Raw genomic sequence first — 115,343 nt, 5'->3', positions numbered from 1 at the left:
TTTTAAGAATAGTTCGATAAGCGATAATAATCAAACAGGCTGTCAATGCTCCACACGAATCTAGCATCACATCTTGAAATAATGGGGTCCGTCCACCAGTCAACATTTGGTGGAATTCATCAGTAGCCGCATAACCAGTTGCAGCTAGCCAAGCGAAAAACAGACCTAAGACCGATGATTTCTGTTTCAATTTGGGTAATAATCCTAAGTATAGGCTGCCGCCTAAAATAAAATAAGTCATAAAATGAGCGGCTTTCCGAATAAAGAATTCGACAAATTTAACATAGCCTTTTGCAGCTATACTTACTTCACTACCAGCATAGTTAAATGAAATTCGACTAAAGAAATCTTTCAGCGGTTCATTTGCCAATATTTTTTCAATTAATGAAACTTGACTTTGCTGCTGATAGGTCATTGAAGAACTAATGAATAAGACCAGCATCATAACAACCGCCAGACCCAAATAGAAGTTGCCATTTTTCAATTGTTTCTGCATTGCATTTCCTCCATTAAAAAAACCGGTACGAAATTCGTACCGGTCATGATTGATTAAATTTGATTACATACGAACTGCAAAGCTTGGTGCGTAGTAACTTACAGAACTTACAGTAACTGTTTCGCCAGGTTGTGGTGCGTGGATGTATTGTCCGCCGCCCATTGCGATTGCTACGTGATATGAACCACCAGGGCTACCCCAGAAGTATAAGTCACCAGCTTGTGCTTGATCAACAGAGATGCGTGTTCCAGCTGATTCTTGAGGAACAGTCCATCCGCCGATTTCACGACCAGTTGCTTGACGATACACATATGAAGTGAAGCCTGAGCAGTCAAATCCTGCAGGTGTTTTTCCGCCCCATACATAAGGTGTGCCGATATATTTCATCGCTTCAGCTACTACTCCGCCAGTATTTCCAGATGGTGCTGGAGCTGGTGTCGGTGCTGGAGTTTCAGGTACAGCAGGTGTCTCCGGTGTTGATGGAGTCGTTGGTGCTGGTGTCGGAGTTGCTCCGCCGCCTTGGAAATTATCTTCGCTAGTTGAGTCTGTTGAAGACGATTCAGTTGCACCTGTTTGTGTTTGTTCTTCAGTTGATGAAGATTCTACTGTAGATGAAGACTCAACTGTTGAGCTTTCAGTCGTAGTAGTGCTTGCAGCAGCAGCTTCTTCTTGTGCTTTACGATCTGCTTCTGCTTTCGCATCTGCATCAGCTTGTGCTTTACGGTCTGCTTCTGCTTTTTGAGCAGCTTCTTGTGCTTCTGCAGCCTTGCGAGCTTCTTCTTGAACACGTTCTTGTTCTTTGATTGCAGCTTCTTGTTTTTCTTTCAAGCTAGCTTTTTCGCTTTCAACCGTTGCTTGCTCAGCAGCCAATGTCGTTGTTTGAACATTTAAATCTGCTTGTTTAGTAATTAAATCACCTTTTTGGCTTTCCAATGTTGCTTGGTTAGCAGTGATTTGTTCTTGTTGTTTTTGATTTTCAGTTTGTTTTTTCTCAACTTCAGCTTTGTCAGCTTTTTGTTGTTCAACTAAATCATTGTTCGCTTTAACGATCGTTGTCATTGCTTGAACACGGCTGACAGCATCTGTAAATGACTCAGCATTCAATACTACATCAATAACATTAGCTGATGATTGTTTTACTTGTACATTACGCGCTTGCTCTTTGATTGCTTCTGAACGTTTTTCGATACGTTTTTTCAATGTTTCGATTTGTTTTTGCAATTCTTGAGATTCTTGTCTCAATGCTGCTTGTTCATTTAATAATCCTTGTGCTTTATCATTAATTGAAGCAACTTCGCCTTCTAATGCACTGATTTGTGATTGTGCATCAGTTTGTTGGTTTTGTAAACTTGAAATTTTTGCGTCTTGGTCAGCAATTTTACTATCAAATTCATCGGCAGAAGCTGCGGCTGGAGCTGCTAATGCGCTTAATGTTACTGAACATACCATTAATGCTGATAACAAACTTTTTTTCACTCTAATGTCCTCCGACTACTTAATCTTTTATTTTGAATTTAATTAGACTTTTTTTCTAACACATCCATGAGTTTACCATAGCTGTGTGTCATCCGTATAATAGCTTTGTTACAAAAACATTTCATTTCACTATTTTTTAGTTACAAATCCAGTCCACAAAAAAACAGAAGAAAAATTCTTCTGTTTTTTTCGTTCATTTAAATAGCTGCAGATATCCTTTATATGCCAAGTTCTTCTTCTGGCGGACCGATCAAAACTTTCTCTAATGGGAAAATTAAAATAACGAAGGTTAGAATATTTAAAAGCAGCGTTGGACCTAAATATCGCGGTACAAAAAAGTCGCTGCTGACCCCAGTCAGACCAAAAACAGATTGCAGTAACAGGCTGATCAACTCAAAGAGCGTCACACTGATTACGACTGTAAAAAAGAGCGTCAAAACATTTTGCTGAATCGTTTTCTTGAAGAAATAAAGCAACATAACTAATAGCGGAAAAATCACAGCATAGATTCCGATCACACCGATATAATATAAATCGTATAGAATTCCCAAAACCAAAGATGTTCCTAACAGGAACCGCTCATTGACCACTCTGGAGATAATCATCAGCACCAGCAGCGCCAAATGCGCGTTCGCTACATAAACATTATCGGTTAGAGACGCAATGATGCGAGTCACATGGGCATCCAGCAAAAATAATAAAAACAATAAACCAGGGGTAATGTATTTTAAGGTTGTCCGTCTAATCATTCGGTCGCTCCCGCCATTCTTTGGATAATCGTTACGACTGAAATATCATACATTTGCGCATAGGGCTTGATGTAAACTTCTTGATTCAATCCATTGCTGTCGGGTTTGACCTTGACGACCGTCCCGATAGCCAAATCCGCTGGAGAATTCCCCCCAAGTCCGGAAGTTTGGACCACATCGCCTTCTTTGATGTCTTGCCCTTCAGTAATTTCAGAAGCAATCAATTGCTGCTCTTTTACATCGTATTTATTCAAAACACCAAAAGAATTGCCTTTAGCTGAACTTATTTTTACAGGAAAATGATTACTACTTTTATTATCTGAAGTTAATAATTGAACCTTGGATGAATGAGCATTCACTTCCATCACCCGCCCGATCAGACCTTTTTGAGACATAACCGCCATATTCCCTTCAACACCATCACTGCTGCCTTTATCAACAATCAGCATATCCTGCCACGTATCCGGTGAACGCGTGATAACATTTGCCGTAACCTTTTCATAACTGGTCAAGGTTTGATTCAACTCAAGTTCATCTTTTAAGCGCTCGATTTCTTGTGCTTGATTCTTCGTTTGCTGCTTCACTTCATCGTATTGATCAACTTCACTCTTCAATTTTTGATTTTCGTCGTAGGTGTTAATCAAGTTAGAAACCGATTGAACACCGCCGCTTAGCCAACGTCCTGGTGCAGTAATTACCTTATCAACAACACTGATAGTGTCATTCACAGCTGATTGAACAATGTTCGTGTCACTGTCTTTCGCACGATTTGCTGCGGTAATCGAGACAGTTGCCACAACAATAATAACAACAATTAATATAATAATAATATTCTTATTTGGATTAAACTTTCTCACTTAGGCACCTCTGAACGCTATAATATAGAATGAATTTTACCACTAAACTCAAGGATTAAAAAGCATGGGCGGTTGATTTTAAAGAATTTTAGTATCTCTTATAAATAAAAAAATGAGTAGCAGATTCGTTTCAAAAAAAACGATTCTTAACTACCCAATTTAAACATCTCGGCTTTGGATCACAGCGATCAAACCTTCCGAAAAACTAACCTCAGCCTGCCCAGTCAAAAATTCATTGCTTGCCAAGCTAGTAGGCTGTAAAAAATCAACCTTCGAAAGTTCATATTTTACATTCTTCAATGACAATTTTCTAACTGGCGTCAAACAGCAGAAGGCCAAATATTTCATACTCGCTATTTTAGCAATCTGATGACTTCCGGGAGCAATATAGCTCACAACATTTCCTTGGTCCGCAATTTTAATTTGAGAAATAAATGGAGAGAAGCGCGGTTCAACACCTAACCATAAATTTGCTAACAAATGATCTAAACGACCACCAGTTGCTCCGATTAAAGTCACTTCTGCTTCAGGATAACGTTCGAAAGTCTTAACCAACGCTAGTTGTGTATCCGTATCATCTTTTTCCGCTGGAGAAGTCAACACTTCACCTACACCAGCGAATACTTCTTTTCTTTCATCCTCGTTCAATGAATCAAAATCGCCGATTGCCAGATCAGGTACGATTCCTCGACGCAAAAGGAATAGATTGCCTCGATCAATCCCGATGATTTTAGTAAAATCCTGTGAAAAAGCAGGCCAGTGATTAGGATCACCGCCTGCAACAAGTAAAATCTTCATTAGTCAATAGCTGCCCGCAATGCATTGATTTTTTCTTGCGGATTTTCTGCGTCATAGATATATGAACCAGCAACAAAAACATCCGCACCTGCAGCTGCGCATTTTTTAGCTGATTCCGGTTGAATCCCGCCATCTACTTCGATTTCATAGTGATAACCATGTTCTTTTCGTAAACGATCTAGTTCTGCAATTTTTTCGACAGTACTTTCAATAAATGATTGTCCACCAAAACCTGGATTAACTGTCATCACCAAAATTTGATCGACATCGTCTAAAACATATTTGATTGCTTCAACTGGGGTTCCTGGATTTAACACCACACCCGGTTTTACACCTGCAGCTTTGATCATTTGAACGACACGGTGAATATGCGGTGTCGCTTCTACATGGGCCATAATGATATCAGCCCCCGCCTTAGCAAAATCATTAATATAATTTTCCGGATTGGCGATCATCAAATGAACATCCAAAGGCAGTTTAGTAACTGGGCGCAATGCACTTACCACTACTTGACCAAAAGAAATATTCGGAACAAAGTTTCCATCCATCACATCAATATGAATGTAATCAACACCTGCATCCTCTACCATTTTCACTTCTTCGCCTAGGCGTGCAAAATCTGCACTTAAAATCGATGGTGCAATTTTCATAGTCTGTACTCCTTTTTCATTTTAATGTATTTATTTTCAAACCTTACTTCCGGTTAAAAATAAAACAGATCATTTATTTTTTTTATAAATAGGCCGGCGTTTTTCAATTTCTTGTAAAAACTGCAAGTAATTGTCGTAGCGTGTTTGAGCGATCTCGCCTTTTTCTAAACGATGCTTCACTTCACAGCCTGGCTCTTTTACATGACGACACTCACGAAAACGACATTCAGGTGCTGCGGCACGAAAATCAGGAAATTCTTTTGGCAACTCTTCTGCAGATATTTCTAAGAAGTCAATTGAACTAAATCCAGGTGTATCTGCGACCAAACCACCAAACAAATTTAATAATTCGACATGGCGTGTGGTGTGCCGACCTCGTCCTAGTGCATCAGAAATTTCGCCAGTTTCTAAATTTAAATCTGGCGATACGTCATTCAACAGTGTCGACTTGCCAGCTCCCGACTGTCCCATGAAGACAGTTAATTTATCTGCAAATAAATCCGTTAATTTTTGTTTGTCCTGTTCGCCATCAATAACCGGATAACCAAGAGTTTCATAAACTGAGCGGATTTCTTCCACCAATGCTTGATCAGCGACCAAATCCGTTTTGGACAAATAAATAATTGGATGGATGTATTTATTTTCCAGCGTCACTAAAAAGCGATCCAATAAGTTGTAAGAAAAATTAGGCTCAACCAAACTCGTTACAATCACGCCTTGATCAACATTAGCGACCGGCGGACGAACCAATTCATTTTTTCGCGGCAATAGTTCAAGTATATACCCCTCACTATTTTCTTCGCTGCTAAAAACCACTTCATCTCCAACTAAAGGTGTCAATTTCTTTTTACGAAAATTCCCTCGTGCACGAGTCTGATGAATCTTTCCTTCACTTGCAACATAATAAAAACCACTTAAGGCCTTACGAATCTGTCCCTTGATCCGTCTCATCTCCTTTTTTCGTATCAAACAATTAGAATCTCTCTGCTACTCTAATAACTAAAAAAAAGTCCATAAATTCAGTCTTATTGTAGCATACTTCAAAACCAATTACAGTACAAATGACCTAAAAAACCTTTCCTGAAAAATCAGGAAAGGTTTTTTCTATGGTACAGTAATCGTTTCGGCCTTTTGAACAGACTTAGTAACTGCCTGTTTTCCATTACGTTGAACCTCGATAGTAGCAGAGCCGCCCTCGGAAATTGTTACAGAAACGGTCTGCGCTGTTGAAGGAGTATTTTTATCTAACTTAAAATTCAAGACTTGCGTTGAATTCGTATTTTTCGCATCTTTCAACATTACTGTGATCGTATCTTGCTGACCATCAGTTCCAGTGAACTTAGCGGCGATCGTCACGTCAAACGTATTCTCTTTATTTTCAGGCCCCTTGGAAATGTATACAGTTACAGTATCCCCGGCTTTTAATGATGTTGAACCTGCACCAGGGTCTGTCCGAATAACTTTGCCCTCTGCTACATCATCAGAAAATTCTTCCTGCTCTGTGTAATTTAATCCTAATTCAGAGAGTTTGCTTTCTGCCGCTGCTTTATCTTGACCGCTTAGATCATCCAGTTTGACATAGCTTGAACCAGAGCTGACTTTTAGCGTAATCGTGTCTTTTGAAGTTAAAGCAGTTCCGCTGACTGGATCTTGGCTGATAACTTCTTCGGATGGGATAGTCTCACTTGATTCGTCCACCCGTTTAATCTGATTTATTGTGATACCTAGCTGTAATAACTTGGCTTCTGCTTCCGCATAGGTCATCTGAGAATAATCATCGATTTTATACGTCTTCGGTCCATCTGAAACTTCGAGAGTAATCTCATCTTCTTCCGGATCAACCCTTGTACCCGCCTTCGGATTTTGGGTTAAAATCTGATCTACGGGAGCCGACTCATCGTTGACCTTCTTGATACGAATATTCTTCTCTAAAAACCCGATTTCTTTCAATTCTTCTTTCGCATCTTCTAGCGAGTCGCCCTCATAATCTTTCAAGGCTACTTTTTTAGTGCCAGAGCTGATGTACAGACGTACAGGTCGGCTCTTTTTGATCATAGTTCCCGCAACAGGATTCGTTTTAACTACTCGTCCTTTTTTTATCGTGTCGCTTGCCACTTCATCTGTTTTACTATCTACCGTCAAGTTTGCATCTTCTAGTGCTGTTCGCGCTTCCGCTTCCGTCATATCCTCGACTTGCGGGATTGAGACCTCCGCTGCCCTAGTCAGAAGATAGCCCGCTACTCCACCGATTGCCAGCATCAATAACAAGAAAATAGCAATAAAACGCTTCTTGCCTCTTTTCTTCTTTGGCTTCTCCTCAGAAACTGGAGGTTCTTCTTGCGGTTTCTCAACTGGAATGTCTTCAGGCTGGATTGGGGTCAGCACTTTGGTTTCATCTAACATGGCTGTTGGACGCCACGGTAATTCATTTGCACGCTCTGGCGACAATGCTGTTGCCAGATCTGCCGCCATTTCATCTGCTGTTCTATAGCGATCAGCCGGTTCTTTCGCAGTAGCATGCATAACAATGTTTTCTAACGATTGCGGAACTTCTGGGTCAAAACCTTTTACTGACGGCATTTCGTCTTGAAAATGTTTTAGCGCAATCGTCACAGCAGACTCACCATCAAAAGGGACGCTGCCGGTGATCATTTCATAAAGAATGATCCCTAAAGCATAGATATCTGATTGCTTGGTTGCCATGCTGCCACGAGCCTGTTCAGGTGACAGATAATGTACAGAACCTAGCATAGAATTTGTTTGGGTCAGAGAAGTTTCAGATAAGGCGATCGCAATTCCGAAGTCGGTGATTTTTACCACGCCTGCCTGATCCATCAAAATATTTTGCGGCTTCAAGTCACGGTGAATGATGCCATGAGCATGAGCCAAACTTACTGCAGATAAAATTTGATCCATAATATCCACAATTTTTCCGTAAGGGATTGGGGAACGCGTTTGGATATAGCGTTTCAGATCCATTCCCTTCACATATTCCATAACCAAATACTGCATACCGCTTTCTTCATCCACATCGTAAACTCCAACGATATTAGGGTGAACCATTTCAGTAGCGGCCAATGCTTCTCGCTGGAAACGGCGGATCGCAGTTTGATCATTTTGAAAGTCGAAACGTAATATTTTGATGGCAACATCACGATCCAAAATTAAATCGTGGGCCAAAAAGACGTTAGCCATACCGCCGCTGCCGATATTGGCGATGATTTTATATCGTCCATTGACCAACTTGCCTATTTCAATCATGGACGAGCCTCCCCTTCAAAATGAATCAACAAGACAGTGATATTATCCGCACCACCAGCATCATTTGCTGCGTTGATCAATTGCTTAGCCTTTTCTTCCAAAGTTTGATCGCTTTCCACAATCGCTAGGATATTTTCTTCACTTACCATATTTGTCAATCCATCCGAACATAAAAGCAAATAATCATTCTGATGACATTCATGTTCCGAGACATCGATTTTGATCGTTCCTGCAATTCCCACTGAACGAGTTAATACATTTTTTTGCGGATGGATCGCTGCCATCTCTTTTGTGATTTCCCCGGATTTCAATAATTCATTCACTAATGAATGATCATCCGTCAATTGTTGTAATTGTTTATTTTGGATTAAATAAGCACGACTATCACCTACATGAGCCAAGACAAACTTTTCATCTAGCAAAGCAGTACTGACGATCGTTGTGCCCATTCCCTGCATCTCCGGATGAGCGATTCCTTCTTGATAAATCGCTTCATTGACCTTTTGAATCTCTTCTGAAAACCATTGGGTAGCTTCTTCCGGCTTTGCGATAGTCGAGGTCGACCAAGCAGCACCTAAACCGTCAACAGCCATCTTACTAGCTACATCGCCAGCTAAATGACCTCCCATGCCATCGGCTAATATAGCCAAATACATACCTGCTTGATTAGTAAAAACATTTGCATAATCTTGATTCATGTTGCGCCGCTTACCGATGTCTGATTGAAATTGAATCTCCATCTTTTTGTCCACCTCATTTATCTATTTTTTTCGCATTGCACAAATAAAGAAGCCATCCGTCATAAACATCTCTGGGTATAAAACCAACATTTGCTCATGAATCGCCGGCTGTAATTTCATTTCTAAATCTAGTTCAATTTTTTCAAATTCAGGGTGTGCCGCTAAAAATTCTGCTACTACCTGTTGATTTTCTTCCTTGGCAATCGTACATGTACTGTATACCATAATTCCACCAGATTTCAACGTGGGAGCGCAATTCTTTAAAATTTCTAGCTGAATTTCGGGTAATTGAATAAAATCTTGCGGCTTTTTCTGGTATTTAATATCCGGTTTTCGCCGCATTAGTCCTAACCCTGAACATGGAGCGTCAACTAGGATTCGGTCAAAACTTTCTGGTGCAAAATTTTTGGCTGCTTCACGAGCGTCCATTTTTTTCGTTACCACGGTATCTGTCACTCGTAACCGTTCCGCATTTTCGCGAACTAACTTCAACTTATGATCATGAATATCTAACGCTGTTACTGATCCTTCATCTTGCAGCAAAGAAGCAATGTGTGTCGTTTTGCCGCCAGGAGCAGCACACGCATCTAAAACTTTTTGTCCTGGCTCTATTTGCAAAGCTTGAGCAACTAACATTGAACTTTCATCTTGAATCGTCAACCAACCATTTTGAAATAGTTCACTGCCAGCTAAAAAACCTCTATCAGCTATAATACCATACGGAGTAAGTTCACTGATACGAGCTTCGATCCCGTCTTCTTCCAACGCTTCGATGGCCTCTGCACGTGTCAAAAAGCGCAAATCAATTCGTGCACTAACACGGCTAGGCTCCAATAAGGATAATCCCAGCTTACGTGTTTCCTCTACACCGATTTCGGTGACAAACTTTTCAGTTAAAAATCTCGGCAAACTAATTTCTGTTGCCAAACGTTCGATCGGATCTTTTATCAAATCCAAAGAGGGAATTCCTTCACGCTGTATTGAACGCAATACGCCATTGACAAACTTTCCAGTTCCCGGATTGCCTTTAGCTTTAGCAATTTCAACAGCTTCATTGATGATAGCATGGTCAGGAACCCGATCTAAATAGAGCATCTGATAAACAGATAACTGCAATAAACTTTTAACCCATGGATCAACCTTTTTGGCTTTTTTGATAAAAGGCTCAATATCATATGCCAATAAAAGTTGGCGGCTGATCGTTCCGTAAACAAGCTCTGTTAATAGAGCGGTATCTTTACCATCAACTTTATTTTTTTGGATTAACTCATTTAATAATAAATTTGAATAGGCTCCGCCGCGATTGATCCGTTCAATTGCTTCAAGTGCGGTAAAACGAACCGAATGTAATAGTTTCTTTGGAATTTTTGCCATTTAGCCCACCTGCTGTCCTTCAGCAACCGCTTGACCACTGCCATTTAGAAAGGCTTGGATCGTTTGTTTAGCCTTGCCAGCTGGCTGCAGTTCATCTAACGCTAACACAGTGCCATTCCCACAAGCAATGTGCAGGGCTTTTTTCGTGCGAGCTACAATCGTTCCAGGTTCCGCTGTTGTCATCTCTTCCAACGGTGTCGTGTGAAAAATTTTCCAACGAACGCCGTCATATGTTGTAAAAGCTACCGGCCAAGGATGCATCCCGCGAACTTGATTATCAACTTCCTCAGCTGTTTTCTGCCAGTCAATCGCTTCTTGCTCACGACTGATATTTGGCGAGAAGGTGGCTTGTTCTTCATCTTGCGGTGTTGGCTTTAATTCGCCGGAGATTATTTTAGGCAATGTTTCCAATAATAGGTCTTTACCAACTTGGCTTAATTTTTCAAACATCGTTCCAACGTCGTCTTGTTTAGTGATCGCGATTTTTTGTTGGCTGAAGATACCGCCAGCATCCATTTTCTTGATCATCTCCATGATAGTCACACCTGTTTCTTTTTCACCGTCCATAATAGCGTAATGAACAGGTGCTCCGCCACGATATTTTGGTAATAGCGAAGCATGAACATTGATTGCGCCTAGTTTAGGAACCTGCAATAATTTTTCTGGCAGAAATTGGCCAAAAGCCGCAGTGATTAATAGGTCTGGCGCCAGCTCTTTGATTTTTTCCATTTCTGGTGAACCGCTGATTTTTTCTGGTTGTAAAACCAGCAAGTCGTGCTGCAATGCAGCTTCTTTCACGGGGGTAGGGGTAATGATTTTCTTCCGTCCAACAGGGCGATCTGGTTGGGTAACAACAGCAGCGACATCATAGCCTGCTTCAATCAAACTTTCTAAAATCGGCACTGAAAAGGCCGGGGTACCCATAAATACAATTTTAGTCATCGGCATGTTCCTCCATATAACGTTCTAAATCTTCCGGTTCGATCTTATCGATCACTTGATCGATAAACAGCTTACCATCTAAATGATCAATTTCATGTTGAAAGGCACGGGCTAAGTAACCATAAGCCGTAACTTCCATCTCTGAACCTTCATTGTCATAGTAACGTACAGTTACTTCGTCAGCACGTTCGACTGTTCCATAAGTTTCAGGAATCGAAAGGCAGCCTTCGACATCGATACTAGTTCCCTTACGTTCAATGATCTCGGGATTGATAAAATCAAAACGATCGCCTTCTTCAACTTCGATGACTGCGATTCGCAAATTTTTTCCAATTTGGGGAGCAGCAAGTCCGATACCGTCATGAGCTATCATCGTTTCATACATATCATCTAACAAAGTAACAATCTCATCAGTAATGTATTCGATCGGTGCAGCTTTTTTTAATAGACGTTCGTCAGGATGAATAATGATTGGGTAACGCATAAATTACGTCCTCCTTTATTGTAGCTTCCTAAATAAAATACATAGGTTCGTTGTCAATGGCGATCAATAAGCCTTGCCGCTGATCTTTTTGACTCACCTGCAAAATATCTTCTAAGGTCGCTTGTAGTTTTGGTTCATTTTTATATTTAATGATTAGTTGATAGTAATAACGATTCTTTATCCGCAATATTGCCCCAGGTGTCGGTCCTAATAAAATACTTTGAGGGCTTAATTGCTTCCGTATTTGCTCAGCCAACTGGAAGGCTTTTTGCGCTGCCCGTATCTCTTCTTGATGGGAAACTGTCACCTTGACCGTGTAATAATACGGCGGGTAATCAGTTTGATGCCGAATCCGCATCTCTTGCTGGAAAAAGCTTTCGTAGTCATGGTGCTGTGCTAATTGAATCGTATAGTGCTCTGGATTAAATGTCTGGATAATTACTTCACCGGCTTTATCACCGCGCCCTGCTCGACCACTGACCTGTGTCAGCAGTTGAAACGTTCTTTCACTAGAACGAAAGTCGGGTAAATTCAATGCTGTGTCCGCATTTAATACCCCAACTAAAGTCACATTCGGAAAATCCAAGCCTTTTGCGATCATTTGCGTGCCTAACAAGATATCCGCCTCTTTATCACCAAAGGCCGTTAAGATTTTTTCATGCGCCCCTTTGCGGCGAGTCGTATCAACGTCCATTCGCAATACACGGGCTTCCGGAATCAGTTGTTCCAACTCTTCTTGAACTTTTTCTGTTCCTGTTCCAAAGTAGCGAATCTTATCTTTGCCACAGTTCGGACAACGATGAGGAATACCTTCTTCATGACCACAATAGTGGCAGCGCATCGTCTTCGTATCCATATGAAGGGTTAAGGAAATATCACAATTCGGACAAGGTAAAACAAACCCGCAATCGCGACACATAACAAATGAAGAATATCCTCGACGATTTAATAAAAGCACACTTTGTTCGCCCTTAGCCAAACGATCTCTTAATTTATCTTCTAATGCTTCAGAAAAAGATGAATTCAGACGTCGCTGCATTTCTTCACGCATATCAACAATCTCGACTGATGGTAATTTTGCTTGATCGTTGGCTCGTTCAGTTAATTTCAATAAACAGTAGACACCTTTTTGTCCTCGCGCACGTGATTCCAATGAAGGTGTGGCACTCCCTAAAACGACTGGGCAGTTATGATATTTTCCTCGCCAAATTGCTAAATCTCTAGCATGGTAGCGCGGCGTTTCTTCTTGTTTATAGCTTGTCTCATGTTCTTCATCAATAATAATCACACCAAGATTTTCAAGCGGAGCAAAGACAGCCGAGCGAGCTCCAACCACTACATGAGCTTCACCACGTTCTAACTTACGCCATTCATCGTATTTCTCTCCTTGTGACAATCCACTATGCAAGACTGCCACTTCACTGCCAAAACGCGCTTTAAAGCGTGTCGCCATCTGCGGTGTTAAAGAAATCTCTGGTACTAGCATCATGGCCGTTTGTCCATTTGCCAATACATCGTGAATAACCTGCAGGTAAACTTCGGTCTTACCGCTGCCAGTTATCCCTTCCAACAGGAAAACTTGATGCTCGTTAGCCGTGCTCTTTTGACTGATCGCTTCATACGCAATCTTCTGTTCTGGATTCAAATCTAACGCTGAAGTCTGCTTGATTTCTCGTTCAGCGTAAGGGTCCCGATATTTTTCAACAGCAACAAATTCCAACCAGCCTTTTTTCTCTGCTTGATTCAAATTGGCTAGCGAGAAATCTTCCGCCTTCATTTGCTTGACCGAAATCAGCGCTTCATCAGCAAGCATAGCTAAATAATCTAATAGCTGTTCTTGCTTATATGAATTTTTGCGCAGCTCATCTTTTAATCCAGCTAATTTTTCTGGTGCAAAAGTTCGTTTGATATAGCGTTCAGTTTTTATTTTATTTTTTGTATGGACTTCATAACGCAACTCGATAATGCCTTGATCGCGTAAAACAGCCAGTTCCTTCAACCAACCCTTAGCTTCCGCTTCTTCCCAAGTTAGTGAATCAGCATCACCAAAGTATTTTTCTTGCACAGTTGGATCATCGCCAATGTAATACAAGCGTTTTTGATAGTCAGCTTTCATTACGCTAGGAAGCATAGTCTGCAAACAAGTTACCTTAAAGGCAAAAGTAGTTTCCTTCATATAGTCAGCCAACGACAACAGCTCTTGATTTAAAACAGGCGTTAAATCCAGCACTCGAATAATTGGTTTCAAATTATCAGGCAACGGTTCAGGCGCTGGTTCAAAGCCAACGACAAAGCCTTGAACATGCCGCGATCCAAATCCGACTTCTACCCTCATCCCGACTTCTACCGCTAGTTGAGGCGGGATCAAATAACTAAATGGCTGATCCGTCTGCATCGCCGGCACATCCACAATCACTTGTGCTAATTTCATTCTTTCCGCCTCCATTCCTAAATAGTGTACTAAATTTTATGTAGGTCCGTCTAAATTTATGAAATTATGTAAATAATTCTTTGACACAAAAAGAAGGGACTGCGCCAAAAGTATTTGGTACAATCCCATTTACGTTTCATCCGCGAGAAATTTTTCTACGCTTAGTTTTGTTCGTTGCGAATCCGTTCTTCTAAATCGCGCTGATCACGTTCACGTTGCAAGTGACGTTCTTCTTCTTCCATTTTCAAACGTTCCCGTTTGATTTCTGGATGAGGATCATTGATTACAGCACCTGCATCGATTTCTTCCAACGCTTGGCCAACACTTTTAACTGATTCAAATGAATCTAAAGTTGGTTGAGCCCCAGCATCTAATTCATGTGCACGTTTGCTGGCTAAAATTACTAAAGAATATTTTGAATTTACATGGTCTAACAACGTATCAATTGAGGGTTTTAACATCATAAGCTTATATCTCCTTTAACATTTTAATATATTTACCAATCACTCGGTCAACTCGGTAATGTTCACTGACGATGATATCTTTGATACGATCAACAGCTTTTGGTACTTGATCATTGACGACAGCATAATCATATAGCGCCATCATTTCGATTTCTTGGCGTGCAACTCGCATCCGTTCCTCGATCACTTCAGGGCTATCGGTACCTCGTCCAACGATCCGCGCCTTTAATTCCGCTAGATCTGGCGGTGTTAGAAAAATAAAGACACCATCAGGGACTTTTTCTTTTACTTGTTGAGCACCTTGGACTTCGATCTCTAAAAAGACGTCCTTGCCTTCATCCAGTGTTTTATTTACATAAGTCAGTGGGGTGCCGTAGTAATTTCCGACATACTCAGCGTATTCCAACATCTCGCCCGCTTCGATCATTGCTTCAAACTCTTCTTTCGTACGGAAATAATAATCGACGCCGTCAACTTCCCCTTCCCGCATCGGACGGGTGGTCATGGAGACAGAGTATTGGAACTCATTATCGTCTCTTTCAAAAATGGCTTTTCTGACCGTTCCTTTTCCTACTCCGGAAGGTCCCGACAATACAATCAACAGTCCTCGTTCAGACATACTAACGCCCTTTCATGCTCTTTTTAGCTAACGCCTATTGTGCACTTTTTTTGTGAATATTTCAAGAGGTATCGTGAACCCGGCACCTATTTCTTATGAAATTTCACATAACTATTCGACATTTTGAATCTGTTCACGGATTTTTTCTAGGATCGTTTTTAGTTGAACAACAATATCTTTAATCTGAATCGGGCTTGATTTTGAGCCGATCGTGTTAACTTCGCGATTCATTTCCTGCAATAGAAAATCCAGTTCACGTCCAACAGGTTCTGTAGTTTTTAAAAGATTTGCCAGTTTGTCTAAATGGATCGTCAAACGGTCCAGTTCCTCATGGATGTCGCCGCGTTCCAATAAAATCGCTAATTCCGTCAGCAGGCGGTCTTGGTCCACCGTATTTCCTAGATATTCTTCTAGTTTTGTTTGGTAACGTTGCTGGAAGTCTGCTTCATACTCAGCTACAAATCCTTTTAGCTCATTTACTAACGCTTGGACTTTGCTGCCATATTCTACTAGAACTTTTTGAATCCCTGTACCTTCATGTTCACGACTTGCCGCTAATTGGGTGAAGGCTTCATTCGCAACTGTTTGAACTAATTCTTCCAATGTTTCTTCTTCAGTCGGCTGATCGACTAATGTTACAAAATCTGACTGTTCCATCGCTTTGACCAAAACTTGTTCCACGGGGAAATCAACGATTCCAAAATGTTCTTTGCCACCATTTTGCAATTCTGCAACTAATTGCTGCAACAACTCCCAATCAACAGAAACTTTTTTATTGCCGCTCTTTAATGGTGTCAAATTAATAAATACATCTACTCGGCCTCGTTGGATTTTTTCTTTCGCAATTTTGCGAATCTGCGCTTCAAACGGATTCAATTCTTTTGGCATTCGAATCTGCAAATCTAAGAAACGATTGTTAACACTTTTTAATTCGATATTTAGCTCATAGGCCTCGTTCGCTTGGAACGCCTGACCATAGCCTGTCATACTTTTCATCTGGTTTGTTCCCTTCTTTTGAAAAAATCACTTACTACATCTTGCTCAACGTTTCTTTCAGCACAGCAAATTCTTCATTGCTTAAGGTAACACCCTTACCCATTTTTTCATGTCCGGGTGCCCAGTCGCGTAAATCAAATTTTGGCGGCCGTTCATTCCAGCTTACCAAATTCAATTCTTTGCGCCAGCCTTTAGGATTTTCTGATAAGACCGCGATTTCTTCTACGATTTCATAATTAAATTCTGCCATTGCAGTTCCTCCTAGTTTCTATTAATAAGCTTATGTTTTTGAAGCATCAGGTTATTTCCTCATTACGTATATACCTAAAAAAAAGTGCCAGCAAGGTTGGAATCGGCCAACGCCGATAAGCCGTTTCCGGCGATCCTTTCAGCTGGTAAATTTGTAGAACCCGATAGTAATCTGAGAAAACATTATGGTTTTCGATGAAGTCTTCAATTTGCTCCTGAACCGAAAAGACTGCGTTCAATTTGACCGGCATTTCAAACTGCTTTAGGATCGTCTCGATAAATTGCTCAGGTGTAAAAACCTTCACCGGCGAAACATTCACCCAGTAAGCAAAAAATTCTAAGAATGCTAAACTAAGCATTTCTATCGGCACGCTTTGGCGGAAAAACTTCTGCAGTTCTGGATAAAGTGCCTTCATATCTACCGCAAGCTTGTTTTGGAGATAACGAAAAAAAGCTTTGGTTATCGCTTCAAAATCAGCATGACGGCTGAAAAAATAGCGATACCCCTGCAATTCGCCAAAAGCACGTTTAGTCTCTAAATAGCCTAAATCGATATTTTCTGATGAGCGGTCGCTTTGGAATAATAATAGGTCTCCTAAACTCCACGGGCTCGCTAATACTAATTCGGCAGTTTCAGCCGGCAAGCGATATTTTTTATCAAATCCAGGTCCATGAACATCCACCACGATCAACTCAGTTATTGGTGTTTGCAACGCAACGTCCACTGGTAAATTATTACGATATCCGCCATCTACATAGAGCTCACCTTTGATTTTCGCCATTGCCATCATTGGAAAAAAGGCTGAGGAGGCCAGCAGCCAATCGATGATCTCTTCTTCTGGACACTTATGAATCGGTACTACTATTTCTTGGAAAACAGGAACCTTTGTCGTGACGACATAAAAAGGACAGCCAGCATGAATTTTTTGCGCCTCTAGCCGCTCTTCCAGTAACCGTCTAAGTGGTTCTGAAGAGACTCCCCGCTGCTGTAAAGAGGTTCGAATAAAGGTTCGCAGCTGATCGACTTGCGCTGTAAAATCCAACTCTTCAACTTCTTTGAAGGTAATATCCAGCACTTTATCCGTTTCGATCTCTTCCCATAGTGCTAACGCCTGATTATAATCTCCTTGCGCAATCAATGCGCCATTCAATCCGCCGACCGAGGTTCCAGTGATTACTTCAAATTGAATATCTTTTTCCAACAACGCCTTCCAAACACCAATTTGATACGCACCGCGAGCGCCGCCTCCGCCCAACACCAAACCTGTATGATAGACCAGCTCTTTTCGCCAAACGTTCTCTACTAATCGGTAGCCCTGAGCAGTTAACCATTGCTGTAAAATCAAGTTGGCCTCAAGATTCAAAACCAACACACGTTTAAATTTTTGGCGAGCCGCATTTTCTAACCATAAAAAAGCTGTCTGCCAGCCAAGATCCGTTGAGATCAGTAAATTATTGATCCGCCAGGTGTCACCTTCATCAATCTTGTCTACTAGCAGCCAGTGTGATTTGCGTTGAATCCAATAGCCGTTTCCTCGCTTGACCGCTGCTAAAAACTCCGAACGCGCTTGACTATGGGAACGGTAAAAAGGAAATAGCAAATGTGACTGTTGAAATTTATCCCAAGCTGCCGACAAGTCTGATAAATAAATTTTTTTAAGTTCCATCGCTTCCTCCCGGATTTGCTGTGAAACGATATTCAGCATGTTGGCTTTAGTATAGCAGAAATTTTCCCGCAACAAAAAACTTCAAGGCGGACCTTGAAGTTTCTGAATAATAAATCGTTGCTAATATGTCCGTTGCTCCATTTCAAAAGCCTTGCGCATTGTATCCGTAGCATTATTGACTGGTGTCATAGCCACCAAATCGCCTTGAACAATGATCCGTGTCACACCCTCGATCTCCCCACAGGTGATCAGCGTTATCTGCTGTTTGTCCGGCTGCACATCCAAATATTTTACTTCTGTCGGCTGTACACGAACTCTCAGCGTTGTCTTATAAGTATAGATGTTGTGCAAATCGGTTAAATAAATCATATCGCCTTCTTTAACACTTTCAAGCGGTGTAAATAAAAGTCCTGGACGATCAGCGCGGTGACTTGCCAACGCATAATTACCTTCACCCATTTTCTGGTCTGGCGACAACGTCCCAGCACCATATAGAAGCACTTCGTTGGACAGTCCTTTAAAAATCGGCAAATTTATTTCAACAGATGGAATCGCGATTCCGCCGATAACCGGCAAGCGTTTATTGTTTAATTGCGCTTGCAACATTGCCTCCGTACTAGCCGGCTGCACGGCGTCAAAATCAAATGAAGCATCTTTTTCCATATTTTGATCGATTTCAGAACGATCCATTTTCGCTACTGCATAGCGATCACCATTATATTGCATTAAAAAATACTTAATTTGATTGTTAAAAATCAAGGCTAACCCTACTAATAGCAATAAGAAAAGAAAAATATTTATTAGCCAATTTCTTTTTTTCTTCATCTCAATCCTCCCGCATTCTCCTGTTAATAATATCATATTCCATTTCATCCCGTGACGCTACTGCCACATTATAGAGAAAAAATTAAAAAAGAAATAAGTGCATTAGAAAGTTGTTATTTATTAAAATGATTTTAATTGTTAAAAAGGTGCTTCAATGTTGCATCTTTTAAGACTTTTGTAATCTAATTTTAAAATAAAAGATACGAGCTTTTTTTTTATTATTGGGTTAAAATGGTTGTGACGACTATTAGAAAGGGTGAACATTTGTGCCAGATACGTTATTTGCTTATATTGATTCCACAAGTAATGCTGTGCTCTCAAAAGGTTTTTCACCCAATGATTTTGTTGACGGAATCGTCCACAAACCTAAGCACTTATTATTGCTAGACCCTGTTGCAGAAGCTGGCGAATACGAGCCCCACACAGGTTTAAAAATCATTAATAGTCCGGAACAAGTTCAACAATTTTTTACTAATAAAATCTTCACTCAATCAAAAGGTCTGAAATGGATCGATTTTAATGATTTGGCAATGCTGAAAGAGCTGACACCATTAGAAATCTCAGAATTACTATATTTTGGACATATGCGGACACATCTGCATTCTCCTTTTTTCTATAAGCTGCAAAATAATTTCGTTTACTTCAACTTAGGCAACGAAACAATGCGTGTATACTACCGTTACTTGGATGAATTTTATCGCATCCTTGCCAGCAAATTGACACGAATCGTCTTAGAGAAAGTCAATGATCGGCGCTCGTTTTTCCGCCGCGGCTCTTCTGTTGCACCATTGGACGGTGAACTATTGAAAGAATTATATCCGATCTTGCAAGAGGGTGCTATTTTTTGCTTAGACCTGGCGGAACTAAAAAATAAGAGCTACCATATTCCGATTTTTTTATCTGATGAAAAAGGTTGGCGCCGCAGTCCAAGAAATTATAAAAAGGAACAGCGAATTGCAGAGATCATTTACGACACTTCCAAACAGTTGTGGTCCTTGGAAGTCGAAAATGATGATCCCGTCTTCTCATTCCGTTAATATTGAGCAAAAAAGCATTTGTCCGGTAAGGACAAATGCTTTTATTATTTATTGATGACTTTGCTTTTGGATCAAATTACCATCTTTCGGCAAGTACAGCTGCGGTGCTTTTTCTGCAACTAAGACTGCGACGATCGCGGTTACTACTGCTGTTGCCAAACCGCTGACGCCATTCATGACAAGCGAGAATATCCACGGATTCATCCCCCACAGAGCGTAGCTGCCCCAAAATACTACCCCGGCAATAAAATGCCAGAAAAATCTTGCACCAGTCCCCACAAAGGAACCCAATACAATATTCTTTCGAACGTTCCACATATCTTGTGCGACCAAACTTTTTTGAACCTTCTTTGCATATAGTCCGGCAAATCCGGCAAAAGTAAAAGCAATCGGATACTCGATCAACACTTGAACAACGCTCAGGTAAACCACTTGGCTCGCGGGAAAATGTAAAATTCCCCAGATGAATGCCGACATTAAGGCCGGCTTGAATCCTCTTCGCAATGCAAACAGTGTCATGGGGATCATCCCCAGTGAAATCGTAAAGCTGCTGCCGATGGTCGTTGGAATAAAGGATAATACCAACGAAAGGGCCGCTACCACAGTACCTTCCACTAAAATTCTTGTTTTATACATATAAAAAAACTCCTCCTTTTGAACATACAGTCCACAAAGGAGAAGTAACTATCATTACTTCATCACAATTCCTACGCTCGAATAACCGAAACAGGTACTAGGGTTTAGAGTAATCTCAATCTCAGCCCGAGGGCTCCCCTTTGCGACAGTATTATTCTATTTTTTAGTACCTCCCGAGTATAGCAGATGTCTGCTCACTCGTAAAGGTATGAAATACTTTTATCGTGAAATACTTTCTTGATCGCCGCTTGGTGACAAGGTCGTTACCTTCTTGATCCGATCAATCGTCAGCATCACTAACTGATTATCTTGCGTACGAATAACGATGGATTCATTCGTCACTACTTTAGGCAGCCAGCCTGAGATCGTTTGAAATTTTTCTTCGTCTTTTTCGTCTTGAACCTGCATGACCACTAAACTATTCTGTAGAGCTGCCATCTTCAGTTTAAGAAAAATGTTCTCGTTGGCTTGCTCTTGGGCGCGTTTCTCAGCAGAATCATTCAAAAAATCCGAGATGAAACGATACGATGAATTCGAAAACAGCTTGATTAAATTCTTTTTGGGCTTCTCGTTTTTAGTCATTCAGCTTCCTCCTATCAAGAGCGTAGTTTGATTTTACTTAAATTTGGAAGAAAAAACAAGGAATCTAGTCCAATTCAAAAAAAGTTAACCATTCGTTTAAACCTTTTTGAACTAAATCATAAGTTTCTTCAAAATTGCCGGTGTACCATGGATCTGGAATACTTTCACCGACATGTCCCGGTACCCGATCCAGGTATAAATAAATTTTGTTTTCAGTACCTTTTGGGGCGATTGCTTCTAAGTCAGCGACATTATCTTGATCCATGCCGATGATATAATCAGCATCATAAAAATCTTCTGTTGTTACTTGGCGTGCACGCATTCCCTTAGTAGAGATGTGATGCTGCGACAATATCTTCTGTGTTCCTTGATGGGGCGGATTGCCGACCTCCCAGCGGCTTGTCGCTGCTGAATCAACTTGGAACTGATCTTCTTGATTTTTCTGGAAAGCGTCACGGAAAATCGCTTCGGCCATCGGTGAGCGGCAAATATTTCCCATACAAACAAATAGAATCTTTTTCATGTCATTCCTCCTGTGCTATAGTCAATTTATCGAAATGAAACGAGGGATCGTAAATGAGTAAAATTTATCTTTCCGCCAAACTGCCTGAGCTTGGCACAAAACTGTTAAAAGAAGCGGCACTTGAATATAAGGTCTATGAAGGCGACGGTTTAATCTCGAAAAAAGATTTGATTGAAAATGTCGCTGATTGTGAAGTTTTGATTTGTCCGCTCTCTACGCAAGTTGATCGTGAGGTCATTGATGCCGCACCACAACTAAAATTGATCGCAAATTTTGGAGCCGGCTTCAATAATATCGACACCACTTATGCAAAAGAGCAGAAAATCTATGTAACGAACACTCCGGTAGTCTCCACCAATGCGACAGCAGAATTGACCGCGGGTTTGATCATCGCCTTATCTCGCCGAATCGTTGAGGGAGATCATTTGATGCATGGCAAAGGATTTGATGGCTGGGCTCCATTATTCTTCCTAGGTCATGAATTAAAGGATAAGACTTTAGGAATCATCGGTATGGGTCAGATCGGTCAAGCCTTGGCGCAGATGATGACGGCTTTTGGTATGAAAATCATCTATAACCAACGTCATCCATTAGCCCCTGAGCTGGAGGAAAAATTACAGGCGACGTATGCTTCTCAAGATGAAGTGATTCGTCAAGCCGATGTTTTGACCCTGCACACACCTTTAACAGAGGATACTCGTCATCTATTAACCAGTGAAACCTTTAAACAAATGAAAGACAGTGCCTTTTTGATCAACGCGGCACGCGGGCCATTGATTGATGAAAAGGCCTTGCTTCAAGCATTGCAGGACAAACAAATTGCCGGAGCCGCCTTGGATGTCTATGAGTTCGAACCAAAGGTGACTGACGGCTTAAAAGAACTGAGAAATGTCGTCTTAACACCGCATATCGGCAACGCTAGTGTGGAAGCCCGAGATCAAATGGCAGAGATCGTCGCAAAAAATGCGATTGCCCTTTTCAACCAAGAACCAATTAAACATATCGTAAATGGACTGGATTGAGCTTAACGCTCGTTCCAGTCTTTTTCATATAAACGGTAGGCGAAAAATTCAATATCTTTAGCAAAACGAAACAATTGTGCCGCAATCGTGATCGGCGGCTGGTCCGCTCCGGCTAAAAGCCAGTCGATCAAAATCCCGCCGCAGCCATGAGCCAAAAAGCGGGCATAAAATTCTTTATCGGTTTGAGAAAGTTCCCCTTCTTGATCGACTTCGTCAAATAGACGAACGAATAGACGCTGCGCCAATTCATTGAACTCTTTCGTTAACACTTCCGGCTTTGCCTGCACGGTATTCAAATAGAACTGATGACAGATTTGCATCTCTTTCAACATTTTCAAAACGGATTCTTCCCAATTCGTCAATACCAGTTCATCGGAGACTAGATACTGCAATCCACGCTGATAATACGCGTAGTGGAGCAGATCATTTTTGTCCTTAAAATGATAATAAAATGTCTGGCGGTTCAAGCTGACCTGTTGACTGATATCTTGAACAGTGATTTTATCGTAACTTTTTTCTTGGCACAACGCGACTAACGCTTGGACAAATGTTTCTTTGGTCGCTTTTCCTTCCGCCATTTTTTCACCTTCTATGCTTGTTGATAAGGATAATTAAAATGTTCATAAGCTAACGGGGTCGCCATGCGTCCTCGTGGTGTTCGTTTGATAAATCCTTTTTGAATCAGATAAGGTTCGTACATATCTTCCACAGTTTCACGTTCTTCACCGATGTTGACCGCTAAGGTACTTAGTCCGATCGGTCCGCCATGATACAGCTCAATCATCGTTTTGATTAATTTTTGATCGACATAATCCAAGCCGGCTTTATCAACTTGTAATAACCCCAGAGCCTGATCGGCAATTTCTTGATTGATTACCCCATCAGATTGAACCTGAGCAAAATCACGAATCCGCTTCAGCAGACGATTGGCGATCCGCGGTGTGCCCCGTGAACGACGAGCGATCTCCACCGCACCTTCTTCCACGATCTCCGTTTGAAAAATATCCGCCGAGCGCAGCACAATCTCTCGCAGATCCGTTTCTTTGTAATATTCCATATGAGAGATGATGCCAAAGCGATCACGCAAAGGCGCTGACAGCATTCCTGCTCGTGTAGTCGCTCCGATTAACGTAAACGGCGGCAACGGAAAATGTACTGGGTGGGCTGTCGGTCCTTGTCCCACCATAATATCTACGTAATAATCCTCCATCGCTGAATATAAAGTTTCTTCCGCAACCCGAGGCAAACGATGAATTTCATCAATAAATAAAACATCTCCCGGTTCCAGTTCATTCAAAATCGCTACCAGATCACCCGGTCGTTCGATTGCTGGTCCGCTAGTGGAACGAATCTGTACGTCCATTTCATTGGCAATCACCATTGCCATCGTTGTTTTCCCTAAACCAGGTGGTCCATACAGCAGAACATGGTCGAGGGCTTCTTGCCGATTCTTTGCCGCTTCGATGTAGATTGACAGCTCTTGTTTGACCTTATCCTGTCCAATGTATTGTGCAAGGTACCGAGGACGCAGTGATTTTTCTAAACTCTTATCACTTTCATCCGCATCGGGTGAAAGCAAACGTTCTTCATCCATCTATCTCGTCCTCCTACTTCTTCATCATTAATTTCAAAGCTGCCCGCAAGTAATCGTCGGTATTTGGCAAGGATTCCTTCTCCAGCACTTTTTCGACTTTTTTGATTTCTTTTGGACTATAGCCTAACGCCTGCAAGGCTTCCATCGCTTCAGCCAGAGCCGTATCATCATTGCCTTCATAAAATAAGGACATTGGATCTTCGACCAACTCAGTCAGTTTGCCTTTCAAATCCAAGACCATTTGCTGCGCAGTTTTTTTACCGACACCTGGGAATTTCGTCAAATAGGTCACATCGCCGGCTTCGATTGCTTGGATCAAGCCTTGGTGATCTTCATTTGCCATGATCGCCAGTCCGCTTTTTGGTCCGATTCCAGAAACAGAAAGCAGCCGTAAAAACAGTTCTTTTTCAGCTAAAGTTTCAAAGCCGTATAATAAATGAGCATCCTCGCGAATGATCTGCTGTACATAGATCGTCACGGATTGTTCCATTTTGCTGCTATAGCGATAAGGGTTTCCTAACGCGATTTGATAGCCGATACCATTTACATCCAGCACCACATAACTGGGGCTGATGAAGGTCAAACGACCTGTAATATATTCGTACATAATTGATCCTTTCTTGATATGTAATATGCATTTTTTTAGTTTGCCGAGCATTCACCTAACACCTATAGAATAGTTAAGTTTGGGTTGGCATTTCTGCACATATGTTCTCATTATTTTAGCACAAAAGACGGCGGTTAAAAACTCTTACCGCCGAATCCTTGCAACAACTGTAATAAAGCAAAATAATCAGCCATCCGCAGTTCCTGCGTGATCGCCAGTGTCGGAACGTCTTCGTCCTCATAAAGCAGACTCGTTGTTAAACACAAGTCGCTGTCCTCTAAGGTCTCTCCAAAAACAACTTGAAAGTCATTCATTAAAAATCGCCGCAAATCTTCTTTTAAGATAGTTTCTTCAAACTCTGGCAGATCCGTCTGTAAAAAGATCCGTACAACTTTTTTTGCAGTCAATTCAGGCAGGCGGCGCAAGACCGATAGATAGCGGCCAAACAAAATCGATTCACTGCCGCCTTGATCCGATAAAATTTCCGTCACAAATGCTGCCAGCTGCGGTTGCTGCTGCGTGATCTTAGTCCAAAAAGCTTTGCCGTTGATATTAAAACGGATCATCGGAAATAGACGATGATAAAGATGCCCGCTGATCAAATAGTTTTCCGCCTGCAAGCTCTGAAATTTTTCCCAAGTAGTATGATCGTTGATTTTCTTTTCCAAAAGTCGGTACATCGCATCGACCTCATCCATCACTAAAAAGGGCGGCTTTGCTAGCAAACAATGAATTTTTTGGGTGATGGCTGGAGCATGATAATATTCTTCCCGCGTCAATAAATTCAAAAACAAGTTGCCGATTGATTCTTCCTTGTGAAAATAAGTCGGCATGGTTGCCTTTATATGGTGATAAAATTCTTGGAAAAGCGCGTCATTGGCCAGTGTTTTTTGACTGGCTGTGTTTTGCTCTAACGAATAGTTTTGAACTTCTCGTAATAAGTGAGCCGCTACTAAATATTCCAGCCGCTGCTCTTTGATAGGATTTAACGCTACTTGAAAAAATTGTTGAATCGCTTGGCTAATTTTTCCGACTAGTTCATGCTGCAACGGCGCAAACGGCCAATCCTTTCCGCGGAATAAACGCCAATAATAGACAGATAAATACATTCGCACAACGGACTCCGGTGCTTCAAAAAGAACTTTCCCGCGTTCGATCGTTAATTGCAGCGGCAGTAGCTCTTGTTTCAGCTCCTTTAATTTGCGGCGAATCGTGGACTCGCTGCGAAACAGTTTTTCACTTAATTCTTTGACTGTCCGGGCCTTTCCGGAGATCAATAGATTTAACACGCGATAAGACAAAGAATGGCGGATCAAATCCACCAAAAACTGATTTTGCTCCATCGTTTGATCCGCAATCAGCAGACGATAATGATTGCCTTCTTTTTCAAATAAAGCTAAATCCGTCTCAGTAAAACGATGATAATTTTTATTTAATTCTTCCAACAAGCGCTGCACACTGCGGGCATCTAAACCTACTGCCGCGGCCAAGTCGCTTTTTTTATGTGAGCCTCCGTCATTTAGCACTTCCAGCAAACGGACGCCAAAGTAAAGATCTTTTTCGTAATTTTCTAATTCCAGCGCTTTAAGATACATAAAAAAACTCCTTCACGCTCTATTTTAGCAAAAGAGCGCAAGGAGTAGTTACTAAAGACCTTCGAACAAACGGAACAAAAGCGGCAGCAGCGCCACAGTCACTATGCCGTTGACACAAATACATAGGCCTGCCAAAATACCTTCCAGCTCCCCAATCTCAATTGCCCGTCCGGTGCCGATTGCATGTGAGGTACTGCCTAGAGCAATCCCTTGAGCGATCGGACTCTTGATGTTGAAAATTTGAAAAACCTTGGTTCCTACCAAAGCACCAAAAATACCCGTGGAGACAACGATCGCCAATGTTACTGGTGAGATGCCGCCCATTTGACTGGAGAGATCAACAGAGATCGCTGTCGTCACAGATTTTGGCAGCAAGGAAACGACGATCCCATGATTCAATGAAAACAGGCGGCCGATCCCGACACTTAACAAGCAATTGAGGACGACACCAACCAGTGTTCCCAAAACGACGGGCAGAAAGTATTTCTTGAGCTTGTCGAAATTCTGGTACAGCGGCAAGGCTAACGCGACGGTCGCAGGTGTAATCATCATGGTAAATAGGTTGCCGCCCATATTATACTCTTTGTAGCTGATACCGCTGAATTTCAACAAAACAATGATGATTACCACGCTAGCAATCAACGGATTGATAAAAGGAACATTGACTTTGCTCAACAGCTTTTCCATCAAGGTATAAATCAATAACGTAAGGGCAAGGCCAAACAGCGGATTACTCGCCAGCGCTGAGATCATCTGCTTCACCTCGGATTTTTTCGACTTTTTCAACTAAACGGGCTTTTTCTTCACGACTCTTCATGCTGATCTTTTCGACAAATTCCGCTGTCTTGCCAACAGCGATAAGTGATACGAGCGAGCACAATACGACTGCGCCGAGCAGAATTGGCCAAGTATATTTGATTGCTCCGTAATATTGCATTAACCCGACACCTGCCGGTACAAATAAAATCGTCAAATGATTCAATAAAAAGTTTGCGGTATCCTCAATGGCTGATGGTTTCAAAAGCTTGGTTTGGAAAGAGAGAAATAAGAGCAAAATGCCGATGATACTTCCCGGCACCGGCAAATGAAAAAATATCCGTACCCCTTCTCCAATTATGGAATAGAGTAATAACAAACTTAATTCTTTAAACATCTTCATAGCTATCGCCTTTTCTAAAAATAGGATATTTCTAGTATAGCGAAAAAATAAACGTCCCTTCTCCAAGTTTTGTTTGTATTTCTTACATTTTCTGAAAAAAAAGCCGAGGCACCTTGCCTCAGCTCTTAGATAAATTCACCATTTTTATTTCACGATATTTTTATAGTCGCCATAGCCAGCTTCATCCATCTCATCGACTGGAATAAAGCGCAAAGCTGCAGAGTTGATACAATAGCGCAAACCACCTTGATCTTGCGGACCGTCATTGAACACGTGGCCTAAATGAGAATCCGCTTCCTTGCTGCGGACTTCGACTCGGTGCATGCCGTGTGAAAAGTCAGCTTTCTCAGCAACGCCGCGTTTTTCAATTGGACGGCTAAAGGCAGGCCAGCCGCAACCGGCGTCGTATTTGTCGCTCGAAGAAAACAACGGCTCACCGCTGACGACATCGACATAGATACCCTTTTGATAAAAGTCATCATACCTGCCAGAAAATGGACGCTCTGTCGCATTCTCCTGCGTGACTGCGTACTCCATTGGCGAGAGTTTCTTTTTCAATTCTTCTCGTTCCATGATTCATCCCCTCTTTCAAGATTACTTCACGCTAAGCATACGCTCGCTGACGAAAAGTTACGAAGAATTTGCTCATATCCAACTTTATTTATGAAAAAAAACACCGAACAATCACTCGATGTTTAATAATTAAATTTTTTCAGCATTTGATTCACTACACCCACCGGGAATCCGACGATGCTGTAATAGTCGCCTTCGATCTTTTTAACGAAGACCCCGGCACCATTTTGGATTCCATATGCTCCGGCTTTGTCTTTGTAGTCATCGCTATCGAGATAACGATTGATCTCATCATCGGTCAGATCATAAAAGGTCACCGTGGCAGAAGACAGCTCTTCGCTCAACTGCTCTTCCTTTTTCAGAACGACTGAGGTATAAACCAGATGGCTGCCGCCGCTCATATTTTTTAACATGCCGAAAGCTTCTTCGCGGCTCTTGGGCTTGCCCAAGATTTCTTCGCCCAATACCACTACGGTATCACTGGCGATGACCAAGGCCTCGGGATGCTCATTAGCCACTACGGCTGCTTTTTGCCGCGCCATTTCCATCACGTATTCCTTCGGTGCGTACTGATCTTTGACCTCTTCATCAATATCCGCCGGCTGGATCGAAAAATCCGTAATCAGCCAGCTCAATAGTTCTCGTCGTCTTGGCGATTGTGAAGCTAAGATAACTGTCATGATTTCGTGCTCCTTTTTTATCTAGTGAGGATCTTGGATGCGTTTGAACATATGCTCCATGTCGCTGTTGCTGAAGTGAATCAGTACCGGACGACCGTGGGGGCAATTGAAAGGATTCTCGCATTGAGCTAAATCCGTCAATAAAACCCGCGCCTGCGCTTCATTCAAATGATGATTGGCTTTGATGGATCGCTTGCAGCTCATCATGATCGCGGTTGCTTCACGGAATTTTTTCACACTGACGGAACCGGTGATCAGCAGCATATCGATCATCTCACGAATGATACTTTCTTCTTGTCCTGCCGGATACCAAGTCGGATGGGCCCGCACGATGAAGCTGTTGGGGCCAAATTCTTCTAAATAGATGCCGACTTCTTGCAATAATTCCGTCTGCTCTTTCAGCTTGATGGCATCGTTGCTGGGATAATCCAAGACAAAAGGTACCAGCAACTCTTGCAGATCGTCAGATACATCACCGATTTTTTCGCGGAAGTATTCGTATTTGATCCGTTCTTGTGCCGCGTGCTGGTCAACGATGTATAAGCCGTCTTTACTTTGGGCAAAAAGATATGTTCCATGCATTTGACCAAAGTATTCCAACATTGGAAAACGTTCTTTCGGCTGTTCCTTTTCCAGCTTCGTGATGGCTTGTTCGATCACTTTTTCGCCGGATTGGGTGCTTAGATCAAATTCGGGATGATCGGAGCTGGCTGTTTCTTCATAAACTTCCTCTTCAACAGGCGCAGGTTCTTCCATCAAGGGCTCTGATGTTTCTTCTACGATTGAAGCTTTTTCTTGCTCGGTTTCCAATGGGACAGTCATTGTTTTTTCGACGATCTCTTCTTTCAAAGGTACCGCTGTTTCAATAGTTTCAGGTTCTTTTGGTTCGACATAAAAGATCCCGGTCTTAGGATCGTAATTCAGATCACTTTTTTTCTTCGGCTGTTCCTCTAACGGCAAGTCTAATTGTTCCGTTTGGATTTTTTCGACCTTGCGTTTGAAGCTGGGATTCTCGCCTACATCAGGGATCAGATTGATTTGACGCAAACTTTCGGCGATCCCGCGGCTGATCAGTTCCATCAATTCTTTTTCTTTTGATAAGCGGACTTCTTGTTTAGTTGGATGAACGTTCACATCGACTAACAACGGGTCCATCGTAATCTCAAGGACTGCGATTGGAAAACGTCCCACCATCAATTTTGACTGGTAGCCGTTGATGATCGCTTTGTTCAGCGCATAGTTCTTGATATAGCGGCCATTAATGATCACGGATAAGTAATTGCGGCTTGCCCGTGTCACCTCTGGCAGCGAAACATAGCCGTTTAGGGTAAAGTCCAAGTCTTTGGCTTCGACCTTTAACATTTTTTTCGCAGTTGCCACACCATAGATTCCGGCGAGGGTTTGTTTTAAATCTCCGCTGCCGCTGGTGCTCAACATTTTGTGTCCATCATGAACTAAGCGAAAGGCGACATTCGGATGACTTAAAGCCATTCGGTTTACAATGTCGCCGATGTTTGACAGTTCGGTTTGAAGGCTCTTCACGTATTTTAAGCGGGCGGGTGTATTGAAAAACAAATTTTCAACAGTGATCTTCGTACCTGTCCGTAAGGAAGTTGGGCGTTGTTCTTCGATCTTGCCGCCTTTTAAAAAGAGATAAGAACCTTGTGTTTCGTCAGCCGTCGCAGTCTCCAAGGTCATCTCAGAAACAGAGGCGATCGACGGCAAGGCCTCACCGCGGAAACCTAATGTTCGAATGCGGAACAGGTCGTCGCGATTGTGGATCTTGCTAGTAGCGTGGCGCTTAAAAGCATTCTCGACATCGTCTTGACTGATGCCTTCGCCGTTGTCTACGATCTGGATTTTTTTCAAGCCGGCTTCTTCGATCAAAATATCGATTTGCGTCGCTTTCGCATCAAGAGCGTTCTCGACTAATTCTTTGACGACTGATGCTGGACGTTCAACCACTTCTCCGGCGGCGATCTGATTGGCTAAGCGTTCGGATAATTCTTGGATTTTTCCCATCGAATTCCTCCTCGTAAAGTTAAATCCGTTTTTGTAATTCGTATAGGAAGTTTAATGCTTCCATCGGGTTCATTTCAAGCAAATTGGCTTTCTTGATGCTGTCTACCACACCCAGTTCAGCGGTGGAAACTTCGCTGAATAAAGAAAGCTGTTCATTTTCTTCAGCGACCTCTACATTTTTCTGCACAGGTGTGTCAGCTTCTAAAGCGGATAAAATCGTAGCCGCGCGGGAAAGCAGATCAGTCGGCATTCCAGCAATCTTCGCTACGTGAATCCCGTAACTCTTATCAGCGGGACCATCCATTAATTTGTGCAGGAAGACGACTTCGCCATTTTGCTCTACCGCGCCAACGTGTACATTTTTCAACTGCGGCAAGGTTTCTTCCAAAACGGTCAACTCGTGATAATGGGTTGAAAATAGTGTTTTGGCTTTGACATTTTTATGGATGTACTCAATGATCGCTTGGGCTAAAGCCATTCCGTCGTAGGTCGCTGTGCCGCGGCCCAACTCATCAAAGAGGATCAAGCTGTTAGGTGTAGCGTGGCGCAAGGCTTGATTGGCCTCCATCATTTCCACCATGAAGGTAGATTGACCGGCGATCAGGTCATCGCTGGCACCGATTCTAGTAAATATCTGATCAAAAATCGGCAGCTCGGCACTTTCCGCTGGGACAAAGCATCCCATCTGCGCCATAATCACAGTCAAAGCAAGCTGACGCATGTAAGTACTTTTTCCGGACATATTCGGTCCAGTGATCAGCAGCAATAGTTCATCTGGGTTCATGTGGACACTGTTTGGAATGTACTCTTGATGGCCCAGCACTTTTTCTACCACCGGATGGCGCCCTTCTGTAATCTGTAAATTGTGGGTCCCGACTTCCATCGTCGGCTGCACATATTGATAACGTTCACTGACAGTCGCGAAGCTTTGCAGCACATCGGTCGCACTCAAGCTTTTGGCTAATTTTTGCAGACGCGTAATAGCTTTTTTGACTTCGTTGCGGACTTCTAGGAAGAGATTATATTCCAGCGCGACCGATTTTTCTTCGGCTTCTAAAATCAAGGTCTCTAGTTTTTTCAGTTCCGGCGTGATGAAACGTTCCGCGTTGGCTAAGGTTTGCTTGCGTTCGTATTTGCCTTCTTCTAGGTTGGCAAGATTTGATTTCGTGATCTCGATATAGTAGCCGAACACGCGGTTATAGCCGACTTTCAGCGTTTTGATCCCGGTTGCTTCACGTTCACGGGTTTCCAATTCTGCCAGCCATGTCTTGCCGTTTTTCATTGCTTCGCGGTATTGATCTAATTGCTCGTTGTAGCCGTCTTTAATGACATTTCCTTCAGTGATTTGCAGCGGTGCTTCATCGTTGATGGCTTTTTCGATCAGGTTTACCAAGTCATCCATCGGTTCCATGTCTACTAAAAGATCGTTCCACTCACCTTGGTTGATGCCGGTTAATAATTGACGAATCTGCGGTACTTGCATCAAAGAAGTCTTCAATTGAATCAAATCGCGGCCGTTGACGTTGCCAAAAGCAACTCGGCCAGCTAAGCGTTCCAAGTCATAAACCTTCGTCAATGTTTCGTTCAAATCCATCCGTTCAAAATAAGCGTTTAATAAAGAAGACACCATCGCTTGACGGGCGTTAATCTGGCGTTTTTGGATCAAAGGACGATCGATCCATTGCTTCAACAAGCGTCCGCCCATCGCGGTTTTCGTTTCATCTAGTAACCACAAGAGTGTTCCTTGTTTTTTTCCAGTACGGATCGAGCGGGTCAATTCCAAGTTGGTCTTTGAGAAGTAATCCAGCTTCAGGAAATGCTCCGGCTGATATTCTTCCGCTTTTTGGATATGACCTAAGCTGCGTTTTTGCGTTACTGATAGATAAGTCAGCAGTTTGCCTGTTGCTTCTTTTTCCAGTTCATCGGTGATGTCGGCTGTTAAGAAGCTGAACTCGGCATTGTCTTCGATCGTTTCTTGTTGAGAGAAGACCAAACCAAGGCGTTCTGCCAGATTTTTCTGCAGGCCTTCGGGAATCTCGCTGCCTAAGACGATCTCTTTTGTTTGCAGGGCTGTTGCTTCATTCATGACGGCTTCTTCGTCATGCAATAGGGCTGTTTTTAACTCGCCTGTCGAAAGATCGACATAGGCAAAGCCGAATTTGTCTTTGACTTGAGTGACCACGGTCAAGAAGTTGTTGGCTTTGGCTTCGATGCCTTTGCCTTCCATCAAAGTCCCGGGTGTGATTAATTGGACGACTTCGCGTTTGACCATACCCTTGGCTTGTTTCGGGTCTTCCATTTGTTCGCAGATCGCGACCTTATATCCCTGTTCGACTAAGGTATCGATATAGCCTTGCGCCGAATGATGCGGCACTCCGCACATGGGGATCGGATCATCGGCGTTGCGATTGCGGCTGGTCAATGTTAGTTCTAATAGCTGGGAAACCTTGATCGCATCCTCGTTGAAGAGCTCGTAAAAGTCTCCAAGACGATAAAACAGAAAAGCGTCTTTATATTGTTCCTTGATCGCCAAGTATTGTTCCATCATTGGCGTATTTTTCGTTTTTTGAGGCATTATTGCTCTCCTTCCTCGATAGATTCATCTGCTTCTAATGCCGCATTGACTTCTTTTTGGATCATAGTGGTCAAATGCTGAAGCAGGTCATTGGCTTCAAATAGCTGTTCACGGTAGGCGATCACTAATGGATGCTGATCGAAGGCTTTCGTCAGACGATCGGCCTCTTTCAGTGCTTCCCGCTCTGCTTCCGGCTTGCCGTAATGGGCAAATTGGACCGCGTCTTTTTGTGCGGCTTTGATACCTTCTTCTAATTCTTGAAGTGTGTCGTTTTCCGCTACGCGCTTTTTAAGCTGCTGGAAACGGACGATTACTTCATTTTCACCTAATAATGCTGTTAAATGAGATAAAGCCGCTTCGACGGCGGCTTCATTTGCTAGATTCATTTTATCCCTCTGCTTCTATTCTCTAAATGGACGATCTTCGTTGATGACGATCGTTTCGATTTTTTGTCCGTGACCATTTTTATCAATGTCGATCACACAAGCGGACAGCACCGTGCGGCCTTCTTCGATCACTTCAAAGCGATGCGGCAGCGCAGTTAAAAATTTTTCAATGATCGGCTCTTTTTTCATACCTAAAATACCGTCATAAGGCCCCGTCATCCCGACATCCGTCAAATAAGCCGTGCCCTTTGGCAAAATGCGCGCGTCATTGGTTTGGACATGGGTATGAGTCCCGACTACCGCTGAGACCCGACCATCCGCAAACCAGCCCATCGCCTGCTTTTCACTCGTCGTTTCACCGTGGAAATCAACGAAAATATAAGGGGTACGTTTCTGCGCTTCTGTGATCAGCTGATCAGCAATGCGGAAAGGATCATCCAAATCCGTCATAAAGGAGCGCCCCTGCAGGTTGATGATCGCTAGTTCCAGATCATTCACCTTTACATACAAATGACCTTTGCCTGGCGTCCCTTCTGGAAAATTCGCCGGTCGGATCATTTTCTTCGCGTCAGAAATAAACTCAAAAATCGCTTTATTGTCCCATGTATGGTTCCCCATCGTAACAACATCGACACCGTCTTGCAAAAATTTCTTATAGATTTTTTCCGTGATTCCGCGACCTGCTGCCGCATTCTCGCCGTTGACGATCGTCAACTGTGGATGGTATTTCTTCTTTAAGCGCGGTAAATAATCGCTCAGCATCTGCCGGCCTAACGAACCAACAACATCTCCAATGAATAGTAAGCGCACTTTTTTTCCCCTTCTCTAGTTAAGCATCTTGTCTTATTATAGTTGTTTTTGCTTGAAAATAAAAGATTCCTTTCAACGGACTGGTTAGAAGCCGGCAATTGGGAAGTCGAGTCCATTCGACGAAGCGTCGATTGCGGCTGGCAACAGCAGTACGTACACTGGATAAAACGATATGGAGGGATTTATGGATACTGCAATCAGTGTAAGAAACTTAACGAAGAGCTATAAAAACAAGCCCGTTGTAACGGACTTAAACTTTGAGATTGAAAAAGGAAGTATCTTGGGACTGCTGGGGCCAAATGGTGCCGGCAAAACAACCACTTTAAAAATGCTGACAAACCTGATCGGTAAAACGACTGGCGATATTTTGATTGATGGCATCTCTTTAGAGTCGAATCCGAAGCAGGCTCTGCGATTAGTCGGAGCGTCTTTAGATACTCCGGCTTTTTATAATGAATTTACTGCTTTCGAAAATCTGGCCTATATCGCCAAGCTTCATGATCAGATCAGCCGAGAAAAGCTGCTGGCCTTACTCGAGCTGGTGGGACTTTCCGAGGAAACGACCAAGAAGGTGAAGCATTATTCACTGGGGATGAAGCAGCGCCTAGCCTTAGCCCGCGCGTTGATCCATGACCCTAAGCTGATTATTCTGGACGAGCCGGCCAACGGCCTAGATCCGCAAGGAATGCGCAAGCTTTATCAGCTGATTCGCACATTAGCCGAGCAGAAGGTGACATTTATCATCTCTTCTCACCAGCTTTCTGACATGGAGCACTTGTGTACCGATGTCCTGATCTTAAATAAAGGGAAGTGCCTCATTCATGGGAAAACAAAGGAGCTGATCCAGTCGGACAACTCCTTGATCCAGTTAGCCTTTTGCGATCAGCAAAAAGGACGATCATGGCTGCAGAGGCTGGCAACGGTCGAAATCCTTCAGGAAAATGAAGCAGATTTTAGTGTGAGGCTTAAAGAAATCTCCTTTGATGCCTTTTTAAAACAGTTAGTAACGAGCGGACAAGTCATTCAGCAGCTCAGCATCCGGCAAAAGAGTTTGGAGGATCGCTTTATTGAACTGACGGAGGGGTGGGATTGAGATGACGCTTATGACAAGAATGGAACTAAGACGAATTTTCCAGCAGAGATTAGTGTATTTTTTTCTGGCATTGTTTGTTTTGGCGGTGATCGCCTATTCTGGACTGTTGACCACTGCAGAATTGCGGCCTTTAGTTGATGCGGATGAACGAATCCTTGGGGGCAGCTATTTTCCTGAGTTTATGCTGCGATTTTATTCCACCAATGTCGGTGCCTTGTTCATGGCGATCATTACCGCCCTTTATATCTGCGAAGATCGACAGGCGGGACTGCTGGTGCAGCCGCTGCTTCATGGACGAACCAAAAAGGAAGTGCTTGATGCCAAAATTGGGATGCTTTGCCTTTTTTCATTCGTAATGGTAGCGGCGATCGCTTTGATTGTTTATATCGTCGCGTTTTTTCGTTGGGGCGGAGAAATCTTAACGACTCCGATTTTGGCCCAGAGCTTGAGCAAATATGCTTTGGTCGCACTTTCTTTCCTGCCGCTTGAGCTGCTTTTGATCCTGTTGGCCTGTTATGCCAAGCAGACGATCATAGTAGTGGGCGAAACGTTTTTATTTTTAATGCTTTTTGGCTTTCTCAATCAGGAAGTCCCGCAGGCAGCGCGCTTTTTCCCGCTTTATTATCCTTATGAGTGGGTTATTAAATATGAATTTCGGTCATTGCAGCTGGCGGAGATTTGGCCGGGATTGCTGATTTTCTTGCTTTATTCCGTTTTGCTTTACCTGCTGATCGTGTCTCGCAGAAATAAAATAACCTTTGATAGATAGGAGTACCCGATGTCTCGTTTATTACGTTTTCAATTAGTGCAGGCTCTGCGGCAAAAAGCCTTTGTGCTATACCTGCTCGCTTATGCCTTCATTATCACCTCCGAATGCCTGTCCTTTCGGCAGAATCCGCAAAATGATTTTGCCAAGGCCTATGCTGGCGGAAAATTCTTGATTTATTCGCTGCAGCTGCAGGCTGCTTTGATTGGCCCATTGTTCTTTTTATTGTTGGCTGCTTTTGCGATCAACTTGGAAAAGACCGCGGGAACTTTTCATTTACCGTTATTGAATGGTCTTTCTAAAAAACAACTTCTTCACAGCAAGCTGCTTTATTTAGTTATTTTGATGGTTAGCAGCGTGCTGATGATGAGCCTTTTTGCCTTTTTCGTCAGCGGTTTGTTGAATGGCTTTGACTTCGTTCTTCTCGACATCAACCAAGCCCTTGGCAACATTCTTTTGACGCTTGTTCCGCTATTGACCACCTGCATCGCCGCCGTGCTGTTGTGTCTTTATACGAAAAATGTCGCGCTTACGATGGGAATCGGCTTGCTGCTTCTTTTGGTGGACAATCTGGTGAATCAGTTTATGGCAGGCTTCGTTTCAAAGTTTTCCTTTCTATTTTATAATTACGCCTTTTCGCTTTATAATGGACGTCCGCTTCCAGCTAAGGAGCTGCCGCTGGGGATTGGCTTGAGTATTGGCTATGGATTGCTCTTTTATTTTTTAGCGCTGAGGAGAATCCAGACCATGGAATACTAAAAATCATGCTTAAGTTGGACGCAAAAAGAGCCTTTCTTCGTTAAACTAGAGAAAAGCCTTGAGGAGAAAAGACAATGTTAGAAAACTCGATCGGAAAATACATTAAAGAATTACGCACAGCCCAAGGTCTGACGCAAAAAGAACTGGCTGAAAAAATTTTTGTTACAAATAGTGCCGTCTCAAAGTGGGAGCGCGGTCTGGGCTGTCCAGAAGTCCAAACATTTCCCCTGCTGGCAGCTGCTTTGGACACCACCGTCGAAGAACTGATCCAAGGTGGCCCGAATCCCGCCGCAGAAGATCTGTCGGAAGAAATAGTTCAAGAGAAAAAGCCTTCAACTGGCTTGAAAGCTAAAAGAGGAAAGGTCTTCTTTTTTACTGCTTCAATCCTTTCTACTGCTTTTTTTCTAGTGATTATTTTGATCAACACCGTTTTAAATCTGGATTCTGGTCTTTTGAGCGTATTGGACATCGTTCAACCGCTGACGGTCGCTTGGTTAGCGGCGACCAGTATTATCGGCTTCATTCCGTGGTTGTTTTTCTATTTAATGGATCGTTGCCAACCAGCTGCTGAATAAACACAAAAAGGGTGAGATAGCTGCTATAAACAGCTATCTCACCCTTTTTTTAAACGATATCGCCTGCGGACTCTTTGCCCCAATGCGCTTTCTTTTCAGCGTCGCCGCGGTAGCTTTCGACATGCTCCCATTTTTCCGGGTCCTGCTGATAGGTGCTGAAGTCCAGCTCGTCAACGAGCCATTTTTTCTGATCCTCGTCGTAAACAAACGAAGTGATGGCATTTTGCTTATCAGAGGTCAGGGTCTCATCGATCCCGACTTCTTCCACCAGCTTCATTGAACGCTTGAGATCAGTATATAGATCTAATTGAACCTTGGTCTGACTCGCATTCACAGCGATCGAATCGCAATCAATCTTGACTGTTTGAAATTGCTGGTCAAAGCTTTCCAGATAAGGCTCCAGCTCTTCAAAACTGGCTTGCAGATTTTCCTTGTGCTCTTTTGAAGCGATCAGGCTCGATACATTTAAGCCGTCGCGAATGCCTTCATTCAACGAATCAAAATAATTCACCGCTGATGCCAGCAAATGCTTTTGGAATTTCGGATTGTTCTCATACAGGTGATTTTCTTTGACTGTTAGTCGCTGATCCTCTGCCTTGAGATCGACCGTTTCTTTTTCCTTTTTTGAACCGAATTTTGGATGGGCCATTTCGTAAGCGACCTTATACTTTCCCGGTAAAAAGGGGCCAAAGGTGTACTTGTTCCAGTCCTCGACGTATTCGCCGGAAATCTCCTGTGCTTGGATCTCTGCCCGAAGTTCGGTTCCCTTAGGCAGCTCGATCACCAAAAAGCGAGCATTCGGATAGACCTGCGCCGGTTTTAGAAAAGAAGCTCCTTCTTTAATCGAAAAGTTCTCCTCATCTTTTAACAGCTTGACGACTTGCTCCTGCTTCAGCTTTTTCAGCTGCTGGTAAAATATGTTTCGTGCATCCTTTGAAATCTTTTTCTTGTTTGAATACCTCGGCATGTACTGTTTGACTGCCGCTTCATCATTTTCGATTAAAGCAGCCGCAAGCCGATCCACCGTGGCATCCTCACTATTTTTATAACTGGAATAGCTGATAAAGCCAAAAACAATTACCACAAGGAGCGCAATAATTGCCAGCGTTCCAGTCTTTCTAGTCATCAAGTCCGCCTCTGAAGGCCGCTTTCATAGATTGGAAATAATAGTTTCGGCTTTCGTTGGCTGAGTTGATCTCCCATTTGCCGTCTTTTTTCACCAATTTCACTTGGTAGCCTTCACCGTTCATATTGCTATCGGTGTTGATCGGCGTCTCGTTGATTTTGCCTGGCAATTCCTGCAGCAGATATTTTTCCGCGTCACGGTAAACACTGGTGTAGTCGGTGTATTTGCCTTCATTTTCCTCTACGAATTTATCGGTGATCGATTCTGTGTCCACATCATCTAAAAAGACCATTTCCGGACGAACGTAGATCATCGCTGATTCTGGGAAAAATTCCTTGAAGCTGTAAGTCACTTTGCCCTTTTCAGCATTGGTCTGCTGAATCTGAGTGATGACTTTATCCAGCTCGGCCGTAGAAGGCTCGTAATCTGAGAATTCATCCTTCAAGCTGTTGCTGCTTTCTTCTTTGAAGGCTTTGCGTTCTGCTTCCACATCATTGGCTAATTCAAGCTTTCCAGCCGCCTTCTTATCTTCTTCCTTCACTTCATCGGAGCCATAAAAGACCTTCGTCACGTATTGGCTCATCAGCGCCTGTACTGCCTTGGTGTCATCGCTGTATTTCTTCGTATTGAGCTTCAGCTCCACACCTTCGTCTTTTTCATCATCTGAGTAATACATTGGTTTGTAATGCAGTTCGTATTCCGCATCCTTCTTGACTTCAAATACCAATGGTTCAGTAAAACTCTTATCTTCGGATAAACTTTCGCTGCTCATGACCTTAAAGTTGTCTTCGGAATCATAAACATGCTCTGAAGAAACCTTTTTCCCGTCTTCATCATACAAAGCAAAATCACTAGACGACACGTCTAATTTGTCCTTCGATTTGTTTTTTACTTTGATGTCCAGTGCCAGAAAGCCTGTCGTATCATCAACCTTTTTCCCATCAGGGATGATATAGCTTCCTCCTTCGACACTCAATTCAACCTTCGATGATTGCGCCGAATTCTCCTTTTTCTCCTCTTTTTTTGTCTCGCCGCCTGAGCAGGCAGCCATCGTCAACAACAAACTGCTTAGCAAAACAAACCCGCTGAATACCCTAAACTTCTTCATGCGTTTTCCTCCTATGTATTTTATTTTTAAGCGTATAAAAAAACACTTATTATCCATATGATATACGGAAATAGTCTTCTCCGTCAACACGGTTAAAGAAATTAACAACAAGTCTATCGATTTTAAAAAAACAAATAGAATTAATAGAGGAAAATGTTAAATAAAGATCTTATAATATTTAAATCTATTTAATTTGTCATTTTCCTTTTCAATTTCCATCAACTAAATAAAGAATTCACCCGCGATTTCTTAATTCTCAACCTGACAATTAAAGAAAGCTGATGTTTATTTGATGCTTTATTTTTTAGGAAAATAAAAGTGGCAGTTTTTTGGAGGGGGGGTTGTTGATTTTTGTACGGAGTGAGACTCGCAGCTAACTCCTAGTTTGGAGAACCTTTTTCCAGAACCGGGAAAAAGGCTCTTATTGTCGTTGCGCATACCATTCTGCTAATCTTGCTAAAGCAAGAAGTGGGACTCGCAGCTAACTCCTAAGTTTGGAGAACCTTTTTCCAAAACCGGGAAAAAGGTTTTTATTGTCGTTGCGCATACCATTCTGCTAATCTTGCTAAAGCAAGAAGCAGAACTGGTAAAAAGAACCAGGAGCTGCGGGCTCCCGGTTCTTGCGGTCGGTCTATTAATGAACCAATTCTAATTGGCGTAGGGCTTTGTAGATGCCGTCTTGGTCGTTTGTGTCGGTTACAAGGTTGGCTGCTTCTTTTACGTGATTGGCGGCATTCCCCATCGCAACACCGGTGCCTGCCAAATTCAGCATCTCAATGTCATTGTTGCCATCGCCGAAAGTGACGATGTTTTCTGGTTTGATGCCGACTTTTTTAGCTAATGCTAAGATCGTTTGCGCTTTTGAGCCAGGATTTGGAATGATATCGACACTATTTTCGTGCCAGCGAACCAAACGAAATTCTGGAAAGGCTGCTTGAAACTCTTCGTCCATCGACTGGTCATAAAAGGCACAGCCTTGGTACACTTCATGCTGAGAGAAATAATCCGGTTCATAAGCTGGTGCTTGTTGTCCGAAAGAGGCCATCGCGTTGCTTACTTTTGCCCCGTCAAAGTTCGTCACACGTCCAAACGAATCTAATCCAAAGAGCATAATGTCAACATTGCGCTCACTTGCAAAATCGATCATTCGAGTCACGGCGTCGCGATCAAGGGTGTGCTTATACACCTGCTCATGATCCAAAAATCCAGCCGAACCATTACAAATAATGTAATTCGTACAACCTAATTGATGAATCACATCACCAGCCAACAAGCGGGAACGTCCCGTCGCAATAGTCACTAAATGTCCAGCTTCACGCAATACCTTCAACGCCTTCATCGTGCTGTCCAAAGGTTTTCTTTGGCTGCTCAACAAGGTACCATCAATGTCTAGTGCGATTAATTTTCTTTCCAAAATTTATCTCTCCATTTATATGTATTTGCTGCCCTCACGTAGGGCTAACTTACTTAATGAATGCTGCTGCATAAAATTCTTTACCCAATCAGGATTCACTTTGCTATAATCTCGCAATGCCCAGCCGATCGCCTTCTGGATAAAAAACTCCTCCGTCGTCAAATCTGCCAAGATCGCTTGCGCCAATAACGCTGGATCGGTCTGCTCCTTAAACAACAACTGCAAATTGATCGCAACGCGCCGATACCAAAAATTCTCGTGCTGATAGAAAAACGCGTAAACCTGCTTGAGCTCCGTCGGGTGCGCCAAGACCCACGTTGCAAAAACTTTGCGCCACGCATCGATACTGTCCCACCAGCTTTTTTCCGCCAATAAAGGCAGCAGTTCCGCAAGGTCCGCCAGTGAAAATCGCTGAATGTTCTTCTGCGCCAGATCGATCGCATAATACTGGTATTCCCGCTCATCTTTATGATAATTACGGAAAATCTCTTGGATCAGCTCCGGCAGCGGCAGGGTCAGACTTTCCTTTAAAAAAGGTCGTTCCAACAGGGCTCGCTGCGGTTTTTTAACACCGCAAAAAGGAAATAGATCTTTCATGTAACGTGCCATAGGTTCGGCAAGTTCTGGCTGCTGCGGAAAAATCAAAGGTTCCATGCATTCCTACCTTTATTGTAGAGAAGTTTCAGAAAATTTGCAAAAACTTCTCCCTTAATTTTCATTCAATTTTTTTGCTGTCTTTGAGAAAAAGTAATCGTTTTTTGTCAGCACCCCACATTTAACACATTTTTTTCAAAAATGCAACAGCTTGACTTGACTCTGCGTGCGCTTTTCCGTTATACTGACGTTTGTGTAAAATAATGCAGCAGAGAAATAATAGCCCGTCCCCAGTTCGTTGCCAGTATTGGTTCAATTGTGTAACCGCGGCTGCGAAGGTGAAGATTGAAGAACGAACTACACGGATATGAATTTTTCAACGGATTATTTTACTCCAAAACAATTTATTGGAGGAATTTTTAATGTCACGTTATACAGGACCATCATGGAAACAATCTCGTCGTCTTGGTATCTCATTATCAGGAACAGGTAAAGAATTAGCACGTCGTCCATACGCTCCAGGTCAACATGGACCAAACAGCCGTGGAAAGAAATCTGAATACGGCTTGCAAATGTCTGAAAAACAAAAATTACGTTTCATCTACGGATTAAACGAACGTCAATTCCGTAACTTATTCGTACGCGCTAGCAAAATCAAAGAAGGTAAACACGGTGTTAACTTCATGATCTTACTAGAACGTCGTCTAGATAACGTGGTTTACCGTCTAGGTTTGGCTTCAACTCGTCGTCAAGCTCGTCAATTAGTTAACCACGGTCACGTAACTGTCGATGGCAAACGTGTTGACATCGCTTCTTATGAAGTAGAAGTTGGCCAAGTTGTCGGTATCCGTGAAAAATCTAAAAACATGATTACTGTGAAAGAAGCAGTTGAATCAGCAGTTGGTCGTCCAGCTTTCGTAAGCTTCGACGATGAAAAACTTGAAGGTTCATTATCTCGTTTACCAGAACGTGATGAAATCAACCCAGAAATCGACGAATCATTAGTCGTTGAATTCTACAACAAATTAATGTAAGACTTCTTACAGACACTCAAGTCCTTGGTTATCAAGGGTTTGGGTGTTTTTTTGTGTCATAGATGGACTCTGGAAATACCAAAAAGAGCAGGCTCTTTACTCAAAAGTAAGAGAGCTTGCTCTTAGTTATTTCATTTTTTGTCGAAACTCAACTAGCTTAGCATCCTCTTCTGATTTCCATTAACCAGAAAAGAGCTTTGTAAACTGAGTTTGTGACTGCAAAAGAAAAGTGAAAGGACTAAAAGTTTTTTATGTTGTTTCTCCATCCAGAATCTCCTCCAGAATTCGCAAATGCACTTGGCGCAAGGTATCTAATCCTATTCCGCCATTCCTTGGATAATCGTCACGAAAGAAATATCGTCCATTTGTGCATAGGGTTTGATATGAGCTTCCTGATTCATTCCATAGCTGTCTGTTTTAACCTTAACGACTTTCCCGATCACCAGATCTGCTGGGGAATTTCCGCCTAGACCGGAAGTTTTAACAACATCGCCTTCCTTAATATCTTTTTCTCGGCTGAATTGTGAACCAATCAATTGCTCGGCCTCTTCATCGTATTTATTCAGAACGCCTAAAGAATCTCCGTTCTTTGAACTGATTTTTATAGAAAAATGATTGCTGCTTTTATTGTTAGAGGTTAATAGCCGGATTTTGGCTGAATGGGCATCCACATCCATCACGCGGCCGATCAATCCTTTTTGCGACATCACCGCCATATTCTTTTGAACCCCGTCGTCACTCCCCTTGTCCACGATCAGCGTATCCTGCCACGTTTTAGGAGAACGAGTGATAACCGTGGCGGAAACCTTTTCATAATTTGCCAGTGTTTGATTTAATTCCGCCTCCGCTTTTAATCGTTCAATTTCTTGTGCTTGATTCTTCGCCTGCTGCTTTAGATCATCGGACTGATGAACCTTGTTTTTTAATTTTTGATTTTCTTTGTACGTACTGGTCAGATTAGAAACGGATTTTGTGCGGTTGTTAAGCCACCGTTTTGGAGCAGTGATGACTTTATTGACGGATGCGATCGTGTCGTTGACCACCGCTTGAACGGTATTTCCCTCACTGTTCTTGGGCTGATATATCGCTATAATCGAGACAATCCCCACAACGATAATAACAATCGGTATAATGATATTCTTCTTACTGGTGCTAAACTTTCTCACTTAGGAACCTCCGAACTCTGCTATATAGAATGGATTTTACCAGTAAACGGTGGGATTAAGAAGCGCGAATGGTAGATTTTTGCTGATTTTGGTTTCTTTTTTTAGTGAAGAAGGACTTATTTATCGGCAATGTCCTCAGCTGCTGCTCAGTAGTATAATTACTTTAAGGAGTGATTGAAATGAAAAAAGCAGAAACGGTTGAAACGACTGCTACTATCGAAGAGGTCGTGACCGTCGCGCCAGAAAAAGTTGTCGTTGGGAATGCAAAATTCGCCATCGTCTCTTATGTAATCGATGGCATCAAACACATCTCCCAAAAAAGTATTACTGTTCCATTAGGGTATCAGGTCGGCGACACGGTAAAAATCAGATATGACAAAAACGATCCAACGAAGATCAAGAGGATATCACCACGCTTCGCATAATGTTCTCCAATTACTGCTCAGCATATAGACACAACAAAACACCCGCAGCCTTATTCTCAGGGCTTGCGGGTGTTCTTAATGATTAATAATCCAATTTCTTCAAGCGCAGTTTTGCGGCAGCTTCGTCAATAAACTTAATCGTGTACAGCTGAGCGATATCTTGCTTTAAGTTTTCTGTTTTTGAATCTTCTTCAAAGAAATTAATTACACGTAGAACACCGCGTGCCCCAATGATCCCGATCCGCCAGAGCCTAAGTCAAAACCTGTCTCTGCCATTTCAGAAACCTGACTGCGTTTGATTTCCTTCAAAAGTTCGCGTAAATCGCCTTTAACCAGAAACTCTTCTTCCTGCTCCTTCACTCGTTGTCTCAGTTCATTCGCATCTGTCACTTCATACAGTTCTTGGCTGTCACGGATATTTTTCAAATCCGCCAAAAGCTCATCAGAGTTGACGTTCAATTCTTTTGCCAGTGTGTCTAATGTTTTGGCTGAATACTTCTCCGGATCTCTTTTACTGATCCTAGCTAATTGCGCTTCCGATATTTTTCCGCTTTTTAAAAGATCGATTATGGCTAGTCCATGCTTTTGTAAATAAATAGCTAAGACATTCTTCACAAGATTTCCTCCTTTTGCCCTACTCTGCCTAAAGTCGATAACGCAAGCGATTGATCAATAGACATATCGCAAAGATCCCTAAGTCTACACCAACGGATTCAAGGTGCAAACTTCTTTCGCCTAGCAGATAAATCGCTAATCCTGGTGTTACAACTAGATTGATATCTTGTCCGGTTTTATTAAAATGAACCACTCGGATAATCATTTGCACGATGTGTAAAAGCACGATTATCACAAAGCTCATCGCCATGGCATCAAAGACGATTTTTCTTACCAGTTCATCGTTCTTCTTAAATATTTCTTTGATTAAAAAATAAAGTGATGAACCCATTGCATACGTAGACAGCAATGCGAAAATCAATAGTGCACCACTAATAAAAGCATTCACTCCCGTTACTCGGAAAAAACTCATCTATTCCTTCTCCCCCTTGTCTAAATAAAATATTTCGTCAAAAGGCATCTCAAAATATGCCGCGATTTTCAATGAAAGCTCCAAACTAGGATTGTATTTGCCTTTTTCGATCGCTGTCATTGTTTGACGCGAAACATCTAATGCCTCCGCCATTGCTTTTTGCGGAATCTTTTTTTCTTCTCTGATTTTTCGAATATGATTTACAACGCTCAAGTCCTTCGCTCCTAGTAAAGATATCTTTACTAAATGATAAGCCATTGACCTCGGGGAGTAAAGCGGGAATTCCCCAGCGGTGGGCTCTGCGAAATCTTTTATGGTCCGCTTGTTGACGAACGTTGCCTGATCAATGATAATTACTAGATGATACTGAATGAAAAAGGAAAAGGGTGGAGAAATGAAATATTGTCCCAACTGCGGTGCGGAATTACGAACGGATGCGAAGTTTTGTCCGGCCTGCGGTTATAGCTTAGAACAAGGTGCGCCAACTGAAGACGGCAGCAGCAATCCCTTCGTTCAAGCAACTACCAACGAACCATTTGAATTAGAATTAGAAAAAGCGGAAGGCTTGAATATCACACGGGCGGAAATTAAAAAGCATGCTCAAAAGAAATTATCCGGCAGATATGGTGAATGGTGCAAAACGATTATCCTGCTAATTGGCGCGAATATCGTTGCAGGGTTTATTTTCCAATTCGCCTATGTGCGCTTTTTTACCAGCAGCCTTTTTAATCTATTTAGTCCTTATGATTATTATGAGTATTACGACTACGGCTCCAGCTACGCTCGTCCGTTTTCTGGTGTTTCAATCCTATGGTGGTTCTTGGTGATGATTGCTGCCTTGATCCTGATGTTTTTGATCTCGGCATTGTCTACGGCTGTCCTGCAATGGTGCGCGATTCATACATTGAGAGGCAATCGGGCGGATGGTTTGCAGATATTTGCTTATTTCCTCAAGGCACAAAAAAATCGCGTGCTGAAAGCAAACGTCTTGATCGCGATCTATACCTTCCTTTGGTCGCTGCTGTTCGTCATTCCGGGGATCGTAAAAAGCGCGTCCTACGCCATGACCAATTACCTATTGGAAAAGGATGACACATTGACCGCTTCGGATGCGATCTTGTTGAGCCGTCAAATCATGCACGGCTACAAAATGGAATTTTTGATCCTGCGTTATTCATTCTTCTTCTGGAATATGCTCGCTGCCTTCCAGCTCACGAATTTCTATGTCATGCCTTATCAAAACGTGACGGAGATTCAATTTTTAGATACGCTCTATGAACATTTTGTAGAGCAGCATGTTGAAGCCTAAGCAAAAAAAGATCTGACATCAAGCCGATGTCAGATCTTTTTTTATAGCTGTTGTGCGGCTTCCTGATCCAAAATCACTGTTAAATTAGGAAGTAAGCGCAAATAGGATGCTGGAAAGTTTTGATCCAACGGACCAGTCAAAGCGCGTTTAACCGCTGCCGCTTTAGAAGTGCCGTTGACAATCAATACGACGCGTTGCACTTTTAACAAACTAGGTAATCCAAGGGTGTACATATAATCTGAGTAATTCCCCTTCAAGCCTTCTTGATACGGAGCATTCCACGGAAAATCATTGGTTAATTTGACCCGATAAACGGCTTTATCGAATTGTGTACATTCAGGCATGTTGGCACAAAAATGACCATCATCTCCCATCCCGATCACCATCAGATCCAAACCGCCGGCAGCAGAGATCAATTCTGGAAAGTTACTATAATTCTCATCCTGCATCGCCACAATCTGTGATTCGGCAATCTTTGCTGGTTCAAAGAAAGACTGCTTCAGCCCATCAAAATTATCAAAGCCGACTACTTGGCCTTCTTGATTTCTGATTGGTGTTTCATCAAACGTATAATAGTGAATATTGGTGAGTTCTCCTAAATGACTCATTTTTTCCAGCAGTAATTCATACATTCTTTTGGGTGTACTGCCGGCAGTCAATGACAGGTTGACTTGCTTATCCTGCAGCATGGTACTTACCACGATATTGGCGGTCAGTTCGCTCAACTCTTCGTAGCTGTTAACGATTATTTTCTTCATGGACTTTACTCCGATCAAAATTTTTTTTAAAAAGCCGAAAAATCTTTTTTGATAAAATGTATTGCGCTTGAATCGTCATCATCGTATCTTGAGCATGGCTGAATAAAGGGGAATATTGGATTTCTTCTCCCGCAGCTTCGCTTTGGACGATTTCCGTTTGATAGCCGTGCGCCTGATTCAATAATTTACTGGCGATCGCCATTTTTTCTTCTGCTTGTTCAAATTCCTCATTTTCTAATAGATCATACGCTTCCATCAATGCCGTTCTTGCATCCCCTGCGTAAAGAATCATATTCATTGATACCTGCACGATTGCATCCTTATCCATCATTTCTTTCTGCCTCCAACATCAGTTCTTGCTTATCATACGCCTGTAAAAATGGATACCAGATTATCGCCGCAACTACTAAAACCACAAGTGCCAAAAGAATTGCTTTGAAATCTCCGGTCACGAGGTACGCTTGGATCGGAGTCGGAATGAACCAAAGATTGAATATCTTATCTGGAATTGACACCCAGCCAAATCGCAGGACAAAATAGACAATCGTTGTCGCTACAAAAGAATTGATCCAAAACGGAATCATCAACAACGGATTCAACATGATCGGTGCTCCAAATACGATCGGTTCATTAATATTCAAAATACTTGGAATGATCCCGACTTTTCCGATTGCCTTCAAGCGGCCTGATTTAGCAAACAATAATAGAATAGCTAACGGCAGCGTGACACCCATTCCGCCAAGAGTAATCAAGCCTTGCACGACTTCTCCTGTATTGATGTTCACTGCTGCTAAGCCTTGGCCTACAAGCTGTGTGTTTTCTGAAATACCAGACAATTGGATCGGATAAAACAATCCGTAGAGCAGCCACGGACTGATCCCGAACGAATACAGAATCGTCGTGACAAAAACATAGGCCAGCAATCCTAAATAGCTTTGTCCGAAGCTAGTCAAAGGAGACAATGCGGTAGTTAACAGCGCCAAGAAATCAATATGGGCAATAAACACGACCAAGTAGCCGCAAATCAAAATGACCAGGATCGGTAAAAAGGAATCAAAGCTGGAGACGATATAATCCGGAATTGTATCGTTGTTTTTGAAGAAGCTCATTTTGCTCATTAAAATAAAAACCATAGCAGTAAACAACCCGGCAATAATTCCTAAGAACATCCCGCCTGAACCAAAATTTTCACCTGTAAAAATCCATTCGCCGTTTTCGCCAAAAGTCGGTGTAATAAACATTAGATAAAGGCCCACATTCGCGATTCCCGCCAAATTTTTCTTATTATCCATTTTTTTCCTTTGAAGAATGAACACCGGAAAAACAAAGGCTAACGCCAAGCCAATGATGCCGAAACTAAATGAACTGATCGGCGATAAATCCGGCATAGCAGGAAAATAGTTGTTCAAGATGGACAGTACCGAAATAACTGATCCCACGAGCGTCAAAGGCAGGGTACTTAAAATGGCATCCTGCAAACTAGAAACCCACACATTCCGCGACAATTTTGTTGCGAAAGGAGCAACTCGCTTATTTACAAACTCTACAAAATTTTGCATGATTATTCCTCCAACATCTGAAGTACTTTATTAACCGCTCGTGCACCATCCAGCGAACCGTAGATATCATTTTCGATAACAGACAACTTCACATTGGTTCCTGCGATTTTTTCTGTTGCTTCATCCAGCAGGTATCTTAAATGTGGGCCCAGCAACAAGACATCGATCTCATTTTTATAGTTGTCGATATCGCCTTCACTTCGCGCAAAAATGTCCATTACAATTCCTTTTTTCTTAGCTGCCTTTCTCATACTGCTGGCTAAGAAACCGCTGCTTGCACCGCCGCCGCACACCAACATAACTTTGATTTCTTCCATCTGAATCACTCCTCATCTTTTAACTTGCCTTCACTTTAGCACGCTTTTTAGGATTAATTAATCTGACTTTTGCACCACCTTAGTGCAAAAGCGGCATAGCTAATTTGGGCGAACAGACGATATAATAGTATTAGATAAATAATGGACAATTAGGAGAACCGCTATGATTGAAAAACATTTGAAGATCCTCCTATTACTAGATGAAAGTAATGAATGGAGGCCCTCTAAAAAAATCGCCCAGCGACTAGGCTACTCGCAGCGTTCAGTGAAGAACTATATCCAGCAGATTAATCAATTATTTTCTGAGGCGATCATTTCCTCTAAAAAGGGCTACCGGCTAAACACCGCTCAACGTGAAAAAATCTTTCAGTATTTCGACATTGAGCCGGTCCAGACCTTCCAAAGTATTGAGAGCCGCCGGAAATACCTCTTGCTTAACCTGCTGAAGACGACACAGCCATTAAATATTTTTGATTTAAGCGAACAGCTCTATACAAGCGTCACAACGGTGAAAAAGGACATTCAAGCGCTTAATAATGAGATCGATGAATACAATATTAAGATCGTATCTGCCGGAGATTATTTAAAAGTCATCGGAGAAGAAAATGAAAAGCGCCGTACCTTCATTGATCAGGTATATGGCGATACGGATTCGTTGATTCTGACGGAGGAGACGATCCAGCAGCTCTTTCCAGATCTGAAAATCTTTGAAATGAAGACCTTAATCAATAATAGTCTCGTCGATAATGATTTGTTCGTTGACGAATATGCCTTAATAAGCATCTTGCTTCATGTCACCTTGTTTATTGAGCAGATGCGCGGCGGGACAAATTCGAGTAATGCAGCTAAGATTGTGATCTTAGATGAAAAACTCTACGATATATCTAAGCAGTTGGCCGCGGCTTTGCAGGATTTTTTGAAGATCGAGATTGAAGAAAGCGAGATTTATGAGATCTATATTTTATTGCTGGCGAAAACCTCTACTGCCGAGCAAAAAAGAGTCACTCGTGAGGATATTGAAAGTTTTGTAAATGATGAGACGATCGTTATTGTAGAAAAAATTCTTTCTTTTTTGAAAGACTTCTATGTCATTGATCTAAAGGATGAAAGCTTCTATATTCCATTTGTTTTGCATATCAACAGCTTGCTTACCCGAGCACGAGTGGGGCATTTTCTAAAAAATCCTTTATTGACTTCAATAAAAAATGGCCAGCCCTTTATCTATGAGCTGGCGGTGTCGGTCACAAGCATCATTAGTGAGTTTACTCAAGTGAAGATATCTGATGATGAGATCGGCTATATTGCACTTCATTTAGGCGGCGCTTTTTCTAAGGAAAATCAAAAATACCATAAGCTGGTTTGCGCCCTGCTGGTTCCTGAAGTCCGTACCTTGGCACCCGATCTGAAAAAGAAGCTGGAATCACAATTTAACGACACCATCTATATCGAACGTGTGTATACGACTAATTTTGATCAAAGAGAACTAGCTAATTTCGATTTGATCATCTCAACAATTCCTATCAGAAATTTTGACTCTAGTACACCCGTTGTTGCCATCACACCCTTTTTTACAAGTGAGGATCAAAAGAAAATATATTTTAAAATCGATGAGATCAAGCTAAAAAGAACCTATCAGGATTTCAAAGACAATCTCAACCAAATCGTGGATAATAAATACTTCATGAAGAATACAGTTTTGAAAACCAGAGAGGAAGTCATTGAGGTGGTTGCGGACATCTTAGTGAATGAAAAAGTCGCCCAAGAGGATTTTAAAGAAAATGTACTTGCCCGTGAAAGAATGTCTTCAACCGCCTTTAACAATATTGCAATTCCCCATACCTTCAAGATGAATGCACTACAATCAAAGATGTACATCATCGTCAGTGAACGTGCCATCAGCTGGGGGAAAAAAGACTTTGTTAATTTGGTTTTTCTTTTTGCAATCAGCGAACAAGACAAACAGATCTTCTACAATGTATTTGAGATTCTCTCTTTGCTCTTTGCCAATGAAGAAAACACGCTGGAAGCAGTCAATAAAAAGAATTTTGCTGATTTCATTAATTTCCTGCTGCATCAAGAACAAAGTCTGATTGAATAAATTCGGGCATAAAAAAGACGCTAGCATTTTTTGCTAGCGTCTTTTCTTATTTATTCTCCTTCTCCTGTCGTCCTTGATAAATCTGCTTAAAGACATAGACTGCGATAAACAACGCGAACATGCTCAATAAGCCAAACAGGATGGTTTTCGTGCTGCCGGTCAGATTACTGCCGACATACGAGTACACGATTGTCGCCGGCAGTTGTCCGATCCCTGTTGCGATCAAAAAGGGGATCGGCTTGATCGCCGTCAGTCCTGCCGCATAGCTGATAAAGTCAAAGGAGATAAACGGCAGCAGGCGGCAGATCAAAATCGTGTGCTTGCCGTAACGATCAAAATACGCGTCCAGTGTATCCAGTGAAAAGTTTTTGTTCAGCCGTTCCACTAGATCTCGGCCTGCGATCCGCGCGATATAAAAGCAGACCAGCGCCCCCGCCATCGCACTCGTCCATGAAAGCAAGGCGCCCTGCCACCAGCCGAAAACGGCCGCATTGGCAAAGGTGATCAAAAAGGCCGGCAACGGCGCGATGATCGATTGGAACATCATCAGTAGAAAGGAAATGACGACTGCCCAAACACCAAAGGAGCGCAGGTACCCTACGATACTCTCGACACTCATGGAACGAAACAGCATCAAAACCTGCGTGACCTTCGAGCGGATGCCCGGAACGAAGTAAAAGCCAACCACTGCCAGCAAGATCAACACGATCAATACGATCCGCGCCAGCGTGCGTTTCTTTAATTTAGCCATTATTTTTCTACGTCCTCGACTTTTGCCCAACGATAGTATGAGCCGTCATAGTTTTTCACCTGCTTGAAGCCGCACATGTCCATCACTAATTCCATGTAAGCCGAACGAATCCCTGCGGTACAATAGGTCACGATTTGATCGTCCTTGGCTAGTCCAGCGTCTTCAAAGAGCTTCGTTAAGTCTGCTTTGCTCTTCAAGGTGCCGTCTTTTTTGAATAGATCAGTAAAAGGCAGATGGATCGCGTCAGGCAGGTGTCCGCCTTTGGCTTCGCCGTACATGACTTCGCCTTTGTATTCTTTGTCTTCACGAACGTCGACGATCTTGTAGTCATCATAGTCCTTTTTCAATTCGTCGGTCCGAATAATATGCTTCTGATCGATCGAATCGATTGTGACCTCAACGGGATCAAGCTTCGTACTTTCAATCGCAGTTTTTAGTCCTGCTTTTTTCAAAGCCGCAAAGCCGCCGTCGACCATTTTGACATCCTTGTAGCCCGCTGCCAATAATTCCCAAGCAATCCGGCCATCATCGCCCCAGCCTTTTTGCGCGCCAGCAAACAATACAACTTCTTTGTCCTTTGCGATACCCAGCTCGCCTAAGCGTTTGGCAAGCTCAGCCGGTTCCAGAACCAAGCCCCATTTTTCATCGCCGGAGGCCCCTTCTTCAACAGAAGCCAAGTTCTGCCAACCGATCGCGGTCGCACCCTTGACGGTCCCTTTATTCGCTTCTTCTTCGCCGCGGGCATCGATCAAAATAATCTCATCCAAATTTTTCTTCACGTAATCGGCATTCACGATGTAGTCGCCTGTAAAAGCGGCGGAATCTTTCTTTTCTGCTTTGGTCGAATCGGTCGTTTCACCGCCGCCACCGCAAGCCGCTAAGCCCAAAGTAACGAACGCCAGCAGTCCAATAATTGTTTTTTTCATCATCTTCTCCATTCATTTGTCGTTTTTGTTGACTCCGACGTTCCTGTCGAAGTCCAGGAATCTCCTTCTTTTTGCGCCGCGATCCATCAATCTGACGATGATTTTCGCTGCACATGTCAAATGACACAAAGAAACATACCCCACTATGTTCCCAAACGACTTCCCTTCAGTATGATTAGACTGATGATAAAAGAAGCTTCGTCGGGGAGGAGAATTTTAAATTCACATTCTTAGAGACTCTAAGGCAGAGTGCTACTCACAATCACCGATGAAAATTCAAAATGCTCCCTCCCCTCTTGCTCGTTCTTGCCCTTATTAAAGTATATAAAACGCTTTATCTTTTTACAACACGTCATTAGTCAAGTTCGCGCAAGAATACCTCTGGTTCCTTGTCAGATTCACTGTCCAAATCGTCGGCAACAGCTTCAAAGCGAAACCCTTTCAGCTTCATCCCGGCTGAGTATTGCTCAAAAAGCAAATCGATCTTTTGCGTCAGCTCCAGCTTTCGAGCAGCCGCTTCATCTGGCAACAGCCGTTCGAGCGCTTGGATTCCCTCTGCTTCTTCACTGTCTTTGGCGCTTTCTTCCCCAAACAACACCGTTTCGATGGTTTCGACAAACTTTGCATCCAGCACCTGCTTAAAGATCTCGATTCCCGCTTCATCAAAAATATTGCTGGTGGTCAAGCGTTCCAGTGCCTGACGGATTTTAGTTCCCGATTCCTCCGGCTCCACCTGGTCAAAAGACCAGCAATGGGTTTTATTCTCGCCGTTTTTAAAAGTTGCGACTATCTTTCTCATTTTTCATCCTTCTTTACGTTTTATTTTAAAAAATAGCGTTCCGCTACTTTTTACCCCTTTTCTTGAGGAACTTAGCGATTTTCTGGCTAACCTTTCGCTCATTTCGCCCCTCCTCGATCTGCTCCCGCGTTTTTTCCAAATAGCCTTCCTTACTTTTACGACTGCCCTTGGCTGACTTCGACGGCTTTTGATTGCTGGCTCGCTGGTTCTTATCAGACTGAGTTGCGGTTGTCGGCGTCTTCTTAGGCGCAGCACCGCTTGGTGATTGCGCCTTGTTCGGATCGCCAGCCGAGCGGTCTTCGTTTGGAAGGGCATCACTAGCTTTTTGTTTCCGTTTTGTATTCTGCATCACTTTTCCTTGAGCCACTTGTTCCGTTTCCGTCCCACTGTTGACAGAGCCTTCCTCACCAGCTTCTTCCTCCTCTTGCCCTTCTGCGTAATGCAGATCAGCCACGGTCGCATGACGAGTAAACTCGACGAACTCGGTAAACTTGCGAACACCGTTCGTTTCAAAAATCGACAGCAGCGGAAGAATCTTTAATGCCCCTGCAAGTTCTTCGTCACTCTTCGTCGGATGGGCGTTTTTCAAGGTCCACGTATGTTTGCGGCCATTCGCCCCCATGAAGACAGATTTTAGAATGAATTGATGATTCGCCAATTCATCCGTTCGGGTCGGATCTTTTTCCTTCAAATAGCCTCTATATAAATGAGCCTCCTCGGTAGCAGCCAGATAATCCTTTTCATTCTTATACAAACGCGCAACGACCGTTTTCCATTCAGCCGCGTCAAAATAACCTTCAAAAAAGGCGCTAAAACGGCGCAGTGCCTCACTAGGCTCCCCGCTAAGAAAGATCTCTCGGATCAGCTCCCAACAAATCAAAGAAAAACCAGCAGCAGACAAAGAATCCCTTACAAGGACCGTGATCACGTACTCGATCACCGTCGAAGCATCCTTTTTCTCGCTGTATAGATTGATGATTCGTTTTTCAAGGTTACCTGTCAGCATATTGAATAATTGTCTTTGGCCTAGTCGTTGCGTTTGCATATACTCTCCACTCCCTAATTTATGTATTTATCTTTCTGACGAAACGTAAAACCAATCGCTTATTTTTTCGTCAGCACCCCTTAAATGCGCTTTCATTTTTAAGAAAGAAAATCTTATAAATAAAAAATAACTCTAATTTAATAAAAATACTATCTAAATTTTGAAGATTTTTGATTCATTTTTATTCATATTTATTAAGTTTTTGGCGATTTTTTTCGCAAAAAACGCCCCGAAAAAGCAGGATAAAGTCTACTCTATCAAGGGTTTGCGGCTCCTTATTCTGCTATAATCATAGTGACTAAAAAAGGCTGAAGGAGATGGTTGTAGTGAGGGGAAATGATGTCAGGATCGGCGCCTGCCTATTAGTTGGCGATATGGAGACGATGGTTCGTTTCTATCGGGATACCTTGGGATTTCATACGGAATGGTCTGGTGGTGATTTCGCAGCATTCGAGACAGCAGGTGGTGAGCTTTCTTTATTCATGTATAGCAGGAAAGCCTTCGTGCAGGCAATCGACGAGAGCTATATTCCGCCAAAAGGAATTAATCAAACCTTTGAAATCGCTCTTTGGCTGCCGCGCTTTGCGGACGTAGATGCTGAATATGAGCGGCTGTCCAAGCTGGACCTCCAATTTCCCACTGGCGAACCTATGACCTTTTCTTTTGGCATCCGCAACTTTTACGTTGCCGATCCAGAAGGAAATCTGCTTGAAATCGGGAGCCTGAATGAAATGTAAAATCAAAAAGCCGCCAGATATCCATTAAAATGGGCACTGATAAAAAGATCCTATTATCTAGAATATTTTTATCGTACAATCAAACAAATGGTCAAAAACCGACATTGCTGGAGGGCTGGGAGATGAAAACTAAAAAACAAAAAGAGCTGATTGATTCATTTTTGTTACCGCTTGGAGCCGAAGATCAAGCGTTATATCGTGAGATTGTTGTCTATTTATCTGAACTCGGTTATAACCCGAAAAAAGAACGGTCGCATATTTCGTTTAAGCATAGCTTGCACAATAAGCAGATCGTTAAAATAGGCAGGAAGAAAAACAAGGAAGGAGCACCGTTTCTTGCTTTACGATTTTCAGCTTGCAGAGAGTATTCGCAAAAGTTTGCGGAGGTTGTTCGTACCGCTATCAACAAATTTCCCAGTAAAACAGCCAAATGCTTAGACAGCAAGTGTGACTATTGCGCTGGCGAGCCTGAATCTCATGTATATACCTATACCTTTTCTGATGGAAAGACCCAATCACACTGCGGTGCCCAAGCACTTGAAATACCGAATATTACCGCAGAGAGTTTAGCCGAGATCAAGCAACTCATCGAAGAAGAACATGAGTATTTGATAAAATACGAAGCAAATAACTGAAAAAAACGCCAGTAAAACAATTGTTTACGGGCATTTTCCTATTGATTCTATTTAACGTAACAAGGAAACAATATCCTTTTTCGCCGCACTCTTAGCCGGCAGCCAGCTAAAGACGATCCCGATCACGACCGACAAGCCAAAGGCCAGTGTCACCGTGAACAGATCCGGTCGTACCGCCAGCGGAGTAAACATACTGATGACAAAGCCTAACAGCATCGCGATCAGGTAACCGATCGTGCCGCCGACTAGGGTCAGTGAGATGCCCTCCAGCAAGAATTGCGTCATGATGTTGCCTTTCGTGCCGCCCATCGCTCGGCGGACACCGATTTCTTTCGTCCGTTCCGAAACAGAGATGTAGATCATGTTCATCACACCGATCCCTGAGATGAAAAGCGAGATGCCCCCGATTACTGAGATCAGCAAAGTAATACTCGTTAAAAGCATCCGCAGCTGATCCACCTGACCGGCTAAATCTTCCGCTCGATAGCTGCCAAAATCTTTCCAAGAGCCGTATTTCTTCAACGTATTCTCTGCTTCTTTTGATACGCTTTTAATATTGGCGTTTGACTTCATTTTGACTTGGACCATGCTGTGATCTTCCGAATCAAAATAGTTTTCAAAAACATTTATCGGCACCTCAGCCATGACGTAATTTTCCTGCGTCCCGATGATTCCGCCGGTTTCGCGGTCCTTCATGATTCCCACTACTTCAAACAAATGCCCGCCAACCTTGACACTTTGGCCAATCAGCGCTTCCGGCTGTTCCTTTTTCAGTGATTTAGCCGCCGTTTGGTCGAGGACCACTACCGGATTTTCATTGTAATAATCACTAGAACGGATAGGGCGGCCGTAAACGACTGGACTGCCTTCATCTTTAAGTAATTTGAAGCTGTTGCCGCGACCGTCATTGGTTGCGTCATCAAAGATTTCATCGGCATATCTTGCCCCATTTTGGGAATTATTAAAATACTCAACAGATTCCACCCCTGAAATGCTTTCCAGCCGGTTCAGGTCTTCTTCGGTAAAAACATCCAAGCCGCTTTCGGTGAAGGTCTTATCCGTTGGAGTAAAGGTATACCCCACGCTATTGTCAAACTGATCCAGCCCAATAAATTCAGAAGCATAATTTTCAAACGCCCGGCCGATGGAAAAGACCGTAATAACCGAGGAGACACCAATGATCAGCCCGATCATGGTCAAAAAGCTCCGCCGTTTGTTTTTGCCGATGGCCTTGAAGGAGGTTTTCCAGACTTCACTAAACCGCATGTGCAGCACCTTCTTCCAAGATCTCGCCATCTTTTACGGTGATGACCCGCTGGCAATATGCCGCAGCATCAGGGTCATGCGTCACCATCAAGATCGTGACGTTTTCTTCTTTGTTCAATCGGGTAAATAATTGCATGATTTCTTCCGAGGTATGACTGTCTAACGCCCCCGTCGGTTCATCTGCTACGATAAATTTTGGATTGCCGACGATGGCTCGGGCAATCGCGACCCGCTGCTGCTGTCCGCCTGAAAGTTGCTTCGGCAGCTTATTGTATTTATCCGCGATCCCGACCTTGCGCAATGCCTCCATGACTAATTTCTTGGTTTGCTTTTGCTTCATGCCGCCGTATAACAAGGGCAAAGCCACGTTTTCCATCACCGTATTATTGTCGATCAATTGAAAAGCTTGAAAGACAAATCCAACTGATTTATTACGCAAAGCCGACAGCTTCTCATCGTTAAAGCGGTACGCATCTTGGCCTTCGAAGCGATAGGTTCCCTCAAAATCACCATCCAAAAAGCTGATGGTATTGATCAATGTGGACTTGCCTGAGCCCGAGGGTCCCATGATCGCGACAAATTCATGTTCATCGATGGTTAAATGAATATCCTTTAAGACGTGGATACGGACTTGATCGGCCGTATAGAACTTGTTGATATTTTCCATTACAATCATTCAACCGTCACATCCATCCCATCTTTCACTGACTTGGCATCTTTGATGATTTTGTCATGTTCATTTAACCCGTCATGTAAAAGGTAATAGCCGCTGCCCTTTTCGACCGTTACGGTCTGTTTTTGCGCCTTGTTCTTAGCTACTGTATAGACGAAGTATTCGCCGTCTTTTTCCACCACACTCTTTAACGGCAGATGGATCTCATTGCGGGGGATCAATAATTCGACAGAATAACCAACCGGGATCGCTTCATCAGGAACCGCGGTAAAGTTATAAGTCACTAAGCTGGTTTTTTCCTCTTTTTCAGGCTCGTTGTTCATTTCAGCAATCGAAGTGACTTTTCCGTTGACTGTTTTTTCGTTATTGGCATACTTGATTTCAATCGGTTCATTCAAGGCAACCTTCGAACGATCGTATTCTGTCACGGTTCCCTTAATCGCTGATTCTTCACTCTTCAGAACCATCAAGGCCTGCTGCGGATCATTTTTCGCATCCTCATTCAAAGCAGTCACAACAGAATCATTCGCCGCACGGATCACCTCGCCCCAACGATAGGTGACTAAAATAGTATCCTTGGCAACATGATCGCCCTCATTTACATGGATCGTCTGAACGGGTCCTTTTTCAGTATCAACTAAAACGGTTTGCTTTTTCGTAGACTGGACTTGGCCTTTCAAGTGCAGCGGTGTCTGCTTGCTGACTTGATACATTTCTACTGCTGGATCTTCTTTGGCCTTGGCTTGGGTATTTTGATATAAAAAGAAGCCCGCCCCCGCAACCACTAACACTCCGATACTGATGATAATTTTTTTCATTTTTTTTATTCCATTCCTTCCATTGCAAAATTATCGTACACGTTCTTTACTCTTTAAAGTCTAGAGGAAAGTACAGCGAACGACTTCCAACGAAAGTGCAAAAAACAGCTAGTCCTTTAGACCGAAGAACATTTGTTGTTTTTATGTCCGGATTATTTATAGCTGCGAAAAATCTGGACAGCAAAAAGCCGTTAATAAGATTGCTCCTATTAACGGCCGTTGTCTATTTATTCTGATTGATTTCCTTTTTGACACGTTCATTCATTTTGCGTTTTAATTCATTGATCCGTGTTTTGGCTTGGATCTCATGGAGCATCGTTTCCGCAAACTCTCCGACATCCTCTCCGACTAAATCCAGCACCGGCACCTGATTGCCGGCTCCTTCTTTGAAGAAGTCTAATAATCCATACATCGGCTGCAGCATATCCATGCCATCCCCCGAAGTAAACTCCCACAAGAAATTCTGAATTTCCTTATAGACCACTTGATACTCATGCGGCAGTTTTTTCAGCTCTGCCATCTGTTCCTTGTACTCAGCATTATCAGCGTGCAGCTGTTTGAGATAATTAAAAACATTTTTATTCTTCATCGTTTTTGCTCCCCTTTAGTTTGTCGATTTGACCTGAAATAAACGCCCAGCGCTGCCAAAACAAGGCCAATTCTTTTCTGCCTGCATCATTCAATGAATAGAACTTGCGCATAGGTCCTACCGAAGATTTCTTCTTCGTCACATTGACCAACTCTTTCTTTTCCAATCTCAATAAAACTGTATAGACGGTTCCTTCAACAATATCGTCGAACCCGTATTTCTGTAAATTATTTGTGATCTCATAACCGTAAGTTTCGTGTTGATTGATAATTTCCAAGATCATCCCTTCAAGCACGCCCTTTAGCATCTCAGTAATCCCGTTCACCGTTATCACCCTTCCCAATTAGTACATTACCGCAATTTTTTTCGGTAGACATATATAGATAATACTTGGAAAATCACGATTGCGCCAATACACCATGCAAAAGCGAGCCAAATATCGGAGGGAATCACGCCATCTGTTAAAATCGAACGCAGGGTATTGATGATCGGAGTCATCGGCTGATAATCGGCAAACCCGCGTAAAATTTTAGGCAATGTTTCCGTTGGCACAAAACCAGAGCTGATAAACAACAGACCAATCAGCAAATAAGAAAAGGCAATCGCGGTTTCATTGTTCTTCGCGATTAAGCCAAAGAGAACCGCGATCCACGAAAGAGCATAGGTCGCTGCTAATAACAATAACAGCGCCATCACCCAATCCAGCACATCCGCTTTTGGCCGAAAGCCGATCAAAATACTGCTGAGCAGCACGACCATCGCCGAAATAAAATTAAACACAACACTGGTCACTACATGGCTGTTCAATATGGCTGATTTAGCGATGGGCATCGAATGGAATCGCTCGAAGATCCCATTTTGAATATCGCCATTTAAACGAAACGCCGTATAACCAACGCCGCTAGCCACCGTAAACAATAAGATCGCCGGCACAATAAACCCTTTATAAACCTCCTGCGGAATCGTCATCGCTCCGCCAAAAATATAGATAAACGCCAGCATCAGCATGATCGGCATCAATACCACCGTCATGATCGTATCAACACTGCGGGTCATGTGCTTCATCATCCGCCCTGTCAATGTCATCGTATCTGAAAATACCGTCATTTTCCTTCCTCCGTTCTGTTTTCGACAATCATAAAGAAGACATCATCCAAGGAAGCCCGCTTTTGGGTAAAGGTCAAAATCTCGAGCTTCGCTGCCTGCAATTGATTTAAAATCATCGTGATCTTTTCGACCTTATTATCCGTGGCAACATTCAGCGCCAGCAATTCCTTGTTTACTTTTCCGCCGATAAGCGCCTCAGCCGCTGCCAATGTCTCTTCATCTGCAAAGGTCAGCTCCAGCGTTTCTTTCGGTAAATGCCTTTTGACCTCCGCTACACTGCCCTGCAACGCAATCTTCCCGCGATTTAAAATCGCTACGGTATCTGCCAGCTGCTCTGCTTCTTCTAAATACTGGGTCGTTAGAAAAATCGTCACCCCGGATTTTTTCAGCGTGCGGATCATTTGCCAAAGGACGGCCCGCGCCTGCGGATCAAGTCCCGTCGTCGGTTCATCCAAAAAAAGAATTTGCGGCGGATCGATCAGACTCATCGCCAAATCCAGTTTGCGGCGCATCCCGCCCGAATAGGTTTGTGCCGGGCGATCTGCTGCTTCTTGCAAATCAAAGACCGCCAACAGCTCATCGACCTTTGACAAATAATTTTTCAAATGCCGCAGCTTTGCGATCAAAACTAAATTTTCCCGTCCCGTTAATACCTCATCGACTGCCGCAAATTGTCCAGTCAAACTAAACTTCTTTTGAACGGCTAACGCCTGCTGCGAAATATCCAAATTATCTATTTTAACAGAGCCCTGATCAGGCTTCAGTAAAGTGGTCATCATTTTGACAGTGGTCGTTTTCCCCGAGCCATTTGTTCCCAATAGAGCAAAAATACTTCCTGACGGTACTTGAAAACTGATTTTATCCAACACCTTGTGATTGGCAAAAGACTTTTCCAAATCAACAACTTCAATCGCTTCTTGCATGTTGTTCACCCTCTCAATAATTTCGGTACTCTGTATTATTAAGTACAGGTATACTGTAAGACTAAGTAGCTGAGTTGTCAACTACTTTGTGTTACTAAGTATTAAAAATTTCCTCTTTACATCTCGTTAACCATCTATTATACTTTCGTTAACCAAAATAAAATAATAAGTTAACGAAAGAGTGAGTCTATGAAATTAAGCAGTCGAGAAATTGTTTTAGCCGGATTATTTGCGGCAGTGATCAGTATTTTATCCCAATTCACCATCCCCTTTGGTCCGATCCCTTTGACCCTGCAAACTTTTGCGGTCGGTTTTGTGGTGACTATTCTAGGAAAGAAGACGGGGACTATTGCCGTTGCCATCTATCTATTGATGGGCATGATCGGTTTGCCGGTACTGGCTGGCGGTTCAGCCGGAATCGCCCATTACTTTGGTCCGACCGGCGGCTTTTTAGTCGGGTTTATCTTCCAAGCCTACTTCACCGGATTGATTCTTGAAAAAGCCGCCTTCAATTATTTTTGGTCGATCTTCGCCAATGTGATCGGTGCCTTTATCACCCTGTTTTTCGGGTCTTTATGGTTGAAATTCAGCGGAAGTCTGCCGTGGAATGCTGCTTTTTCAGCAGGCATGATCCCATTTATCCTGCCAGGCTTGATCAAAGCACTGGCCGCAGGTTATCTAGGTGTCCTGCTTGGTAAAAGATTGCCCTTTACTAATTTGGTGTATCGTTAAGTTTCCGATTATGGAAACTTTTTTTCTTGACTTTTTAATCAGGGTACCATATTATATTAAATCGTAAGGTGCCCTTAATAATAGTTATGAAAGAAGCGAACAGTTATGACCAAAGTTTTATTTTTAAATGTGACCACTCACGGCCATGTCAATCCTTCACTAGGTTTAGTCAAAGAACTATGCGACCGCGGGGTTGAAGTCGTTTATTTTTCCAGTGAAGAATTCCGCGAAAAGATCGAAGCGGCAGGAGCCGCTTATCGTCCGTATCATTATGATTTGAATATTTTTAAAGGCGGCTTTGAGGTGCTGCTGGATCACGGTTTAGACATTATGCAGGACATTCTGGATCAGATCCAAGATGATTCATTTGATGCCGTCATCCACTCCATCGCCATGCCCTTCAGCAAACAACTCGCTGAATACTTGATGGTTCCTGCCGTTTCCATGCTGGCTGTTTTTACCGGCTTGCAGGATTTTATGCAGCCGGATAAAACACATTTAGCCGGAAAATTCAAAGCAATGAATGACGCCTATCTGCTGGAAGCCAAAAAAATCGAGCAGGCATTGTCGATCCAAATGCCTACCCGCTTTTTCGATTTGATTTTTAATGTCGAGCCCTTGAACATCGTCTTCACCTCGGACTATTTCATGCCGGAAAAAGACCGAGCGTTCTTTGATGAAAAATATCTTTTAGTCGGTGCGGATATTTCTCAACGTTTAGAAGATACAGACGGCTTTCCCATCGAACGACTGAAGCAAGCAAAAAATGTCTTGTACATTTCCTTCGGGACGATCTTTGGCGATTTTGCCAAAGAGCTTTATCAAAAAATCTTTGACGCCTTCGCAGATTCCGATTATCTAGTCGTCATGGCAGCCCATCACGTAGGCTTAGAAAATCTAACCATTCCGGACAATTTCATCGTGCAGGATTACATTCCGCAAAATGAAGTATTGAAATACGCGGATGTCGCCATCACCCATAATGGCTTGAACAGCATGAATGATTTGATTTTAAACGAAGTACCCTTCGTCTCAGTGCCGCTGGGTTCCGATCAGCCCGCACTTGCCGACCGCTTAGTCGAATTGAACGCAGCCCTTCGCTTAGATTATCAACAATTGGATAGCGCCTACTTAAAAGCCGCGGTAGAAGAAGTACAAGTCGAGCCTGTTTATCTAACCAATCTAAAAAAGATCAAACAATCCTTCCTAGATGCCGGCGGCTACAAAAAAGCTGTCGATGCCATTCAAGATTATCTAAACTAAAACGAAACACCTATCCCCCTCGCAAGGAATAGGTGTTTCGTTTATTTTTTTCTATAGGAAACCAATTCCGTATTCTCAATATTGAAACTCAAAAACTCCGACATTGTCTTTCCATTAAAATAGTTATCTACCACCCGACTTACAGCATTGTGGCTGACTAATAGTGGTATGTCATTTTCTTGGTTCGTTAGTTCGGCTAACAATGGATAAATTCTACCTGCCACATCTAAAATCGACTCGCCTTGTTCAAAAGGCAGTGAAAACTCAATTCTTCTATTTTGAAATTCTTTTGTTTGTATCGGTAGACTGTCATATATCCCAAAATCCATTTCGATCAATCGTTCGTCCACTATAACTGGCAGACCAAGTTGATTTGCGACAACTTGTGCGGTTTCTTTAGCTCGGATTAAAGGAGAACAAATTACTTGAGTAATAGGATCAGTTAGCAATTTAGCTTGTTCCGCTAACAATACCGCTTGGTTATATCCTTCTTCTGTCAAAGGAATATCCGCACGACCGCAAATTCTTTTTTCAATATTCCACTGCGTTTGACCGTGACGTGCTAGGTAAATCATTTTTTACCTTCTCTCATCATCTATTTCTTCCCCTATAACTAAAAGATCTTGCAGATTCATTTTCTCAAAATAAGAAATCAATTCTTCTTTTGGCGTATCAAAAACCAATGATAGTCGGCTATTTTTACTTTTATAAAAAGAGACGAACTGCGCATGGTTCGATAGTGCTTCAATCTGAATTTTTTTGAACGCATGAAAATCGCCTGTTAGAACACCTAGCTTGATCAAATGGTCCTCACTGACGCCTTCTTTCATAAAGCCAAACATAAAGATTAGAACGGCAAAGGCAATCAATTTAATTTGATCAGCTAGATTATTTGACCAAAAAACAGTGGTTAATGTAATTGATAAAATCACAGAAATACTCTTCTTAATCCAGCTGCTTTTAGCGACTAGTTTTATCTTTTTTTGTTCTCTAACTTGTAAAATGATCAATAGCAATAAGAACATTGCTATTATTACAGCCTCTGCCATCACGCTCACCTTTCCTTTACCATTCAGCTATTGTTCCGTCATAATTCTTCCATTGAGGATTCGTCCAAACCAATCCTTCTTGTGCAATTTCATTAATCTTTTCTTCATCCATTTCAAGTCCTAAACCTGGTTTATCAGGCAAGTCAACATAGCCATCTTTGTATTGAAAGACTTCCTTATTTTTTACAAAATCTAATAAGTCAAAGCCTTTGTTGTAATGAATGCCTAAGCTTTGTTCCTGAATGAAAACATTGGGTGTGCAAGAATCAACCTGCAACGTTGCCGCCAGTGCAATTGGGCCATAAGGTGCATGAGGAGCTACCGCTATATCATAGGCTTCTGCCATAGCAGCAATTTTCTTCGTTTCTAAAATCCCCCCGCACAATGCAACATCCGGCTGAATCACATCGATCGCACCTTGATTGAAAATGTTCTTGAATTGCCAGCGTGTATACAAACGTTCACCAGTAGCCAGAGGAACTGCGACTGAATTGGCAATTTCTTTGAAATGCTCCTCATTTTCAGGTAAGACCACTTCTTCTAGGAACATTGGATGATACGGTTCAAGCGCTTTGGCTAACACTTTAGCCATGGGCTTGTGTACTCGTCCATGGAAATCGACCCCAATCGACATTTTGCTGCCAAAATGATTATGAATTGATGCCACTCGCTCGACTACTTCTTCTACCTTTTCATAAGAATCAATATAATGTAATTCAGAGGTCGCGTTCATTTTGATAGACGTGAATCCACGATCAAAACGATCCTGTGCTTGCTCCAATACTTCACTCGGACGATCACCGCCAATCCAAGAATAAACTTTAATTTTATCCCGCGCGGCACCACCTAGTAATTCATAAACAGGTACACCAAATGCTTTTCCTTTGATATCCCATAGAGCCATTTCAATACCAGAAACAATCGTTCCATTAATAGGACCACCACGGAAAAAAGAGCGGTGCATTTCTTGAAATAAGCGTTCAATTTCAAACGGATTCCTTCCAATTAGACGATTCCCGATTTCATAAGCACCAGCGACTACGGTTTCCGTCTTGGTACCAGAGATCATTTCGCCCCAGCCATCGATACCTTCATCGGTACTGATTTTGATAAATATCCAGCGCGGTTTTATTTTATATACCTTAATTTTTGAGATTTTCACGATCGTACTCCCTTTTAATTTAATTTGATGGAGCTTCCTTCATGTTTTCTACATTGATTTTCTTAACACCTTCGAAGTAATACCAAGCACCCGCAAAAACGAGCAGCAAGATCGGAATACCAATGAGTGGTTTAAAGGTGAAGGCTAAGAAAACTAAGTAACTTTGAATCATTGCTGTCGCCGCAAAGGATGAGATCAACATCGCGTTAGCTCCTAATTCGATCCCAACCGATTTAGCGATTGCAGTCAGAACCGGTGCCGTAGCAGTACCACACCATAATAGTGAAGCCGTCACTACTAACCCAATCACAATATTCTTAAGCAAATTCCCTCTAGTCAATGCAACCACCATCGCTACTCGAAAAGGAACAACGGCTAAATCGGCGAATGGCAACACACGATTTCCTGGTAAAACTAGAGCCATAGCGATTGTTAGTGGGATAATGATCAGTGCAGTTGTAATAACGTCTGGATTTCCCACGACAACTGCTGCATCTAGTCCGATGAATAGACGGCGCCCTTTGAATTTAGCTTGCGACCATTTTTGAGCCGCATCAGATATCGGCATCAATCCCTCCATAAACAAAGAGGTCATCTTAGGAATCAAGACAAGTACCGCAGACATACTTACTCCTAGTTGGAATACTTGCGTTACATCAAAACCTGCTAGCACACCAATTACTAAACCAATAACCAACCCCATAATCATCGAATCCCCAAAGAAGCCCAAATATTTTTGCGCGTCTTTAATTGTAAAGCTCGACTTACGAAATAATGGAATACGATCCAATAACCAGTTTAACGGCCATGCAATAACTAAAGATGACAAGGCTGAAACTGTTGGCAAAGAAACTCCAGGAATTCCAAAGAATCCCTCTACCATCGGTTGCGACCAGTCGGAAATCTTGAAGGTAATAATCGCCATAATTACAGAAGCACCGACGCCTAACAGAACATTCTTAGTTACGAAATAGACCATTACTCCTACGATTGCCATATGATGATAATTCCAAATATCCACATCCAGCGTATTTGTCCGTTTGAGAATTAATAAGATAATATTGACAATTAAAATTGCAAAGACCAGCAACGGAATGATTGGCGAAGCCCACGTAACCGCGGCAATTGATCCCCATCCAACATCTAATGCGTCTAATTGAACACCCGTCCGTTCAACCATTGCTTTTGCGGCTGGTCCCACATTGGTCGTCATAAAATCAAGAATCAGCTTAATCCCAGCAAAACCAATCCCCAACGTCAAACCTGATTTGAACGCTCTAGTGATTTTCAATCCAAAAATCAAACCGATGACGGTGATGATTACTGGCAGCATCACCGTCGGACCAGCAGCCATCAGAAAGTTAAAGACACTCATAATTGCTTTCATTTTTGTCCCTCCTCAATAGGTAGCTTATTTAACATAGTTCATGATCTCTTCCATCGTTTGTTCCATGCCCATACCAAGCAGAATCGGCATTCCTTTTACTACTGGAACATCTCCCGTTTGCCCTTCGAACTCACCAGTGGTGATTAATAGGTCGTAGTCTTGTACTTTGCTCGGAACTTCCATCAATTTTGTTTGAGTAGTATCAACCTGAACTCCTTGACTAGTTAAATATTCTTTCACTTTTGTTGCAACTACTGTTGAAGTTGCAATCCCATTTCCACATGCAATCAAAATTCTTTTCATCCTATATTCCTCCTAATTTTAAGCTACCGCTTGCTCTAAAAGACTTAGCAATTCTTTATTCGATTTTGTATTAATCATGGCTTTTCTCAAAGGCTCGTCCTGAATGATCGAAACGATTTTTTGCAGCATTTCTACCTGACCATGGGGTTCACCAATCGCCATCATGATCACAATTTGAATCGGCAGCGCAGCCTGTTTCTTTTCCATATTGTGAAACTCAACAGGCTGTTTCAATGTGGCAATCGCCAACGTGGTTTTGTTGACCATTTCAAAATTGGCATGCGGGATCGCTATACCGGGCTCTGAAGATGGCAAACCAGTGGGATACTCCGCTTCTCTATCTTGAATCGCTTGGATGTATTCATGTTTTACATAGCCTTTTTCAAATAGCTTCTCAGCTAAAAATGCCAAAACATCCTCTTTCGTTTTCGCAAAAACTTCTCTAAACACTAATTCTTCATGCAAAAATAATTCCATCAAACACCTACTCCTTCCACACTGGAAAGTAATTTCTGCATAGACTCTGCTAATCCATCACTATCTAAATTTTCTAAATCGCTTTTGTTAAACATCCCTGAGCCAAGTCCTAAGTAACTTGCACCATTTGTCAGAAAATCTTTTGCGTTGTCTATCGAAATCCCTCCAACTCCCATTAAAGGCAATTTTCCTAATGGTGCCTGCACATCCTTAAAAAAGCGCGGGGACAGCACAGAAGCTGGAAACACTTTAACAATATCTGCGCCACTATGAAACATTTCATTAATTTCCGAAGGAGTCATTGCTGCTGGTACGGCAAGCACCTCTTGCTGCTTAGCCAAATCCAGCATCTCCTGTGTAAAAACATGCGGTCCTAACAAAAACTCAGCCCCGGCATCGATTGCCTCTTTGACGTCGTTCGTTGATCGAACCGTTCCAGCACCAATATGAATGACGTCTCCATATTTTTCTGTTAATCGTTTGATTTGATTCAATGCATCAGTCGTATTCAATGTCATCTCCACAGCAAACTCTTTTTCTAAACCTTTCATCGCTTTTAGAATGGCATCAGCTTGTTGAAAAGTGTATCCCCGCATGATAATCGTGAAGCGTGGATAATCCTCTATTTTCATGTCAAACCTCTCTTCTCATGTAAATTGTCGAATGAATTGATAAATTGTTTTAGTTTCTTTTTTAGAAAATAATTCGCTTAAAAATTCCTGATTGGTACTAATATCCGCGATTTGATTAATCGCTTTCAAATGTTTGGTTAAATCAAGAAACGACAAAGGAAAAATAATCTGGATTCCTTTTCGGTTAGGAAATTCTATGGGCTTTTTACTAATTAACAAGCTGATACCCTCTCTTTGAACTCCGTGTTCAGCAGTTGTATGGGGAATACATGTCTTCTCCCCAAAATAACCAGCATAGTTTGGCTGTCTCATTTGCTGAAGACAATCTAACAGAAATTCATCATTGATAATTTGATTGTCCATCAGGGGTTTGCAGGCCAAAGCCACCGCGTCTTCCCAAGTAATATCTTCATCAATCACCGTGATGTAATTCGGTTTCAAGTAATACGTTAACGAAGGTAAGACTTTGGTATTTTCTAATGGCGAATCCTGTTTTTCCTGTAACAGAAAATATTGTAGTTCCTCCTTCAGTTCCTTAGAGCTGGGAGCATCAGAATACTTTTGAATAATTCCCATTAATCGATCAACAGATTGATCGATTTCATTAATTCCAAGCTCGTTTAAGACCCTATAGCGTAAGCTGATTTGCTCCTTATAGGTCATGATTGGATCAATAATAAATTGAGGCAGGTCCGTTTCCAATGGAATAGTTGTAAAAACAAGATCGTAATCCACTTCAAATTGATAAAAATCACGTACAGAAAACGATGATAAAAATTGCAGTTCAGTAAAAAGCTTTTCTAGACTTTCTCGAATAACCTTTGAAACCATCACACCGTTTGTACAAACGACAACTGCTCTTGGCTTTTGTTTTTTTATAAGATGTTGATTGCTTAACTGAAAACCAAAGTAGTAAGAAAGAAGGTCTAGTTCATCGTTAGGAAAGGCTCGTCTCAACCAATTTTCTGTTGGAACAATCAGCTCCTTCATCAGATCGCTCAAGATCGCATGATTGCTGTCTTGAATTAAGCTATCTAAAGAGTACATCCCTAAACTCAAGTTATACTTGATCCGGAAACAAGCCGGACGCAGATGATTTAAAATACGACGTTCAAAATTCTCTCTATCCTCGATTGTGATAAATGTTTGTTGTTCAAAGTTGGCCACCATTTCACGGATCAAATCCTTCAAATGACGATCAGAATCGAACTCTTGCGTTGTTTTCTTTTCAAAAATATTTGATATCAAGAACAGTAATGTCATCCACTCAAGATAGCTGCTAGATAAATTCCATTCCGTCTCTTTAATCAAAACATTCAAAAAACGGTATTCTGGTGTATCTTTTACTTCACCTTCAAAGAAATTCTCTGTCCCCAGTTTACTTTCAGCAACGCCTCGAGCAAAAAGTAGTGGCAGTGTGGTTTTTAAGTACTCTAAGGATTCATCTGAATAGCTTAGATGCAGCATCTGCTCCATGTTATGAATCAAATGAATAACTTCCTCTTTTGATACCTCACTGCTTAACTGTTCGGTCAGTTCAGCTCGTTTAAAAATTGGATAGCGTTTTACCAAATCGGCTAGAAGCTGCAGAACTTTATGTCCTGAACCTTCGATTTGATAGCCTTTCGCGCGATCGTATTTCAGCGATAAATAATACTTTTGAATCAGCCGATCTGCTCTTTTTACGTCCTCAGCCACTGTAGTTTTTCCAACTCCGAGAAACTCACTTAGATGATCAACGCTTACGTACTCAGTATTCGTAATTAGAAACATTGAAAGCAATGCAGCTCTTTCATCATCTGATGGAATCATGTTTAGTTGTTCAGATTGCGTTTGTTGTGTTGCAAGCATCTGTAATACTTCCAAAGGAACATTAAAATCACCAGCATGGTTACGTTCAATACTTGGAATTTTCTGAGTGATCAATTCAGAATTAAATTGGTTAATGGCATAATTGATTTGCCTTCGGGTTAGCCCAAGCTCTTCTGTCAGTTCAGCCATTTTTATTTCAGGCTTCTTTGTTAATATGGTCAGAATATTTCGGATCCGTTGATTCATTTTCTTTCCCTCCTGACATCTTCATTATAGCGAGAATCATAAGCGCGCTGTTCCTGTTTTCAAACCTAATTTTGTCACAGTCTCAAAGCGCGTTTGTCACAGTATGTATACGTCTGTTCAAAAAAGACACTTTGTAAAAAAAATGCAGGTTACCCCTTCCACTTCCTCCACACCTTAATTGGATAAAAAAAACAGCGAAAAAATCGCTGTTCAACTTCTCTGGCTTATTTGCGAGCTCAAAAAATCATCCACATTTTCCACTTTAAACTTGAATGAGTCTCTTTAATTTGATCGAAAAGAGCCAAATTTAGTTTTCCACCTGTGCAAAACTTGCTTCAATGGCTAATTGATAGATGGGCACCAATTGTTCGTAGGTTTCCACCATAAACGCTTGTGCCGCTTCGGGATCTTTCCAGATTGGGTCTTCTTTTTTGATGATTCGGCCAATTTGGAACTCGCCTTTTTTCACATCGCGGAACCTTTTCAACAGTCGTTCGGTGTTTTCTGGTGATAACTCTTCCAATTTTGGCTGGGTATGATCGCCAGACAAGACGAAATCTGGGGATAACCCGGCAATCGCTTGTTGATTGTCCAAGAGTGCTTGTGCGATCGCCTGCTCATTTTTCGGCTGATCGATGCAGGACAACCACATAAAGACGTAGTCCGGCCAAATCCCTAATTGGAAATGCGGCTCCATCTTGTAACCGCGCTTTTGCCGGCTCAAGGCTGACCAAGTATTTTCCGGTGGATAAGTCGTGCGGCGGCGATGCTGGGCAATGTGGATAAATAATTCTTCCCCCAGCAGCGGTTCCAGCACCTGTTGAAATACTTCATCTAATTGTTGAAAAGTCGGTTGGATCTCTTTGCGAATAGCCGCCATCCGACCATCTAATCCTTCAACGTCAAAAACTGCAAAACTTTTTTCAGTGAACATGTTCTTCCTCCTATTTCCTACTATTATAATTCTACCTATCTTCGCTGCCCCTCACAAGTTAAGTACAACTTTCACAACAGAAAAAGCGGAGAATCTTTCCTTTTCTAGCGATTTTGACAAACAACTAGAACCAAATTTGCTAAAACCTTCCTGTTCTTTTTCGATTTTGAAGAAATTATTTCCTTCTCTTTGTTAAATAAAGTATATTATAAGTAGTCATTGTGAACTACTCACCACTTAGCTAACCCTAACGGTTCTTAACGCTTGAAGTGGGAGCTTCTTGGGAATAGAGCTTACTTGCGAACGTATTTCTTTGTTCACAGCGGTTTCTCTTATTTACCAAGCTATCCCCGTAGTTCCTACGGTTCTTGATTGTATCTATGCTAATTGTTTTAGTCGTAGTCCTTCGGTCAGAATATTGATGCTTGCGTTGATGTCTCGGTCATGATGAGCATGACAAACAGAACAAGTCCAATCTCGGATTTCGAGCATCTTTTTGCCATCGTTATGCCCACATTCTGAACAAATTTGGCTGGAAGGAAACCATTTATCTACTTTGATAATTTCACGTCCGTACCAATCAGATTTGTATTGTAATTTAGTCACAAAACTAGACCACGATACATCCGAAATACTTTTAGCTAGTTTATGATTACGTAACATACCTTTTGAATTTAAGTCTTCAATACAGATAATATCGTGATTTTTGATAATTTCTGTACTTAATTTATTCAGAAAGTCGTTGCGTTGATTCATTACTTTTTCATGCAGGCGAGCAACTTTTTGTTTTTGTTTCTGATAGTTTTTTGCTTCAAAGAGATTGATGCCTTTCTTTTTAGCTAGTAATGCCCGTCTCGACAATTTACGTTGTTCACGTTTTAGTTTTTTTGCCATTTTTGACGTAAATTTATTATTATCGATCTTTTGACCGTCAGAAAAAATAGCAAAATCAGTTATACCGAGATCAATTCCAATAGCAGAATTAGTTTTAGGAAGCTCAACTCTTTCTTCTTTACACAATAAGGAAATATGATATTTACCACTTGAATGACGTGATATTGTGGCAGATTTGATAGTTCCTTTAGGTTGTCTATGAAGCCTAATTCTAACAAGTGATTTCAACTTCGGTATTTTAATGAATTTATTGTCTAATAAGCTCACTGTTCCATTTTGATTATTAGTAGTATAGCTTTGAACCGGATTTTTTTTACTTTTGAACCGAGGAAACCCAACTGATTTATCACGAAAGAAATTTTTGTAAGCTTTATCCAAATTAAGTTGAGCATTGGCTAAAGCTAGGCTATCAACCTCCTTCAAAAACGGGAACTCTGTCTTGTATTTGGCAGGTGTAGGAAAAGTCATTTTTTTAGAAAAATCTTTTTTCGTTTCTTCATAGGCTTTCATTCGATCATCAAGCATCAGATTATAGACCTTACGGACACAACCAAAAGATTTAGCAAAGAATATTTCTTGCTCTTCCGTTGGATAGATTCTAAATTTGTGTGCTTTTAGTCGTTCCATAAGATTCATCTACTCTCTATTTGTGGTTATTCCCTTGATTCTGAATATACTTTTTGATGACATCAATTGGTGCGCCGCCAGTTGTCAACAGGCAGAAACTTTTAGACCAAAACTTTTCTTTCCAAAGATATTGTTTTACTCTAGGATAATCACGCTTTATCAACCGTGAACTAGCACTTTTATACGCATTGATGAATTTTGTCAACTCTGTTTTCGGTTGAGCTTTGAACAGGATATGAACATGGTCTTTATCATGATTCCACTCAACTAAAGTTATGTGATAAGATTCCGCAATTCGTTCAAAAGTTGTTTTAGCAAATTCAGATATTTCATCATCAATTACTTGTCTGCGATATTTAGTTACCAGTACAAGATGATAATAGAGAAGAAATACTGAATGGTTATTAGTATCTAATTCCATTGTTATATCAGCTCATTTCTTATATAGACTGACTATAACATAGGATAAAATAAATAGACAAGAAGCCTTTCATGTCGGTTTTCGAATCACCGACGGCCCTCATACCGAAGGGCATTCATCACCCACCTATAGAGGATGGGCGACTTCTGCCTAAATTAAGTTAAAAAGTGGAGATTCAGAAAGTTATTTCTGAGGAGGTTAAAACGAATGATTTCAGACGCGATTGGGTTCGAGAAAAAATTTCGTTTAAAAGAAGATAAAAAATTTGAACAATATAAAATCATGCTTCCGAAATTACGGGAAAATGATGTCATGATAAAAATTTCCGCCATTTCCATCAGCACCTTGGATACACAGATTCGCCAAACGATCAAAGGCAACAAGAAGCCCTACATCTTAGGCTTCGGCGGCGTCGGGATCATTACCCGTCTAGGCAGCAGCAACCCGCGCCTAAACGTGGGGGATCGCGTACTTTACGTGAATAAGGTCGGAAAATACGGCAGCTACAGTAATTTTCAGATCGCGGATGTCCGATCGATCATAAAATTGCCGGATTCATTTCCAACTGATGAAGCCGCGGCTTTTTCCTACAGCTTTTTCTTAGCCTTTGAGGTCTTGTTCAAGCAGCTGCAGCTAACCCCGAAGCCGGGGAAAAACCAAGGGAATCTGCTGATCTTGAATACTTCGGATGGCTTGGGTGCGACCATCATCCAGCTAGCGAAATGGGCGGGACTCAAGGTCGCCGCTACGATCAACAAAAACAACTCGGAGATTTGGATCAAAAATATGGGCGCGGATGTGGTTCTTTCGCAATCTACCCATTTATCCCGCGAATTGAGCGATGCCGACATGACACCGATCGATTACGTGATCAACTTGGATACCGAAAAGGAAAAAAGCTTCGATCATCTAGCTGCGTTCAAGGACACGGCTAAGATACTGTTGCTGCATTTCATTAAAAAGAAAAGCAAAAACTTCGATCCAGATTACCTGAACTTTTACTGTGAAGAATTCTTGGAAGCATCCTTTGCTACTGAGGAAGGCATCGAATATTCTCACAATGTCATGGAGCTCTTGGTCTACTTATGGGAGAAGAAACAATTGAAATCGATTTTAACCGCCCAGCTAAACGGTTTTTCTGATAAAAATTTCTATGGGGCTCATAAATTGATTGAAAACAATCCTAACTTCCGTCATCTGGTTCTAATAAACTGACAAAAACTCGTTCATTTGAATGAGTTTTTTTCTATTTAAAGCAAATTTTTCGTTGAAATCTCGCTATCCCCCGCTTTAATAACCTGTGTTGTCATTTCTCATAGAAATTTACTGTTTTTTTGAGGTTAACATTTGCTAATTACAAAGATAGGGATTAAGATATAGAATGAAATTTTCATTTACATTTTCATTCTTATTTCAAATATTTTAGGAGGTTTTTATGGATTATTCACTGACTACTCGGTTAGCTGCTGAGTTCTTGGGGACTGCTTTATTAGTAATGTTAGGAAATGGCGCAGTTGCCAACGTTGATTTGAGAGGTACAAAAGGTTACGGTAGTGACTGGATGTTGATTGCAGTAGGTTACGGCTGCGGGGTTATGATTCCTGCAATGATTTTTGGCGGTATTAGCGGTAACCACATCAACCCAGCGTTTACGATTGGTTTGGCTGTGAGCGGCTTTTTCCCTTCGGCTGAAGTTCTTCCTTACATCGCCGTTCAATTCCTTGGCGCGATGGTCGGACAATTAGTCGTAGTCGCAAGCTACAAACCTTATTATGACCAAACAGAAGACAAGCTGCACGTATTAGGAACATTCTCAACAATCAATAGTGTTGGTTCTAAATTTAACGGATTCGTGAATGAGTTCTTTGGTTCATTCATTTTGTTCTTCGGTGCCCTTGGGATCACGAAAGCACCCTTCTTCCAAGACAATTTAGGAACAGCTCACTTAGCATTAGGTTTTCTCGTATGGACATTGGTCGCATCCTTTGGCGGACCAACTGGACCTGGTTTGAACCCAGCACGTGACTTAGGTCCTCGGATCATGCATGCACTATTACCATTGAAACACAAAGGCGATTCACAATGGAGCTATTCATGGGTGCCCGTTTTAGCACCGATCGTGGCTTCCATCGCAGCCATCGCATTATATAAAGCACTATTCATTTAACCATAGAAAGGCTTCGCGAACTCGTTCAGCTTTTGAGCACCAAGTAGGTACTGTTCCACATCAGCTCCAAAAACCGATCGCTGTGTCTCACAGCAATAAGACTAAAATTTTGATAAGTTGTCAAGAATCACAGCGATCTTTAGGAGCTGATGTTGATTGATACCTACTTGGCGCTTCTCAGACTTAACAAAATTTTCGCTTATTGCCGATATGCTAGTTCTGCTTAATGCTAATTTAGCAGCAACTGTATGCGGAACTTGTGTAGAAAAGCTAGTTCGTGAAGCTAGACATCGAAAACTCTGGTATTAAAACTGTTTAAATTTACACTTTCTTTAAAAGTAAAAAACACTGTCGCAAAAAAGCGACAGTGTTTTTTATTCCATTCTTCTTTTCATTTCCGCTTACCTCTGCACAAACTGTTGAACAAATTCTACTGGGAACATCGTTTTCTCCGCCGTTTCTGTGACGGACATTCCTTGATTCAAGAAGCGTTTGACCACACTTTCCATACTTTCGGAAACTTCTACAATGTATTTATCATGGTCATAAAAACGCATGACCCGCTGGCCCCATGGATACTCCTTGCTGTGATGAAGAAATTCGATCCCATCCACTTTTACAAGCTTTGCTTCCCATTTATCCAGATCCTCCACTTCAAAATAAAGCTGAAAATTATCCGGCTGGTCTTTTGGTTTCAGCGAAACACCAAGCAAGCCTTCATAATCAGCCTGCAACGTAAAGCCGCTGGCAAAAGCCACATGGATATTATCCAAATCCATCTGCACCTCTTGTTCCATGACCTCCTCATAAAAATGCTTTGCCTTTGTCATATCTTTTACTGCAATCAATACACCGCCATAATTCATGTTTATCACCCCTAGAGCCGAGATAAGGCTCCCTTTCTCTTTTTTTCCAACTATACCCTTAGAATTTGGCGATTTCACTGTAAAAATCGGACATCTTTCGGCGATAGGCTTGCGGCGTATAGCCGGTTATCCGCTTGAAATCACGATTAAAATGAGAAAAATCATAATAGCCGGCAGCTTCGTAGGCTTGGGTAAGTTCTCCATCAGGCTGGTTTAACAAACGAATCGTTCGATTGACGCGAACCAAACGTGAAAAAGTTTTACTGCTCATGCCTAGATACTCATTGAATAAGCGCGTCAAATGCCGCTCACTATAAAAGACCGCGTCTGACAATTCCTTCAATGAACTATTGCCGGATTGGCGAATGATTTGTTTAGCCGAAGCGGTTAATTCCGGTGGACACTCCTGTAAAATAGCCCGCAAAAACAATTGATCGACACCAAAAATCAGCGCTTGAACACTTTCGGCTGTTTCCAGCAATTCCAGGATTGCTCGATTTAATTTAGCCTGAATCAACTCAAAGGAAAAAAGCTGATCCGTCAGATCATCTTGTTTAAAACCTAAAAAAGGATACAGCCCTGCTGGTTGAAACTCCACGATAAATAATTGATCGAAGGTCGCCGCCTGATCCCCCACCCGCGCCGCTTTTGTCGCCGGACCAAATAATCGACTGCTGAAATTCTGATTTTCCAAAGCAAAGATCAACGTTCCGCAGCCATGGGGAATCACCGTATACTCCTCCGAGATCGTTTCTTTGGTTGGAAATGTCAGCGTGTAATTTGAAATATAGTCCTGTAATGCTGGATGAGGCTTCACGTATAAACACTCTTCATTGCCAAAAATAATACGCTGCCGATCTTGATAAGCAAAGATCGCCTTCTGTTCGATCATGAACCTCACCCCTTTTGATTTCTCTTTCTATCATCATAGCAAGCCTGTTTTTCGTTTGTCCATTGCTTTTAAATTATTTGATCGCTCAAAAAGTTATAACATGTTATCCCCCCTTAAAAGAAATCTCTAGAATTTACGTACTTTATTAACTGGAGGTAATGCTGATGAAACAAATCAAGGTTCGAAAAATCGGAAACTCGATCGGCGGAATTTTCCCTAAGGAGTGGGGGCTGCATGAAGGCGATGTGTTAAACGTTCGCAGAGAAGGAAATCTCTTTATTTTAGATGCGCAAGATGCTGCAAAAGAGCAGGATCGCCAACTGATTGAAGAAAGCTTCGCGGATTTTGAAACAAAAAACACCGTCACTGAATCAGAAATGACCGAGCTTTTCGGCAAATATGGTTGGGGCGAATAAATGGAACAGTATACACTCATTTACTCTGAATCTTTTAAGAAGAGTCTTCAAGCAAACATCTTCGAATGGCAAAACGAGCTGCTTCTGCCTGATGAAAAAATCCGCCAATTTGTTCAAGCGATTTATCACTCATTCAACCATTTGAAGCAATTTCCCGAAATGTATGAAAACGTCGCGGATAGATACGGCTTTGATCGTCCAACCTATCGGATTCTGATTGGAAAAAGTTTCGCGCTCTTCTACCGCATCAATCAAGAGGAACATACGATTTTAATCGGAGATATGTTCAAGCAAAAACAAATGAAGCTCCAGCTTAAAAAAACTATCACCGGTAAAGCTCAATAGCAGCTTTACCGATGATAGTTTTTTGTAGTATACAAATTATTTATTTAGGTAGTCCAATGCATTGTCGATTAAATGCTGCACGGTATCCTTCGGCATTACAGATAGAATGTCGGTGATTTGCGGTGCAGATTTGCTGTCGGTGAATACGACATTCAATGGCATATATAGTTTGCGGCCTTTTTGTGCGGTTTCTTTTTGAACAGTCGATAAGATCGCTGGGTAATCCACTGGTTCTGTCGCATTTTTTAATTCTGCTGACATCGCGGTCAAAATTTGTTTGACGCTTTCGCTATCAAATTCTGCCAAGTCGGTATAAGTGAAGGTCACTTGGTTGGCATTTTTGATAAACAAGATTTTTTCCATGAATGTCATTAAAGTCTTCGCTTCTGTGTGATAGATGTCCACGACTTTCTTCACAAAATCAAGATCGTTTTCGATCCCCATGACTTTTAATTGTTCCGCTACATCGGTTTCCGCAGCGTCGACTAGCAGCATGATCCGGCGTGTTAGTTCGTCTACAGAAGTTTTCTTGATGTATTCCGCGTTGGTCCAATCTAGTTTCTTTTGATCGAAGTAAGCAGGCGATGCTGACATTCGGTTGATATCATAAGCTTCGATCAATTCTTCGCGAGTGAACAATTCTTTTTCTCCGACAGGTGACCAGCCAAGAAAGGCAATAAAGTTCAATAGCGCTTCGTTCAAATAGCCATATTTACGGTATTGGCTGATGAATTGCAGCGTATTTTTATCCCGTTTACTCAATTTCTTGTGGGTATCCAAGCTATAGATCAGTGTGATATGACCGAATAGCGGTTGTGAGATACCTAGCGCTTCGTATACGGCGATTTGTTTTGGTGTATTGGCAATGTGGTCATCACCACGCAACACGTGTGTCATCTTCATTAGATAGTCATCAATAACTACGGCAAAGTTGTACGTTGCCATGCCGTTGCTTTTTTCAATGATGAAATCTCCGCCGATGTTGTCTGAATTAAATTCGACACGGCCTTTGATCATATCGTCCCAGCCATAAATGTGGTCTTCAGGCAAATGCAGACGAACAGTTGGTTTGCGGCCTTCTGCTTCGGCTTGTTTGATTTGTTCTTCACTTGCGCCATACCAGCGGCCATCATAATGAGGCGCGATTTTGGCTTCGATTTGTTGTTCATGTAATTCTTTTAGTTCTTCTTCTGTCGCATAGTCCTTATAAGCCAGACCTGCGTCTAATAATTGTTGTACGTATTTGTGATACAAGTTCACACGATCTTTTTGATGGTAAGGGGCAAATTCAACTTTCGGTTTATCCGGACCTTCGTCCCAGTCGATGCCTAACCAATGAAGATTTTCCATCTGGCTTTCTTCACCATGCGGAACATTTCTTTTCAAGTCAGTATCTTCGATTCGCAAAACCCAAGTGCCTTTATAATGTTTCGCAAACAGGTAGTTGAATAACGCCGATTGCGCATTTCCTAAATGTAAAAAACCTGTTGGACTTGGTGCGTATCTCACTCGTACGTCGCCGGTAACTTCTACTTTGTCTTTTTTCAATTTGATTCCCTCCAGTTATAGAAAGGCTTTACGAACTCGCTCAGCTTTTGAGCAACAAGACTTAAATTTTGATAAATTGTTCCTCAAATTTACCAAAATTTTCGCTTGTTGCCGAAAAAGCTCGTTCGTAAAGCCAGACAGCGAAAACTTGGTAATACAATGATTTTTTGTGAATCATTTATATTATCTTTCACAGTTTAAAAGCCCTAATAAACGAACTACTTTATTAGGGCTTTAATAACAGATGCTATTATAGGTTAAGATGCGTGATGAATCAAATGATTACTATTTAAGTCGTCGATTGCACGATGTAAGTCATCGATGAAATCATCACAGATAGCCATAGTCATAGCTGGACGAACGACGATCCGACTGATAGTTACATCGTCAAGATCTTTTGGAAGTGGATAAGCCGGTACTTGCCAGCCGTATTCCTTCAACTTGTCTTCTAAATCGTATAGATTCCAAGTTAATTCGATATTATCCGCAATTTTCCAGCAGTTGATTGGTAATTGTGAACCATCATTGATGATATCAAAAATACCTAGCGCCTTTAATTCTGTATTGATCCGTTTCGATACTTCTCTTACATTGTTCATGATGGCGGTGAATCCTTCACGTCCAAAACGAATCAAATTGTAATATTGAGCAACGATATGTGCTCCGCTGTGAGAGAAGTTAATAGCGATTGAATCTACGCTGCTGCCAAGGTAAGGAACAGAGAAACGCATTTCTGCTGGTAAATATTCTTCCGTATTTTCGCGCCAAACAATCCAGCCAATCCCAGGATATACCATCCCGTATTTATGCCCTGAAACATTGATTGATGCTACATTTTTCAAACGGAAGTCCCATGGTTTGAAACCATCAACAAATGGTGCGAAAAAGCCGCCAAATGCTGCGTCGACATGGATCTTAATTGGTAATTGTGCCGTTTTGTTGTATTCAGAAACAAGTTCATCTAATTTTTGAATATCGTCTACTTCGCCGGTGTAAGTAATCCCTTGGATACCTACGATACCAATGGTGTTTTCGTCCACATAATCCATCACGATGTCTGTGTTTAATGACATATGGTTTTCATCCATTGGAACTTCCCGCATCTCGACATTCCAGTACGTACAGAATTTTTCCCATACAACTTGGAATGCAGACATGATAACTAAGTTGGGTTTGTGTTCATGCAAGTTGTCGATATCCAGACCTGCTGCTTTGGCACGATGCTTCCAGCTGTGTAATAAAGCAAGTCCGCCTAGCATACAACCTTCTGAAGAACCAACTGTTGAAGTTCCGATGAAGTCTTTGTATAATTCTTTGCCTTCACCAATATTCCACATATGTGCAATCATACTAATTGAATAGTTTTCCATTGCTGTGGTTTTTGGATATTCTGATTTGTCAATCGCATTCGTTTCAAGTGATCCAAGCATTAAGCGGTCCGCTTGTGGTTCCATTTGAGTGGTACAAAATGTTGCCAAGTTTTGATCGGCCTTTGCTTCATTCAAGCGAATATGATTGACGAGCGTCTCGGCTGTGTCTGGGTTCATACCCTCATCAGGCAACACTTGTTTAGGCATGCTGCGAGCAGCTTCTTTACTTCCTAAAAATGAACTTTCTAAATAATCTGTACTCATGTTAAAGATCTCCTTAGTTAAGATATATTCTTCTCTTTGATTTAAAAATTCTTTTTAATGAACAGGGTGGTGCACATCGCTTCCTGATTTATCGTGATGATGCAAGGTCCAGTTGCCATGGAATAGATACATGATAAATGGAATGAAGAAAACGATAATGAACGCTGTTAATAGTAATGTCAGATACGTATGTTTTTGTTGCATATTGTAGGCAGCTGGCGGGAAGAATGTTACGACAAACCCGAAAGCTGATAAAACGAAACCTAGAACACCCATGATGACACGCATTACTTTTGATTTTGCTGCTCGGAACGTCCGATTCAAATCGTCGTGTTTGAACACCAATACTAAATAAGTAACGAACATCAGCATATACATTAAGGTATACAACGCAACGGTCAAACTCATCGCTGTTTGGAATGAAAGGTTTGATTTGTCTCCGCCGGCACCAAAGGTTAATAGTGCGGCCATGATAGAAACGATCACACCTTGCAAGATCATAACGTTGGTTTCAACGCCATAAGCATTCGTTTTAGCGAAACGTTCTGGTAAATAGCCTTCTTTAGCAGCTTCGTACATCCCAGCATTTGGTCCAACGACCCAGCTGCTGATTTCGCCGATAATCCCGATAGCAAGCAACAAACCAATCAAACGTTCAATAAAGACCACGTTAATCCATGGGAATTGTTGAACTAAAGCACCATAGGCATAAACAATCCCGGTACTTAATTGGATCTTAGCATTTGGAATTGTTGCACCGATTGAGATCGTTCCGATAATATCAGAAGCAATCGCACAAATCGCCAGCGCCATCATTACCTTAGGATAAACAGAAGGTTTCTTTAAATCTTTTACGTGAGTAGCTGATCCTTCAGCACCTGCAAAAGCTAAGATAAATGGAACAAATCCAACTAACACATTACCGCTCCAGCTTGATGGCAAGATTGTATGCGGATTGATTTTGATCAACATTGGATTGCCTTTCACCAAATACGTGATCGTTAAGAACAATAGTAGAAAGACTGGAATAATGACACCAATCGTAAAGCTCCATTGCGCGATTTTCCCAGTGATTTTTGTTCCTCGTTGTTGTGCGAAGATCAAGCCCCACAAGATAACCATCATAATGATGAATTTGAACAATGGATTAGTATTAATGACTGGAACATTGAAAGTGATCGATAAGCAGCCAATGATGAAATACATCATAGTACACATACCAACGGTGATATGAATCCATTGATAAAATAATGCCGACCAACCAAGACGTTCCCCTAACATGTGACGACCCCAAGTAAAGATTCCGCCCTTGCTCCAACCATCGACTGAAGCCATTTCACCAGCGGAACGAGTTACAGGAATAAACCATAAGATACCTGCTAAGAATAGGAAGAACAAAGCTGTTGGTCCTTGCTTAGCAAAAGCTGCAAATCCGTAGACCGTCATGACCATTGAAGTAGTCATTGAGAATAATTGAACACCAGTAAGCTGGTTATGCTCACTCAAAGAGGTGCTTTTCTCGTCGTTATTCATTTGTGACACATCCTTTAAATTCATTGCAATCGAAGTGCGCACTTCCGAACTACAGCCATCATATTAGCCCTAAAAAAATCAAAGTCAAACCAAGTTCCAGCCCTCTATTAGAAGGTTTATTAAAATATATCCTGCCATCATAATGGAAGAAACCCTTTATTCATCCCCACTTTCTCTTTTCACTTGCACGAAATAAAAACGTTTTTTAAGAAAAAAAGCAGCAGGTCTAAATTGTGCACAAAATCACCGCAAAGTTTTGGAAGAGAACTGTCAATTTCTTAGCAAATGATAATCCTTCACAAATAAAGCGTGCGCAAAAAAGAAGACTCGCACGCATCTTTAAATCAACTTTCACATAGTAACCAGTCTATCTTTAATGATGAGCGCTTATACTGTTGACCTTGAAGGATACCTGTGTGCCAGTTTTACTTATTGCAGTGGTAAAACGGCGAACACACAAAATCAATTCCTTATGATGAAAGAGAAGTGTGAATGCATGAGCATCGATCTATTGTTAGATTTTGAAAGTCAGGCGCTTTTTTCTATTTTTACCTATTTAAAAGAAAATCCCGGTTTTCACGATATCAATGAAATCTCAGAACAAGTCGGTTTTGAGAAACGTACCACATCAAAATACTTAGAACGTCTATCGGTACTTTCCAATGAAGTGCTGAAAAAAATCGGCGTTGTTCCACTCACCACCTCAGAACGAAATTATCAAATCACTCAAACCAACTATGCTGCAAACAAAGAATTGTCCTTGGCTATCTACCACATCTCAATGAAAATTGATTTGGTGGAAAGTTTGCTGCTGATTAAAGAAAATACAATGGATTCTTTGATGGATAAATATAACCTGAGTTATTCCACACTGAAAAAAGATGTTTACGAGGTACGGGATTATCTTAAAGAGGCCAATATCGACCTTCATATTAGAAGCGGGGAGCTGGTGTTGTCTGGACTTGAGCCTACGATTCGGCTGTTCTTCTTGAGCTTTTTTTGGCAGCTGTATGGTGGTTATGGTCAGCCCTTTAATATTGAGAACTCGCCAGAGAAGAATTTTATTTTTGAAAAGCTTAGTTTTTTACTATCAGACCAAATCGATCCGATCACCAAAGTTCAATACGACTATTTAGTGGATATCACACTGATCCGCTACCAATCTGATCATAGGATCGAAAATAATGAACTGCCTGTCGAATCAATTTTGATTGGAACTAAATTCGTGCAGCATTTTCATTTTATTACGGAAGAAAATGTTTCTGCCTACACGAATTTTAAAGATGAGCTTTATTTCATGCTCTTATTTTTACAATCTAAAATGGTCTTTTATCGCAACAATACCTTCTTCCAAGAGATGAAGAAATATCACAAAGAGATTGATTCAAATATTTATCAAGCCAATCAGTTCTTCATTCAAAATATTGGGTTGCTCTTCAACCAATTCCAATTCGATTACGACGAATTAGAGAAGGAACTGTATGTCATTCATACACGCTTGTTGTTCAAAAGCTTCTATAACTATGTACCGATCGGTGAACATTACAATCTTTATCCCGAAGACATGGCGATCGTCCAAAAAAATCTTCGCTGCCGTTTCGAGAGCATTTGTCAGCGCAATAGCCTGATCTATTCACAGCTTGACTATGCGATCTTTCTCTACGCAGCGTTAAGCATCGCTAATGAATTTATGACGGAATACGAATTATCGATTTTTATCGACGATTCAAAAGGCGAGTTCAATTCTATTTGGCTAAAAAAATTCTTTATAAAAAGTACCGGCGGGTTAGTCAAACTAAACTTTGTTGATCCTAACCGCTTTTTACTAGCAGACGAATCAGTCGATCTGATTATCAGCACCAATAAGTTTTTCCCGATCGAAAACAGCCGCAACAAACCGATCCTCTTTTTAGAATGCAAAGACAAATACGAAGACCTGAAAAACTTCCAAGCAATGGTTCGAAAAATCATGATCCAAAAAAATAAGCAGCTGCAAACAAACTAAAATCACGCACGCTTTTTAAACAAAAATCGAACTTTTCACCAATTTTGAGAAAATATTTCTGCTCACGTACCTTGAATGAACGCAGTGCTCCTGAACAAAAAATAAAATCATGCTATACTACCCACAGTTAGTTTCTCTTTCCAAAATCAAACTAACTGAATGAACGAGACGATCGACCGACATATTCGATCGTCTTTGTCAGTTCTGCTTTTTGCAGTATATTAGGTTTGAGAGTGAAATATTTTTTTAAACAATTCATTGAACAAGATGTTTAGCAGAATGATAGGCGTGGCGTCAATATATACATTTTTCGCGTTTTTCGAAAAATGTATCCTTACTTTCAAGCTAGCTGTCAGTTCTGCTTTTCGCAGTATGTTAAGTTTGAGGGTGAAATATTTTTTTAAACAATTCATTGAACAAGATGTTTAGCAGAATGATAGGCGTGGCGTCAATATATACATTTTTTGCGTTTTTCGAAAAATGTATCCTTACTTTCAAGCTAGCTGTCAGTTCTGCTTTTTACAGCATATTAAGTTTGAGGGTGAAATAAATTCTTTTGACCAACTCATTGATCAAGTTGTTTAGCAGAATGATATGGCGACGAAGAGTAGTATAAATTTTGCCAAAAATTTATTTCCTTTGTCCTTTGAGTCGTCTGCGATTTTTTTATGTATTTAATTAGCGCTCATCAATCCACAACAAAAACCCCTCTTAGAATAAATTCTAAGAGGGGTTTTCACCAGTATCAAAATTTGATAGAAAGGTTCTTCGTCCACTAAGCTTCTTTCCGACACCCTGAAATCCGACAGGTGACTTACGTCTTTGTGCCTCTGGTATCGAAGGATCATTAATTACAGATCCACTCGACTCGTCGCATGAGACAAACTATAGCACATCCGCTTAGCCTTTGACAATCATTTTTGATTGTTCTTATAAATTGCTTCCGTGATCGCCACTGTTTTTAACGTTAATTCCTTCGTTACGATCGGACTTTCCAACAGACCTTGCTTCAAGCACTCGTTTACATGCTCGACTTCAAAAACAAATTCACTCTTTTGGTCACTGTACAACGTTTCCTTGCGTCCGTCACTATATTCAATCTCCGCGGTATCCGTCTTCCAAAAATCAGGAACGACGATTTTGCCTTTTTCGCCATAAATGATTATCCGTTTCGGCAAATCCAGATCAACCGTCAAAAAGATCGTGCCCAGCACACCATTGGGAAAGCGCAAAGTTGCTTGCGCCTGCGCATCAGATTGTCCTGCTGGAAAAGTCAGTGTACCCTTGAACTCCTCCGGCAAAGCACCTAATAAATGCTGCATGTATTCCAACGGATACGTTCCGGCACCTCGGAAAACACCGCCGCCCGCAGATAAATCGCGGAACCATGAAATATGATCGATATTAGGATACGCCGTCACGGAGTCTAACCAGTGTACTATACCGATTTTTCCTGCTTGAATGATCCGCTGGATTTGATCGGTGATCGGTAAAAAGAGGGCCTTTTGCGCTTCCATCAAGAATAGCTCACGTTCTTTGGCGATCGCAAACAATTCCTCCGCCTGTGCCAGCGTCATGGTAAAGGGCTTTTCCAATAAAACATGCTTATTATTCATCAAGGCCAATTTTGCGGCATCGTAATGGCCTTTATTGTAGACCGCCACATAGACGATATCGACGTCTTCGCTTTGGCATAATTCCTCGTAACTGCCGAATGCCTGAGGAATGTCCAGCTCCTGCGCCACTTTCTCAGCCTTTTCAATCCCCCGTGAAGCGATCGCAGTCACGACTCCGTCTTTGCTTTCTTTGACTCCGGCCACAAAACGCGGAACCACTTGGGCTGTACTTAAAATTCCGTAACGAATCATTCTTATTTCCTCCTAATTCGACAATTAAGGAACTGATTTAAACAATCAGTCCCCATCGTTTTTTATATTCTTACTATTATTAAAGACCCGCGATCGTTTTATTCAAAACGAACAAGCAGAAGTAGCCATACGCTCCCACAGACCAAAGCTTAAAGATCAAAATGATCTTCAAATACTCGCGAAACGAAAGGTCGGTCATTCCCGCGACTAGACAAGTCAGGTCGTCAGGCAAGAATGGGAAGATAAAACAGATGATCAATAATTTTTTGATGTCCTGCGTATGATCCTGTAAAGCGGCTTCAAATTTTTGAAAATTCTTCTCAGACAAAACAAGACGGGCAAACTTGGGGCCGAAGCGCCGTACTAATAAAAATAGCCCGATTTCTCCAACCACCAGTCCAATATAACTATAGATAATCCCAGGAATATTGCCAAACATCAGCATTCCCACGATCGTCGCAAAACCACCCGGCAGAAAAGGAATGATCGGCTGGATCGCCTGCACGACGATAAACGCTGCAATAGCAAAATTACCAAAGTTCTTGATAAAATGCTGCAGGTCCGCCACTGAACGGAACATACCGGAGTGTCGCGTATAAATCAAGATAAGAATAAACGCTGCTAAACCAATGACAGGTAAAATTTGAATTACTTTTTGCTGCCACGGTGCACGCGAATGTGATTTTTGTGCCATCCTTCCCCTCCTATCAAGTGCCTAAATGAATTCTGCCTACTATTTTTTAATTAAGAAGTCTGCTTTATTGGTAAAACTCGCCGATTTGATCAACATACGGCAATGATTCTTTCAATGGATAAACGACAAAATCATGCATCATGCCTTCCACTACTTCCAAACGCATCGTCGTCCCCTGACTGCGCTTGATCCGATCTCTTAGGCGCAGCACGTCCGGATACAATATCTCATCCGTTCCTGCTACTACTAATAAATCACCCAGATTATCAAAATTCCCATAAATCGGGGAAACCAGCGGATCTGTCAAAGGCAGCTCACCGGCATAGTTCTCGCCTGCTTCTGCTAATAAATCTTTTTCTAATAATACATCTTTTTCTTGAAGTTCCTGTGATCGCGGATCGCTTAAAGAAGCATCCAGCCAAGGTGATGCCAAGGCTATTTTTTTAGGACGTTTAGGCAAATCAATATTCCGCAAATGCTGCGCCAAACTCATCGCTAAACCGCCCCCTGCTGAATCACCAAACAAGAAAAAGCAGTCATCCGGATATAAATAAGTTAATTGTTTAAAGGCCCGCTCCGTCAACGGTACGGTTTTGTCTGCCGTATTTTCTGGCGCTAACGGATAATCAAAATAACTGACCTTTAGATTATAACGCTTCACAAACCGTTCTTGAATCTCTTTATGAAACGGTGACGCCTCCAACGCATAACCGCCCCCATGCAAATAGAACACATGACGCCTCGTTGGATGACCAGGAAATAACGTAATCAGCTGATGTCCGTCGATCTCCGTGATCTTTTGCGGGATATCCGTTTGCGAAAGCCTGCGATTAACCAAGCGGCGCCTCTTTGGCGGATCGACCATCGTCGCTCCTACAAGTTTTTTCATATTGATTACTTTAAACACGTTTTTTACAAATTTCGCTGAATAGCGCATCGCTGTATCCTCTAAATATTTCCCACATCGTCGCATAGAATTCGACTTTTCATGCTACAATAGATAAGGTAGACTATCGCAGTCTGCCACTTAAGCATAACGGAATCTGGAGGAGGTGTCCACAATCACAAAACCGAATCGCGAATACCTTTACGATAATATTCGCGGCATCTTGATTTTGCTCGTGGTCTTGGGACACGCATTGGAATATTTTCGTTTAGATAACAAGGTCGGAGAATTTATTTACGTCTTTATCTACCTATTCCACATGCCTGTATTTATCTTTATTTCTGGCTATTTTTCAAAAAATTTAGCAAAGGGCCGCTCCACTGCGGTAGAAACCTTTTTAGTGCCTTATCTGCTGTTAAATATGATCTTAACGCTTATCATGTTGGCAATTGGTAAAATCGATCAATTCATGATTTTGAGCCCAGGCTGGACCCTTTGGTATTTATATTGTATGTTTATCTGGCGTTTATTGCTACCAGACCTCGTAAAAGTACGAAGAATCTTAATTTTGAGTTTTATTGTTGGAATATTCTCCGGCTTTTTAACCGAGTTCGGTACGTATATGGCAATGGCTCGAACATTAGGTTTTCTGCCCTATTTCTTAGCAGGCTATTTCACGACACCAGAGCATGTCGCGCGAATTCGCAAAGTTCCCTTTAGAAAGACGATCAGCTTCGGCATCATCATTTTCGCGATCGTCAACGCCTATTTTTGGACCAAAAACAATTTGCCGCCAGAGCTTTTATGGCGAGATCGGGCCTACGCTTTCTTTCCCGTTCCGCTGCTGCAAAAAATATTGACGATCGTCTTTTTATACGGAATCGGATTTGCGTTTATCTTCGTCTTTCTTGCCCTCGTCAATAATAAACCACATTTTTTTACAGCATGGGGACAGCGCACCTTAGCGATATACCTGCTGCATGTTTATCTCGTGGCACCATTAGTAGAGTTCACACAATTTGAAAAAGACCCGCTGATTCATTTGATTCTTTTAGTGGCCGGCAGCGTCTTTATTACTTATCTGCTGTCACGTCCCAAAGTCACCGAAACTCTGCAAAAAACAATTGCCCGAATATTGCATTTTATTATGCCAAACAAAAACGGCGACTCGTCATGAGCCGCCGTTTTTTTCTATTCAAAGCTGCTTTCAGTTAAGCACGCTGTATATATTTCTTTGACTGCCGCTTCATCCAATGGGACAAAGGCATCTGTTTTGATGGTACTGTGAGCCACCGCTTGTTTGGCCATTTCATCAAATTTTTCTTCATCGATGCCGACTTCCGGTAAAGTCATTGGGATACCGCAGGCCTTGAAGTAATCGTATAATTTTTGAATCCCGATTCGCGCTGCCAACATGGGAACTTTTTCTTCGACATTCCAAACATTCCAGGCGAAGTGGGCAAATTTATCGACGGTTTCATCATTCAATGAATACTCCATCCAACGCGGTGTCAAAATTGCTAAACCGACACCGTGCGTAATATCGTAAAAAGCACTCAACTCATGCTCCATCGGATGACAAGACCAAGCACCCGGTTTGCCGTTGCCAGTTAGTCCGTTCAAGGCTAACGTGCTGGCCCACATCAAGTTCGCCCGTGCATCATAATCCTCTGGATATTTCAAAGCAATCGGACAGTTCTTGATAACCGAACGCATCAAGCCTTCTGAAACAGAATCTTGGACATCGGTTCCTTCCGTGCGTTTGAAATAATTTTCAATCAAGTGGCTCATAATATCCGCAGAGCCAGCCGCTGTTTGATATTTGTTCACGCTGAAGGTATTTTGCGGATCTAAGAAGGAAACTTTCGGCAACATCGCTTTACTGCCGGTTCCTAATTTTTGATGCGTTGAAAGGTTAGAGATCACCGCACCGCTGTTCATTTCACTGCCTGTCGCAGCAAGCGTCAAGATCGTCACTAACGGTAATGCACCGCCTTGATATTTGCGACGTTGTAAAACCAGATCCCAAGCATCGCCGTCAAATTTTGTGGCAGCCGCTACGACCTTGGCACAGTCAATCGTAGAACCTCCGCCGACTGCTAGGATCACATCGATATTTTCCTCGCGACAAATTTTCGCCCCGCGGCGAACCGTTTCGATCCGCGGATTTGGTTCCACGCCAGCTAATTCAAAGACTTCATTGCCGTTGGCCTCCAGCTGCTCCATCACTTTATCGTATAAACCGATTTTCTTGATGCTGCCGCCGCCATACACGATCAACACTCGCTTACCGAATTGATTCAGCACTTCTGGCAATTCAGCCAAACGATCTTTCCCGAAACGAATATCCGTTGTTACATGAAAATCAAAATTCTCCATTAACATTTCCTCCCTGTTTACTTCTATCCATTTATCATAAGCCAAAGTTTTCCAGAAAGAAACTAACTTCCCTCATTTTCTCCCGTTTTAATTTGCCGCTTTCAATCGTTAGCCGCCTAAACTGTCCGCAAAAAATGCTGTGATCTGATCCATCGTAGCAATCTGAACAAAATGCCGCTCCTTCGCACTGACAAAAGTAAGATTGTCCTGCGGATTTGCTTTGATAAAATCAGCAGTATGCTGGTAAGGAACTTTTTCATCCTCCGTCCCATGCCAGAAAAATACAGGACGCCCCGCTACTTTTTCAGGAGCTAAAGACAGATCATATCCTTCCAGCCAAGAGGTCAGCTGCCGATAATCCTTCGGCAAATAAAAACCTAATTCCCCCGCATGCATACTGATGCGATCACGATACTTAATCGGTGCAGGCGACCCCATCACACAAGCCGCCACATCAATCTCCGGATGCTGCGTCAACAACATGCAGGTGGTGATCCCGCCCATTGAGATACCGCCAACACCAATTTTCCCCATCACTAAACCAAGATTTTCAAAATAATCCACCAAATAACCAAACTCATACAAATTCGTTTGAATACTATCCCAAAAAGTCAGCGATGGAATCTCCGAAGTCTTCGTCTTCCTTTCCCCATGATTCGCCGCATCCGGCAACAACACACGAAAATTCTCCGCCGCCAATTTCCGCCCCTGCGTCAACACCAGCTCCTTGGCCGTCTGCCAACCATGATAATAAATAATCAGCGGCAGCGGTTCATAAATTTTATCCTCTGCCACGACCTCCAGCAATGGAATATTGCCTATCGTGCGCTTTCGAACAGCAACTTTCATTCTTTGGCTCCTTCATTAATTTTCTTCTATTATAATGAACCTTAAAGAATTAGACAAAAAAACTGAATAGTGTAAGCTTTGCAACAGCAAGAGGCCCAAACTGTTCAGTTCTATTTTTTTTACTACGTGTGGGATAAAAGATGTTTTTCTAATTTATCCTTATACGTTATGATAAATTCTGAAACCACAAAACTCAAAATAAGAGAAACAGTAAATAATGGAATGCCTTGAATCACCTTAGGTCTAAAGAAATATTTTATTGTTTCAATAAAAAACGGATTTATTAAAAACAAATATCTCGAGAGTACTCTAAAATGCGTACAATTCATTTTTTTCAGCTTTTCTGAATGTACAAGGAGAGAGAGTAGGAAAAAGATAAGTGGGATTGTGCTGATAAGAAAATTTTTATCATCTCCTGGATTTTTGTAAATAACCAACCCTTCTATGAATAGTAACAAACTGCTGCAAGTAATTTTTAAAGGCAACCAATTTCTTGATAGGGGATCATTTCTCTTATCGGATAAAAGAAAACCTAGCACTATATATACGAATGCGAAAAACAAGCCATTTCTTGTAGTGAAGAAAAGATGATGATATTCTTCATAAATGTTGCCAATAAAAGTATTAGCTAAATAGCTAGAATACGTTTCGCAAGCTCCAAAGCAAAATAGAAAAAAAGATACTATGAATGTTGCAGATTGAGAATATCTCTCCTGCATTTTTTTTGATAGAAATAATCCTAAAAATAAGGCTGGATAGTACCACAAATGGTAACAAATTCCAAAACTCAGAAAACCTATAGCAGCTGCTGGCAAATATAGTGTATGAGGCACTCCGACAAGTTTGATAAAATAAAGCCCGTACGGAATATAAAAGATACTCCAACAAAGATAAGTTTTGAAATGTCTCTTGAAGTAAATAGTTGAATAGTGATTATCCCTCTTAGTATGTTCGCGAAAGAAGAATCCAGATGACACAAAAAAAAGCGGTACAGCTATACGACAAAGCATATTTTTTAAAAAGAAATGTAAGGGTTCGTATTGAAATAACTTGCCACAATGTACTAAAACAATTAGAACTGTTGCACAAAACTGAGCAATGTCTAGCAATGGATAATTTTCTTTTTTCATATTACTCAAATCCTTATTTAAAAGTTCCCGTAGTTAAAGAATTTATTTGTTGCTATCTAACCATCCCTTGCATAGTCATCTTATTAAACCTTTAAACTCAAATACCACTAAATGTAAAAAGATGCTATTAAAACTTCATTTATTTAATTTCTCTAATAAATTACTTGTTCCGAACTTTCCAAATCATATCTGATGTAAACTTAACTCAGAAATAAAAATAGGGGATCTCAATTATGGCTATTTATATTCTTGAAGACAATATTTTCCAAGCTAGAACGATGGAAATTTTAGTTTCAAATGTGATCGAGAAAGAAGATTCCTATGATACTAATCAAAAAATAAAAGTGTTCCATAAAACAAATGAGTTAATAGATGATGTTTCCTGCTGCTCAGAGTCATATAATCTTTACTTTCTTGATTTAAAAATAAAAAATGACGAAATCGCAGGCTTTCTTACGGCTAAAAGAATCAGAGAACGCGAAAATAACTCACTAATTTGCTTCGTTACCAGTTACAAAGAATTAGCATTGACCTCATATGATTATGGTTTATCAGCTTACGCCTATATTGTAAAAGACTCTACTGAATCAAAATTTATAGAACAACTTAAAAATTGTATCAGTGCCTATTCAATAAACACCCCCTCGGACAATGAAGATTCATTCATTTTTGAATCAAAAAATATTAAGATTTCTTGCCCTTTTAAAGAACTACTCTTTATCACCCCTGTTTCCCCCCACAAACTATTAATAAAGACCAGTACAAAAGAAATTTACGCACATGGCTCTCTAAAAAATTTCGATTTTTTGGATGATCGTCTTATTCGATGTCATCAATCTTTTATAATAAACATCACAAAAATCAAATATATTGAAAAAAGCAAAAAAGAAGCCGTGATTGATGAGAACATTTCAATTCCTATCTCTCGGAAAAAATCTCATGAGCTACGAGAAGCTTTAGACAATCATTGGAAAAAATGACGTTTGATGAACACTTTTTGAAACTACGTCACAAAGAATCAATAAAGACAATAAAATTGAAAATGAGTCTTATTCTTATCTTTTTGAATTATCAATGTCTATTTAAAGATTTTGATATTCTGAAGCATGGGATTATTATTGATGTTTTGATGAAGTTTTTTATAGCTGTCTTTATCAAATAAAATAGTCAAAGGAGAGTTTCTTGATGGAATGGAAAAGTCTTTTACAAGAAAAAATAATTCTACGTGTCTGTGTCTGGCCTTCTCTGGTACATTCTCCAAAAAAAAATATTATAAAGGCGAAGAAAAATGATTGAAGCTGCACTGTCTACTTTTTGTGTGATCATGTCCTCACTCATTCTCTTCAAATCAACAAATCCAATCAAACCACGGCTATTGATACTCCTGGGTTTGATTGGATTTGCTCTTATTTGGGTAAGTTCTTTTACTTTTTTAGTAGTGTTTTCAAATATGATACTCGTATTTTTCTTAATCCTTGTTGGAAAGTTATATAATAGATCACTCGATTTTTGGCATTCTATTTACGGTCCTTTTATATCAGTTATGATCACCTCTATCATCAACTTTATCATTTATTTTTTTATGAGTATTTGTTTTAAATTGACGTTAGCTCTCGTCGTATCTTCTCTTGTTACTTTGATCATTACAATCCTATTATCAAAATCAGATAAGTTTCAATCATTATATTATCTTGATTTGAATCCACTCGGTGTTTCAATTGTTGTTATAGGCGTTTTAATTCTTTTTTTATTTATGCATTCGGTTTCTTCAAATAACTTGATTCTTTTTTATTTAATTAATTTTTTGATCATTTTACTTCTCGTGTATAGACTTGCAGAATATCACGAAAAAAAGAAATACCGTGAAGAATCTTATGAAATGTTGGTTCACTATTCCGAACAACTTGAAGAACTGAACAATGAACTTTCTACATTTAAACATGATTATATTAATCTATTACTTACGCTAAAAAAAAGTATAGATAGTAATAATCAAAAGGAAACTCAAGAAATATTTTACACAGCAATATTACCTAGTAAGTACATTATTTCTGATACAAACAGTAACTTGGAAAAATATAAGCACTTGAAAATAGTTGAGCTAAAAAATTTGATACTCACTAAAGAACTTGAAGCAAACCAGTTAGATATAAAAATGAATATACGAGTAATTGGTGACCTCGACAGAGTTGGTATTCCCCTAATTGACCTAATCAGAATTGTTTCTGTACTAATCGATAATGCCGTTCAAGCAGCACATCAATCAAAGGGTGATAAAAAAATCAGTGTTTGCATCACAAAAATTGAAAACGAGATTACAATCACTGTAAGCAATTCGATTAAGGGGCTTGAAATTGATCAAACGAAAATATTTGAAAAAAAATACTCAACTACTCATGATAACAATAGGGGAGTGGGTCTCTTTTCTTTAAAACGAATTGTTAATAAGTACCCTTCTGTCAATCTAATTACCGAGTTTAAAGAAGACTTAATTTATCAATCTATCGTCATTTATAATCAGACCGAATCTTGAAATACAATTACATTTTAGAGTATTCATCTTTTAACTAGAATGAAAAGACGATACAGAATATCAGAAAACTGCCATTCTGTATCGCCTTTTAGGGAACAAAAATTATTCTATTTTAAATGTGAAATACTAGATGGACTTATTAGCTAAACACAACTGAAAAAAAAAAGTTAAACTAAAAACCGTCCTCCATATTTGAAGGACGGTACCAAAAATTATTCTGCAATCAATGTTTCCAACCCAACATACATCATATCTTTAAATGTATTTTGGCGTTCCTCTGAAGTTGTTTCCTCACCTGTCACCATATGGTCGCTGACAGTCATGATGCCTAGTGCTTGAACATGGAATTTCGCGCCTAAGTAATATAAGATCGCTGCTTCCATCTCAACACCCATTACGCCATATTCGGCTAATTTGAAGGTTGGTTCCAAATCATCTTTGTAGAAGGTATCTTCTGACAACACATTTCCAACATGTGTCGTGAAGCCTTTTTCCTTTGCCACTTCATAGGCCTTCATCATCAATTCAAAATCAGCAATTGGTGCAAAGTGGAAATCTGGGAAATGCTTTTTCACCATTGATGAACTAGTTACTGCCCCTTGAGCAATAATCAGGTCACGAACGTGAACATCTTTTGACAACGCGCCGCAGGTTCCCACACGGATCAATTTCTTCACGCCGTAAGATTGGATCAACTCTTGCGCATAGATTCCGGCAGACGGCATTCCCATCCCTGTACCCTGGACAGAAACACGTTCACCTTTATAAGTTCCCGTGTAGCCTAACATGCCGCGCACGTTGTTATAGCATTTTGCATCCTCTAAAAAATTCTCCGCGATAAATTTTGCCCGCAACGGATCTCCCGGCAGTAAAATCTTATCAGCAATCTCACCTTGTTTCGCTTCAATATGAACGCTCATTGTATTCCTCCTTATTTGTTTTAATTAATTTTCGTACGCATACCTCGATTATAAAGCAGCTAGTGTTTCTTTGATTAATTTTTTGAAGTCTTCTTTCACACGTTCTGTCGTTTCCACAACTTCCGCATGGTTCAAGTTCGCCTGCATGCCCGCAGCTAAGTTTGTAATGCAAGAAACGCCTAAAACTTTCATCCCGCTATGTGCGGCTACGATGACCTCTGGAACTGTCGACATGCCGACTGCATCCGCACCGATTGTCCGAGCCATACGGATTTCTGCTGGTGTTTCATAAGTAGGACCTGTCATGCCAAGATAAACACCCTCTTGCAAATCGATTGCCAATTTATTCGCCACTTCACGCGCCTTTTCTTGATACTCTTTCATATATGCCGCGCTCATATCTGGGAAGCGCGGTCCCATGTTTTCATCATTCGGTCCGATCAATGGGTTCGTTCCCATGAAATTGATATGATCGGTGATCAGCATCAAGTTTCCTGGTTGGAAGCCTTCGTTCACACCGCCAGCCGCATTCGTCACGACTACTGAGTGAATGCCAAGAGCCGCCATGACACGAACGGGATAGGTCACGGTTTCCATCGTATTTCCTTCATAATAATGGAAACGCCCTTGCATCGCTAAAACATTTTTTCCAGCCAAACGACCATAAACTAATTGTCCAGCATGACCAACTACGGTTGAAACGGGGAAATGCGGAATCTCGTTATACGGGATCACTACAGGGTTCTCGATCTCTTCAGCCAATTCGCCTAAGCCTGATCCTAAAATTAAACCAAATGCGACATCCGCCACACCTTTGTCCTGAATGTAACTAGCAGTCTGTTGAATTTTATCTTGTAAGTCTGTCATAAAATGCTCCTTTTTCTGAGTATTTTTTTAATCCTTAGGAAAATATAAGTCTGATTGCTCAAAAGCTGAGCGCATTCGCGAAACCTTTCTTATTTCAATAATTTTAAGAAACTTTCGCCATTTTCAGTCGCCGGTACCGCGAAATTTTCCGCGATTGTTGCAGCGATATCTGAATAGTAGCCCTGCGGCAATTTGCCTTGTGCCGCCATTTTTTTGCTGTAAACCAAGAATGGTACATATTCACGTGTATGATCCGTTCCTGTGAAGGTTGGGTCATTTCCGTGATCCGCCGTGATCATTAATAAATCGTCGTCTTGCATCGCATCTAAAATTTCTGGAATCCGCAGATCAAATTCTTCGATGGCATGAGCATAACCAACCACATCGCGACGATGACCAAACAATGCGTCAAAATCAACTAAGTTCGTGAAGCTCAAACCAGTGAAATCATTCTTCATAACATCTAATAATTTATCGACACCATCCATATTGCTCTTCGTCCGAACGGCATCGGTGATTCCTTGGCCATTGAAAATATCATTGATCTTGCCGACAGCGATCACGTCTTTACCATTTTCTTTCAATGAATCTAAAACAGTCTTGCCAAATGGATCAAGGGCATAGTCATGTCGATTACTTGTCCGAGTAAAGTTGCCAGGTTCACCTAGATAAGGACGAGCAATAATACGACCGATCATATAAGGATCATCTTTGGTAATATCACGAACATATTGGCAAATCTTATAAAGCTCTTCTAACGGAATGATCTCTTCATGTGCTGCGATCTGCAATACAGGGTCAGCAGAAGTGTAAATGATCAAGTCGCCCGTCTTCATTTGCTCTTCACCAAAATCTTTGATCACTTCAGTTCCGCTATAAGGCTTGTTGGCACCCATAATAATACCACGACCAGAAAACTCAGAAATTTGGTCAAGCAATTCTTGCGGGAATCCATCTGGAAAAACACGGAATGGCGTTTGGATATTCAATCCAGCGATTTCCCAGTGACCAGTCATTGTATCTTTACCAACTGAGATTTCTTCCAATTTAGTTGCGTAGCCCTTATGATCCGCTACATCTTCAACGCCCTTCAACGGACGAATCGTTCCAAGACCTAATTGTTCTAAATGCGGAATGTTCAATCCAGCTTTTTCAGCAATATGACCTAATGTATCTGAACCTACATCTCCAAATTTCTCAGCATCTGGTGCTTCTCCGATACCGACAGAATCCATAACGACTAAGTGAATGCGCTTAAACATTTCTATTCCCTCTTTCTATTAATTTATTTCAAAATAAGCAAGACGAATCCCACTTATAAATTTAACGAAGATAATAACTTGCAAAAATTATTAACCCAGCTCCAGTATATTGGGTTCAAGAAGTTACGTAAACTGAAAGCCATTGCTGGTAGTAATTAATATAGTAAGAAATCTAGCTTCCACAATAAATTGTGGGAAGTTGACTTGACAGCTAGCTCATTTTATATGAAATCATTTTTCGTACACATACGATCGGTCTAAACTGCTTGATCTTCTGCTGCCTATAAAAATTTAAATTAGACTTCAATTCAAGTATCCTGCGGAAAGACCGACTCGCAGCTATTTCGTATTAAAGGATTAACTTTTTCAAAAAGCGAAAAAGTTAGTTCTATTCTCATCACGCATACGATCGGTCTAAACTACTTGAACTTCTGCTGCCTATAAAAATTTAATTTAGATTTCAATTCAAGTATCCTGCGAAAAGACCGACTCGCAAAAAAGGGCGCGACTAAGAAACATTGTCCCATAGCCCCACCCTTTAATAACAAAAGAATTATTTTGATTTGATGTAGTTGACTCCATCGGCTTTTGGTGCAGCTGATTTTCCTAAGAAGAGAACCAGTACGACGATCGTCAATACATATGGTGCTGATTGCAGATACACATCCGGAATTTGCGAGATGAGCGGCAAGTTTGAACCTGCGATACTCAAGTTTTGTGCGAAACCGAAGAAGATCGCGGCTCCCATCGCACCTAACGGATTCCATTTACCAAAGATCATCGCTGCCAATGAGATAAATCCTTGACCTGCGATTGTTGTTGCGGCAAAACGTCCTGCGATTGATTGCGCGAAGACCGCTCCACCCATTCCGCCTAAGAAGCCAGAAAGTAACACGCCTGAATAGCGCAATGCGTAAACATTGATCCCTAACGTATCGGCCGCCTGCGGATTTTCACCAACAGAGCGTAAACGTAAACCAAAACGGGTTTTGAAAATGACAAACCAAGAGATCACAGCGACTAAAATAGCGAAGTACGCTGGCAAACTAGTATTTTTAAAGAATAGCTCACCCAAAACGGGGATTTTGCTTAATACTGGAAAATCAAAGTAGCCAAATTGCTGTTGGATCGTATCTGTTTGACCTTTTCCATAGATTACCTTAATCAAGAAAATCGCTAAAGGAGGAGCCAACAGATTCATTACAGTACCACTGATAATATGGTCTGCACGGAAATTCACAGTCGCTACTGCATGAAGCAGTGAGAAGGCCATTCCAGCCAAACCGCCGACTAAAACGCCTAGCCACGGTGTCATCGCACCGAACTGATCGGCAAACGCCAAATTAAATACAACTGAACTGAAGGCACCTGCAACCATGATCCCTTCCAAACCAACGTTAACGATCCCGCTGCGTTCAGAAAATACCCCGCCAAGTGCAGTTAAAATCAATGGTGCAGAATACACAAGCGTCTGAGCAATAATTGAAGCTAACAAATCCATATTCATTAGACTTTGCCCCCTTTTTCAGATTCTTCATTCGGAGCACTCTCTACTTCTTGGACAGTTTCGACTTCTTTTTTACCGCCCATTACTTTAGCTAGACCAACACGTACGATGTAATTGATCGCTACGAAGAAGATGATCAACGGAATGACACTATTGGCTAATTCACTCGGAATACCTGAGAACTGCATTCCTTGTCCGCCAAGTTTTAAAATACTGAATAACAGTGCTGACAATAAGATTCCGACAGAGCTGCCGTTTCCTAATAGCGAAACCGCCATCCCGTCAAACCCGATACTGATGGATGATCCTTGAACAAAGTAGTTCATAAAGGTTCCAAGCCCATAAACAACCCCACCAAGACCTGCCAATCCACCTGAGATAATCATCGAAATCACGATCGTTCGTTTACTGCTCATCCCTGCATATTCAGAGGCAAAAGGATTCAGACCAACGGAACGAATTTCAAAACCTAATGTCGTACGTTTCATTAAGAACCACACAAGCACTAGGAATACTAATGCTAAAACGAAGCCCATGTTTACACGCGAACCGCCAAATAGATTCGTCAGCCACGGTTCCCGCAAAGAAGCATTCAATCCGACAGCTTTTGTTACCCCTTTATTTGAGATGACATCTGGTGACATCACATGGTTGACAATATGATTAGCAAAGTAAAGGATTACATAGTTCATCATGATCGTTACGATAACTTCACTTGTTCCAAAGAAGGCCCGCAGCAAACCAGGAATCGCCGCTGCTGCTGCACCTGCTAAAGCACCTACAATAATTGCTAATGGTACGACTACAATTTTTGGTGAATCCGGCATGCTTAACGCTACCCAGATACTTGCCACCCAGCCGCATAAAGCCTGACCAGAAAGTCCGACGTTAAAGAACCCAGCTGAGTTAGCGACTGAAAAGCCTAAAGCGGTAAAAATCAACGGTCCGGCACCAACTAAAATTTCTCCAATCGACATTTTACTTTGGAACGCCGAGCTGAACATCGCATTATAGCCTTCGATCGGGTTGAAGCCAAACACTAACATCAAAACAGCACCAAGAACAAATCCTAAAATAACTGAAATAATCGGTACTAAAATATTTCTAATTTTTTCTGAGCGATCATTCATTTGTCTCACCAGCCTTTGCTAATTCTGCTCGCGCTTCTTCTAAACTATAGCCGGCCATCAACAAGCCAAGCTCGTTTTCAGAAGTTTCTTTCGGATCCACGATACCAACGATCTCCCCTGCGTGAATAACCGCGATACGGTCAGAGACATTCAAAATTTCATCTAACTCAAAACTTACTAACAGCACACCTTTTTGCTTGTCGCGCTGTTCAACTAAACGTTTGTGAATATACTCGATCGCACCTACGTCGAGTCCGCGAGTTGGCTGTGACACGATCAATAGATCTGGATCACGGTCGACTTCTCGAGCGATGATCGCTTTTTGCTGGTTACCACCTGAAAGCGAAGCCGCTGGAGCTTTTTCTCCGGTCGTCCGCACATCGTATTCTTCTATTAAACGTTTCGCGTAACGGTCGATCTCGCCATAATTCAAAATACCATTTTTACTAAATGGTGCATGATAATAAGATTGCAGAGCAATATTTTCTGATAACGGTAATGGTAGAATCAAGCCGTATTTATGGCGATCCTCCGGTACATGCCCGACACCTGTTTCAGTGATTTGACGCGGTGCCTTACCTGTTACATCTTCTCCCTTGATCGTTACTGTTCCGCTTTCGACTTTACGTAAGCCAGTTAAAGCTTGAATCAATTCTGTCTGACCGTTTCCATCGATTCCGGCAATACCGACAACTTCGCCACGATGAACATCTAGCGACAAACTCTTGACCGCTTCTAGTCCGCGGCTTTCTTTTACTACTAAGTCTTTGATCGAAAGAACGACTTCCCCTGGTGTTGCTGGTACTTTATCCGTTTTAAATGAAACAGAACGTCCAACCATCATGTCGGCTAATTGCTGTGAGCTGACATCTTTCACGTCGACAGTTCCTATGTATTGTCCACGACGGATAACTGAACAACGATCCGCAACCTTTTTGATCTCATCTAATTTGTGCGTGATCAGGATAATCGATTTACCTTCATTGATCAGGCCTTCCATGATCATGATCAACTCATCGATTTCTTGCGGTGTTAATACAGCGGTCGGTTCATCAAAAATCAGAACATTTGCACCACGGTACAACGTTTTTAAAATTTCAACCCGCTGCTGCATCCCGACTGAGATATCGCGGATATACGCATCTGGATCAACCTTCAAGCCATATTCTTCAGATAATCGAACGATTTCAGCTTTGGCTTTCTTCTGATCCAGCATGCCGTTTTTCTTCGGCTCGCTGCCTAAAATAATGTTTTCTGTGACGGTAAAGGCATCAACTAACATGAAATGCTGATGGACCATTCCGATCCCTAATTGATTGGCTCTAGTTGGACTTGAGATATCGACCTTTTGACCGTCCATCAAAATCTCACCAGAAGTTGGTTGCAATAACCCCGACAAAACATTCATCAGTGTCGATTTCCCGGCACCATTTTCACCTAAAAGTGCATGAATCTCACCTTTTCGGATCTGTAGATTGATGTTGTCATTTGCTTTAAACGTGCCAAATTGCTTGGTGATATTGCGCATCTCAATGACATTTTGTTCTTCTGTCACTTTCTTTTCACATCCTATCGCTTTATAAACCTGACAAAACATTGCAACGTTAAGGGCGTTCTTCCCTTAGCCAAATCCAACACAAGTCGCAACTTGGCTAAAAAAAGAAGACTCTTTTTAAAAGAGGACCATAGTCTCCGCGTTGTTGGAGACTATGGTCACCTGAATTATTTTTTCTCAGGAGTTTCTGGAACTTTAATGTCGCCGTCAGAAACTTTTGTTTTCGCTTCTTTAACAGCTTCTTTTGCTTCGTCTGAAAGGAATCCGTCAGTTAGAGATACACCGCCGTCTTTCAAACCGTATGATAAGTGTTCGCCACCAGGGAATTTATCTTCTAATGCACGAGTAGAGATATCTTGAACTGCTGCACCTACACCTTTAAGTGTAGACGTTAAACAGAAGTTGCTTTCTTTACCGTCTTTAGATTTGTATTTACCTTCTTTTTGTTGGTCGCTATCGACACCGATAACCCAAACTTTGTCTGCTTCGTCAGCTTTTTCGTTACGAGCTTTTGCTTCAGAGAAGACACCTTGACCAGTACCGCCTGAAGCATGATAAATGATATCTACTCCAGCATTGTACATATTAGCCGCTAATGCTTTACCTTTGGCAGGATCACCGAATGAAGCTGCATATTGAACATCTACAGAAATGTCTTTGTCTAATTTTTTAGCAGTATCTGCTACACCTTTTTCGAAACCAGCTTGGAAGCGGTCGATTACGGCACCTTCTTCACCACCAACGAAACCTAATTTGTTAGATTTAGTTGTTTCAGCTGCTGCAACACCTGCTAAGTAAGCTGCTTCTTGGTCTTTAAATGTTGCTGAAGCGACATTGTCTTTACCTTCGATCACTGAATCGATGATAACGAAGTTTGTATCTGCATTTTGATCTGCTGCTGCTGAGATTGGGTCTGCTAATAAGTAACCAATCCCGAAGACTGTCTTGAATCCGTTAGTAACAGCTTGTGAGATATTTTGTTCATATTCAGAAGCATCGTTTGATTGGATATAGTTATATCCGCCATTACCTTTTTTGATGTCGTGATCTTTACCCCAAGCTTGAAGTCCTTCCCAAGCACTTTGGTTAAATGAACGGTCATCCACACCACCAATGTCTGTTACGATTGCAACACTGTGTTTTGAATCTTCTTTAGCCGCTCCACCTGAAGAATCAGTTGAACCGCCGCCTCCGCCGCAAGCTCCTAAAGCTAGCAATGCTGCCATCGCCACGGTACCTAGGCCAAATAATTTTGCTTTTTTCATTTCTGTAAAGCCCCCTAAATATGAATTTTTTTCAACAGTCCTGCGACTGAATGAACATGGTTTATAAATCTTTATCAGTGAATGTATACGGCAGTAACCCTTCAACGGTCATTTCTTTAACTACACCGTTGTCACCGACCAAGGTTACTGGCATCGCTGGATCACAAAACTCTGCCATGACTTGACGACAAGCGCCGCATGGAGAAATTGGTTCTGGTGTGTGACCTGCAATCACTAAATGACTAAATTCTCTTTCGCCTTCTGATACAGCTTTGAAAAAGGCAGTACGTTCTGCACAATTCGTTAAGCCGTATGAGGCATTTTCAATATTGATTCCTTGATAGGTTTTGCCGTCTTTAGTTACAAGACACGCACCTACTGGAAATTTTGAATATGGGACATACGCTTTATCGAGTGCTTCGACCGCGATGTCGATCCATTCTTGTTTATTCAATTATAACTCCCCCTAGTACCCCGTACCGGAAAGTCCGTTCATGATAGCAACCCCAGAGCTGGCACCCAAACGTGTTGCGCCTGCTTCGATCATTGCTTCTGCTTCTTTGGCATTGTGGATACCGCCGGAAGCTTTGACTCCCATTTCAGGTCCAACTGTTCCACGCATCAAGCGAACATCTTCGACTGTCGCTCCACCGGTTGAAAAACCAGTCGATGTTTTAACAAAGTCTGCACCTGCTGCTTTTGCCAATTCACATGCTTTGATTTTTTCTTCATTTGTTAATAATGAAGTTTCAATGATAACTTTGACTAACGCTTTATCCTTAGCCGCAGCGACAACAGCTTCGATGTCTTTTTGAACTTTTTCATCATTGCCGTCTTTTAGTTCAGCGATGTTGATGACCATGTCGACTTCATCCGCCCCATTTGCAATGGCGTTCGCTGCTTCAAAAGCCTTTGTTTCAGTTGTGTTGGCCCCAAGCGGGAAGCCGATCACTGTACACACAGCAACAGGTTCACCTTGTAATTCCTCTGCCGCAAGTGCCACCCATGTAGGATTGATGCAGACAGAATAGAAGCGGTATTTTTTTGCCTCTTCAATAATTTTCATGACATCTTCTTTTTTCGCGTCTGCTTTTAAAATTGTGTGGTCGATCATTCGATTTATTTCCATTTTTGATCCTCACTTCTTCTATTATAATATATTTCTAATTGTTCTAAAAAAGTTTTAATTACTTATTCTGTAATAATATCGTGAATTAAAACAGGCTCTTTAGGGACATCCCCAATGAAAATATTTTGATAAAGTAATTCTTTAACCTCGTCAATTTCATTAGAATTAGCATAAATCGTTAATAACGACTCGCCCTCAGCTACTTCATCGCCGATCTTCTTATGAAGTTTGATTCCTACCGCGTGATCGATATCATCCTCTTTAGTTTTGCGACCCGCGCCTAACAGCATGGCTGCGATCCCAATTTCATTTGCAACTAGCTTGGTGACATATCCGGAAGTTTTAGCCGCCAATTCGATCGTATATTTAGCAGTCAAAATTTGATCTGTTTGGTCGATCACTGTTTCGTCGCCGCCTTGATCTTTAACCATCTCACGGAATTTTTCCAGCGCTTTGCCTGAATGAAGTGCTTCTTCCAGCATTGCACGGGCTTCGTCTAATGTCTCTGCTTTTTTCGCTAACACAACCATTTGACTGCCGAGTACATAGCACATTTCAGTAAGGTCTGCTGGTCCGTTTCCTTTTAACGTATCAATAGCCTCAACGATTTCCAAGCTGTTTCCGATTGCTTCGCCTAACGGCTCTGACATATCTGAAATGACTGCCATCGTCTGACGACCGGCAAGTTTTCCGATTCGTACCATTGTTTTAGCCAACCGTTTCGCGTCTTCAATGTCTTTCATGAACGCACCGTCGCCAGTTGTTACATCCAAGACAATTGCATCAGCTCCCGCCGCGATTTTTTTACTCATAATCGAGCTGGCAATCAATGGGATAGAATCCACTGTTGCAGTCACATCCCGTAAGGCATAAAGTTTTTTATCGGCGGCTGCCAAGTTTCCTGATTGACCAATTACTGCAACCTTGCTCTTGTTCACGATATCAATAAATTCTTGATCAGATAATTCGATCTTAAAGCCTGGGATTGATTCAAATTTATCTAAAGTACCGCCAGTAAAACCTAGGCCGCGGCCAGACATTTTTGCTACAGGTACACCAACGCTTGCTACGAGTGGAGCCAACACTAATGTTGTTGTATCGCCAACTCCGCCAGTTGAATGCTTATCCACCTTGATACCATCAATAGAAGACAAATCAATGATGTCTCCTGAATTAGCCATCGCTAAAGTTAAGTGAGAAATTTCCTCATCGGTCATATCCTGATAAAAGATCGCCATCAGCAACGCACTCATTTGATAATCTGGAATACTGCCATCTGTGTAACCTTCAATAATAAAATCGATTTCTTCTTTTGATAGAATCTTTCCATCTCTCTTTTTCTCGATCAAATCTACCATTCTCATAGGTTTTCCTCCAAGCGTCAAAAGATATTATACAATAAAATAGCGAAAGGTAAACCACTTTAGTAAAACAGTTTACTTAACGAAGAAGCGCTTTCTGTTAGCGCTACCATCGTTACTATAACGGGTCGTGAACCCGTTGTCAACCCTGATCTATATTTTTCACACTCTCACGAATAATTAATTTAGTTTGGAAGATTTTATTCGGAATTCGCTGAGAAGGGAAGTTAATAGCATCCACTAAGAACTTTGCCGCGGAGAATCCGATTTCGCTGCTGGGCTGAAAGACTGTCGTTAATGGCGGAACCATATATTTACTGACCTCTAACCCGTCGAAACCAACTACTGAAATATCTTCAGGAATTTTTAATCCAGCTTCATAGATCGCTTGATAGCAGCCGATCGCCATCTCATCATTCCCGCAGAAAATCGCGGTAATCTGCTTGTTCTTCAGTACTTCCTTCGCCGCATGATAACCGCCTGAGATCGTTAATTGTCCAGAACAAATATAACTTTCTTCAAAAGGCAATTGGTACTCAAAGACCACTTGACGATAGGCCTTCACACGTTCTGTTAATTGGTAATAGCCTTGGCTTTCTTTCAGCATCCCGATGTGCCGATGCCCCTTTTCCACCAGCATCCGCAATACTTCCTGCGCACCTGCATATTCCTCAACTAAAAGCTGACCCCAGTCGCGATCATTCAACCCTCGGTCGATCAGGACAATGGGATGTTTTCGATAGAAGTCGCTGCCTAACTTGTGCTCATCTTCTAAATGATTGGGCGTAGCTAGTAAGATCCCATCCACAGAACGATGCGACAACTCATTTAAATAACGTTTTTCTTGTTCGATATCATGACGCGAGTTGCACAAAATAATCATATATCCTAAAGGGTTTAAATAACTCTCTACCCCTTCAATCACTTTTGAAAAGAAAAAGTCTGTCACATCCGGCACGATCATCCCAATCGTTTTTGAATGGCGATTGATCAAATTTGCCGCAAAAAAATCCGGTTTATATTGATATTCTTCAACGATCGCTAAGACCTTTTTACGGGTCTGTTCACTGAAACGACTGCCTTTATTATTTAAAATCTGCGATACAGTCGTTACCGAAACCCCTGCCATCTCAGCGATTTCTTTGATGGTGATCTTCATCATTGACCTTCTCTCTGTGTTTTTTTTAAGTGTAGCAAAGGAAAATTTAGAAAGAAAGCCTTTTTCGTTAAAAGACAAGACTTCTTGCTTGCTCTGCTGAAAAAAGAGCGTAGATTAAAGACTGTACAAATCAATAAAGAAGGTGAGTATAATGCTTGATGTGACAGGAGCAATCAAAAATCTAACATGGACGACCGAACATCATTTTCTGCACATAAAAAATCAACACGACTTTATCCGGATCTGGGCGATCCAATTCGAATTAGCCTATACAGATTTTCGTGTGATCCAGTTGGCGCTGCAATTAGATTCTCAAATAGAACTCCTTCAACGTTTTACGAAGGCTTACGATGCCGTTTATCAATATGAATATGCTTTTGCAAAAGATGGTTTGGACGGATTCAATCAACAATTCGGCAATCAGATCAACAGCTATGATGAAGCTCAACAAAATCTGTTAGCTATGTTAGACGAGTTGATGCAGCAGCAACCTAAGCCAACTAAAGAAAATGATTTAATCTAGTGGTTATCCATCTAACTACTCTCAATTTAATTAATAAGAAAAAAAGAGGCGCAATAAGTATGATCAAAGACTATGTATACGATGAAAAAAATCAATTAACGCTGGATATTTACGAACCTAAAAAAATTGATGCGGCGATCATCTTGATCCATGGCGGCGGCTGGTTTCGAGGTGATAAAAGTAAAGAAGCAGCTTTGGCGGAACGCTTAACTGCTGACGGCTTTCTCGTTATCGCACCTAACTATCGTTTAGCACCGGACCACATTTTTCCCGCTGCAATGGAAGATATTTTAAATGTCTATGATTGGTTAGCAGCAAGCGACTATTCCGTAAATGGAAAAATCACCGCACTTGGTTCATCAGCCGGCGGCAATTTATCGATCGAGTTAGCTTTGCAAAGAGGCATTCCGGCAGCCTCTTGGTCTGGTATCATTGATCTCTATGATTGGGTACAAAAACATCCCGACGTGGTGCCCGCTATGAATCAAAAACCTGATTTTGATAAACAAGCTAGTGGAAAAATTGACCAAGACGGTGCGAATGATGCCTTTTATAAATGGTTCATCTTGAATTACGTAAAACAAGACATGGAACGTTTGAAACAGGCCGATCCGCTTTCGCGCGTTTCAAATAACAGTGGACCGATTTTCATCGCCAATTCATTAAACGAGATCGTTCCTTTATCAGGTATCTATAAATTACAAAAGTCCCTCGCCGAAAATGGTGTTCCTAGTGAAGCCAAGTTGATTACTGGCACGGTCCATGGCGAAGGCTATTCAGATATTGCTTACCAATCGACCATCCAATTTTTAAAAGATAATCTATAAAAAAAGAGCGTTGCAAATCATACTTTTCTGCGACGCTCTTTTTCTTAATTTAAGTCGTTTCTACTTTAAAACACGAACATTGAAATTTTCAAGAAAACTAATTCGACGCAATAATCCATTTCCTTTAAATAATATTAAATATTTGGGTAATGTTTTAAAACATAATTTTCAGCTTCTTTACTCCAAATACCATCGGTTTCCGCCAAAATTTTTCCTAATTCAGATTCTTTTTCAATTTCCGACAATTTCGTTAATCCTGATTGCTTGTGGGTATAAACTAATTTTTTCCCGCCGCCAATAGCTGGTTGATTCAACGTCGTTTCACCCACTGCGTCTAAACCTAAAATGTGAGTAACGACATTCGCCACTTTCACTTGTTTATCTTCGATCAGCTTAACAGCTTTTCGCATGTCTTCCGTATTTCCGCCTGAAGTTCCGACGAAATGAGTAAATGAGTAATGAACATCGTAAAAGTTTACATTGGCTGAAAATTCTTTGTCTTGCGGACCCGCGAAGAAATTCAAGCAGCCATCAGGGTTCAAGATTGCGGCTGCATCGCTGACGACTGGACCCACAGGAACCATCACGAAGATATCGTCAAAACCGCCATCAACGGTTTCTTTCAATAAACTTACTTGATCTTCTACCTTCGCTACATTAATATAGGAAACTTCGATTCCATTTTGACTTGGATAAAGTTTTTCCGCCCGCGCTAATTTTTCTGCATCGCGATCCGTTACTACTAATTTTTTGGGTTTGATCGGTCCATGCAATGCATAATCAATCGCCAATAAACCCATCGGTCCAGTGCCGCCCATGATCAATAAATTGCCGTCTGGTTTGATCCCCATTTTGTGTTCATAAGAACCTTCTTTTAAATGATAGTTCGCTTCGAAAGCACCAATCACACAGGATAGCGGCTCGATCAACGAACCTTCAAAATAAGTCTCGCCTTTATAAGGAATCAAGCAGTCCTGATTCATGACATCTTCTGAGATCACGATATACGTAGCGTCACCGCCTGTATAGGAATACGAATAGCCTGGGCAATCTGGACGATCCGGTAATTGCAGATTTGCCTGTAAGACATATCGCTCCCCTTTTTTATATTTGTGCGCCCATTTTCCACCGACTTCTAATAGTTCGCCGCAGAATTCATGACCAACAATGATCGGATTCTCCGCAAGATCGTTTGGCGCTTTCTTATGATCAGCCCCTTGATTCGCTAATTTCCATGTCGACATACAAATACTGTCGGTAATCACAGATGCTAAAATTTCATTTTCTTTGATTTCAGGTAATTCAAATTCCTCCAAGCGCAAATCTTTCTTACCATATAAACGCACTGCTTTCGTTTTCACTACTGTTCCTCCTAAAATCCTACTATATTATTAAGCTAAAATTCCTAACCAATAACCGATGATTCCTACCGCAAACAATACGAAGATCAAGACGATCGGGCTGACTTTTTTCTTCAATAAATACATCATCAGCAAGGTCAAACCTAAAGCAGGCAGACCAGGGACTAGATCATCCAAGACATTTTGGACGGTTGTTATCACTGTTTTGCCATCCGCACCAGGTGTTTTTGAAACAACTAATGGAATATTAACGGTCGTCCATTTAGTCACCAAGACGCCCATGATAAACAATCCCAGAATCGTCGCGCCCTCGGTCAGCTTTTGCAGCAAGTTTCCAGATAAATCTTTGACAATATCCATTCCTTTACTGAAGCCGTAAGTTAGTCCGAACCATTTCATCGCCAGGCGAATTGCATTGAAGGCTACAAAGAATAAGATTGGTCCCATCACATTTCCGGATAAGGCCAATGAAGCACCTAATGCCGCAGTAATTGGACGCAAGGTTCCCCAAACTAACGGATCACCGACACCGGCCAAAGGTCCCATCAAACCGACCTTCAAACTATTGATCGTTCCATCATCGATGTCTGCGCCGCTTGCCCGCGCTTCTTCCATCGCCATCGTCACACCGATTACTGGACCGCAGACTGCCGGCGTCGTATTAAAGAAAGTCAAATGTCGTTTCAACGCTTCTGCCTGTTCTTCTTTGGTTTTGTAAACTCGACGAATCGTTGGAATCATATCAACACAAAATGCCAATGCATGGATACGTTCAAAGTTAAAGGACGCTTGTTGAAAATTCGAAAAGACAAAAGTGGTCATCAAATCTTTTTTGGTCAATTGTGATTGCGCGTAAATATCTTTTTTAGTTTCTACCATTGAAGTGTTTTCCATTTTGCTTGCCCCCTAATCTTCTAATTCATCATCGGCTAACTCGCCGGCAACGACCGCCGCCACATGATTGCCTTGAACTTCATTTTTCTTAAAATTCGGATTCAATTGTACGTAGATTAACGCGGTGATCAAACCAATGATCCCGAATGCCAGCAAACTAAATTCCAGATAGCCGCCCATGACAAAGCCAAGATAGAAGAACGGCATCAAATAGGCCACACTCATCATGTTCAACACCATCGCATACCCGACAACAACGATAAATCCGCCGGCAACTGCTAAACCACCTGTGATCACATCTGGAATCATATCCAGCATTTTTGTTACCATCTCCGCACTAACGAATGCTGCTACGATTGTTGCTGGGATAGCAACTCGTAAGGCTTGTATAAATAAAGCACTAAAATGCAGGAAGATGATTTTGTTGAAATTCGCTTTTTCTGCTTCACGATCCGCCGCATGCTGGAAAGCTACCGTGATTGTCCGAGCGATAACCGTCAACACTTGTCCCGCAGCTGCGACTGGCAAAGCGATCGCGATCCCTGATTGAATATCTTGTTGACCAACGACTACCAAAATCGTCGAGATTACACTGGCTAAAGCCGAATCCGGTGATTGCGCCGCACCGATGTTCATCCAGCCTAAAGCAATCAGTTCCAAAGTTCCGCCTAAAATAATTCCGGTCTGCACATCCCCTAAAATCAAACCGACCATCGTACACGCGATTAACGGTCGATGCGTTTGAAACTCGTCCAACACACTGCCCATCCCGCACACACATGAAAAAAGAAAAATAAGTACAATCTGTAAAACTGATAATTCCATTTTTGTGTCCTCCTAATTTTATCGTTGCCTAGAAACCTGCTTCTTTCAGTTTTTCTTCAAAGTTGCCCTTTGGATCGGTGGCAACTACTCGTAAATCCAACTCAACGCCTGATGCTTCCAGCTTACGAAACGCAGCAGCTTCTGTCTGATCGACTGAAACAGCTTTGGTGATTTGAGTTCGTCCAGTTTTGAACTGCATTCCGCCGATATTAATAGATTTGATCGGTACCCGCATTTCAACCAGCTCTAATACCTCCATCGGGTTCGTGAATAGATAGAAGACAGTTTCGTCCGCATACTTTGGATTGTTGTAAACTTTTACTGCTTTTTCGGGATCAACGATATTCACTTTGATTCCTGGCGGTGCTGCTTGCTTCACTAACGTTTTGCGAATCTCATCATTCGCGACTTCTTTACTGACGACGATGATTCGTTTTGCCCCTGCTTCCTTGGCCCAAACTGTCGCTACTTGTCCGTGGATCAATCGATCATCGATTCGTGCTAATTTGATTTGCATCTAAAAATCCTCCTCTTCTTCAATCAATTGCTGTTTAAACGCTTTCACTGTGTCGCAGGGAATACTTGTTGCGTGGTTCACAATATCCTGCAAATTATTGCTTAACATACTCGCTACCTCTAAAACGATTGGCAGCGACATTCCCGAAACGACTTCGATCTCGCGTTCAGGATTTCTCATCGCTACGGCACAGCTGGCATTGTAAGGTGTGCCGCAAAACAAATCGGTCAATACTAAATATGACGCCTCTTCGTCACTCATTACCGCAGTAATTTTTTCTTGGATCGTATCCAGCCCTTCTTCCTTTAAAAATTCTACGGATTCAAAATCTGGCAGTGCACCGAAAATCATTTCGGCAGAATTTTTCATTTCATGGGCCAATTTACCATGAGCGACTAAAATTACTTTGTTCATAATTCCCTCCCGTTTTCTTTGTTTATCCTTTACTCTGTCGATCGTAAAAAATACGATCAACAGAGGTAAGTCATTACCCTCGAGTCTTGCCGCCAGCTACATTCACAGTTACACCGTCTATGTAACTAGAACGGCCAGAAATGAAGTAGGCAACAAGATCTGCCACTTCGCTCAATTTTCCATCGCGTCCAAGCGGAATGGTCTTCGTGTTGGTGTAGCCTGCCCGTAGTTGTTCAACGGTAATGCCGCGGGTATAGGCTAAAGCTGTTTCGTACTCGATCGTACGTAATCCAGTTTCTTCCATGATTCCTGGCGCGATCCCAACAACTCGAATACCTTTTTTCCCTAACTCCTTCGCCCATGAACGCGTAAAACTATTCACCGCTGCTTTTGTCGCAGCATAAACGCTTTGTCCTTCCGAACCTTCCAAGCCGCATTCCGATGACATATTGATAATGACGCCGTAGCCTTGTTTGACCATCACACGGCCAACCGCCTGCCCCATCAGATAAACACCCTTTTGATTAATGGCGATCATTTTATTAAAAATTTGTTCATTGATTTGAAATTTGCCGCCTTCAGACATTTCTTCATCGACCAATAAAGCTGGGATATTGATTCCTGCATTATTGACTACCGCTTCGATCGTTTGAAATTTCGCTGTCGTTACTGCTACTGTCTGCTCCACCGATTCATAAGAAGTGACATCTGTTTGACTGAAAAATAAATTCTCATGAGTAAACGTACCTTCTCTTAAATCAGCATTCACAACATTGATTCCTAATTCACATAACTCTTTGACAATAGCCGCTCCAATTCCCGATGAGCCTCCTGTGACAATCACTGTTTTTCCTTGTACATCTAACCAATCCATTGCAAACGCCCCTTTTAACATTTGTGATTTCTTTTTAACATTTGTTGCACCTTTATAGTAACCGCACAAGAAAACGTTGTCAATAACTTTTTCAACTTTTTTAAAACTAAATCACAAAAGTGCGAAAAAATGACCAACTTCATATCGAAGCTGGTCGTTTACTTGACGTATCAAAATTAAAAAATGGATAGGGTTCCTTGAATGGCAACCGCTATTTTTTCTGCTATCAGCTCATGATATAATTTATTCATCGAATTTTTTAAGAAGGGAGATATTATGTATATAGAAAAATTAGCCACAAACTTGAAGCGTCAGGATGAACAACCGAATATTGAAGTCGCCGAAATGTTGGTCTCACATGAGGATAAAGAAGGTGTCTTAGAGATAGTCCAAGGGTTGAAGCAGAAAAAAGCAATTGCAAATGATTGTATTAAGGTTTTATACGAAGTTGGCGAACGAAATCCACAACTAATTACCGATTACGCTGTCAGTTTCCTAGATGCTTTGCTTAGTAAAAATAATCGGCTGGTTTGGGGAGCGATGACAGCACTTGTCATGATAGCTGATGACAAAGCAGACGAAATCTTTCAACAAATTGATAACGTCATATATGCCTACAAAAATGGTAGCGTAATCACAATTGATAATAGTATTTCCGTTTTCGCAAAGCTGTGCCGAGCGAATAAAAAATATGAAAAAGAGCTGTTTCCTTTATTGATCGAACACCTGTCGACCTGCCGACCAAAAGAGGTGGCGCAACACAGTGAAAGAGCTGCTATCTGTATCACTGATTCAAACAGAGAGTTATTTATCGAAACCTTAGAAAATCGAAAACAAGACCTTACCCCTCCTCAAACGAAAAGAGTGGATAAGCTGATTAAAAAGTTACAGGCATAAATCAGAACCACCCGTGAAAACGCAATGTCATTAACTTAAGCATGTTGACTTTCATGAAGAAGTATAAATTTGCATGTATTGCAGATTTATACTTCT

General features: G+C 41.6%; 121 protein-coding genes and 1 riboswitch (1 of these 122 running past the window's edge). Of the genes, 25 read left to right on the top strand and 96 right to left on the bottom strand.

Translation table 11 applies throughout. The features are described 5' to 3' along the window. The 19 genes from FFR60_RS14895 to FFR60_RS14805 all read right to left on the bottom strand — a co-directional run. Positions 1–496, bottom strand: the 5' portion of a protein-coding gene (locus tag FFR60_RS14895) for a VanZ family protein (protein ID WP_137664767.1). Its footprint begins 8 nt before the window's first position; the window shows 496 of its 504 coding nt (coding positions 1–496); its start codon is at positions 494–496; its stop codon lies off the left edge, out of view. 63 nt (positions 497–559) lie between these two features. Beyond that, the gene (locus FFR60_RS14890; RefSeq protein WP_137664766.1) at positions 560–1,972 is read right to left on the bottom strand and encodes a C40 family peptidase; all 1,413 of its coding nucleotides are present in this window, start codon (positions 1,970–1,972) and stop codon (positions 560–562) included. Positions 1,973–2,190: 218 nt separating this feature from the next. Further along, positions 2,191–2,721 (bottom strand): rod shape-determining protein MreD, encoded by a 531-nt coding sequence (mreD, locus tag FFR60_RS14885; protein ID WP_137664765.1) that lies wholly within the window; start codon positions 2,719–2,721, stop codon positions 2,191–2,193. After that, complete coding sequence (gene mreC, locus FFR60_RS14880) at positions 2,718–3,578, bottom strand: rod shape-determining protein MreC (RefSeq protein ID WP_088933640.1); 861 nt, start codon at positions 3,576–3,578, stop codon at positions 2,718–2,720. Before mreC (FFR60_RS14880) ends, mreD begins: the two co-directional genes overlap by 4 nt. A 159-nt stretch (positions 3,579–3,737) precedes the next feature. Beyond that, positions 3,738–4,376: a thiamine diphosphokinase gene (locus FFR60_RS14875; RefSeq protein ID WP_137664764.1), complete on the bottom strand. Its 639-nt coding sequence runs from the start codon at positions 4,374–4,376 to the stop codon at positions 3,738–3,740. Next, positions 4,376–5,026, bottom strand: a complete 651-nt coding sequence (gene rpe, locus FFR60_RS14870; protein WP_137664763.1) for a ribulose-phosphate 3-epimerase — start codon at positions 5,024–5,026, stop codon at positions 4,376–4,378. The genes FFR60_RS14875 and rpe overlap by 1 nt, the downstream gene beginning before the upstream one ends. Before the next feature lie 69 nt (positions 5,027–5,095). Further along, positions 5,096–5,977 (bottom strand): ribosome small subunit-dependent GTPase A, encoded by an 882-nt coding sequence (rsgA, locus tag FFR60_RS14865; protein WP_137664762.1) that lies wholly within the window; start codon positions 5,975–5,977, stop codon positions 5,096–5,098. Between the two features lie 153 nt (positions 5,978–6,130). Beyond that, the gene (gene pknB / locus FFR60_RS14860) at positions 6,131–8,287 is read right to left on the bottom strand and encodes a Stk1 family PASTA domain-containing Ser/Thr kinase (RefSeq protein ID WP_137664761.1); all 2,157 of its coding nucleotides are present in this window, start codon (positions 8,285–8,287) and stop codon (positions 6,131–6,133) included. Continuing rightward, positions 8,284–9,027: a Stp1/IreP family PP2C-type Ser/Thr phosphatase gene (locus FFR60_RS14855; protein WP_137664760.1), complete on the bottom strand. Its 744-nt coding sequence runs from the start codon at positions 9,025–9,027 to the stop codon at positions 8,284–8,286. The genes pknB and FFR60_RS14855 overlap by 4 nt, the downstream gene beginning before the upstream one ends. A 21-nt stretch (positions 9,028–9,048) precedes the next feature. Further along, positions 9,049–10,401, bottom strand: a complete 1,353-nt coding sequence (gene rsmB / locus FFR60_RS14850) for a 16S rRNA (cytosine(967)-C(5))-methyltransferase RsmB (RefSeq protein ID WP_137664759.1) — start codon at positions 10,399–10,401, stop codon at positions 9,049–9,051. Then, positions 10,402–11,343, bottom strand: a complete 942-nt coding sequence (gene fmt, locus FFR60_RS14845; protein WP_137664758.1) for a methionyl-tRNA formyltransferase — start codon at positions 11,341–11,343, stop codon at positions 10,402–10,404. Then, positions 11,336–11,827 carry a peptide deformylase gene (gene def, locus FFR60_RS14840; protein WP_088933648.1) on the bottom strand — a complete coding sequence of 164 codons (492 nt, stop codon included), beginning with the start codon at positions 11,825–11,827 and terminating at the stop codon, positions 11,336–11,338. Before def ends, fmt begins: the two co-directional genes overlap by 8 nt. Positions 11,828–11,855: 28 nt before the next feature. Beyond that, positions 11,856–14,258 carry a primosomal protein N' gene (gene priA / locus FFR60_RS14835; protein WP_137664757.1) on the bottom strand — a complete coding sequence of 801 codons (2,403 nt, stop codon included), beginning with the start codon at positions 14,256–14,258 and terminating at the stop codon, positions 11,856–11,858. A gap of 161 nt (positions 14,259–14,419) precedes the next feature. Further along, positions 14,420–14,722: a DNA-directed RNA polymerase subunit omega gene (rpoZ, locus tag FFR60_RS14830; protein WP_088933650.1), complete on the bottom strand. Its 303-nt coding sequence runs from the start codon at positions 14,720–14,722 to the stop codon at positions 14,420–14,422. Between the two features lie 4 nt (positions 14,723–14,726). Next, a complete protein-coding gene (gene gmk / locus FFR60_RS14825; protein WP_088933651.1) occupies positions 14,727–15,341 on the bottom strand; it encodes a guanylate kinase in 615 nt (204 codons plus the stop codon). A gap of 111 nt (positions 15,342–15,452) precedes the next feature. Then, positions 15,453–16,337, bottom strand: a complete 885-nt coding sequence (locus tag FFR60_RS14820; RefSeq protein WP_137664756.1) for a YicC/YloC family endoribonuclease — start codon at positions 16,335–16,337, stop codon at positions 15,453–15,455. A 34-nt stretch (positions 16,338–16,371) separates the two neighbouring features. Continuing rightward, positions 16,372–16,587: a YdbC family protein gene (locus tag FFR60_RS14815; protein WP_010745307.1), complete on the bottom strand. Its 216-nt coding sequence runs from the start codon at positions 16,585–16,587 to the stop codon at positions 16,372–16,374. A 46-nt stretch (positions 16,588–16,633) separates the two neighbouring features. Beyond that, positions 16,634–18,253 carry a patatin-like phospholipase family protein gene (locus tag FFR60_RS14810; protein ID WP_137664755.1) on the bottom strand — a complete coding sequence of 540 codons (1,620 nt, stop codon included), beginning with the start codon at positions 18,251–18,253 and terminating at the stop codon, positions 16,634–16,636. Positions 18,254–18,373: 120 nt separating this feature from the next. Further along, positions 18,374–19,078, bottom strand: coding sequence for a class A sortase (locus FFR60_RS14805; RefSeq protein WP_137664754.1), 705 nt, complete (start codon positions 19,076–19,078; stop codon positions 18,374–18,376). Between the two features lie 266 nt (positions 19,079–19,344). Here FFR60_RS14805 and FFR60_RS14800 point away from each other — a divergent pair, with 266 nt between their 5' ends. Beyond that, positions 19,345–20,115 (top strand): hypothetical protein, encoded by a 771-nt coding sequence (locus tag FFR60_RS14800; protein ID WP_137664753.1) that lies wholly within the window; start codon positions 19,345–19,347, stop codon positions 20,113–20,115. 48 nt (positions 20,116–20,163) lie between these two features. Here the strand turns inward: FFR60_RS14800 and thiT are convergent, their stop codons facing one another. The 3 genes from thiT to FFR60_RS14785 form a co-directional block, all read right to left on the bottom strand. Then, on the bottom strand, positions 20,164–20,751 hold the full coding sequence (gene thiT, locus FFR60_RS14795; RefSeq protein ID WP_137664752.1) for an energy-coupled thiamine transporter ThiT: 588 nt from the start codon (positions 20,749–20,751) through the stop codon (positions 20,164–20,166). Between the two features lie 51 nt (positions 20,752–20,802). Then, positions 20,803–20,901: riboswitch (TPP riboswitch) on the bottom strand. Between the two features lie 69 nt (positions 20,902–20,970). Further along, positions 20,971–21,333, bottom strand: coding sequence for a hypothetical protein (locus FFR60_RS14790; RefSeq protein WP_088933658.1), 363 nt, complete (start codon positions 21,331–21,333; stop codon positions 20,971–20,973). A gap of 64 nt (positions 21,334–21,397) precedes the next feature. Then, complete coding sequence (locus FFR60_RS14785; RefSeq protein WP_137664751.1) at positions 21,398–21,856, bottom strand: low molecular weight protein-tyrosine-phosphatase; 459 nt, start codon at positions 21,854–21,856, stop codon at positions 21,398–21,400. 53 nt (positions 21,857–21,909) lie between these two features. On the opposite strand from FFR60_RS14785, the gene FFR60_RS14780 reads away from it, so the two are divergent. Then, positions 21,910–22,878 (top strand): 2-hydroxyacid dehydrogenase family protein, encoded by a 969-nt coding sequence (locus FFR60_RS14780; protein WP_137664750.1) that lies wholly within the window; start codon positions 21,910–21,912, stop codon positions 22,876–22,878. Positions 22,879–22,880: 2 nt separating this feature from the next. Here FFR60_RS14780 and FFR60_RS14775 read toward each other — a convergent pair whose 3' ends face one another. The 12 genes from FFR60_RS14775 to FFR60_RS14720 form a co-directional block, all read right to left on the bottom strand. Next, entirely contained in the window at positions 22,881–23,456 is a 576-nt protein-coding gene (locus tag FFR60_RS14775) for a TetR/AcrR family transcriptional regulator C-terminal domain-containing protein (RefSeq protein ID WP_088933661.1), read from the bottom strand. Positions 23,457–23,467: 11 nt separating this feature from the next. Continuing rightward, the gene (ruvB, locus tag FFR60_RS14770) at positions 23,468–24,472 is read right to left on the bottom strand and encodes a Holliday junction branch migration DNA helicase RuvB (protein WP_088933662.1); all 1,005 of its coding nucleotides are present in this window, start codon (positions 24,470–24,472) and stop codon (positions 23,468–23,470) included. Between the two features lie 13 nt (positions 24,473–24,485). Next, positions 24,486–25,079 carry a Holliday junction branch migration protein RuvA gene (gene ruvA, locus FFR60_RS14765; RefSeq protein WP_088933663.1) on the bottom strand — a complete coding sequence of 198 codons (594 nt, stop codon included), beginning with the start codon at positions 25,077–25,079 and terminating at the stop codon, positions 24,486–24,488. A gap of 134 nt (positions 25,080–25,213) precedes the next feature. After that, positions 25,214–26,674 carry a helix-turn-helix domain-containing protein gene (locus FFR60_RS14760; RefSeq protein ID WP_137664749.1) on the bottom strand — a complete coding sequence of 487 codons (1,461 nt, stop codon included), beginning with the start codon at positions 26,672–26,674 and terminating at the stop codon, positions 25,214–25,216. 51 nt (positions 26,675–26,725) lie between these two features. Continuing rightward, the gene (locus FFR60_RS14755) at positions 26,726–27,424 is read right to left on the bottom strand and encodes an LrgB family protein (RefSeq protein WP_371853504.1); all 699 of its coding nucleotides are present in this window, start codon (positions 27,422–27,424) and stop codon (positions 26,726–26,728) included. After that, positions 27,405–27,833: a CidA/LrgA family protein gene (locus FFR60_RS14750; RefSeq protein ID WP_137664748.1), complete on the bottom strand. Its 429-nt coding sequence runs from the start codon at positions 27,831–27,833 to the stop codon at positions 27,405–27,407. The genes FFR60_RS14755 and FFR60_RS14750 overlap by 20 nt, the downstream gene beginning before the upstream one ends. A gap of 144 nt (positions 27,834–27,977) precedes the next feature. Further along, positions 27,978–28,406, bottom strand: a complete 429-nt coding sequence (msrB, locus tag FFR60_RS14745; protein ID WP_137664747.1) for a peptide-methionine (R)-S-oxide reductase MsrB — start codon at positions 28,404–28,406, stop codon at positions 27,978–27,980. Positions 28,407–28,528: 122 nt separating this feature from the next. Beyond that, positions 28,529–29,086, bottom strand: coding sequence for a Maf family protein (locus FFR60_RS14740; RefSeq protein ID WP_137664746.1), 558 nt, complete (start codon positions 29,084–29,086; stop codon positions 28,529–28,531). A gap of 21 nt (positions 29,087–29,107) precedes the next feature. Next, positions 29,108–31,108: a DNA mismatch repair endonuclease MutL gene (gene mutL / locus FFR60_RS14735; protein ID WP_137664745.1), complete on the bottom strand. Its 2,001-nt coding sequence runs from the start codon at positions 31,106–31,108 to the stop codon at positions 29,108–29,110. A gap of 19 nt (positions 31,109–31,127) precedes the next feature. Continuing rightward, positions 31,128–33,683: a DNA mismatch repair protein MutS gene (gene mutS / locus FFR60_RS14730; protein WP_137664744.1), complete on the bottom strand. Its 2,556-nt coding sequence runs from the start codon at positions 33,681–33,683 to the stop codon at positions 31,128–31,130. Continuing rightward, positions 33,683–34,069, bottom strand: a complete 387-nt coding sequence (locus FFR60_RS14725) for a YlbF family regulator (protein WP_088933670.1) — start codon at positions 34,067–34,069, stop codon at positions 33,683–33,685. Before FFR60_RS14725 ends, mutS begins: the two co-directional genes overlap by 1 nt. A 15-nt stretch (positions 34,070–34,084) precedes the next feature. After that, positions 34,085–34,879 (bottom strand): TIGR00282 family metallophosphoesterase, encoded by a 795-nt coding sequence (locus tag FFR60_RS14720; RefSeq protein WP_088933671.1) that lies wholly within the window; start codon positions 34,877–34,879, stop codon positions 34,085–34,087. A 184-nt stretch (positions 34,880–35,063) separates the two neighbouring features. Here FFR60_RS14720 and FFR60_RS14715 point away from each other — a divergent pair, with 184 nt between their 5' ends. From FFR60_RS14715 to FFR60_RS22830, 4 genes are all read left to right on the top strand, one after another. Then, the gene (locus tag FFR60_RS14715) at positions 35,064–35,972 is read left to right on the top strand and encodes an ABC transporter ATP-binding protein (RefSeq protein ID WP_137664743.1); all 909 of its coding nucleotides are present in this window, start codon (positions 35,064–35,066) and stop codon (positions 35,970–35,972) included. Between the two features lies 1 nt (position 35,973). Further along, positions 35,974–36,741, top strand: a complete 768-nt coding sequence (locus FFR60_RS14710; RefSeq protein ID WP_137664742.1) for a hypothetical protein — start codon at positions 35,974–35,976, stop codon at positions 36,739–36,741. A gap of 9 nt (positions 36,742–36,750) precedes the next feature. Beyond that, positions 36,751–37,497 carry a DUF2705 family protein gene (locus tag FFR60_RS14705; protein WP_137664741.1) on the top strand — a complete coding sequence of 249 codons (747 nt, stop codon included), beginning with the start codon at positions 36,751–36,753 and terminating at the stop codon, positions 37,495–37,497. Between the two features lie 74 nt (positions 37,498–37,571). After that, positions 37,572–38,072 carry a helix-turn-helix domain-containing protein gene (locus FFR60_RS22830; protein ID WP_212741909.1) on the top strand — a complete coding sequence of 167 codons (501 nt, stop codon included), beginning with the start codon at positions 37,572–37,574 and terminating at the stop codon, positions 38,070–38,072. Between the two features lie 49 nt (positions 38,073–38,121). Here FFR60_RS22830 and FFR60_RS14695 read toward each other — a convergent pair whose 3' ends face one another. From FFR60_RS14695 to FFR60_RS14680, 4 genes are all read right to left on the bottom strand, one after another. Beyond that, positions 38,122–39,198, bottom strand: coding sequence for a YvbJ-related protein (locus FFR60_RS14695; RefSeq protein WP_088933675.1), 1,077 nt, complete (start codon positions 39,196–39,198; stop codon positions 38,122–38,124). Then, entirely contained in the window at positions 39,191–40,306 is a 1,116-nt protein-coding gene (locus tag FFR60_RS14690) for a DUF4352 domain-containing protein (protein WP_137664740.1), read from the bottom strand. Before FFR60_RS14690 ends, FFR60_RS14695 begins: the two co-directional genes overlap by 8 nt. Positions 40,307–40,940: 634 nt before the next feature. Then, positions 40,941–41,720, bottom strand: a complete 780-nt coding sequence (locus FFR60_RS14685; protein WP_088933677.1) for a Cof-type HAD-IIB family hydrolase — start codon at positions 41,718–41,720, stop codon at positions 40,941–40,943. Between the two features lie 15 nt (positions 41,721–41,735). Next, positions 41,736–42,374 (bottom strand): DNA alkylation repair protein, encoded by a 639-nt coding sequence (locus tag FFR60_RS14680; protein ID WP_137664739.1) that lies wholly within the window; start codon positions 42,372–42,374, stop codon positions 41,736–41,738. A 362-nt stretch (positions 42,375–42,736) separates the two neighbouring features. On the opposite strand from FFR60_RS14680, the gene rpsD reads away from it, so the two are divergent. Continuing rightward, positions 42,737–43,348, top strand: a complete 612-nt coding sequence (gene rpsD / locus FFR60_RS14675; RefSeq protein ID WP_088933679.1) for a 30S ribosomal protein S4 — start codon at positions 42,737–42,739, stop codon at positions 43,346–43,348. A 317-nt stretch (positions 43,349–43,665) separates the two neighbouring features. Here rpsD and mreC (FFR60_RS14670) read toward each other — a convergent pair whose 3' ends face one another. Further along, positions 43,666–44,514: a rod shape-determining protein MreC gene (gene mreC / locus FFR60_RS14670; RefSeq protein WP_137664738.1), complete on the bottom strand. Its 849-nt coding sequence runs from the start codon at positions 44,512–44,514 to the stop codon at positions 43,666–43,668. A 179-nt stretch (positions 44,515–44,693) separates the two neighbouring features. On the opposite strand from mreC (FFR60_RS14670), the gene FFR60_RS14665 reads away from it, so the two are divergent. Next, positions 44,694–44,939 carry a DUF3592 domain-containing protein gene (locus FFR60_RS14665; protein ID WP_137664737.1) on the top strand — a complete coding sequence of 82 codons (246 nt, stop codon included), beginning with the start codon at positions 44,694–44,696 and terminating at the stop codon, positions 44,937–44,939. A gap of 204 nt (positions 44,940–45,143) precedes the next feature. Here FFR60_RS14665 and FFR60_RS14660 read toward each other — a convergent pair whose 3' ends face one another. The 3 genes from FFR60_RS14660 to FFR60_RS14650 are packed head-to-tail and all read right to left on the bottom strand — an operon-like array spanning position 45,144 to position 46,179. Next, positions 45,144–45,554, bottom strand: coding sequence for a helix-turn-helix domain-containing protein (locus FFR60_RS14660; RefSeq protein ID WP_171004945.1), 411 nt, complete (start codon positions 45,552–45,554; stop codon positions 45,144–45,146). 28 nt (positions 45,555–45,582) lie between these two features. Beyond that, a complete protein-coding gene (locus tag FFR60_RS14655) occupies positions 45,583–45,966 on the bottom strand; it encodes a hypothetical protein (RefSeq protein ID WP_088933683.1) in 384 nt (127 codons plus the stop codon). Then, on the bottom strand, positions 45,967–46,179 hold the full coding sequence (locus tag FFR60_RS14650; RefSeq protein WP_088933684.1) for a helix-turn-helix transcriptional regulator: 213 nt from the start codon (positions 46,177–46,179) through the stop codon (positions 45,967–45,969). A gap of 181 nt (positions 46,180–46,360) precedes the next feature. Between FFR60_RS14650 and FFR60_RS14645 the strand changes: the two genes are divergently transcribed. Next, on the top strand, positions 46,361–47,275 hold the full coding sequence (locus tag FFR60_RS14645; protein WP_137664780.1) for a DUF975 family protein: 915 nt from the start codon (positions 46,361–46,363) through the stop codon (positions 47,273–47,275). Positions 47,276–47,316: 41 nt separating this feature from the next. On the opposite strand, the gene FFR60_RS14640 is transcribed toward FFR60_RS14645, so the two are convergent. From FFR60_RS14640 to FFR60_RS14625, 4 genes are read right to left on the bottom strand one after another with little or no spacing between them, the layout of a single operon-like run. Next, positions 47,317–48,033: a 6-phosphogluconolactonase gene (locus tag FFR60_RS14640; RefSeq protein WP_137664735.1), complete on the bottom strand. Its 717-nt coding sequence runs from the start codon at positions 48,031–48,033 to the stop codon at positions 47,317–47,319. Further along, on the bottom strand, positions 48,014–48,364 hold the full coding sequence (locus tag FFR60_RS14635) for a PTS sugar transporter subunit IIA (protein WP_249355014.1): 351 nt from the start codon (positions 48,362–48,364) through the stop codon (positions 48,014–48,016). The genes FFR60_RS14640 and FFR60_RS14635 overlap by 20 nt, the downstream gene beginning before the upstream one ends. Continuing rightward, positions 48,354–49,592 carry a PTS sugar transporter subunit IIC gene (locus FFR60_RS14630; protein WP_137664734.1) on the bottom strand — a complete coding sequence of 413 codons (1,239 nt, stop codon included), beginning with the start codon at positions 49,590–49,592 and terminating at the stop codon, positions 48,354–48,356. Before FFR60_RS14630 ends, FFR60_RS14635 begins: the two co-directional genes overlap by 11 nt. A 2-nt stretch (positions 49,593–49,594) precedes the next feature. Next, positions 49,595–49,909: a PTS sugar transporter subunit IIB gene (locus FFR60_RS14625; RefSeq protein ID WP_137664733.1), complete on the bottom strand. Its 315-nt coding sequence runs from the start codon at positions 49,907–49,909 to the stop codon at positions 49,595–49,597. 163 nt (positions 49,910–50,072) lie between these two features. Here FFR60_RS14625 and FFR60_RS14620 point away from each other — a divergent pair, with 163 nt between their 5' ends. Then, a complete protein-coding gene (locus FFR60_RS14620) occupies positions 50,073–52,007 on the top strand; it encodes a BglG family transcription antiterminator (RefSeq protein WP_137664732.1) in 1,935 nt (644 codons plus the stop codon). A 46-nt stretch (positions 52,008–52,053) separates the two neighbouring features. Here FFR60_RS14620 and FFR60_RS14615 read toward each other — a convergent pair whose 3' ends face one another. From FFR60_RS14615 to FFR60_RS14600, 4 genes are all read right to left on the bottom strand, one after another. Beyond that, entirely contained in the window at positions 52,054–52,758 is a 705-nt protein-coding gene (locus tag FFR60_RS14615; RefSeq protein WP_137664731.1) for a TVP38/TMEM64 family protein, read from the bottom strand. Continuing rightward, positions 52,758–53,684 (bottom strand): sulfurtransferase, encoded by a 927-nt coding sequence (locus FFR60_RS14610; RefSeq protein ID WP_137664730.1) that lies wholly within the window; start codon positions 53,682–53,684, stop codon positions 52,758–52,760. Before FFR60_RS14610 ends, FFR60_RS14615 begins: the two co-directional genes overlap by 1 nt. Positions 53,685–54,039: 355 nt before the next feature. Continuing rightward, on the bottom strand, positions 54,040–54,483 hold the full coding sequence (locus FFR60_RS14605; protein WP_137664729.1) for a DUF2922 family protein: 444 nt from the start codon (positions 54,481–54,483) through the stop codon (positions 54,040–54,042). 43 nt (positions 54,484–54,526) lie between these two features. Further along, positions 54,527–55,528 (bottom strand): hypothetical protein, encoded by a 1,002-nt coding sequence (locus FFR60_RS14600; protein WP_137664728.1) that lies wholly within the window; start codon positions 55,526–55,528, stop codon positions 54,527–54,529. Positions 55,529–55,854: 326 nt separating this feature from the next. Between FFR60_RS14600 and FFR60_RS14595 the strand changes: the two genes are divergently transcribed. Then, on the top strand, positions 55,855–56,265 hold the full coding sequence (locus FFR60_RS14595) for a VOC family protein (RefSeq protein WP_137664727.1): 411 nt from the start codon (positions 55,855–55,857) through the stop codon (positions 56,263–56,265). A gap of 122 nt (positions 56,266–56,387) precedes the next feature. Continuing rightward, positions 56,388–56,900, top strand: coding sequence for a hypothetical protein (locus FFR60_RS14590; protein ID WP_137664726.1), 513 nt, complete (start codon positions 56,388–56,390; stop codon positions 56,898–56,900). Between the two features lie 51 nt (positions 56,901–56,951). On the opposite strand, the gene FFR60_RS14585 is transcribed toward FFR60_RS14590, so the two are convergent. The 7 genes from FFR60_RS14585 to FFR60_RS14555 all read right to left on the bottom strand — a co-directional run bounded on the left by FFR60_RS14585 (position 56,952) and on the right by FFR60_RS14555 (position 62,276). Continuing rightward, positions 56,952–58,166 (bottom strand): ABC transporter permease, encoded by a 1,215-nt coding sequence (locus FFR60_RS14585; protein ID WP_137664725.1) that lies wholly within the window; start codon positions 58,164–58,166, stop codon positions 56,952–56,954. Further along, a complete protein-coding gene (locus FFR60_RS14580) occupies positions 58,156–58,842 on the bottom strand; it encodes an ABC transporter ATP-binding protein (protein WP_137664724.1) in 687 nt (228 codons plus the stop codon). The genes FFR60_RS14585 and FFR60_RS14580 overlap by 11 nt, the downstream gene beginning before the upstream one ends. Beyond that, complete coding sequence (locus FFR60_RS14575; RefSeq protein WP_137664723.1) at positions 58,839–59,657, bottom strand: efflux RND transporter periplasmic adaptor subunit; 819 nt, start codon at positions 59,655–59,657, stop codon at positions 58,839–58,841. Before FFR60_RS14575 ends, FFR60_RS14580 begins: the two co-directional genes overlap by 4 nt. Before the next feature lie 223 nt (positions 59,658–59,880). Beyond that, positions 59,881–60,246 (bottom strand): DUF1048 domain-containing protein, encoded by a 366-nt coding sequence (locus FFR60_RS14570; protein WP_137664722.1) that lies wholly within the window; start codon positions 60,244–60,246, stop codon positions 59,881–59,883. After that, entirely contained in the window at positions 60,236–60,571 is a 336-nt protein-coding gene (locus FFR60_RS14565; RefSeq protein WP_137664721.1) for a PadR family transcriptional regulator, read from the bottom strand. Before FFR60_RS14565 ends, FFR60_RS14570 begins: the two co-directional genes overlap by 11 nt. 26 nt (positions 60,572–60,597) lie before the next feature. Beyond that, the gene (locus FFR60_RS14560) at positions 60,598–61,353 is read right to left on the bottom strand and encodes an ABC transporter permease (protein WP_137664720.1); all 756 of its coding nucleotides are present in this window, start codon (positions 61,351–61,353) and stop codon (positions 60,598–60,600) included. Continuing rightward, positions 61,350–62,276: an ATP-binding cassette domain-containing protein gene (locus FFR60_RS14555; RefSeq protein WP_137664719.1), complete on the bottom strand. Its 927-nt coding sequence runs from the start codon at positions 62,274–62,276 to the stop codon at positions 61,350–61,352. The genes FFR60_RS14560 and FFR60_RS14555 overlap by 4 nt, the downstream gene beginning before the upstream one ends. A 189-nt stretch (positions 62,277–62,465) precedes the next feature. On the opposite strand from FFR60_RS14555, the gene FFR60_RS14550 reads away from it, so the two are divergent. Next, complete coding sequence (locus FFR60_RS14550) at positions 62,466–63,008, top strand: biotin transporter BioY (protein WP_088933697.1); 543 nt, start codon at positions 62,466–62,468, stop codon at positions 63,006–63,008. 105 nt (positions 63,009–63,113) lie between these two features. Next, on the top strand, positions 63,114–64,271 hold the full coding sequence (locus FFR60_RS14545; protein ID WP_137664718.1) for a macrolide family glycosyltransferase: 1,158 nt from the start codon (positions 63,114–63,116) through the stop codon (positions 64,269–64,271). Between the two features lie 41 nt (positions 64,272–64,312). Here the strand turns inward: FFR60_RS14545 and FFR60_RS14540 are convergent, their stop codons facing one another. The 11 genes from FFR60_RS14540 to tnpA all read right to left on the bottom strand — a co-directional run bounded on the left by FFR60_RS14540 (position 64,313) and on the right by tnpA (position 74,215). Further along, a complete protein-coding gene (locus tag FFR60_RS14540) occupies positions 64,313–64,846 on the bottom strand; it encodes a histidine phosphatase family protein (RefSeq protein WP_137664717.1) in 534 nt (177 codons plus the stop codon). Positions 64,847–64,849: 3 nt separating this feature from the next. After that, positions 64,850–65,320, bottom strand: a complete 471-nt coding sequence (locus tag FFR60_RS14535) for a hypothetical protein (protein ID WP_137664716.1) — start codon at positions 65,318–65,320, stop codon at positions 64,850–64,852. 16 nt (positions 65,321–65,336) lie between these two features. After that, entirely contained in the window at positions 65,337–66,482 is a 1,146-nt protein-coding gene (dgoD, locus tag FFR60_RS14530; RefSeq protein WP_137664715.1) for a galactonate dehydratase, read from the bottom strand. Between the two features lie 19 nt (positions 66,483–66,501). Next, on the bottom strand, positions 66,502–67,869 hold the full coding sequence (locus tag FFR60_RS14525; protein ID WP_088933702.1) for a PTS galactitol transporter subunit IIC: 1,368 nt from the start codon (positions 67,867–67,869) through the stop codon (positions 66,502–66,504). 24 nt (positions 67,870–67,893) lie between these two features. Then, entirely contained in the window at positions 67,894–68,172 is a 279-nt protein-coding gene (locus tag FFR60_RS14520; protein ID WP_088933703.1) for a PTS sugar transporter subunit IIB, read from the bottom strand. A gap of 18 nt (positions 68,173–68,190) precedes the next feature. Further along, complete coding sequence (locus FFR60_RS14515; RefSeq protein WP_088933704.1) at positions 68,191–68,649, bottom strand: PTS sugar transporter subunit IIA; 459 nt, start codon at positions 68,647–68,649, stop codon at positions 68,191–68,193. Beyond that, positions 68,649–69,281 carry a bifunctional 4-hydroxy-2-oxoglutarate aldolase/2-dehydro-3-deoxy-phosphogluconate aldolase gene (locus FFR60_RS14510; protein WP_137664714.1) on the bottom strand — a complete coding sequence of 211 codons (633 nt, stop codon included), beginning with the start codon at positions 69,279–69,281 and terminating at the stop codon, positions 68,649–68,651. Before FFR60_RS14510 ends, FFR60_RS14515 begins: the two co-directional genes overlap by 1 nt. 15 nt (positions 69,282–69,296) lie before the next feature. Continuing rightward, positions 69,297–71,339 carry a BglG family transcription antiterminator gene (locus FFR60_RS14505; protein WP_137664713.1) on the bottom strand — a complete coding sequence of 681 codons (2,043 nt, stop codon included), beginning with the start codon at positions 71,337–71,339 and terminating at the stop codon, positions 69,297–69,299. A gap of 307 nt (positions 71,340–71,646) precedes the next feature. Then, the gene (locus FFR60_RS14500; protein WP_137664712.1) at positions 71,647–72,273 is read right to left on the bottom strand and encodes a DUF1054 domain-containing protein; all 627 of its coding nucleotides are present in this window, start codon (positions 72,271–72,273) and stop codon (positions 71,647–71,649) included. A gap of 378 nt (positions 72,274–72,651) precedes the next feature. Further along, positions 72,652–73,794: an IS200/IS605 family element RNA-guided endonuclease TnpB gene (gene tnpB, locus FFR60_RS14495; protein ID WP_137664711.1), complete on the bottom strand. Its 1,143-nt coding sequence runs from the start codon at positions 73,792–73,794 to the stop codon at positions 72,652–72,654. 16 nt (positions 73,795–73,810) lie between these two features. Next, positions 73,811–74,215: an IS200/IS605 family transposase gene (tnpA, locus tag FFR60_RS14490; protein ID WP_137664710.1), complete on the bottom strand. Its 405-nt coding sequence runs from the start codon at positions 74,213–74,215 to the stop codon at positions 73,811–73,813. Positions 74,216–74,422: 207 nt separating this feature from the next. Between tnpA and FFR60_RS14485 the strand changes: the two genes are divergently transcribed. Beyond that, positions 74,423–75,430, top strand: a complete 1,008-nt coding sequence (locus FFR60_RS14485) for an alcohol dehydrogenase catalytic domain-containing protein (protein WP_137664709.1) — start codon at positions 74,423–74,425, stop codon at positions 75,428–75,430. Positions 75,431–75,650: 220 nt separating this feature from the next. After that, positions 75,651–76,382, top strand: coding sequence for an MIP/aquaporin family protein (locus tag FFR60_RS14480; protein WP_137664708.1), 732 nt, complete (start codon positions 75,651–75,653; stop codon positions 76,380–76,382). 401 nt (positions 76,383–76,783) lie between these two features. On the opposite strand, the gene FFR60_RS14475 is transcribed toward FFR60_RS14480, so the two are convergent. After that, positions 76,784–77,248 carry a VOC family protein gene (locus FFR60_RS14475; RefSeq protein WP_137664707.1) on the bottom strand — a complete coding sequence of 155 codons (465 nt, stop codon included), beginning with the start codon at positions 77,246–77,248 and terminating at the stop codon, positions 76,784–76,786. A 58-nt stretch (positions 77,249–77,306) separates the two neighbouring features. Continuing rightward, positions 77,307–78,140, bottom strand: a complete 834-nt coding sequence (locus FFR60_RS14470) for a helix-turn-helix domain-containing protein (protein ID WP_137664706.1) — start codon at positions 78,138–78,140, stop codon at positions 77,307–77,309. Between the two features lie 164 nt (positions 78,141–78,304). On the opposite strand from FFR60_RS14470, the gene FFR60_RS14465 reads away from it, so the two are divergent. Together FFR60_RS14465 and FFR60_RS14460 are read left to right on the top strand one after the other, a co-directional pair. Beyond that, on the top strand, positions 78,305–78,556 hold the full coding sequence (locus FFR60_RS14465; RefSeq protein WP_137664705.1) for an AbrB/MazE/SpoVT family DNA-binding domain-containing protein: 252 nt from the start codon (positions 78,305–78,307) through the stop codon (positions 78,554–78,556). Continuing rightward, entirely contained in the window at positions 78,557–78,901 is a 345-nt protein-coding gene (locus FFR60_RS14460; RefSeq protein ID WP_137664704.1) for a type II toxin-antitoxin system RelE/ParE family toxin, read from the top strand. 36 nt (positions 78,902–78,937) lie between these two features. Here the strand turns inward: FFR60_RS14460 and gltX are convergent, their stop codons facing one another. From gltX to FFR60_RS14445, 3 genes are all read right to left on the bottom strand, one after another. Then, positions 78,938–80,449, bottom strand: a complete 1,512-nt coding sequence (gene gltX, locus FFR60_RS14455; RefSeq protein ID WP_137664703.1) for a glutamate--tRNA ligase — start codon at positions 80,447–80,449, stop codon at positions 78,938–78,940. Positions 80,450–80,706: 257 nt separating this feature from the next. After that, complete coding sequence (gene gad, locus FFR60_RS14450) at positions 80,707–82,083, bottom strand: glutamate decarboxylase (RefSeq protein WP_088933715.1); 1,377 nt, start codon at positions 82,081–82,083, stop codon at positions 80,707–80,709. A 54-nt stretch (positions 82,084–82,137) separates the two neighbouring features. Continuing rightward, positions 82,138–83,616 (bottom strand): amino acid permease, encoded by a 1,479-nt coding sequence (locus FFR60_RS14445; RefSeq protein WP_088933716.1) that lies wholly within the window; start codon positions 83,614–83,616, stop codon positions 82,138–82,140. A 496-nt stretch (positions 83,617–84,112) separates the two neighbouring features. Here FFR60_RS14445 and FFR60_RS14440 point away from each other — a divergent pair, with 496 nt between their 5' ends. Further along, positions 84,113–85,621 carry a helix-turn-helix domain-containing protein gene (locus FFR60_RS14440; protein ID WP_137664702.1) on the top strand — a complete coding sequence of 503 codons (1,509 nt, stop codon included), beginning with the start codon at positions 84,113–84,115 and terminating at the stop codon, positions 85,619–85,621. A gap of 914 nt (positions 85,622–86,535) precedes the next feature. Here FFR60_RS14440 and FFR60_RS14435 read toward each other — a convergent pair. From FFR60_RS14435 to FFR60_RS14425, 3 genes are all read right to left on the bottom strand, one after another. Beyond that, on the bottom strand, positions 86,536–87,489 hold the full coding sequence (locus FFR60_RS14435; protein ID WP_137664701.1) for a Gfo/Idh/MocA family protein: 954 nt from the start codon (positions 87,487–87,489) through the stop codon (positions 86,536–86,538). A 79-nt stretch (positions 87,490–87,568) separates the two neighbouring features. Then, positions 87,569–88,183, bottom strand: a complete 615-nt coding sequence (locus FFR60_RS14430; RefSeq protein WP_137664700.1) for a TVP38/TMEM64 family protein — start codon at positions 88,181–88,183, stop codon at positions 87,569–87,571. A 64-nt stretch (positions 88,184–88,247) separates the two neighbouring features. Beyond that, positions 88,248–89,120: an alpha/beta hydrolase fold domain-containing protein gene (locus FFR60_RS14425; RefSeq protein WP_088933720.1), complete on the bottom strand. Its 873-nt coding sequence runs from the start codon at positions 89,118–89,120 to the stop codon at positions 88,248–88,250. 115 nt (positions 89,121–89,235) lie between these two features. On the opposite strand from FFR60_RS14425, the gene FFR60_RS14420 reads away from it, so the two are divergent. Continuing rightward, the gene (locus tag FFR60_RS14420) at positions 89,236–90,246 is read left to right on the top strand and encodes an acyltransferase family protein (RefSeq protein WP_088933721.1); all 1,011 of its coding nucleotides are present in this window, start codon (positions 89,236–89,238) and stop codon (positions 90,244–90,246) included. A gap of 14 nt (positions 90,247–90,260) precedes the next feature. Here FFR60_RS14420 and FFR60_RS14415 read toward each other — a convergent pair whose 3' ends face one another. The 3 genes from FFR60_RS14415 to FFR60_RS14405 all read right to left on the bottom strand — a co-directional run bounded on the left by FFR60_RS14415 (position 90,261) and on the right by FFR60_RS14405 (position 93,427). Continuing rightward, on the bottom strand, positions 90,261–91,448 hold the full coding sequence (locus tag FFR60_RS14415) for an iron-containing alcohol dehydrogenase (protein WP_137664699.1): 1,188 nt from the start codon (positions 91,446–91,448) through the stop codon (positions 90,261–90,263). 108 nt (positions 91,449–91,556) lie between these two features. Then, the gene (locus FFR60_RS14410) at positions 91,557–92,297 is read right to left on the bottom strand and encodes an alpha/beta fold hydrolase (RefSeq protein WP_137664698.1); all 741 of its coding nucleotides are present in this window, start codon (positions 92,295–92,297) and stop codon (positions 91,557–91,559) included. 122 nt (positions 92,298–92,419) lie between these two features. Next, positions 92,420–93,427, bottom strand: a complete 1,008-nt coding sequence (locus FFR60_RS14405; RefSeq protein WP_137664697.1) for an acyltransferase family protein — start codon at positions 93,425–93,427, stop codon at positions 92,420–92,422. Positions 93,428–93,660: 233 nt separating this feature from the next. Between FFR60_RS14405 and FFR60_RS14400 the strand changes: the two genes are divergently transcribed. Continuing rightward, entirely contained in the window at positions 93,661–94,407 is a 747-nt protein-coding gene (locus FFR60_RS14400) for a LytR/AlgR family response regulator transcription factor (RefSeq protein ID WP_137664696.1), read from the top strand. Positions 94,408–94,715: 308 nt separating this feature from the next. After that, a complete protein-coding gene (locus FFR60_RS14395; RefSeq protein WP_137664695.1) occupies positions 94,716–95,960 on the top strand; it encodes a sensor histidine kinase in 1,245 nt (414 codons plus the stop codon). Positions 95,961–96,172: 212 nt separating this feature from the next. Here the strand turns inward: FFR60_RS14395 and deoD are convergent, their stop codons facing one another. From deoD to FFR60_RS14340, 11 genes are all read right to left on the bottom strand, one after another. Then, positions 96,173–96,880, bottom strand: coding sequence for a purine-nucleoside phosphorylase (gene deoD, locus FFR60_RS14390; protein ID WP_088933724.1), 708 nt, complete (start codon positions 96,878–96,880; stop codon positions 96,173–96,175). 48 nt (positions 96,881–96,928) lie between these two features. Beyond that, positions 96,929–97,747 carry a purine-nucleoside phosphorylase gene (locus tag FFR60_RS14385; protein ID WP_137664694.1) on the bottom strand — a complete coding sequence of 273 codons (819 nt, stop codon included), beginning with the start codon at positions 97,745–97,747 and terminating at the stop codon, positions 96,929–96,931. Between the two features lie 89 nt (positions 97,748–97,836). Beyond that, the gene (gene deoB, locus FFR60_RS14380; RefSeq protein ID WP_137664693.1) at positions 97,837–99,009 is read right to left on the bottom strand and encodes a phosphopentomutase; all 1,173 of its coding nucleotides are present in this window, start codon (positions 99,007–99,009) and stop codon (positions 97,837–97,839) included. Between the two features lie 553 nt (positions 99,010–99,562). Next, positions 99,563–100,516: an ABC transporter permease gene (locus tag FFR60_RS14375; RefSeq protein ID WP_088933727.1), complete on the bottom strand. Its 954-nt coding sequence runs from the start codon at positions 100,514–100,516 to the stop codon at positions 99,563–99,565. Next, complete coding sequence (locus FFR60_RS14370; RefSeq protein ID WP_088933728.1) at positions 100,516–101,646, bottom strand: ABC transporter permease; 1,131 nt, start codon at positions 101,644–101,646, stop codon at positions 100,516–100,518. Before FFR60_RS14370 ends, FFR60_RS14375 begins: the two co-directional genes overlap by 1 nt. Next, a complete protein-coding gene (locus FFR60_RS14365; protein WP_371853466.1) occupies positions 101,639–103,243 on the bottom strand; it encodes an ABC transporter ATP-binding protein in 1,605 nt (534 codons plus the stop codon). The genes FFR60_RS14370 and FFR60_RS14365 overlap by 8 nt, the downstream gene beginning before the upstream one ends. Positions 103,244–103,368: 125 nt before the next feature. Continuing rightward, on the bottom strand, positions 103,369–104,466 hold the full coding sequence (locus tag FFR60_RS14360; protein WP_137664692.1) for a BMP family lipoprotein: 1,098 nt from the start codon (positions 104,464–104,466) through the stop codon (positions 103,369–103,371). 61 nt (positions 104,467–104,527) lie between these two features. Further along, positions 104,528–104,920, bottom strand: coding sequence for a cytidine deaminase (locus FFR60_RS14355; protein ID WP_088933730.1), 393 nt, complete (start codon positions 104,918–104,920; stop codon positions 104,528–104,530). A 12-nt stretch (positions 104,921–104,932) separates the two neighbouring features. Beyond that, on the bottom strand, positions 104,933–105,595 hold the full coding sequence (gene deoC, locus FFR60_RS14350) for a deoxyribose-phosphate aldolase (RefSeq protein WP_137664691.1): 663 nt from the start codon (positions 105,593–105,595) through the stop codon (positions 104,933–104,935). Between the two features lie 62 nt (positions 105,596–105,657). Beyond that, positions 105,658–106,959 carry a pyrimidine-nucleoside phosphorylase gene (locus FFR60_RS14345; RefSeq protein ID WP_137664690.1) on the bottom strand — a complete coding sequence of 434 codons (1,302 nt, stop codon included), beginning with the start codon at positions 106,957–106,959 and terminating at the stop codon, positions 105,658–105,660. Positions 106,960–107,098: 139 nt separating this feature from the next. Next, entirely contained in the window at positions 107,099–108,115 is a 1,017-nt protein-coding gene (locus FFR60_RS14340; RefSeq protein WP_137664778.1) for a LacI family DNA-binding transcriptional regulator, read from the bottom strand. A 151-nt stretch (positions 108,116–108,266) separates the two neighbouring features. On the opposite strand from FFR60_RS14340, the gene FFR60_RS14335 reads away from it, so the two are divergent. After that, a complete protein-coding gene (locus FFR60_RS14335; protein WP_137664689.1) occupies positions 108,267–108,638 on the top strand; it encodes a hypothetical protein in 372 nt (123 codons plus the stop codon). A 59-nt stretch (positions 108,639–108,697) separates the two neighbouring features. After that, the gene (locus tag FFR60_RS14330) at positions 108,698–109,465 is read left to right on the top strand and encodes an alpha/beta hydrolase fold domain-containing protein (protein WP_137664688.1); all 768 of its coding nucleotides are present in this window, start codon (positions 108,698–108,700) and stop codon (positions 109,463–109,465) included. A gap of 134 nt (positions 109,466–109,599) precedes the next feature. Here FFR60_RS14330 and FFR60_RS14325 read toward each other — a convergent pair whose 3' ends face one another. From FFR60_RS14325 to FFR60_RS14300, 6 genes are all read right to left on the bottom strand, one after another. After that, positions 109,600–110,826 carry a zinc-binding dehydrogenase gene (locus tag FFR60_RS14325; RefSeq protein ID WP_137664687.1) on the bottom strand — a complete coding sequence of 409 codons (1,227 nt, stop codon included), beginning with the start codon at positions 110,824–110,826 and terminating at the stop codon, positions 109,600–109,602. Between the two features lie 30 nt (positions 110,827–110,856). Further along, positions 110,857–111,720 (bottom strand): PTS system mannose/fructose/sorbose family transporter subunit IID, encoded by an 864-nt coding sequence (locus FFR60_RS14320; protein ID WP_137664686.1) that lies wholly within the window; start codon positions 111,718–111,720, stop codon positions 110,857–110,859. A 12-nt stretch (positions 111,721–111,732) separates the two neighbouring features. Beyond that, the gene (locus FFR60_RS14315; protein ID WP_088933738.1) at positions 111,733–112,545 is read right to left on the bottom strand and encodes a PTS mannose/fructose/sorbose transporter subunit IIC; all 813 of its coding nucleotides are present in this window, start codon (positions 112,543–112,545) and stop codon (positions 111,733–111,735) included. 28 nt (positions 112,546–112,573) lie between these two features. Beyond that, on the bottom strand, positions 112,574–113,062 hold the full coding sequence (locus FFR60_RS14310) for a mannose/fructose/sorbose PTS transporter subunit IIB (protein WP_137664685.1): 489 nt from the start codon (positions 113,060–113,062) through the stop codon (positions 112,574–112,576). Continuing rightward, positions 113,063–113,476, bottom strand: a complete 414-nt coding sequence (locus FFR60_RS14305) for a PTS sugar transporter subunit IIA (protein ID WP_137664684.1) — start codon at positions 113,474–113,476, stop codon at positions 113,063–113,065. Positions 113,477–113,549: 73 nt separating this feature from the next. Continuing rightward, on the bottom strand, positions 113,550–114,350 hold the full coding sequence (locus tag FFR60_RS14300) for an SDR family oxidoreductase (RefSeq protein WP_137664683.1): 801 nt from the start codon (positions 114,348–114,350) through the stop codon (positions 113,550–113,552). Between the two features lie 276 nt (positions 114,351–114,626). On the opposite strand from FFR60_RS14300, the gene FFR60_RS14295 reads away from it, so the two are divergent. Further along, positions 114,627–115,247, top strand: coding sequence for a hypothetical protein (locus FFR60_RS14295; protein WP_137664682.1), 621 nt, complete (start codon positions 114,627–114,629; stop codon positions 115,245–115,247). The last annotated feature ends 96 nt before the right edge of the window (positions 115,248–115,343 follow it).

The organism is Enterococcus hulanensis, from assembly GCF_005405485.1.
Taxonomy (GTDB): Bacteria; Bacillota; Bacilli; order Lactobacillales; family Enterococcaceae; genus Enterococcus_A; species Enterococcus_A hulanensis.
This window is presented reverse-complemented; position numbering and strand designations above follow the sequence as displayed.

Excerpts from the sequence above, each read along its gene's own strand:
- mreD (WP_137664765.1), bottom strand. The coding sequence starts at position 2,721 with ATGATTAGACGGACAACCTTAAAATACATTACCCCTGGTTTATTGTTT.
- FFR60_RS14875 (WP_137664764.1), bottom strand. The coding sequence starts at position 4,376 with ATGAAGATTTTACTTGTTGCAGGCGGTGATCCTAATCACTGGCCTGCT.
- rpe (WP_137664763.1), bottom strand. The coding sequence starts at position 5,026 with ATGAAAATTGCACCATCGATTTTAAGTGCAGATTTTGCACGCCTAGGC.
- rsgA (WP_137664762.1), bottom strand. The coding sequence starts at position 5,977 with ATGAGACGGATCAAGGGACAGATTCGTAAGGCCTTAAGTGGTTTTTAT.
- pknB (WP_137664761.1), bottom strand. The coding sequence starts at position 8,287 with ATGATTGAAATAGGCAAGTTGGTCAATGGACGATATAAAATCATCGCC.
- FFR60_RS14855 (WP_137664760.1), bottom strand. The coding sequence starts at position 9,027 with ATGGAGATTCAATTTCAATCAGACATCGGTAAGCGGCGCAACATGAAT.
- rsmB (WP_137664759.1), bottom strand. The coding sequence starts at position 10,401 with ATGGCAAAAATTCCAAAGAAACTATTACATTCGGTTCGTTTTACCGCA.
- fmt (WP_137664758.1), bottom strand. The coding sequence starts at position 11,343 with ATGACTAAAATTGTATTTATGGGTACCCCGGCCTTTTCAGTGCCGATT.
- def (WP_088933648.1), bottom strand. The coding sequence starts at position 11,827 with ATGCGTTACCCAATCATTATTCATCCTGACGAACGTCTATTAAAAAAA.
- priA (WP_137664757.1), bottom strand. The coding sequence starts at position 14,258 with ATGAAATTAGCACAAGTGATTGTGGATGTGCCGGCGATGCAGACGGAT.
- rpoZ (WP_088933650.1), bottom strand. The coding sequence starts at position 14,722 with ATGATGTTAAAACCCTCAATTGATACGTTGTTAGACCATGTAAATTCA.
- gmk (WP_088933651.1), bottom strand. The coding sequence starts at position 15,341 with ATGTCTGAACGAGGACTGTTGATTGTATTGTCGGGACCTTCCGGAGTA.
- FFR60_RS14820 (WP_137664756.1), bottom strand. The coding sequence starts at position 16,337 with ATGAAAAGTATGACAGGCTATGGTCAGGCGTTCCAAGCGAACGAGGCC.
- FFR60_RS14815 (WP_010745307.1), bottom strand. The coding sequence starts at position 16,587 with ATGGCAGAATTTAATTATGAAATCGTAGAAGAAATCGCGGTCTTATCA.
- FFR60_RS14810 (WP_137664755.1), bottom strand. The coding sequence starts at position 18,253 with ATGGAACTTAAAAAAATTTATTTATCAGACTTGTCGGCAGCTTGGGAT.
- FFR60_RS14805 (WP_137664754.1), bottom strand. The coding sequence starts at position 19,078 with ATGAAGAAAAAAAGAAATTGGCTAATAAATATTTTTCTTTTCTTATTG.
- thiT (WP_137664752.1), bottom strand. The coding sequence starts at position 20,751 with ATGTATAAAACAAGAATTTTAGTGGAAGGTACTGTGGTAGCGGCCCTT.
- FFR60_RS14790 (WP_088933658.1), bottom strand. The coding sequence starts at position 21,333 with ATGACTAAAAACGAGAAGCCCAAAAAGAATTTAATCAAGCTGTTTTCG.
- FFR60_RS14785 (WP_137664751.1), bottom strand. The coding sequence starts at position 21,856 with ATGAAAAAGATTCTATTTGTTTGTATGGGAAATATTTGCCGCTCACCG.
- FFR60_RS14780 (WP_137664750.1), top strand. The coding sequence starts at position 21,910 with ATGAGTAAAATTTATCTTTCCGCCAAACTGCCTGAGCTTGGCACAAAA.
- FFR60_RS14775 (WP_088933661.1), bottom strand. The coding sequence starts at position 23,456 with ATGGCGGAAGGAAAAGCGACCAAAGAAACATTTGTCCAAGCGTTAGTC.
- ruvB (WP_088933662.1), bottom strand. The coding sequence starts at position 24,472 with ATGGATGAAGAACGTTTGCTTTCACCCGATGCGGATGAAAGTGATAAG.
- ruvA (WP_088933663.1), bottom strand. The coding sequence starts at position 25,079 with ATGTACGAATATATTACAGGTCGTTTGACCTTCATCAGCCCCAGTTAT.
- FFR60_RS14760 (WP_137664749.1), bottom strand. The coding sequence starts at position 26,674 with ATGTATCTTAAAGCGCTGGAATTAGAAAATTACGAAAAAGATCTTTAC.
- FFR60_RS14750 (WP_137664748.1), bottom strand. The coding sequence starts at position 27,833 with ATGAAGATGTTTAAAGAATTAAGTTTGTTATTACTCTATTCCATAATT.
- msrB (WP_137664747.1), bottom strand. The coding sequence starts at position 28,406 with ATGGAACGAGAAGAATTGAAAAAGAAACTCTCGCCAATGGAGTACGCA.
- FFR60_RS14740 (WP_137664746.1), bottom strand. The coding sequence starts at position 29,086 with ATGACAGTTATCTTAGCTTCACAATCGCCAAGACGACGAGAACTATTG.
- mutL (WP_137664745.1), bottom strand. The coding sequence starts at position 31,108 with ATGGGAAAAATCCAAGAATTATCCGAACGCTTAGCCAATCAGATCGCC.
- mutS (WP_137664744.1), bottom strand. The coding sequence starts at position 33,683 with ATGCCTCAAAAAACGAAAAATACGCCAATGATGGAACAATACTTGGCG.
- FFR60_RS14725 (WP_088933670.1), bottom strand. The coding sequence starts at position 34,069 with ATGAATCTAGCAAATGAAGCCGCCGTCGAAGCGGCTTTATCTCATTTA.
- FFR60_RS14715 (WP_137664743.1), top strand. The coding sequence starts at position 35,064 with ATGGATACTGCAATCAGTGTAAGAAACTTAACGAAGAGCTATAAAAAC.
- FFR60_RS14710 (WP_137664742.1), top strand. The coding sequence starts at position 35,974 with ATGACGCTTATGACAAGAATGGAACTAAGACGAATTTTCCAGCAGAGA.
- FFR60_RS14705 (WP_137664741.1), top strand. The coding sequence starts at position 36,751 with ATGTCTCGTTTATTACGTTTTCAATTAGTGCAGGCTCTGCGGCAAAAA.
- FFR60_RS22830 (WP_212741909.1), top strand. The coding sequence starts at position 37,572 with ATGTTAGAAAACTCGATCGGAAAATACATTAAAGAATTACGCACAGCC.
- FFR60_RS14695 (WP_088933675.1), bottom strand. The coding sequence starts at position 39,198 with ATGACTAGAAAGACTGGAACGCTGGCAATTATTGCGCTCCTTGTGGTA.
- FFR60_RS14690 (WP_137664740.1), bottom strand. The coding sequence starts at position 40,306 with ATGAAGAAGTTTAGGGTATTCAGCGGGTTTGTTTTGCTAAGCAGTTTG.
- FFR60_RS14680 (WP_137664739.1), bottom strand. The coding sequence starts at position 42,374 with ATGGAACCTTTGATTTTTCCGCAGCAGCCAGAACTTGCCGAACCTATG.
- rpsD (WP_088933679.1), top strand. The coding sequence starts at position 42,737 with ATGTCACGTTATACAGGACCATCATGGAAACAATCTCGTCGTCTTGGT.
- FFR60_RS14665 (WP_137664737.1), top strand. The coding sequence starts at position 44,694 with ATGAAAAAAGCAGAAACGGTTGAAACGACTGCTACTATCGAAGAGGTC.
- FFR60_RS14655 (WP_088933683.1), bottom strand. The coding sequence starts at position 45,966 with ATGAGTTTTTTCCGAGTAACGGGAGTGAATGCTTTTATTAGTGGTGCA.
- FFR60_RS14645 (WP_137664780.1), top strand. The coding sequence starts at position 46,361 with ATGAAATATTGTCCCAACTGCGGTGCGGAATTACGAACGGATGCGAAG.
- FFR60_RS14640 (WP_137664735.1), bottom strand. The coding sequence starts at position 48,033 with ATGAAGAAAATAATCGTTAACAGCTACGAAGAGTTGAGCGAACTGACC.
- FFR60_RS14635 (WP_249355014.1), bottom strand. The coding sequence starts at position 48,364 with ATGATGGATAAGGATGCAATCGTGCAGGTATCAATGAATATGATTCTT.
- FFR60_RS14630 (WP_137664734.1), bottom strand. The coding sequence starts at position 49,592 with ATGCAAAATTTTGTAGAGTTTGTAAATAAGCGAGTTGCTCCTTTCGCA.
- FFR60_RS14625 (WP_137664733.1), bottom strand. The coding sequence starts at position 49,909 with ATGGAAGAAATCAAAGTTATGTTGGTGTGCGGCGGCGGTGCAAGCAGC.
- FFR60_RS14620 (WP_137664732.1), top strand. The coding sequence starts at position 50,073 with ATGATTGAAAAACATTTGAAGATCCTCCTATTACTAGATGAAAGTAAT.
- FFR60_RS14615 (WP_137664731.1), bottom strand. The coding sequence starts at position 52,758 with ATGGCTAAATTAAAGAAACGCACGCTGGCGCGGATCGTATTGATCGTG.
- FFR60_RS14610 (WP_137664730.1), bottom strand. The coding sequence starts at position 53,684 with ATGAAAAAAACAATTATTGGACTGCTGGCGTTCGTTACTTTGGGCTTA.
- FFR60_RS14605 (WP_137664729.1), bottom strand. The coding sequence starts at position 54,483 with ATGAGAAAGATAGTCGCAACTTTTAAAAACGGCGAGAATAAAACCCAT.
- FFR60_RS14600 (WP_137664728.1), bottom strand. The coding sequence starts at position 55,528 with ATGCAAACGCAACGACTAGGCCAAAGACAATTATTCAATATGCTGACA.
- FFR60_RS14590 (WP_137664726.1), top strand. The coding sequence starts at position 56,388 with ATGAAAACTAAAAAACAAAAAGAGCTGATTGATTCATTTTTGTTACCG.
- FFR60_RS14585 (WP_137664725.1), bottom strand. The coding sequence starts at position 58,166 with ATGCGGTTTAGTGAAGTCTGGAAAACCTCCTTCAAGGCCATCGGCAAA.
- FFR60_RS14580 (WP_137664724.1), bottom strand. The coding sequence starts at position 58,842 with ATGATTGTAATGGAAAATATCAACAAGTTCTATACGGCCGATCAAGTC.
- FFR60_RS14575 (WP_137664723.1), bottom strand. The coding sequence starts at position 59,657 with ATGAAAAAAATTATCATCAGTATCGGAGTGTTAGTGGTTGCGGGGGCG.
- FFR60_RS14570 (WP_137664722.1), bottom strand. The coding sequence starts at position 60,246 with ATGAAGAATAAAAATGTTTTTAATTATCTCAAACAGCTGCACGCTGAT.
- FFR60_RS14560 (WP_137664720.1), bottom strand. The coding sequence starts at position 61,353 with ATGACGGTATTTTCAGATACGATGACATTGACAGGGCGGATGATGAAG.
- FFR60_RS14555 (WP_137664719.1), bottom strand. The coding sequence starts at position 62,276 with ATGCAAGAAGCGATTGAAGTTGTTGATTTGGAAAAGTCTTTTGCCAAT.
- FFR60_RS14550 (WP_088933697.1), top strand. The coding sequence starts at position 62,466 with ATGAAATTAAGCAGTCGAGAAATTGTTTTAGCCGGATTATTTGCGGCA.
- FFR60_RS14545 (WP_137664718.1), top strand. The coding sequence starts at position 63,114 with ATGACCAAAGTTTTATTTTTAAATGTGACCACTCACGGCCATGTCAAT.
- FFR60_RS14540 (WP_137664717.1), bottom strand. The coding sequence starts at position 64,846 with ATGATTTACCTAGCACGTCACGGTCAAACGCAGTGGAATATTGAAAAA.
- FFR60_RS14535 (WP_137664716.1), bottom strand. The coding sequence starts at position 65,320 with ATGGCAGAGGCTGTAATAATAGCAATGTTCTTATTGCTATTGATCATT.
- FFR60_RS14525 (WP_088933702.1), bottom strand. The coding sequence starts at position 67,869 with ATGAAAGCAATTATGAGTGTCTTTAACTTTCTGATGGCTGCTGGTCCG.
- FFR60_RS14520 (WP_088933703.1), bottom strand. The coding sequence starts at position 68,172 with ATGAAAAGAATTTTGATTGCATGTGGAAATGGGATTGCAACTTCAACA.
- FFR60_RS14515 (WP_088933704.1), bottom strand. The coding sequence starts at position 68,649 with ATGGAATTATTTTTGCATGAAGAATTAGTGTTTAGAGAAGTTTTTGCG.
- FFR60_RS14510 (WP_137664714.1), bottom strand. The coding sequence starts at position 69,281 with ATGAAAATAGAGGATTATCCACGCTTCACGATTATCATGCGGGGATAC.
- FFR60_RS14505 (WP_137664713.1), bottom strand. The coding sequence starts at position 71,339 with ATGAATCAACGGATCCGAAATATTCTGACCATATTAACAAAGAAGCCT.
- FFR60_RS14500 (WP_137664712.1), bottom strand. The coding sequence starts at position 72,273 with ATGTTCACTGAAAAAAGTTTTGCAGTTTTTGACGTTGAAGGATTAGAT.
- tnpB (WP_137664711.1), bottom strand. The coding sequence starts at position 73,794 with ATGGAACGACTAAAAGCACACAAATTTAGAATCTATCCAACGGAAGAG.
- tnpA (WP_137664710.1), bottom strand. The coding sequence starts at position 74,215 with ATGGAATTAGATACTAATAACCATTCAGTATTTCTTCTCTATTATCAT.
- FFR60_RS14485 (WP_137664709.1), top strand. The coding sequence starts at position 74,423 with ATGATTTCAGACGCGATTGGGTTCGAGAAAAAATTTCGTTTAAAAGAA.
- FFR60_RS14480 (WP_137664708.1), top strand. The coding sequence starts at position 75,651 with ATGGATTATTCACTGACTACTCGGTTAGCTGCTGAGTTCTTGGGGACT.
- FFR60_RS14475 (WP_137664707.1), bottom strand. The coding sequence starts at position 77,248 with ATGAATTATGGCGGTGTATTGATTGCAGTAAAAGATATGACAAAGGCA.
- FFR60_RS14470 (WP_137664706.1), bottom strand. The coding sequence starts at position 78,140 with ATGATCGAACAGAAGGCGATCTTTGCTTATCAAGATCGGCAGCGTATT.
- FFR60_RS14465 (WP_137664705.1), top strand. The coding sequence starts at position 78,305 with ATGAAACAAATCAAGGTTCGAAAAATCGGAAACTCGATCGGCGGAATT.
- FFR60_RS14460 (WP_137664704.1), top strand. The coding sequence starts at position 78,557 with ATGGAACAGTATACACTCATTTACTCTGAATCTTTTAAGAAGAGTCTT.
- gad (WP_088933715.1), bottom strand. The coding sequence starts at position 82,083 with ATGAGTACAGATTATTTAGAAAGTTCATTTTTAGGAAGTAAAGAAGCT.
- FFR60_RS14445 (WP_088933716.1), bottom strand. The coding sequence starts at position 83,616 with ATGAATAACGACGAGAAAAGCACCTCTTTGAGTGAGCATAACCAGCTT.
- FFR60_RS14440 (WP_137664702.1), top strand. The coding sequence starts at position 84,113 with ATGAGCATCGATCTATTGTTAGATTTTGAAAGTCAGGCGCTTTTTTCT.
- FFR60_RS14435 (WP_137664701.1), bottom strand. The coding sequence starts at position 87,489 with ATGATTCGTTACGGAATTTTAAGTACAGCCCAAGTGGTTCCGCGTTTT.
- FFR60_RS14430 (WP_137664700.1), bottom strand. The coding sequence starts at position 88,183 with ATGGCACAAAAATCACATTCGCGTGCACCGTGGCAGCAAAAAGTAATT.
- FFR60_RS14425 (WP_088933720.1), bottom strand. The coding sequence starts at position 89,120 with ATGCGCTATTCAGCGAAATTTGTAAAAAACGTGTTTAAAGTAATCAAT.
- FFR60_RS14415 (WP_137664699.1), bottom strand. The coding sequence starts at position 91,448 with ATGGAGAATTTTGATTTTCATGTAACAACGGATATTCGTTTCGGGAAA.
- FFR60_RS14410 (WP_137664698.1), bottom strand. The coding sequence starts at position 92,297 with ATGAAAGTTGCTGTTCGAAAGCGCACGATAGGCAATATTCCATTGCTG.
- FFR60_RS14405 (WP_137664697.1), bottom strand. The coding sequence starts at position 93,427 with ATGAAAAAAGAAAATTATCCATTGCTAGACATTGCTCAGTTTTGTGCA.
- FFR60_RS14400 (WP_137664696.1), top strand. The coding sequence starts at position 93,661 with ATGGCTATTTATATTCTTGAAGACAATATTTTCCAAGCTAGAACGATG.
- FFR60_RS14395 (WP_137664695.1), top strand. The coding sequence starts at position 94,716 with ATGATTGAAGCTGCACTGTCTACTTTTTGTGTGATCATGTCCTCACTC.
- deoD (WP_088933724.1), bottom strand. The coding sequence starts at position 96,880 with ATGAGCGTTCATATTGAAGCGAAACAAGGTGAGATTGCTGATAAGATT.
- FFR60_RS14385 (WP_137664694.1), bottom strand. The coding sequence starts at position 97,747 with ATGACAGACTTACAAGATAAAATTCAACAGACTGCTAGTTACATTCAG.
- deoB (WP_137664693.1), bottom strand. The coding sequence starts at position 99,009 with ATGTTTAAGCGCATTCACTTAGTCGTTATGGATTCTGTCGGTATCGGA.
- FFR60_RS14375 (WP_088933727.1), bottom strand. The coding sequence starts at position 100,516 with ATGAATATGGATTTGTTAGCTTCAATTATTGCTCAGACGCTTGTGTAT.
- FFR60_RS14370 (WP_088933728.1), bottom strand. The coding sequence starts at position 101,646 with ATGAATGATCGCTCAGAAAAAATTAGAAATATTTTAGTACCGATTATT.
- FFR60_RS14365 (WP_371853466.1), bottom strand. The coding sequence starts at position 103,243 with ATGTTTTGTCAGGTTTATAAAGCGATAGGATGTGAAAAGAAAGTGACA.
- FFR60_RS14360 (WP_137664692.1), bottom strand. The coding sequence starts at position 104,466 with ATGAAAAAAGCAAAATTATTTGGCCTAGGTACCGTGGCGATGGCAGCA.
- deoC (WP_137664691.1), bottom strand. The coding sequence starts at position 105,595 with ATGGAAATAAATCGAATGATCGACCACACAATTTTAAAAGCAGACGCG.
- FFR60_RS14345 (WP_137664690.1), bottom strand. The coding sequence starts at position 106,959 with ATGAGAATGGTAGATTTGATCGAGAAAAAGAGAGATGGAAAGATTCTA.
- FFR60_RS14340 (WP_137664778.1), bottom strand. The coding sequence starts at position 108,115 with ATGAAGATCACCATCAAAGAAATCGCTGAGATGGCAGGGGTTTCGGTA.
- FFR60_RS14335 (WP_137664689.1), top strand. The coding sequence starts at position 108,267 with ATGCTTGATGTGACAGGAGCAATCAAAAATCTAACATGGACGACCGAA.
- FFR60_RS14330 (WP_137664688.1), top strand. The coding sequence starts at position 108,698 with ATGATCAAAGACTATGTATACGATGAAAAAAATCAATTAACGCTGGAT.
- FFR60_RS14320 (WP_137664686.1), bottom strand. The coding sequence starts at position 111,720 with ATGGAAAACACTTCAATGGTAGAAACTAAAAAAGATATTTACGCGCAA.
- FFR60_RS14315 (WP_088933738.1), bottom strand. The coding sequence starts at position 112,545 with ATGGAATTATCAGTTTTACAGATTGTACTTATTTTTCTTTTTTCATGT.
- FFR60_RS14310 (WP_137664685.1), bottom strand. The coding sequence starts at position 113,062 with ATGCAAATCAAATTAGCACGAATCGATGATCGATTGATCCACGGACAA.
- FFR60_RS14305 (WP_137664684.1), bottom strand. The coding sequence starts at position 113,476 with ATGAACAAAGTAATTTTAGTCGCTCATGGTAAATTGGCCCATGAAATG.
- FFR60_RS14300 (WP_137664683.1), bottom strand. The coding sequence starts at position 114,350 with ATGGATTGGTTAGATGTACAAGGAAAAACAGTGATTGTCACAGGAGGC.
- FFR60_RS14295 (WP_137664682.1), top strand. The coding sequence starts at position 114,627 with ATGTATATAGAAAAATTAGCCACAAACTTGAAGCGTCAGGATGAACAA.